A 115343-nucleotide genomic window follows, 5' to 3' on the forward strand; every position below is an offset into this window, starting at 1 on the left:
CGCGATACCAGCGACCTTCTCGACAACACCATCAGCGATCGTGTTCTTACCCGTCGACGAGCTGCTGTGCGCCGGGCTCTTCGGAACGGAAGTAGGGGTGATGTTCGTCATGATAAAACTCCAGGGATTCTTCAGTGGGAACCGACCAGGCGGCCGGATTTGCGCTACACAATTCAGACGGTTCCGAGAAGGAGTTCGTCACAAACTGATTTCACGATGTAGAGAACGTTGGTTCTCATTTCGGAAGCGTAAGATAACGGTCGTTCTCCCACAAGTACACTTAATGGGTGAATCCAGATGAGCTGCGAAACCATATAATCGCGACGGCCGACGAGCTCTACTACGCACGGGGCATCCAGACCGTTGGAATGGACGAACTGCGACAGGCGTCTGGACTGTCGCTCAAGAAGCTTTACAGCATCTTTCCCTCGAAGGAATCGATCGTGCTGGAGGTCATGCGCTATCGCCACCAGCTCTGGACGACGGGCGTGGAGGGCGCCGTCGAGAAGGTGAGCGTTCCCGTCGACCGACTGCTGGCGATCTACGACTACCTTGCGGAATGGTTCGACACCGATTCCTTCCGGGGCTGCGGATTCATCAATGCCTTCGGGGAACTCGGCGCCGTGTCCCCCCAGATCGCCGCGACGGCGCGAACGCACAAGCAGCAGTTCCAGGACTACGTGGGGCACCTCGTCGACGAGGTCGGCGGCACCCCCGAGCTTGCAGCGCAACTCGCCATTCTCGCGGAAGGCGCCCAGACCACGGCCGCCATCAGCGGCCAGAGTTCAGCAGCCGGATCGGCGAGGCGCGCAGCCAGAACGCTCATCAGCGTGAACACCGGAACGCCCGTGGATGCGGTCGAGGTCTGAAGGGGCTCAGCCGGCCGGGTAGCTCATGGTGAGGCGAAGGACGCCTCAGCGGGGTCAGGCCAGCCCGACCATCCGCTCGCTCGCGTCCCAGAGGGCGGCCGCCAAGGCGGGGTCGTAGGCCTGCTTCGTCGCCTTCTGGATCTTGCGGCGCTCGTAGTACTCGCCGGGCACCCAGTCGGCGCCGGGCTCGGTGCTCGCCAGCCAGACCAGCGTGTCGCTGCCTTTCTCCGGGCTCATCATCAGGCGACCGAGCACGGTGCGGTAGACGAAACGGAGGTTCGACGTCGAGCCGGCCGCGAAACTGGTGCCGACGATTCCGGGGTGGAATGCGGCGGTACGGATGCCCGCACTCCCGTGTCGCTTCTCGAGCTCCCGGGTGAACAGGATGTTCGAGAGCTTCGCGTTGCCGTAGGCGAGGTTCGGCCGATACTTCTTCTCGAGGTTCAGATCGTCGATGTCGATCTTGCCGTAGAGGCTGTTCGCGATGCTCGCGGTGTTGATGACGACACCCTTGGAGTGTTCGAGGCGCTCGAGGAGGAGATTCGTCAGCAGGAAGGGTGCGAAGTGGTTGACCTGCATCGTCTTCTCGAGACCGTCGACCGTCACCTCACGCTCAGACAGGAGACCACCCGCGTTGTTGGCGAGCACGTCGATGCGCTCGTGGTTCGCGAGCAGCGACGCGGCGAGTGAGCGCACGTCGTCGAGTTTCGCGAAGTCGGCGACGTAGAACGGCACCGCGAGTTCGTCGGCGACGGCCTTCGTCTTGGCGGGGGAGCGCCCCACGATCACGACGTCGTCTCCGCGACGCTTCAGTGCCCGGGCGGCCGCGGCACCGATGCCGTCGCTCGCGCCCGTGATGACGACAGTTCTCTGGGGCATGAATCTCTCCTCGAGGGGGGCGACGTGCCGGGGGAGCGCGGAAGTGCGCGTCCGGTTCATCTCCATTGTCGCCGATCGCCGATGCACCCGGTGTTCACACGGTGGGCGCGCTGCACTCTCGCTTCGACGCTTCTCGGCTCCGTCAGGTGCTCGGTCGAGGTGCGGGCGCCCGCGGAGCGCGCGCCCGCACGGCGAACCCCGCGCACGCCACCACCACGAGCGCCGCCACCACCACGAGCCACTCCAGGTGCTCCCCGAAGAACAGTGCGGCCCAGACGATCGTGAGCACCGGCTGCAGCAGCTGGATCTGGCTCACGTTCGAGATCGGCCCGATCGCCAGCCCGCGGTACCAGACGAAGAACCCGAGGAACTGGCTGATCACGCTCACGTAGGCGAACGCCATCCACCCGCCGACGCCGGCGACGAGCGGGCCGTGCGATGCGCCGAGCAGCGTCAGCGGAAGCATCACCGGCAGCGCCAGCACCAGTGCCCAGCAGATGATCTGCCACGAGCCGAGTTCGCGGGCGAGCAGGGCGCCCTCCGCATAGCCGATGGCCGCGAGGACCACGGCGGCGAGCAGCAGCAGGTCGGAGGGCTGGAGCCCGCTGAAGCCGCCTCCGCTGACGGCGACGAACGCAACCACCGCCACGAGGCCGGCGATGCTGGCGATCCAGAACGACCGACTGGGTCGTTCTCCACCCCGCAGCACGGCGACGACGGCCGTCGCAGCGGGCAGCACGCCGATGACCACGGCGCCGTGCGCTGCGGGCGCCGAGTGCATCGCGAAACTGGTCAGGAGCGGGAATCCTGCCACCACCCCCGCGGCCACGATGAGCAGCCTCAGCCACTGTCGCCCGCGAGGCAGTCGGGGTCGGATGATCGCCAGCACGATCCCGGCGAGCACAGCCGCGACGACGGCGCGCCCCGCCCCCACGAACAACGGGTCGAGGGTGCCCACCGCGACCCGGGAGAAGGGGAGCGTGAACGAGAAGGAGAGCACACCCAGGAACCCGAAGAGCAGCCCCCCGGGCATCCGGCGTGCGGCTGCGGGCGCGTCGCCCGCGAGTTCGCCTGTCGATAGCGGAGGCGTCGTGCTGCGGATAGCGCTACTCTTGTCTGTCATGGATCAGGATAGCACCGACCATCGTCTCGACCGCCACCTCCGACACCTCATCGAATCGAGTGGGGCCGGCGCGAAGCTCCCGCCCACCCGCACGCTGGTCGCCGACTTCGCCGCGAGCCCGTTGACGGTGCAGCGGGTGGTTCAACGCCTCGTGCAGGAGGGGCTGGTCGAGACACGGCCGGGATCAGGCACCTTCGTGGCCCGGCCGCGTGTCATTCTGCGCTCGGACTTCTCCTGGCAGACCACCGCGCTCGGCCCCGCGCGGAACGGCGCGGCAACGGTCGGCACGTCGATGTCGCTCACGGCGCCGGATGCCATCGCGATGCACGGCGGCTACCCGTCCGAGGATCTGCTGCCCATCCGCCTCGTGCGCGCGGCCCTCACCCGGGCTGCCCGCGGATCGGCGGCGCTCGACCGGCCGCCCGTCGCGGGCCTCGGCGATCTCCGCGCCTGGTTCGCGAACGAGGTGCGGTCGGGGCCGGGCGGGAGGTCATCCGGAGTCTCGGGTGACGACGTGATCGTGGTTCCGGGCAGCCAGAGCGCGCTGACTTCGATCTTCCGTGCGCTGGCGCAGCCGGGGGATGCGATCGTGATGGAGTCTCCCAGCTACTGGGGCGCGATCGCGGCCGCCCACCAGGCCGGGCTGGTGATCGTGCCCGTGGCGCGGGGCGCGGCCGCACCTTCGGCGGAGGCCCTCGACGACGCGTTCGCCAGCAGCGGGGCGCGTCTGTTCTACGCCCAGCCGCACTTCGCGAACCCCACCGGCGCGCTCTGGACCCTCGCCGAGACCCGCGCGATCCTCGCCGTGGCGCGCGCCCGGAACGCGTTCGTGATCGACGACGACTGGGCCCACGACTTCGGGATCGATGCGGATGCCCGCCCGATCATCGCCGACGACACCGACGGCCACGTGGTCTACCTCCGCTCGCTCACGAAGAGCGTCTCGTCGTCGCTCCGGGTGGGGGTGCTGATCGCCCGCGGTCCGGCATTGGCGCGCATCCAGGTGGATCGCACGGTGACCGACCTCTACGTCAGTGGCATGTTGCAGGCCGCCGCTGTCGATGTCGTCACCGATCCGGGCTGGCGAAGTCATCTCGCGCGGCTGAGGTCCGCGTTGCGGCTCCGCCGGGACACCCTCGCGGGCCTGGTCGCCGGTCGCCTCGGTGCTGAGACCCTGACGTCGTTGCCGAAGGGCGGGCTGAACCTGTGGCTGCGTTTCGATGACCGGTCGGATGCCCGCGACCTCGCCGCGCGCTGCTTGGCGGCCGGCCTTGCTGTGGCGCCCGGCAACGACTGGTTTCCGACCGAGCCGCCCGGCTCGTTCCTGCGCCTCAACTACTCGGGGGCACGCCCGGAACGTTTCGAGGAGGCCGTGGCGATCCTCGAGGCCGCCCGCGACCCCCGCTGACCCGCAGCGAACTCGCTGCGGGCCAGCCGCCGGGCGGAACGTCAGTTCACGCTGAGGGGGTGCGACCCGTTGCGACCCTCTTCGCCGCGGTCGAGGCCCGCGATGACGGCCAGCTCCTCGGGGGTGAGCTCGAAATCGAACAGATCGAAGTTCTCGGCCATCCGGTCACGGTTGTTCGACTTCGGGATCACGATGTTGCCGATCTGCAGGTGCCAGCGCAGGATGACCTGGGCCACCGACTTGCCGTGCGCCGACGCGATGGCGCCGAGCTCGGGCGACGAGTTGATGCGCCCCTGGCCGAGCGGGCCCCAGGCCTCCGTCGCGATGCCGTGCTCGGCATGGAACGCGCGGAGCTCGGTCTGCTGCAGGTCGACGTGCAACTCGATCTGGTTGACGGCCGGAACGACTCCGGTCTCTGCCAGCAGCTGCTCGAGGTGCGGCACGAGGAAGTTCGAGACCCCGATCGAGCGCGCGAGGCCCTGTTCCTGCAGCTGTTCGAGGGCCTTGTAGGCCTCGACGAACGTGCCCTTCTCGGGAGTCGGCCAGTGGATGAGGTACAGGTCGACGTAGTCGAGCTGCAGGCGCCCGAGGCTCTTCTTCATGGCCTCGATGCCGTCGGTCTGGTCGTTGTTCCAGAGCTTCGTGGTGACGAAGAGCTCCTCGCGGGCGATGCCCGATTCGGCAATGGCGTGCCCGACGCCCTCTTCGTTCTTGTAGATGGCAGCGGTGTCGAGATGGCGGTAGCCGACGTCGAGGGCGTCGCGCACGATACGGCCGGTCCTGTCCGGATCGACCTTGAAGACTCCGAAGCCGAGCTGGGGGATCGTGAGGCCGTCGTTCAGGGTGTATTCAGGTACGGAGTTCGTCATGCTTCAAGCTTAGGGAACTAATCTGGGGCCAGTCGCAGGAGACACCCCTGCGAGCACGCGCCTCTGCGGCGAGAAAGTGAGCAGCCCAAATGCCCGACAGCCCGTTGTCGCGCACCCCCTACGAGGTGCTCGGAGTGAGCCCTGGTTCGAGCGACGACGAACTCCGGAGGGCCTACCGGCGACTGCTCAGGGAGACGCATCCCGACACGGGTGGCAGTGCAGCCGAGTTCCACGCTGTGCAGCTCGCCTGGGAACGTGTCGGAACGAGTTCGGAGCGCGCCGCCTACGACTCGGGGGCGGGCGCCCGGTCACAGGCTCCGGATGCCCGTGCTTCGGGTGGCTTCGGGGGAGCATCCGCGCCCCACCGCCCGGAGGGCAGCTCGCTCAAGGCGCGCTCGTACGGTCATCCCGGGGGCGACGAACGCGAGCACTTCCTCACTCTGATGCGCGAATGGGTGGGTCGGGGCGTCGACCTGCCCGACCCGTACGACCCCACCCTGGTGCGTTCGGCGCCGAGGGAGATCAGGCGCTGGCTCGCCAAGGCGATGGCTGAGGAGGAGACGGCGCGCATCGTGTCGACCCTCGGCATCGGCTACACGATCTGGAACAACGTGCTGGTCGGCCGCACCGGCGGCAACATCGACCAGCTCGTGCTCGGGCCTGCGGGGCTGTTCGCCATCCAGTCCGAGGACTGGGGCAGCGTCGTGCGGCTCTCGCGGGGTGAACTCGAGGGCGAGGGCATCGCCGACGACGAGGAGCCGTTCCGGATGCTCGGCCAGAACGCCCGCGCTCTGGGGCGTGAACTCGGAGTGAAGTTCACCGCTCTGGTCATCGTTGTGCCCGACGACGATCTCGAGCAGGCGATCGCGCAGATCGAGCGAGGCAGGCTCGCCGGGGCCGTCGTCGTGCGGCGTTCCGTGCTGCCCCAGCTGCTTCGGAACGGAGTGGGCGGGGGCGAACGCGCGAGCGTCGACCGGGTGTTCGAACTGCGCTCCCGGTTGCAGCAGGGCGTGCGTTTCGTCTGAGTGGATGCTGCACCTCCCCCCTGTGGCGGCTATGGCTGCATGCGCCGAGAGGCATAGCTTGTAGCTTCAATGAACCTGAAAATGTGCTCAGCGAAGTGACAAAAAGGTAACGGTTGGGTAACCTCGAGAAGTCGCCGTGACCACCCGAAGCGGTTTCGGCGGCGATCTGGACACCAAGCAACCAGATCCTGACGGGCCCGTGAAAGCCGCGCGGCCCGTGCGCACCGCAGTGCGCCGGAGGAATACGACACGTGACTGACTCGAACGGACAACCAGATGGTTCCCCTGATCTGGCACCCGATTCGAGCTACGAAGTCCCCGTCGTCACGGCCTCTCTGAGCCGTCGGGCCCTGCGCGAACGCCTCGCCGCCGCGTCGGTTCCGCCCGTGGTGGCGTCACGCCGGGAGCGCCGCGAACGCGAGCTGGCCGGAGGGGCGCCCGTTGTTCCCGCGGCAGCTGTCGGTGCGGTCGAGCCTGCCGTCGTCGACGCCGACCCCGCCGTTCCCAGCACCCGCCGGGCGCGCCGTGACATCCGGGGGCTCGAGCACCTGCTGCTCGCTCCCGTCGCGCAGCCTGCCGCCGCCCCGCCGGTCGCTCCCGCCACCGAGCCGCTAGCCCCCGCCACCGAGCCGATCGCAGCTCCGGCCCCCGCTGCCAGCTCCGCGCCCGCCACGGCGCACTTCGACACCGAAGACCTGCCCGACGCGCACGCCACCTCCGTGCACACGATGACCTTCAGTCACGCCGACGAGGATGCCCGGGGGGCCCGCGTCTCGGCAACCCGGGCCCCCCGGGCATCCGCGGCCGTGGAATCCGCTGGCCCGGCGCGCCGCACGATTCCGCGCATCCGTCGCCCCGGAGCCAGCCCCCGGTCCGGTGCCCGGAAGCGCACCATCGCCAGCACGGTCGTGATGGTTGCCACAGCCGGACTGGTCGCGACGAGCGCCCTTCCGGCCTATGCCTACAACTACACGGAAAACCCGGTGGGTGTGAACCTGCAGCCCGTGAGCGACCTCGGCATCCAGAGCCTCACCGTCTCGGGCGTCAATGGGCAGGCCTCCTCGCGCGACGACTACAGCACCACCGGCAATGTCGCCGAGATGGACTCGACCACCGGAACGACCGTCTCGCCGACTGTGCAGGCCCTCGCCGCCGAGTTGATGGCAGATGTCGCCTCGGGCAAGCTGGTCGGATCGGTGCCCGACCACATCGTCGAGATCCGCAACCTGGCCAACGGCGTGGCGGTTCCCGGATGCGGCGTCGACTATCGCGTTCTGCAGACCATCAAGGTCGCCGTCGACAATTTCGACAAGGTGGGCGTCAGCGACATCAACCGGCACTGCACGGGCCAGATCGAGGGCGCCGGTACGGCATCCTCGCACTACAAAGACGGCGGCGGACACGCGGTCGACTTCTACATCCTGAACGGTCACGGCCTCACGGGCGCCGACTCCGACTCGCTGAAGCTGATCCGCCTGCTCGACCCCCTCGTGCCCAAGGGCAGCGGTCTCGGGCAGTCCGAGTGCCGCCCGTCGATCGCCGTGTCGAACTTCGCTCCCTTCCCCGACACCTGCACCCACATGCACGTCGACTTCGGCAACGCCCAGGGCGTCGCGCTCAAGTCCTGACCCGCGCGTACCGGGTCATCGCCCGGCGCGTCTCGGATGAGGTACCAGCCGTGCGCGGCCGCGCTGTTGCTTCAGTGCAGAGCTCCCGGCACGGGTTGCGGGCAGGCCTGGTTGATCGTCTGCCATTCGGCATCTGACATCGTCTCGCTGCGGTCGGCCACACCCGACGAAGCCATGGCCGACCAGGGTGCTGACTCGTAGCCGTCGAGGAAGGCCTGGAGGCTGGGCGCATCGGCGACCGCGTAGCCCTGGGCCGCCAGGCAGTCGCGTTCCCGGAGCTCGGCGTCGTACAGCAGCCGCTTCTGCCGGTCGTCGACGGGGAACCGGGCCGAGACGGTCCGGTTGCAGGCCCACGTGTCGGCGAGGTAGCGATCGTACTGTTCGGCCGGGATCGTGTTGCTCGATGCATCGATTCCGCCGTCATCGGTGAGGGTCACCTCCCAGCCGCTGGCGGTGATGCAGCGGTAGAGCGCATCGGCGACGGGGGACTGGCTGAGGGGCGTTTCGGCTGTGCTCTCGGGATGCCCGGGGTCGCCGCTGCACGCGCTGAGCGCTCCCAGCGAGAACAGCGCCACGGCGCCCAGCACCGCCAGTCGAACGGTCGTCGATCGGTGGGTCACGGGCATCCGGGTTCCTTCTCTGAGAGTTCTGCCCCGTCGTTGTGGCCTCGAAGCCTGAGGCATATAGTGAGGATCACTCATCGACAAAGATCCCACCGAAAGGCTCCCGCGTCAACGGGATCCGGTGGGAGAAGGAAGCCAGAAATGAAGTCTCTCCCCGCTACCGCAGCAACCCTCGTCGTGGCCGCCGGCCTCGTCTTCGCCAATGCCGTCGGCGCCTCCGCAACGACTGTGGACTTCGGTTCGCAGGTCTGCGGCTGGGGCGGTCCCTCGGCTGCGTCGACCGCATACGTCAACGCCACCAGCGTGCACCAGCACCAGGCGAACGGTGTCAGCTGGACGAGCCGCACGTTCGGCTCGGGCTTCCACCGGTTCTCGAGCGGAAACGGCGTGGTCAGCATGCAGATCGCCTACCCGTCGGGTACCGAGACCGGCCGCGCCTTCTCGTGCGCGAACGGCTCGTTCTGACCGACCCGTCGAGCGAAACCGCGAAACGGCACCCGGCACCCGGCATCGGGCAACCGGCACGTATTCAACAGCAACTGAGAGGGGAACACGCATGTCGAACGGTCGGGCCTCGGTCACGGGTCCATTCGAAACGCTGGCCGATGCCCGCACCGCCATGGCGTTCGGGCGGGTGAGGGGTGTCGACACCCTTCTGCTCGCCTGCGCCGAGGCCGGTGTCTCTCTCGGCCGGTTCGACACCCGGGTGCTCGACGAGCTGGCCGACCTCGACGGCGACTCGGTCTGGGTGATCGCGTCGATCATCCGGCGTGCCGGTGGTCAGGTCGCATGAACGGCCGGGCCACCCGTTCGGGCCGCCCCGGCCACCCCGGCAGCAGGCTCCGGATGACCGGCCTCACCGTACCGGGGGTGGTCGCCCTCGTGGTCGGCGTGGCTCTCGCTGCCTGGGCGTCGACGGTTCTGCTGTCGCCGCCCGGGCAGGCGGCCGAGCCCGGGAATTTCGCCACAGCGACGGTCACGCTGGGGGAGGTCGGCTCGGAGCTCTCCCTGAACGCCGCCGCCGAGTGGCAGTCTGCACCGGTCGCCCGCAACGAGGCGGCCGGGATCGTCACCAGCGTCGACTCGGCGCAGGGCGGCGACGCCCAGCAGGGGAGCCGACTCTACTCGGTCAACGGGCGAGCGGTGATCGTCGCCCGGGGTGAGATCCCTGCCTACCGCGCACTCTCCGAGGGGGACTCCGGTGACGACGCCCGGCAGCTGCAGCAGCTGCTGAGCGACACCGGCTTCTTCACCGGGGAGGTCGACGGAGTGCTCGGCGCGGATGCCCGCCGAGCCATCGAGCGGTGGCAAGAGTCACTGGGCGTACCAGCCTCGGGCGAGGTGGCGCTCGGTGACGTGGTCTTCGTGCCATCGCTACCCTCTCGCCTGACCCTCGACGGGGCTGTCACACGCGGGGCCCGCCTTGCCGGTGGCGAGCAGGTTGTTCTGGGGCTCGGATCGTCGCCGCAGTTCACGGTGCCTTTCGGCCCTGCCCAGGCGGCCGGTGTCCTGACCGGTGCCCGAGTCGAACTCACAGCGGCGTCGGGCCAGCAGTGGCAGGCCGTGGTCGCGGGCCGATCGGCGGCGGCGACGGGCAGCACAGTGGTGATCACGCTGGCCGCTCCCTCCGATGCCACTACATCCGATGCCACTCCATCCGCTCCCGCCCCGATCTGCGGCGCATCGTGCGGAGAGATCCCCGTCACCGGCCCGACCCTGCTCGCCGCCCGGATCATCACGGTCGAGAGCGTGCACGGACCAGTCGTTCCGTCGATGGCCCTGCAGTCGGATGCGCAACAGGGCCTCCTGCTCGTCGACAGTGCCGGCACGCGGCATCCGGTCACCGTGCTCGCCTCGGCACGAGGCATGTCCGTGGTGCGAGGCGTCGATCCCGGTGTGGTCGTGCGCGTTCCGAACGCGGCCTCGGGCGCAGGGGAGCCGGCGGGCGACGGCACATGACCGGCTTCCGGGTCGAAGCGCGGGACCTGACCTTCGGGTACGGCGGAGGCAGACCTCTCTTCGAGCACTTCAGCACCGGTGTCGGGGCGGGAGAACTGGTGGCCCTCACCGGGGCCTCCGGGCGGGGAAAGTCGACCCTGCTCTACCACCTCGGGCTGATGGTGCGCCCGCACGGCGGGAGCATCCTCGTCGACGGTGTGCCGGCAGACGCCCTGCCCGACGATCGCCGCGCCGAGCTCCGCGCGCGCCTGCTCGGCTTCGTGTTCCAGGATGCGCTGCTCGACCCGGGGCGCACGGTGCTCGACAACGTGCTCGAGACCGCGCTCTACCGCTCGGAGTCCCGCCGCGTCTCCGTGCGCCGGGCCCACGAGCTCCTGGCGCGCTTCGGCGTGGAGCAGCGTGCTGAGGCGCGACCCGGCCAGCTCTCCGGCGGACAGGCCCAGCGCATCGCCCTCTGCCGCGCGTTGATGAACCGCCCGGGAATCCTGCTCGCCGACGAACCGACTGGCAACCTCGACGCGCAGTCGGCTGCGGTCGTTCTCGGAGCGTTCCGTGAGGCTGCGGAGGGCGGCGCGGCGGTGCTCGTCGCCACCCACGACCCGTGGCTCACCAGTCACTCCGACCGGGTCGTGACGCTCTGATGGGGCTTCACGAGACGGGGGGTGGCGCGGGCGGGAAGGGATGGCATCGTGCAGGGGCCTTGGCGCGGGAGGCCGCCGTCTCGGCGATCACCCAGAGGCTCGCGTCGCTCCTGACGGTCGCTGTGGTCGCCTCCGTGTGTGTGGCCGTGCTGCTGACCGCCGGGCGCGCAGACGCAAGTGCCCACGAGGTGCTGTCGAGCCTCGACGATTCCGGTACGCGGTCGATCATCGTGCGCGCCGAAGCGGGCTCAGGGCTCGACACGGGCGTGCTCGACCGGCTGCGTACGCTCGGCGGCATCGAATGGTTCGGGGCCTTCGGCGCAGCGGACGACGTGACGAACGCCGCCGTCGAGGGAGGCCTGCCCGTGTCGGCGAGACTCCTCTACGAGGGCAGCATCGACGGGAGCCACCCGTTGCCCGGCGGGCGCGCCTCCCGGGCCGCCGCCCGGCAGCTGGGGCTCGCCGACGGGGTGGGCGCAGTGGTGTCGCGGCTCTCGGGTGCATCCGTCGACATCGACGGGCTCGTCGGCCTCTCGCCCGACCTCCGCTTCCTCGAGCCGCTTGTGATCCTTCCCGCCCCGCCGCGCGAGGACCCCGCCCCGCCGCACGAGAATCCGGTCGCGGTGCTGGTCGTCCGCGCCGAGAGCCCGCAGGTTGTCGGAGCGGTCGCCGCCGCCGTCACCTCGGTGCTCGGGGTCAACGACCCCACGACCGTGACGGTGGAGACGAGCGAGCGCCTCGCCGCCGTGCGGAACCAGGTCGGGAACCAGCTCGGTGATTTCGGCCGCACCCTCGTGCTCTCGACCTTCGCCGGCTCATCGGGGCTGGTGGCGGCGATCCTCTTCGCTCTGGTCATGATGCGCCGGCGGGACTTCGGTCGCCGGCGCGCGCTCGGCGCAACCCGGTCGCTCATCGTCGCCCTGGTGCTCGGCCAGGTCGGCCTCACCGCCGGCGCAGCATCGGTGTTCGGTACGGGGGTGGCCGTCGTCTCGCTGGCACTCCTCCGGCAGCCCCTGCCCACCCCGGCCTTCACGGCGGCTGTCGCCATCCTCGCCGTCACGACCAGCCTGGTCGCAGCCGTGCTGCCGGCCGTCTTCGCTTCGACGCGGGATCCGCTCCGCGAGCTCCGGGTGCCGTGAGCTCCGGGTGCCGTGCGCCCAGACCGACAACCGGCAGCGTCTTATAGGCTCGGAGCATGCCCGAGACTGCCACCGCCGTGCCCCCGACCGGGCGGGCGGAGGCGACGCTCCTCGACAGAGATGCGTGGTCGGCGCTCGAGATCGAGCACCAGCGACGGGCGGATGCCTTCAGCGCAGCCTGGCGGGCGCGCCGCCAGACGGGGGAGGCTCACCCCGTGGACGACTTTCTCTTCACGTACTACCCGTTCCGGCCGAGTCTGCTCCGCCGCTGGCATCCCGGCGCTGGCGTGGTTCTGGAGGGCACCGTGGGCCTCGACCGGCACGAGTGGCGCTGGTACAGCCGCGGAGTCGGGGCCGACCAGGCGATCCCGGCGGGTGCGAGCAGAGTGGATGCCCGGGGGTTCCTGGAGACGAAATCGTCGACGGTCGCGTTCATCCAGAACCTGCTGGGCCGCACCGCCGCGCGGACGGCACGATTCGGCTGCTTCGGGCTGCACGAATGGGCGATGGTGTACAAAGTCGAAGCGGGTGCGGTGCGCCATGAGGCGCTTCCACTGCGTCTGACCGCCGCCCAGACCGACGAGGTCGTCGAGCAGAATCGCATCACGTGCTCGCACTTCGACGCGTTCCGGTTCTTCACACCGGAGGCGCGGCCCGCGAACGACCGCCAGCTCACTCGTGAGTCGCAGCCGCAATTCGAGCAGCCCGGCTGCCTGCACGCCGGCATGGACGTCTACAAGTGGGCGATCAAACTCGGCCCCCTCGTGCCGGGCACCGTGCTGCTCGACAGCTTCGAGCTGGCCCGTGACATCCGCCAGCTCGACATGCAGGCATCACCGTATGACGTCTCGGCCTACGGGCTCGAGGCCGTTCGCATCGAGACAGCGGAGGGCAAGAAGGCGTACGCCACTCTGCAGCGCCGTTTCGCCGAGCGTTCGAATGCGCTTCGCCGAGAGATCGTCGGCATCGTCGAGCGCGCCCGCCTGCTCTGACAACGTTTGCCACGGGCCGTCAGCGCCCGCGCAACCTGTCCACTTCGCGCCGTTCCCGCTTGGTCGGTCGCCCCGCACCGCGGTCGCGCGTGGCGACCAGAGCGACGGTCTCGCGGGGAGGGGGCGGAGGAGTCCTGTCGACGAAGCACTCCGCGGCCACCACCGCGCCCACCCGTTTCACCACGAGGCGGCTCACGACCACGATGCGGTCGAAGCCGTCGCTCCGCACGCGCACCTCGTCGCCGATCCGCAGGGGCTGGGCCGCCTTCACCTTCTCGCCGTTGATGCGCACATGGCCCGCCCGGCAGGCCGTTGTGGCAGCCGACCGGGTCTTGAACAGTCGCACCGCCCACGCCCAGCTGTCCACGCGCGCCGCCGTGACGTCAGCCATCGGCAGGCCCCCGGGTTCCCTGCTGCAGGATGCCCCGCCTCAGGATGCTCGTCGGTGCTCCCGGCCGCCCCGGGCATCCGCCTCGGGCTCTTCGTCGGAGAACAGGCTCCCGAGCTTGTCGACGTCGTCGATCTGCGGCGTCTCGTCGCGCACGATCGTGTGCTCGATGACCGCCGTGTGACCGATGGCCGCATCGTGATGGGGGTGAGGCTCACGCGCGGCCTCGCGCTCGGCGACCTCCTCGAAGGGAACGTCGACCTCGTCGCGAAGTTCTGCCGCGAACTCGGCATCAGCCTCCTCGATTTCGGCGAGCTGGGCGCTATCGTCGTCCGGCGCGGCGTCATCGCCGACGCCGACCTCTGCGTCGTCCGTCCCGTAGAGCGAGTTCAGCACCAGTACGGCGGCATCGTTCGCGCCGATCGCGTAGTCACCCGTCTCGGACTCGTCGACCAGCTGCGCCGTCGCCACCTCCTCGATCTCGTCGAGCGTGGCCCGCGCCAGCTCGAGTTCGCTGGCGAGGGCCAGCTGCGACTCCGCGATGAAGTCCACGAGGCGGGCATCCGGAGCATTGTCGTTCGTCCACTCGCCCACGTCGAGCGTGGTGGCGAGGGCGGCAACGGTCTGCTGCAGGCGGTTGCGCCATTCGGATCCCTCGGCGATGGCCCGGTCGCGCTGGGCGGTGAGGCTGCCGGCCTCGAGCCGGGCATCCCTCAGCTGCTGCGTGGTCGCCTCGGCGGTCGCGACCGAGGCTGCGAGCTGGGCGTTCAGAGCGGTGAGGGCTGCCGCGTGGGCGGCCTCGAGTGCGGTGAGGGCGAGGTGGTGCTCTGCCCGAACCTCGTCGCCGGCCTGCATGCTGGCCGTTCCGAGCGCCTCGACCGACTGGCTGTGCTCGGCCCGGAGCGCCTCGATCTGCTGTTCGTGCTCGGCGCGCTGGGCGGCCGTGTCGCCGGCGAGCTGTGCTTCGAGACGGGCCACCTCGGTGTCGCGTTCCTGGGTCAGCGAAGCCACAGCCGCATCCCGGTCGGCGGAGAGTTCCGCGAGCGTGCGGTCGCGTTCCTCGGTGAGGGCGGCAATTCCCGCCTCGTGCCCGGCGAGTGCCCCGGCCAGCTCGGCGGCGTGGCTCGAGTGAAGACCGGAGACCTCCGCTTCGAGCTGTTCCCCGAGAGCGACGATCCGGGCATCCGCGGCCTCGAGCCTGCCGGTGGTCTCGGCGAGGTTCTGCTGCAGGTCGGCCGCGCGCTCGCGCAGTTCGGCGAGGTTCCTCTCGGATTCCTCGTAGTGCACCTGGAGCTCGACCCGAGCCTTGTCGCGCTCCTTGCGGTCGTCGATGACAGCGCCGAGGTGCGACCGGATGATCTCCAGCGGATCGCTCGCCTCGTCGAGGTTCTGGATGCTCGCCAGCGCGGGCGGCACGAACGCCGGCTTCGCGGTGGGGTCGATGTAGACGTGGGTGAAGAGTTCGTCGGCGACGGGCCGGTAGCGTTCCTGGAACTCGGGAGTGCCGAGTCTCACGGCCCAGTCGATGAAGTGGATGGCTGTACGGTCACGGCGGGTGAGCACGTAACCCGTCTCAGCCGCGGGCACCCGGGCAGGGGCCTCGTCGGCGGTGTTCTGGGTCTCGTCAGTCATACCTCCAGACTACAGAAAGCACCGGTCGAACACCCTCAGGATCTGGACAGTGAGTTCTCAGGTTGTCCGGGAGCTGCGCATAGCTTCCTCATAGCCTCCGGGCGTTATCTGGATCTTGCCCACAAGGGGCACCGAGAGGACATCATGGAAACGCCCGAGAGCCAGCCGCAGCCCGAGTTCCACGAGGCAGTACCTGCTGCCGCTGGAACGGCGACCCGTGAGAGGCGCATCTGGCGTCCCCGCAACTTCCTCATTCTCGGGGCGTCCGCCGCGGCCCTGGCGGTCGCCTGCACCAGTGTCGGTGTGACCCTCGGTGTGGGTGTTCCGCTCGCGCTGAACGCAGCGTCCGCCGCATCCGGAACCAGCTCATCGTCGAGCCTCCTCGACACCCGCGGATCGGGCTCAGCCACGTCTGGCAACGGGACCGCCACCATTCCGTACGGGTACGGTTCGGGCAGCGGTTCGACCGGCAGCGGCAGCACCGGATCGGGCAGCACCGGGTCCGGTTCGGCCGGAAGCGGCACCGGCACGGCCACGCAGTCCGCCACCACCGCCACGGCAGACCAGGCGACCGGAGTCGTGCTCATCAACACCGTGCTGAAGTACGAGGGCGCAGAGGCAGCCGGCACCGGCATCATCCTCACCTCCGACGGGGAGATCCTCACCAACAACCACGTCGTGGAGGGCTCGACCAGCATCTCGGTCACCATCGCCTCCACCGGCAAGACCTACACGGCGAAGGTCGTCGGCACCGATGCCACCCACGATGTGGCCGTGCTGAAGCTCGAAGGGGCCTCGGGGCTCACGCCCGCCACCCTCGACACGTCCGAAGGCCTCGCGGTCGGTGACGCCATCACGGGTGTCGGCAATGCCGGCGGCACGGGAACGCTCTCGGCGGCGGCCGGAACCGTGACAGGCCTCGACCAGTCGGTCACCACGCAGGCGGAGGGATCCGCTGCGGGCGAGACGCTCGACGGCATGATCCAGGTCGAAGCGGACATCCAGTCGGGCGACTCGGGCGGCCCGCTCTACGACGCTGACGGCGAGGTCGTCGGCATCGACACCGCTGCCTCGAGCGGGAGCAGCACCGTCACCGGGTTCGCGATCCCCATCACGGATGCGATCTCGATCGCCAAGCAGATCGACTCCGGTGTCGCCACGTCGACGATCACCATCGGCCTGCCCGCCTTCCTCGGCATCGAGGTCGCCAGCAGCGGCACCTCCGGCACGTACCCCGGATCGGGTACCTCGGGCGGAACCGGCTCAGGCACGGGCGCCGGCACGGTTGCGGGCGCCACGGTGGCCGGCGTCATCGACGGCACCCCGGCGGCAACTGCCGGTCTCGCCGCGGGCGACGTCATCACCGCGGTCGACGGCACGAGCGTGGCCAGCGGAAGCGCGCTCACCAGCACGCTGAAGTCCTACAAGGTGGGCGACACCGTCACCCTCACCTACACGGATGCCGCGGGCGCGAGCCAGACCGCGACCGCGACCCTCATCGCGGGGCCTGCGGCCTGACCCCCGCCCCGCCCCGCCCCGACCCGCGCCCACGGGCCTCGACCGAAGGGACCCGGATCGCGCCACGCGCTCAGCGTCGGCGCGATCCGGGTCCCTTCTGCGTGAAGCGTGGGTCAGGCCACGTGCGGCAGCTGCCAGCCGAGCGTCACCGCGATCATCCGAAGCCCGAAGCAGAGCACGAAACCGATCCCCAGCGCGACCACGCCAGGCATGCGGAGGCGCGTCGCGACGAGCACGCCGAGAGCGCCGAGGGCTGCAGCTGTGGCATAGATGTCCCCGGCGAGCACCGCGGGCACGCGGTTCAGCAGCACGTCACGCACCACCCCGCCGCCCACGCCGGTGAGGGTGCCGAGGATGACCACCACCACGCCATTCGATCTGTGCTCGATCGCCTTCTGGGCTCCGGTCACCGCGAACAGGGCGAGCCCCGCCGCGTCGAACAGCACGAAGGCCTCCGCCGGAAACGTGTCGAACACCCGGGAGCCCACGAACACCAGGGCTCCGCCGGCCAGCGCCACGACGATGCGCGAGGGGGAGCGGAACGCCGCAGGTGGCACATCCCCGATCAGCAGGTCGCGGAGAATGCCGCCCACCAGCGCGGTGCAGAACCCCACGACGAGGATGCCCAGCAGGTCGAGTCCGGCCGCCACACCTGCCCGTGCCCCCTCGATGGCGAACAGCGCCGTGGCGGCGTGGTCGGCGATCGAGTACAGCCGGGCGACCGTTCGCTTCACGGCGCTGTTCCCGGTCTGACAGATCCGCTCACCCTGGCCCGCGTCCTCAGGTCGTCCGCGAGGCGAGGCCGGTGTTGAGCGACTCGGTGAGGTGCGCATCCACCGTCTGCGGCGCTCCGTCGACCGACCGGATCGGCGCCGCGTTCCGCACGCTCGATACCAGCCAGGCGGCGTCGGCCCGGCGGAGGTCTGCGGGCGTCAGCGCCTCGTACCCCGTGCTGTAGCCGTTGTGGGCGGCGATCTCGAAGACGCTCTCCTGCGTCGTCCCGGGCAGCAGGCCGAAGTCGGGCCGGGGGGTCACCAGCCGGCCGTCGAGCTTCAGGATGACTGTTGACGTCGGGCCCTCGAGCAGCAGTCCGTCGCTCGAGACGAAGAGCACATCGTCTGCGCCCCGGCGATGGGCCTCACGGAGGGCCGCCCTGTTGACGGCGTACGACAGGGTCTTCGCGCCCTGCAGCAGCCACGGCGATGTCTGGGCGACGGTGCTGGGGTACCCACGGTCGAGCAGCACCACGTCGATCCCGTCGGTGCGCTCCCGGCTGAAGTCGCCGCTCGGCTGCATCCAGACCCAGCCGGTCGGAAGGCCCGAACCCTCGACACCACGTGTGTAGAGCAGCTTCACAAATGCCTCGGGCACCTCGGTGTGCTGGTCGATAGCTGCGAAGACACCCGCTCGCCAGGCCGCAAGGTGGGGAGCCGGGAGGTCGAGCATCGAGGCGGAGCGTTCGAGGCGGGCGAGGTGGGCATCCAGAGCCTGCGGGATTCCGCCCACGACCGTGATGGTCTCGAAGATGCCGTCGCCCCGGGTGATGCCGAGATCGAGTGCGTTCGCGACCGGCGACAGCGGATCGGCGAAACGGTCGGCCGGCCCTCTGTGCCGTTCGGTCTCCGCCTGGCTGGGCGAGCCGAGCACCAGCAGAACAGGACTCGTCCTGGTGGTCATCAGCGGGCCCCCTCGCCGCTCGTCACGAAGTCGATCAGCTGTTCCACCCGGCCGAGCAGCTCGGGTTCGAGGTCGGTGTAGCTCCGCACCCGCCCGAGGATCCGCTGCCAGGCCGCGGCGATGTCGGCCTGGTCGTCGTGCGGCCAGCCGAGCGAGGCGCAGATGCCGTGCTTCCACTCGATGTTCCGCGGGATGTTCGGCCAGGCCTCGATGCCGAGGCGCCCCGGTTTCACGGCCTGCCAGATGTCGATGTAGGGATGCCCGACGATGAGAACGGCGTTCTCGCCCTGTGCACGCATCACGGCATCGGCGATCCGGGTCTCCTTCGACCCGCTGACGAGGTGGTCGACGAGCACACCCACGCGGCGGGCCGGGGTCGGCTTGAACTCCTTCAGAACGGCGTCGAGGTGATCGACGCCCTCGAGGTATTCGACGACGACGCCCTCGCCTCTGAGGTCGTCGCCCCAGACCTTCTCGACGAGTTCGGCATCGTGCCGGCCCTCGACGAAGATGCGGCTGGCACGGGCCACCCGGGCGCGGGCATCCGGAGCCTTCACCGAACCCGACGCCGTGCGGAGGGCCCCGGCCGGCCGGGCCGCAGACGCAGCGACGAGGATGACCGGGGTGCCCTCGAACAGGAAGCCGCCGCCGAGCGGGAACATGCGGCGCCGGCCCCGGCGGTCTTCGAGTTCGACCATCTTGCCCTCTGTCCTCACGACGGAGCCGCAGAAGTCACTGGCCACATCCTCGACGACGAGGTCGAAGGTGGCCTCCCTCGTGGGCGGCTTCTCGCGCACGGGCCGGCGCGAGAAATCTGCGAGAACGTCTGAGCTGTAGCGGTCGAAGGTCACCCGGACGACGTTAGCCGACCAGCGGACGAGCGGCCGGGAGCGGCACGCCTGGTCGCCGTGGGCTCGCCGCGACACGCGGAACGGCGTTCAGATTGGCTCCACGAGTTGTGAACACCCAGCATTCTCACGAGAGGCTATCGGCTACGCTGGACACCGAGTAAGGAGGCCATCACCATGCCAGACGACAGCGAATCAGAGTTCACTCGATCGCACAGCATTGTGCGCACCCCCGGCACGGGCGACGCGGCTTCCGCAACACCGGGAACGGCGGCAGACCCGGGCACCAGCGCCATCGGCACGGCGGGCACCGACAGCACGATGAACCTCACCGGGGAGTTCGCGGCGCAGATGGCTGCGCTCGAAGGCGGAGTCACGCCCGAGGAGCTCGACGCCATCGCTGCTCTGCCCTCCGGATCGGCCCTGCTGATCGTTCGCCGGGGCCCGAGCGCGGGCGCACGGTTCCTGCTCGACAAGCTCTCCTCGATCGCCGGCCGCCACCCCGATGCCGACGTCTTCCTCGACGACGTGACGGTCTCGCGCCGCCACGCGGAGTTCACCCGCTCCGGAACAACTTTCGCCGTGCGCGACCTGCACTCCCTCAACGGCACCTACTTCGACGGGGTGAGGGTCGACGACGCCCTCCTCGCCGACGGCTCCGAGATCCAGGTCGGCAAGTTCAGGCTCACCTTCTATCCCTCACGTCGTGACGTGGCGGCGAACGCAGAAGCCTAGTGGGCGCCTCGCCTGCTCGTTCCCTCTCGGATGGCGCCAACTCTCTATCCGGTGGTTCGGCCGCCCGGCTCCTCAGCATCGGGCAGGTGCTCTCGCAGCTCAGCCCCGAATTCTCCGACATCAGCCCGTCGAAGCTCCGGTTCCTCGAGGAGCGGGGGCTGGTCTCACCGGCGCGCACCCAGTCGGGGTACCGCAAGTTCTCGAACGCCGACGTCGAGCGCCTGCGCCTCGTGCTGGCGATGCAGCGCGACTGCTACCTGCCGCTGAACGTCATCAAGCAGTACCTGCACGACGTCGACGCCGGGCTCAACCCGCCGATGCCGGGCGGCACCACGGCCACCGTTCCCTCGATGCTGGGCGGTGCGCGGCGTTTCTCCCGGGACGACCTGCTGCGGGAGGCCGGGGCCACGGCGCCGTTGCTGAACGATGCCATCAGTGCCTCGCTGGTGACGGCGACGGAGACCTACGGTGATGCGGCGGTCGGCGTGCTGAAGGCGCTGGTCGAGCTGCAGAAGGTCGGTATCGAGCCGCGCCATCTTCGGGGTTTCCGCGCGGCGGCCGACCGGGAGGTCGGGCTGATCGAGAGCGCCCTGCTGCCCATTGCCCGGCGCAACACCGTCTCCAGCCGCGCCCAGATCGCCGAACGGGCAGCCGAGATCTCCGCCCAGCTCGAGATCGTGCGTGGAAGCCTGATCCGGGCGGCTCTCGGCACGCTCGCCCCGTAGAACGGATCGGGTTCAGACGACACGCCGGGGCGATTGGGCCGATGTCGTTGCCCGCATCACCCCACGTCGATAGCGTGGACTTCGAGAAGTACGAGAAAGGCAGACGATGAGTGAGCATGTCCACGGCGAGGAAGCTCGTTACGACCAGGGCTTGCTCTTCACCGACGGTCTGCCCGAGCTCGACGATGCAGCGGGCTACCGCGGCGCTGTCGCCGCTCGCGCTGCGGGTATCACCTACCGCCAGCTCGACTATTGGGCTCGCACATCCCTCGTCGAGCCCACCGTTCGAGGGGCCGCCGGATCGGGTTCGCAGCGCCTCTACGGATTCCGCGACATCCTGGTGCTGAAGCTCGTCAAACGCCTGCTCGACACCGGCATCTCGCTGCAGCAGATCCGCACGGCGATCGAACAGTTGCGGGAGTCGGGCGTCACCGACCTCGCCCAGACCACGCTCATGAGCGATGGCGCGAGTGTCTACCTCTGCACGTCGAACGACGAGGTCATCGACCTGGTCAGCCGCGGCCAGGGTGTGTTCGGCATCGCCGTCGGCAAGGTGCTCCGCGAGGTCGAATCGTCGCTCGTCGAGCTCGGCACCGATGTGGCCGACCCGATGGACGAACTGGCGGCCCGTCGCGCCGCCCGCTCGGCGTAGTTCCCCCGCCCGAGCTCCCCTTCGCCTGAGCCCTCCTTCGCCCGGGCCGCCCGGCCGGCGTAACGATTTCCAGACCGGCCGCGGTCAAGCAGCGTTCGATCCACTGTTCTCTGTCGGTATCTACCGCTCAAAGCGACAGAAAACGGTGGATCGACGAAGCCGAGCGGAAGACCTCAGTGGTCGACGGGGGCGCGGCCGGCGGCGGTCGTCGCGTCGGCGTAGTCGCCGATACGGCCGGTGCGCATGACGCGCTCGAGCAGCAGGTCGAAGTTGCGTGCCATCTCCTGCGCACCCTCGCCCGGCCAGACGTGCAGCGGCTTCGCCGCGCCCTGCGCCTGCTGGAGCGACGTGCGCTCCGGCAGCTGGGGCGAGAGAACGAGGGGTCCGAACATGTCGCGGAGCTCCTTGATGCGGAACTGGTGCTCGAGCGACTGCGACCGCACACGGTTCACGATGATGCCGAGCGGCTGGAGCCGGGGGGAGAGTCCGCGCCGTATCTCCTCGATCGCCCGGAGCGCTCGGTCGGCGGCGGCCACGGAGAACAGCCCGGGCTCTGTCACGACGGTCACGCGATCGCTCGCGGCCCATGCGGTGCGGGTGAGGGCGTTCAGCGAGGGTGCGCAGTCGATCAGTACGAGGTCGTAGTCGCTCTCGACCGTGGCGAGCGCCTCTTCGAGCTTCCAGATGTCGCGGATCGACGGATGCGGCCCGTCGAAGTTGAGGGCCGAAGGCGATCCGATGAGCACATCGATTGTGCCGCCGCGATCTTTGGTCCAGCCGGAGGGGGCGATGGCCGCGCGGACGATCTTCTCCTTGGGCGAGGCGAGCACATCGGCGACGTTCAGGTGACCGGAGACGTTGATGTCCATGCCGGTCGAGACATCCGACTGCGGGTCGAGGTCCACCACGAGCGTGCGGAGACCCTTCGCGAACGCCGCGGAAGCCAGGCCGAGGGTGACGGTTGTCTTACCGACCCCGCCCTTGAGTGAGCTGACGCTGAGTACATGCACAATCGACTACGTTACCTTCACTAGGCTGGGAGAACCTAACTGTCTCCTGTATGCCGCATGGGTGCCGCACTGCTTCGGAAGGACCGTATGTTCGCCAAGATTCTGGTTGCCAATCGAGGAGAGATCGCGATCCGCGCATTCCGCGCCGCGTACGAACTCGGAGCCAAGACGGTCGCCGTCTTCCCCTATGAGGATCGCAACTCCATGCACCGGCTGAAGGCCGATGAGGCCTACCAGATCGGCGAGATCGGGCATCCGGTGCGCGCCTACCTCGACGTGTCGGAGATCATCCGTGTCGCCAAGGAGTCGGGCGCCGACGCGATCTACCCCGGCTATGGCTTTCTGAGCGAGAACCCCGAGCTCGCATCCGCAGCCGCAGAGGCGGGCATCACCTTCATCGGCCCGGCGAACAATGTGCTCGAGATGGCGGGCAACAAGGTCACCGCGAAGGAGCACGCGATCGCGGCCGGTGTGCCCGTGCTGCGATCCACTCCCGCCACTCGCGACATCGACGAACTGCTCGCGGGGGCCGACGACATCGGCTTCCCGATCTTCGCCAAGGCGGTCGCCGGCGGCGGCGGGCGGGGGATGCGCCGGGTCGAGACGAAAGAGGAACTCCGGAGCGCCCTCGAAGCGGCGATGCGCGAGGCCGACAGCGCGTTCGGCGACCCGACGATGTTCCTCGAGCAGGCCGTGCTCCGGCCGCGGCACATCGAGGTGCAGATCCTCGCCGACACGCAGGGCAACACCGTGCACCTGTTCGAGCGCGACTGCTCGGTGCAGAGGCGCAACCAGAAGGTCGTGGAGATCGCTCCCGCCCCGAACATCAGCGACGAGCTCCGCGAGGCCCTCCACAGCGACGCGATCAAGTTCGCCAAGTCGATCAACTACGTGAATGCGGGCACGGTCGAATTCCTCGTCGACACGGTGGGGGAGCGCGCGGGCGAGCACGTCTTCATCGAGATGAATCCGCGCATCCAGGTCGAGCACACGGTGACCGAGGAGGTCACCGACGTCGACCTCGTGCAGTCGCAGATGCTGATCGCGTCGGGGTCGAGCCTCGAGGAGCTCGGCCTGACCCAGGACCGCATCGTGCTCCGCGGTGCCGCCCTGCAGTGCCGCATCACCACCGAGGACCCGAACGCGGGCTTCCGGCCCGACACGGGCAAGATCACGACCTACCGCTCACCGGGCGGTTCGGGCATCCGGCTCGACGGCGGCACGGTCGCCGCCGGTGCCCAGATCAGCCCGCACTTCGACTCGATGCTCGTGAAGCTCACCTGCCGGGGGCGCGACTTCTCCGCCGCGGTGCGCCGCTCGAAGCGTGCCCTGGCCGAATTCCGCATCCGCGGCGTCAGCACGAACATCCCGTTCCTGCAGGCCGTGCTCGAAGACCCGTCGTTCGCGGCCGGCGACCTCAGCACCGCGTTCATCGAGGAGCGGCCCGAGCTGTTCGCGACGCACGTGTCGAAGGACCGGGGGTCGAAGATCGTCAACTGGCTGGCCGATGTGACGGTGAACCAGCCGAACGGCAAGCGCGTCGGCACGGTGAACCCCGTCGCGAAACTCCCTGCACTCGACATCACGACGCCCGCTCCGGATGGATCGCGGCAGAAGCTCCTCGCCCTCGGCCCCGTCGGCTTCGCTGCCGACCTCCGCGCGCAGACCGCGCTCGGCGTCACCGAGACGACGTTCCGGGATGCCCACCAGTCCCTGCTCGCGACGCGGGTGCGCACGAAGGATCTGCTGGCGGTCGCGCCCTACGTCGCGCGCCTGACGCCCGAGCTGCTGAGCGTCGAGGCGTGGGGCGGCGCAACGTACGACGTCGCCCTGCGCTTCCTCGGCGAGGATCCGTGGGAGCGGCTCGCCGCCCTTCGGGAGGCCCTGCCGAACATCAACATCCAGATGCTGCTCCGTGGTCGCAACACGGTCGGCTACACGCCGTACCCGACGGAGGTCACCGACGCCTTCGTGAAGGAGGCGGCGTCCACCGGTGTGGACATCTTCCGCATCTTCGACGCACTGAACGACGTCAACCAGATGCGGCCCGCGATCGAGTCCGTGCTCGCGACCGGCACCACTCTGGCCGAGGTGGCGGTCTGCTACACCGGCGATCTGCTCGACCCGGCCGAAGACCTCTACACGCTCGACTACTACCTGAAGCTCGCCGAGCAGATCGTCGGGGCAGGTGCGCACATCCTCGCGATCAAGGACATGGCGGGGCTCCTCCGGCCCTATGCGGCCGAGAAGCTCGTGGCGGCGTTCCGGGAGAACTTCGACGTTCCCGTGCATGTGCACACCCACGACACCGCGGGCGGCCAGCTCGCCACGCTGCTGGCCGCGAGCCGCGCAGGGGCAGACGCGGTGGATGTCGCGAGTGCGCCGATGTCGGGCACCACGTCGCAGCCCAGCGCCTCCGCGCTCGTCGCTGCGCTCGCCCACACCGAGCGAGACACCGGCCTGTCGCTCCAGGCGGTGAGCGACCTCGAACCCTACTGGGAGGCTGTGCGGGAACTGTACCGGCCGTTCGAGTCGGGGCTCCCGGGCCCCACCGGCCGGGTGTACAAGCACGAGATCCCGGGTGGGCAGCTCTCGAACCTCCGCCAGCAGGCCATCGCGCTCGGCCTCGCCGACCACTTCGAGAAGATCGAAGACCTCTACGCCGCGGCCAACAGCATCCTGGGGCGCATTCCGAAGGTCACACCGTCGTCGAAGGTCGTCGGCGACCTCGCCCTGCACCTCGCAGCCGTCGGAGCAGACCCGGCCGACTTCGAAGCCAATCCGGGCAACTACGACATCCCCGATTCGGTGATCGGCTTCATGGCTGGCGAGCTCGGCGACCTGCCGGGCGGCTGGCCGGAACCCTTCCGTTCGAAAGTGCTCGAAGGCAAGAAGATCACCATTGGTGTGACGGAGATCAGCGACGACGACAGGGCACTCATCGGCCCTGACGCGACATCCGCCGACCGTCGCTCGACGCTGAACCGGCTGCTCTTCCCGGGGCCGACAGCGGCCTTCGAGGCGCAGCGTGAGACCTACGGCGACCTGAGCGTCGTCGAGACCGCTGACTACCTGTTCGGGCTCACGCAGGGCGAGGAGCACGTCGTCGAGATCGACAAGGGCGTGCGTCTGTTCATCGGCCTCGAAGCGATCGGTGAGGTCGACGAGAAGGGGATGCGCGCGGTCATGACCATCCTGAACGGCCAGCTCCGGCCAGTCCAGGTGCGCGATGCGAACGTGAAGGTGACCGTCACCCAGGCCGAGAAGGCGGATGCGTCCCGGCCGGGCCACGTCGCGGCGCCGTTCTCCGGAGTGGTCACCCTGAAGGTCGAGGAGGGGTCGGTCATCGCGGCCGGCGACGCCATCGCGACCATCGAGGCGATGAAGATGGAGGCGGCGATCACGTCGCCCGTGGGCGGTACGGTGAAGCGGCTCGCGATCCCGAAGACGCAGCAGGTCGAGGCGGGCGACCTCCTGGTGGTCGTCGAGGGGTGAGTGAGCGCGGCGGGCGCCCTGAACAGGCGCCCGCTCCAAGCGCGGCCCGCCGCAGATTGTGCCGAAGGGGTATCCGGTAAAATCGACGGTGACCCGACTGCAAGGAGTTCCCCCTGTGACTGCCCGCGAGATCCGAATCTTCGGAGATCCCGTTCTGAAGACCGTCAGCGACGAGATCGGCGTCATCGACGACCGGGTGCGAGCGCTGGTGGATGACCTGCTCGACTCGGTTCGACTTCCGGGCCGTGCCGGCGTCGCAGCCTCGCAGATCGGGGTGAACCTCCGTGCGTTCAGCTACAACGTCGACGGCGAGCTCGGCTACCTGCTGAACCCGCGCCTCGTCGAGGTCTCGGGCGAGCCCGTGCTGATGGACGAGGGCTGCCTCTCAGTGCCGAACCTCTGGTTCAAGACCCTCCGCCATCCGTTCGCACGCGCTGTCGGGCTGAACCTCGACGGCGAGGAGGTCGAGGTGTCGGGCACGGGCGTGCTCGCGCAGGCGCTGCAGCACGAGACAGACCACCTCGACGGGATGCTCTACCTCGACCGCCTCGAGAAGGAGACCCGCCGGCAGGCGATGCGCGAGGTGCGGGAGTCCGACTGGTTCTGACTCCCGGCGCTCGCGCCCGCCCTGCTCCGCGCCCACGCAACTCGGTGAGAGTGCCTCGCGCTGCTGAAAGCGGCCCGCCAGGCCGTCGCACTCAGCGGATCGGGTCGCGCTCAGCCGATCCGCCGGTCGACGGCGGTCAGTGCGCGACCGAGATGCCCTCGGTGGCCGGGGCGCTCGAGTACATGCGCTCGATCACGTCGGAGAAGTCCGAGACGATCACGCTCCGCTTGATGGTGAGCTTCGGCGTGAGGTGACCGCTCTCCTCCGTGAGATCTGAGGGCAGCACGATGAACTTGCGGATCGACTCGGCCCTCGAGACCGTGGCGTTCGCAGCATCCACCGCCCGCTGGATCTCGGCGAGCACCGCCGGGTTCTGCGATGCCTCGGAGAGCGTCATGTCCTTCTTCTCGCCGTGGTTGCCGAGCCAGACGGGCAGCATCTCGGTGTCGAGCGTGACGAGCGCCGAGATGAACGGCTTCTGGTCGCCGACGACGACGACCTGGCCGACCAGGGGGTTCGCCCGGATCGGGTCCTCGAGCACGGCGGGTGCGACGTTCTTGCCGCCGGCCGTGACGATGATCTCCTTCTTGCGACCCGTGATGGTGAGGAAACCGTCGTCGTCTAGCGCTCCGATGTCGCCGGTGCGGAACCACTCGCCGTCCATCGCCTCGGCCGTGGCCTTCTCGTTGTTCCAGTAGCCCGCGAACACATTGATGCCGGAGACCTGGATCTCGCCGTCCTCGGCGATCCGGATGCCCACCCCGGGCAGCGGCGGGCCCACGGTGTCGAGCTTGAACTGGTCGGTGAGGTTCACCGTTGCGGGGGCGGTGGTCTCGGTGAGGCCGTAGCCCTCGAGGATCGTGATGCCGAGGCTCCGGTAGAAGTGGCCGAGGCGGTGGCCGAGCGGCGCGGAACCCGAGACGGCGTACTTCGTGCGGCCGCCGAGTGCGGTGCGGAGCTTCGAGTACACGAGGCGATCGAAGAGCGCGAAACGGAGCTTCAGGCCGAGCGGCACACTGCCGGCATCCAGCGCCTCGGAGTGCGCGATCGCCACGGCGGCGGCCTGGCGGAAGATCTTGCCGCGACCGGCGCCTTCGGCCTTCTGCTCCGACGAGTTGTAGACCTTCTCGAACACCCGCGGAACAGCGAGCAGGAAGGTCGGCTTGAACGATCCGAGGGCGGGCAGCAATTGCTTGGTGTCGGCTTGGTGCCCCACCTTCGTACCCGCGTGGATGCAGATGATGGAGATGAACCGGGCGAACACGTGCGCGGTCGTGATGAAGAGCAGAGTGGATGCGCTGTCGTTCACGACCTCGGCGAGCTTGACCGCGGCGTTCCGGGAGAGCTCCACGAAGTTCGAGTGCGTCAGGATGCAGCCCTTCGGGCGCCCCATCGTGCCCGAGGTGTAGATGAGGGTGGCCAGGTCGCTGCCCTTCGCGAGGGAGCGGCGACGCTCCACCTCGGCGTCGTCGACCCCGGTTCCGCCGGCGACGATCTTGTCGAGGTCGCCGAGGCCGATCTGCCAGACCTTCGAGACGAGGGGGAGGTCGGCCGCGACCTCGTCGAAGCGGGCGAAGTGGTCAGGGGTCTCGACGAGCACCGCGACGGCCCCCGAGTCGCTGAGGCTCCACTGCACCTGTGAGGGAGAGGACGTCTCGTACACAGGCACGAGAACCGCCCCGGCGAACCAGGTCGCGAAGTCGATGAGCGTCCACTCGTAGCGGGTGCGGCACATCAGGCCGACCTTGTCGCCGGGCTCGATTCCGGCCGCGATGAGCCCCTTGGCGAGGGCCCGCACCTGGGCGAGGAACTCGGCGGCCGAGACATCCGTCCACCCGCCGGTGCCGGATGGCACGGCGAACAGCGGCGCGTCGGGCGTGAGACTGACCCGCTTCACCAGCAGGTCGGTCGCATTGGCCTCGGGATCGGCTCGGACGACGGCGGGGGCGACAAACTGGTCCACGGTGACTCCTTCGGTTCCTTACCCGCCGAGTCTATCGGTGGCCGATCACAGCCGACTGTGGGTGACTCATCAGCCGCTGGAGCACGGATGATTCGACACAGGCCCCCGGCGACAGCGAAGATGTCTCTGTGCAAGCCATAGGAATCGACATTGGCGGAACGAAGATCGCGGGCGCGCTCGTCGACGAGCTGGGAACCATCCTGCGCTCCGATCGGCAACCGACCTCGGCCAGCAGTCCGCAGCTCATAGAAGACGCCGTCGTCACGATGGTCGAACGACTCTCCGAGGGTGCGGAGGTCGAAGCCGTCGGTGTCGCCGCTGCGGGATTCATCGACGCTGCGCAGTCGACCGTCTATTACGCTCCGAACATCGCCTGGCGGAACGAGCCGTTCCGGGAGAAGCTCGAACGGCGACTGCACAAACACATCATCATCGAGAACGACGCGAATGCCGCAGGCTGGGCGGAGTTCCGCTTCGGTGCGGGCAGGCTCGTCAGCGACATGGTCATCCTCACCATCGGCACGGGCGTGGGCGGGGCGATCGTCTCCGGCGACAAGCTGTTCCGCGGCGGTTTCGGTGCCGCCGCCGAACTCGGCCACCTGCGGGTCGTTCCCGACGGGCTGCCCTGCGGCTGCGGCGCGCGCGGCTGCATCGAGCAGTACGGATCGGGCCGCGCCCTCCTCCGCACCGCGAACGAACTCGCCGATGCGGGCGGCGTCGGCATCGGCCTCGCGGATGCCCGGGCCCGGGTCGGCACCCTCACCGGGCTCGACGTGAGCGAGCTCATCCAGAGCGGGGACCCGGGTGCGCTTCTGGCTCTCCGCACCCTGGGGCACTGGATGGGGCAGGCATCGGCCAGTCTCGGCGCGGTTCTCGACCCACAGCTGTTCGTCATCGGCGGGGGAGTCGCGCAGGCGGGGGAGCTGCTGCTCGACCCGATCCGTTCGGCGTACCTCGACGTGCTGCCGGCGCGGGGGTTCCACCCGGAGCCCGAGTTCCGCATCGCGGAGCTGGTCAACGACGCCGGAGTCGTCGGTGCCGCCGACCTCGCCCGGCTGTACGCCGAGTCCATCTGACCGGTCGGCGTCCCGTAGAATCGGGGCCAGACGCAAGGACGACGATGTTTTACTGGTTCATGAAGTACATAGTTGCCGGCCCGATCGTGAAGGTCGTGTTCCGCCCGTGGGTGCGGGGCGCCGAGAACATCCCCCAGACGGGCGGTGCCATCCTCGCGAGCAACCACCTGTCGTTCGCCGACTCCGTCTTCCTGCCGCTGATGATGGATCGGCGGGTCAGCTTTCTCGCGAAGAGCGAGTATTTCACGGGCAAGGGCCTGAAGGGCCGGCTCGTCAAACTGTTCTTCATGGCCACCGGGCAACTGCCGATCGACCGTTCGGGCGGCAAGGCCTCCGAAGCGTCGCTGAACACGGGGCTCGAGGTTCTCGGCAAGGGCGACCTGCTCGGCATCTACCCCGAAGGCACGCGGAGCCCCGACGCCAAGATGTACCGCGGTCGCACCGGCGTGGCACGCATGGTGCTCGAGGCGGGGGTGCCGATCATCCCGGTCGCCATGATCGACACCGAGAAGGTGATGACGGTGGGATCGGGCATCCACATCCGCCGGATTGGCATCGTTTTCGGCGAACCGCTAGATTTCTCTAGGTTCGAAGGCATGGAATCCGACCGGTTCGTGCTGCGTTCGATCACCGACGAGATCATGTACGAACTGCACCGCATCAGCGGTCAGGAATACTCCGATGTGTATGCGACTTCTGTGAAGGACAAGCGCACGCGGGCGCGACGGTGAACGGCCAGAGGCCGACCTGTTGGCATAATTCGAGAAAAGTGTTGTCGTGATAGATCTGTCTGAACGTGTCGTCGAAGCTGAAGCATCGGTCATCGACGGTCTCGACAACTGGCGGGGCCTCGTGGCCAAGCAGCAGCCCGAATGGCCGGATCGCGGCGCGGTCGAAGCCGCCTCGGCGCAGCTGTCGAAGTTCCCGCCGCTGGTGTTCGCCGGTGAGGTGGACACCCTCCGCGACCGTCTTGCCACGGCCGCCTCGGGCCAGGCCTTCCTGCTGCAGGGCGGCGACTGCGCCGAGACCTACGCCGGTGCGACGGCCGACCAGATCCGCAACCGCATCAAGACGGTGCTGCAGATGGCCGTGGTGCTCACCTACGGTGCCTCGATGCCCGTCATCAAGATGGGCCGGATGGCCGGGCAGTTCGCGAAGCCCCGATCGAGCGACACCGAGACGCGGGGCGGCGTGACGCTTCCCGCCTACCGCGGTGACATTGTGAACGGCTACGACTTCACGCCGGAATCCCGCACGCCCGACCCCGCGCGACTCGTCGAGGGCTACCACACCTCCGCGTCGACGCTGAACCTGATCCGGGCCTTCACGCAGGGCGGGTTCGCCGACCTCCGCGAGGTGCACCACTGGAACAAGGGGTTCACCTCGAACCCGGCCAATGCGCGCTACGAAGACCTGGCGCGGGAGATCGACCGCGCCATCCGGTTCATGATCGCGTGCGGCGCCGACTTCGAGGCGCTGAAGCGCACCGAGTTCTACACGGCGCACGAAGCCCTGCTGTTCGACTACGAACGGCCGATGACGCGCATCGACTCGCGCACGGGCACGCCCTACAACACGTCGAGCCACTTCCAGTGGATCGGGGAGCGCACGCGCGACCTCGACGGCGCGCACATCGACTTCCTCTCGCGGGTGCGGAACCCGATCGGCGTCAAGCTCGGGCCGTCGACGTCGCCCGACGACATGATGCGGCTGATCGACAAGCTCGACCCCGTTCGCGAGCCCGGTCGCCTGACGTTCATCACACGCATGGGTGCCGGGAAGATCCGGGATGCTCTGCCGCCGCTGCTCGAAGCGATCAAGGCCTCGGATGCCACACCCCTCTGGGTGACGGACCCGATGCACGGCAACGGGCTCACCACGCCGAACGGCTACAAGACCCGCCGGTTCGACGACGTGGTCGACGAGGTCAAGGGCTTCTTCGAGGCGCACCGCGCTGCGGGAACGCACCCGGGCGGCATCCACGTGGAGCTCACAGGCGACGACGTCACCGAGTGCCTCGGCGGCTCGGAGCACATCGACGAAGCGACCCTCTCGACCCGTTACGAGTCGCTCTGCGACCCGCGCCTGAACCACATGCAGTCACTGGAGCTCGCGTTCCTGGTGGCGGAGGAGCTCCGCGGGGCGAAGCTGCCTCTCTAGCGACACCGGATACCCCTCCGGGAGGAGGAGGGGTGATCCGAGGTTGTCTACGCCGCGGTTTGGCTGTGCTCCTCCCGGGCGGCATCTGTCCGGGGTGTCAGCCTCCGGGTGGTCAACCGAAGCCGGCGGGGCGGGCAGGGCAGGTCAGGTCAGAAGCCGGCGAAGCTGACCGTGACGCTCGAACCGCGGTCGACGGTGGTACCCGGGGCGGGATCCGTGCCGCTCACGACGAACGCCGCCGGGGCGAGGTCGGCGTACTGGCTGTACTTCAGGGTGAAGCCGGCGGACTGGAGCGCGGCCTTCGCATCGGCCCAGTTCTTGCCCGCGACATCCGGAACCGGCACGGGGGCCGGACCCTTCGACGTGTTCAGGGTGATCGTGTTGCCGGGCACGATGGGCGACGGGGGCAGGCCGACCGAGATGACGTCGCCCTCGGGGATGCTCTCGCTGTAGTCGCTGGATCCGGTCGTGGCCTGGAGGTTCACCGCACCGAGGGCGGCTGTCGCATCGGCGGGCGACTTTCCGACCACGTCGGGGATGCCGCCGAGTGAGACCACGAACGAGATCGGTTGCTGTTCGCCATAGGTCGCTCCGAGCGGCTGTCCGTCTGCGCCGAGCGCCTGCATCACGGTGCCCGCCGCGACGTCTCCGGCGAACTGGCCCTGGCTGCCCGTCACGGTGAAGAGGCCAGCGACGGCGGCGGTCGCGGCGTCCTGCATCGAGCCGACGAGGGGCGGCACGGTGAGCTGCGCGGGTCCGGCCGAGACGATGAGGGAGATGGCGGATCCGTTGGGCACGGCTGCGCCGTCGCCCGGATCCGAACCGATGAGGCTGCCCGCGGGAACGGTTGGGCTCGTGGTCGACTCCGGCTCGCCGACCTGCAGTCCGAGCCCCTGGAGGGTCGCTGTGGCGTCATCCGGGCTCTGGCCGGTGATCGTGGGAACGGTGACGTGACCGCCGGGGCCGGAGCTGAAATACCAGCCCGCGCCGGCACCTGTCGCGGCGAGGATGACGACCAGCAGCACGATGAACCAGCCGCGCCGCCGCCGCCTCACGGCCTTCGCCTTCAGCTTCTCGACCGCCGATCCCGGACGTGCACCGTGCTCCGCCACGGCCGTCGCAGTGCGCCGATCGGATGTCGCGGGCGGGGCCCCGAACCGGGCCGACGACGAAGTCGGGGCCGAGGTGACCGCACCGGGCTGTGCACCCGGCGCGCCGAAGCCTGCAGCAAAACCTGTGGTGCCTCCGGCGCCGCCGGCCCGGCCTGCTGAACCGGCGACCCGGTCTGTGGCGCCTCCGCCGGCCGGAGCTCTCGTGCCGGCGGCCGAGGCCGAGCCGTACCCGCTGGCGCCGTACCCGGCTGCGCCTGCAGCGCCGTACCCGGCCGCGCCTCCCGCGCCCAGCCCGGCCGCGCCTGCCACGCCGTGCCCGGCCGCTCCCGCGGCGGACGCGGCGCCCACGCCGGCGGCACCGGCACCAGCCGCGGCCGCGCGCGCCTTCGCCGCCCGGGCGGCTGCCCGGCGGCTGCCCCGCGCCTTCTGCGGGCGGAGCACCTGGGTTTCGCTCTCATCGAACTCGTCGTCGGAGTCGGTGAGGCCATCGTCGTCGCTGAAACCGCGCGCGTCGTAACGACCCGTCTCATCGTCGTAGCCACCGCCACCGCTACCGTTACCGCCGGCGCCGATCCGCCCGTTCAGCCCCGTCATCATGCCCGCAGGCATCACCGTCGTCTGCTCAGCCCGTCCCGCGACCGCCGCAGCAGCAGCACCGGCCGCGCCGCCCACTGCCCCGCCCACCGCGGCACCACCCACGCCACCCAATCCACTAACCCCGCCCACCGCAGCACCACCCGCGCCGGGCGCACGACCCGCGGCCGCGGCCCGACGCGCCGACGCCGCCAGCGCAGCCTCGGCTTCGAGCAGCTGCTCCAGCAGTTCCCGCGCGTCGTGCGGGCGATCATCCGGCGACTTCGCTGTGGCCCAGGCCACCAGGTCGTCGACCTCGTTCGGGATCCCCGCGATACGCACCGAGGGCGCCGGCACCGTCTCGTTGGCGTGTTGGAAGGCGATCTGCATCGGCTGCTCACCGAGGTAGGGCTGTTCGCCGACGAGCATCTCGTACATCATGATGCCCGACGCGTAGAGGTCACTCCGGGCATCCGCGACGCCGCGCGTCAAGAGTTCGGGGGAGAGGTAGGCGATCGTTCCGAGCAGGGCCTGGCCGGTGGCGGTGTTCGCGGATGCCGCCCGCGCCAGCCCGAAGTCGCCGATCTTGATGCGGCCGTCGTCGGCCAGCAGCACGTTCTCGGGTTTGACGTCGCGGTGCACGATGCCGGCCTTGTGGGCGGCGGCGAGCCCGCCGAGCACCGCCTCCATGATGTCGAGCGTCTGCTCGGTGGTGAGCCGGCCGTAGTCCTTCAGCAGGTCGCGGAGCGTCATGCCGGGCAGGTACTCCATGACCATGAAGGCCATCTCTTCGTGCTGGCCCTGGTCGAAGACGCTGACCACGTTCGGGTGAGCGAGCCGGGCCGCGGACCGGGCCTCCTGCACGAACCGTTCGCGGAACGCCTCGTCGTCGGCGAGGTGGCCGTGCATGATCTTGATGGCCACCCGCCGGTCGAGGCGCAGGTCGTTCGCCACGTAGACGGTCGCCATGCCGCCGCGGGCGATACGCGACACGACCTCGTACCGACCGTCGACGAGACGATCGATCATGGGGTCGGTGGGCGCGCTGGTCACGCCCCGATTGTAAATCGAAGAACGCGCCGATCCCTGTATCGACATAGCCCGAGCCGATACCGCTACCGAATCGAGATCTCGCGGGATTCTCGCCACGGGCCGCCGCCGTGGCATCCTTGACGGGTGAGTGAGACTTCTGACAGCCGGATCTGGCTGAGCGTTCCCGACCTCGCCGACCGGTTCGGCACCACTATCAGCAAGGTACGGAAGCTCATCGAGGAGCGTTCCCTGCTCGCGACCCGCCGGGACGGCATCCTGTCGGTTCCGGAGGTGTTCATCGTCGATGACGCCCCGATGAGCGAGCTGAAGGGCACGATCATCGTGTTGAACGACAGTGGATTCTCGAACGACGAGATGATGCAGTGGATGCTCGAACCCGAGGATTCGCTCGGTGTCGCCCCCATCGACGCCCTCCTCGCCGGCCGGAAGGCCGAGGTGCGCCGCATCGCCCAGGCCCTCGGCTGATCATCCGGCCGCGTCAGGCCTGATCATCCGGCCGCGTCAGAGAGGATGGGGCGGCCGCTGAGGTCACAGGCGACCCAGCGTGCCCGTGAGCCTCTCTTACGCGTCGCGCTGGGTGATCGCGCGGGCGAGGGCCGCGAGCTCGATCCTGGCGGGCTCCGCGAGGGGCGCCGCCGCCAGCGCTGAGAGCGCGTCGTCGGTGTGCCGGGCGATCAGCGTCTCGACGCGGTCGGCCGCCCCGCTGTCGGAGATGGTCGCCTGGAGGGTGGAGATCTGCTCCGGCGTGAGGTCGGGGTCGCCGAGCATCTCGTCGAAGATGCGCCGGCTGCCCGATCCGAGTGTCTGCCGGGCGAGGGCTATGAGCACGGTGCGCTTGCCCTCCCGCAGGTCGTCACCCGACGGCTTGCCCGTTCGCGCACTGTCACCGAAGACACCGAGCAGGTCGTCGCGCAGCTGGAAGGCGATGCCGAGCGGCAGCCCGAACGCGCGGAGCGCCTCGACCTGGGCATCGGATGCCCCGTGCAGGTGCGCTCCCAGAACGAGCGGAGCCTCGACGCTGTACTTGGCCGACTTGTAGACGATGACGCGTTCCGCGCGGGGCAGCAGCTCCGCTTCGGCGACGACAGGCCAGGCGCTCTCCTCCAACACATCGAGGTATTGGCCCAGTGTCACTTCGACGCGCATCCTGTTGAACTCACGGCGAGTGGATGACCGCGGCCCGGGTTCGAGGGCGTCGAGTGCATCGCCTACCAGCTCGTCGCTCCACGCCAGGAGCAGGTCGCCCATCAGGATCGCGCTGGCGCGGCCGTATGCCGGAGCGTTGCCGACGAATCCGTTCGAGACGTGCAGGTCTTCGAACCGCCGGTGCGCCGCCCGCATGCCGCGGCGGGTGTCCGAGTTGTCGATGATGTCGTCATGCACGAGGGCTGCGGCGTGGAAGAACTCCAGCGCCGTGCACAACCCGACGAGCGCGCGGAACTCCCTCTCGCCCGGCCCCGAACCGTAGCCCGTGGCCTGCTCGGCGCTCCGGATGTCGGGCTCCAGCACCGATCGCCAACCCCAGTAGCAGAACTGGGCGCGGAAGCGCTTGCCTCCGCTGAGAAGATTCCGCGAAAATTCGCCGAAAGGAGTCAATTCGTTCGCGATAGAGGCGAGAATGGGATCACGGTCAGTGAGGAATTCGACGATGTTGGTGTCGACGAACTTCGTCAGGCGTGTACTTTCAGTCACGCGCCTAGCCTAGCTACGATCGCGGCAGTATCATTTGACGGCGCGGTACCATTCGGACCGCTCCCACACTGAGCTGCGTACTACGGTCGATACCGAACCTAGAGGTGAATGAAATGCCGCTTTCGGAGCAAGAGCAGAAGCTCCTCGATGAGATGGAGCGCAGTCTCTACCACAACGATGCCGATTTCGTGTCGGCTGTCGGCGCCGGCAGAGGGCGACTGAGTTACGGCTCGCTGGTTCTCGGCGTGCTGCTGGCCATCGTCGGGCTCGCTGTCGTCATCGTGGGTGTGGTCATCCACATCCCCCTCATCGGCATCCTGGGTTTCGCCGTGATGTTCACCGGTGTTCTCGTGGCGCTCCGGCCCTCCAGGTCGCTCGGCAGGATGCGGGGCGGCAGTTCTTCCTCCGGTACCGGTTCGGCCGGTGCGCCCGGGCCCCAGCGCGGCACCGCGAATCGCGCGGGCTTCATGGATCGCCTGAACGACCGCTGGGACGACCGCAACGACAAGAACGAGTAGCACCAGGCACACCCCGCAGAACATTCAGATGAAGACCGGCCCACACGGGCCGGTCTTTTTTTGTGCCCGATCTGTGTCCCAAAGGGAGGGTTCAGCACCTCAGTGGAGGAAAACACCAGCAAAGTGGAGGGAAGTGGAGTAGCGTGGAGTCACACCCGCAGTCTGGCCGGAAATGAGGGGAGTGAAGGAGCATGTTCCTTGGTACCTACACCCCCAAACTCGACGACAAAGGTCGCATCATCCTCCCGGCCAAGTTCCGCGAAGAACTCTCGAGCGGAGTCGTCATGACCCGTGGGCAGGAACACTGCATCTACGTGTTCTCCACGCGGGAATTCGAATCCGTGCACGACAAGATCCGCCAGGCTCCCGTGACCGACAAGAAGGCGCGTGACTACCTCCGCGTGTTCCTGTCCGGCGCGAGTGCGGAAAACCCCGACAGCCAGCACCGGGTCACTGTGCCGGCACCACTTCGCAGCTATGCGGGCCTGGACCGCGACCTCGTCGTGATCGGTGCCGGTTCCCGGGCCGAGATCTGGGATGCCGAGGCCTGGGAGACCTACCTCGCCGAACAGGAAGCCGCCTTCTCCGAGACCGACGAGGAGGTGATCCCGGGACTCTTCTGATGTTCCGCGCCCCGTGACTCCCAGCCGTTCGCCCTGACACACTTCCCCGGTGCCAGGTCGACTCGGATGGGGATCAGGGGGCACGGCCCACCGGAACCCGCCTCTCATGGAGATCTCCCGCATCCACACCCCCGTCATGCTCGAACGTTCGATCGAGCTGCTCCGCCCGGCCATCGAGGCACCGGGCGCGGTGCTCGTCGACGGCACCCTCGGGCTCGGCGGCCACGCCGAAGCCTTCCTCACCCGCTTCCCCCAGCTCACGCTCGTGGGCCTCGACCGCGACCTCGAAGCGCTCGCTCTGGCGGGGGAGCGGCTCGCCCCGTTCGGTGACCGCGCGAAGCTGGTGCACTGCCGTTACGACGAGATCCGGGATGCCCTCCACGGGCTCGGCTACGACACCGTTCAGGGCATCCTGCTCGACCTGGGTGTCTCGTCGATGCAGCTCGACCGTGCCGAGCGCGGTTTCGCCTACTCGAAGGACGCCCCGCTCGACATGCGGATGGACGGCACGGCAGAGCTGACCGCCGAGGAGATCCTCGCCGAGTACTCCGAGCACGACCTCCGGCGGATCTTCTGGGAGTACGGCGAGGAGCGGCTGGCCGCACGGTTCGCCCGCCGTATTGTGGAGCGCCGCGCCGAGAACCGTCTCGTGCGTTCGGCCCAGCTCGTCGACCTGCTGTCGAAAGCGACCCCCGCTGCGCTCGCCCGCCAGGGCCACCCGGCCAAGCGGGTCTTCCAGGCCCTCCGCATCGAGGTGAACCAGGAGCTGGCCTCGCTCGAGGCCGTCGTTCCTGCCGCGATCGCGTCGCTGGCACTCGGCGGCCGGATGGTCGTGCTGTCGTACCAGTCGCTCGAGGACCGCATCGTCAAGCGTGCGCTCGCGGCCGCCACCACCTCGTCCACTCCGCCCGGACTGCCGGTGGAGCTGCCCGAACACCAGGCGCAGCTGAAGCTGCTCGTGCGTGGCGCCGAGCTCGCCACCGACGACGAGAAGGCTGCAAACCCCCGATCCACCCCCGTGCGCCTCCGCGCGGCCGAGCGAGTGAGAGTCGCATCATGACAACTGTCGCCCCATCCCGTCCACGCATCACGATGACCGCCACGGCTGTCGCGGACCCCTACGTCGATCCGTTCGACGATGCGTTCCTCGGCGACTACTCACCGCCGGCGAAGCCGAAGTCCCCGTTCAGCATCGCGGCGCGCGGTGTGCTCCGTAGGCGCAAGCCCAAGCTCGCCTACGCGGCGGTCGTCGTCGTCGGTGTCTTCTCGATCGTCGTGGCGCAGCTGATGCTGAGCATCGGCCTCTCGAACGGCGCCTATGAGATCTCGTCCCTGCAGACGCAGCAGAAGGAGATCGACCGCTCCAACAGCGCGCTCAGTGAACAGCTCGACGGATTGAGCGCGCCGCAGAGCCTGGCCGCCAGCGCGGAGGCCCTCGGCATGGTCGCCAACGTGCATCCGGCCTACCTGCGCCTCTCCGACGGCGCCGTGCTCGGCACGCCCACGACGGCGTCGTCGGCCTCCGGTTCGCTGACGAACGGGCAGCCGTCGCTGGTGCCGAACGCGCTGACCGCGGCCGCGGCCTCTGCCGCAGCCCCGGCTGCCGCGAACGGCACCCCCGCGACCGGCGCCCCCGCGGCGACCACCGCAGGCACCCCTGTCGGTGCTCCGAGCGCGCCTCCCGCCGCGGCGGCAGCGGCCGCAGTACCGTGGCAGGGTCAGCTTCCGGCCCCGACGACCCACTGAATCCCACCCACTGAACCTCACCCGTTAGGACACCGCACCCGTGAGCAGTTCACGCACCACACGCAACCGCGTCGCCGTCTCCATCGTCGTCATCGTCGCCCTTGTCGCCGTGCTGGTGGTGCGCCTGGTCGACATCCAGGTGGTGCAGGCGAGCGATCTGAATGCCCAGTCGTACGACAAGCTCTCGGTCGGCCAGTCGATCTACGGGCCGCGCGGCGACATCGTCGACGCGAACGGCGTGGTGCTGGCCACCACGGTCATCCGGTACAACGTGACGGCCTCGCCGGCGCAGGTCGCCGACTATACCCCGACAGATCCGACGACGGGCGCCGATCTCCCTACTGTGACACCACTCGAGGCGGCGGCGAAGATCGCAGCCATCACAGGGCAGACTGCCGACGAGGTCTACGGCCTGTTGACTGCGGATCGTACGTCGTCCTATGCAATGATCGCGAAGGATCTGGATCTCGAGAAGTACCGAGCGATCCAGGCCCTGGGTATCGAATGGCTCTACTACGAGACCTCCCCGCAGCGCGTCTACCCGAACGGCAGCGTCGCCGGCAACATCGTGGGCTTCATGGGCAACGACGCAAGCGGCGCCCTCACCGGCACCGGCGGACTCGAGGAGAAGGAGAACCAGTGCCTCGCCGGCTCCGACGGGCTCCAGACCTACGAGAAGGGCGCCGACGGCGTCGCGATCCCGAACACCACGGTGCTCGACAAGGAGCCTGTCGACGGTTCGACCGTCGTGACCACGATCGACAGTGACCTGCAGTACTACGCGCAGCAGGTGCTCGCGCAACAGGTGACCTCGACGGGCGCCGAGTGGGGGAGCGTCGTCGTCACCGAGGTGAAGACCGGCAAACTCCTCACGGTCGCCCAGTACCCGACGCCGGATCCGAACAACCTCGACGCCACCGACCCCGGATTCTGGGGTGCGATCGCGTTCTCGAGCCCGTTCGAGCCCGGCTCCACCTTCAAGGCGGAGTCCGCGGCGACCATCATCGATGCGGGCAAGGGCACACCCAGCACGGGCACGATCGTGCCGCAGCGCTACAAGACGCCGGGCGGTGCCGTGATCACCGACGACGAGTCGCACGGTGCCGATCCGATGACCCTCACCGGAATCATCGAGACCTCCTCGAACGTCGGCATCTCGCTGCTCAGTTCGATGCTGACCGACCAGCAGCGCTACGAGTACATGAAGAAGTTCCACCTCGGTGAGACGAGCGAGGTGAACTTTCCGGGCGAGTCGGAGGGCACCATCCGCACCCCCGCCGAATGGGACGAGCAGACCCTGTGGAACACCGCCTTCGGCCAGGGTCTCACCACCACGGCCGTGCAGGTGGCGAGCATGTACCAGACCCTCGGGAACGGCGGCGTGCGGATGCCCGTCTCCCTCGTCGCGGGCTGCAAGTCGGCCGACGGCACCATGACAGAGACGCCGAGTACCCAGGGCGAGCAGGTCGTCTCGCAGACCGCAGCCCAGGAGACGGTCAATATGATGCAGAGCGTCGTCTCCGGCGGTTACGCGGCTTCACTGTTGAAGATCCCGGGCTACAACGTGGCCGCGAAGACGGGAACGGCGGAGGTCAGCAACGGCCAAGGAGCCTACGGCGGAGGATACCTGACGAGCGTCGCGGGCCTCGCCCCGGCAGAGAACCCGCAGTACGTCGTTTCGGTCAACCTGATGAAGCCGGTTACCATTACTAACGGTTCAGCTGCTGCTCCGGTCTTCCAGAAGATCATGTCGCAGGTGCTCCAGAAGTACCGTGTGGCGCCTTCGACGGTTCCCGCGGTCGAATACCCGACCAGCTATTGAACTCGCGAGGAGCCAGGTGACGACAGGGGTCTCTGCAGGGCTGCGGCCCGAACGTCCCGAAGCTCGCCCCGTCTCTGAGCTGGCTCGCCAGTTCGGTCTCGAGGTGCTCGGCGACATCGACGGACTGCTCGTCACCGGCATCACGCTCTCGTCGAAGACGGTGCTTCCGGGTGATATCTACGTGGGGTTGGCCGGAGTGCACGCGCACGGCGCCCAGTTCGTGGGCGATGCCCGCGAGAAGGGCGCTGTCGCGATCGTGACGGATCCCCGGGGCCTCACCCTCGCCGCGCAGTCGGGGCTGCCCGTGCTGGTCACGAGCGACCCCCGTGCGTCCCTCGGCGCCCTCTCGGCGTGGGTCTACCAGACCACCGAGTACGCGCCCCTCCTCTTCGGTGTCACGGGTACCAACGGCAAGACGAGCGTCGCCTACATCATCGAGGCGATCCTCCGCCAGCTCGGTGTGCTGGCCGGCCTCAGCACCACCGCCGAGCGCCGGATCGGCGACTGGGCCGTGACGAGCGCGCTGACCACGCCTGAGGCGACAGAGGTGCACGGCCTGCTCGCCCGCATGCGGGAGGCAGGCGCGGAGGCCGTCATCATCGAGACCTCGGCGCAGGCGCTCACCCGCCACCGCGTCGACGGCATCGTCTACGACGTCGTGGGGTTCACGAACCTCACCCACGACCATCTCGACGACTACGGCACCATGCAGAAATACTTCGAGGCGAAGGTTCCGCTGTTCACGGCCGAGCGGGCGAAGCGCGGTGTCGTCATCAACGACAGCGAGTGGGGCACCCGGCTCGCACGCGCCGCGACCATCCCGGTCACCCAGCTCTCGACCTACCCGGGCAAGGCGGCCGACTGGTACGCCGCGATCCTCCACGAGACGATCGACGAGACCCGGTTCATCCTGAACGGGCCCGACAACCTCTCGATCACGACGTCGATCCCGGTTCTCGGGCGGCACATGGCCGAGAACGCCGCGCTCGCCCTGGTGATGCTCGTCGAGGCGGGCTACCCGCTCGCCGACATCGCGGCCGCCCTCACCCGTGACGGCGGAATCGACGTCTACATCCCGGGCCGGGCCGAGCGCATCGCGAACTCCGGTCCTGCGGTCTTCATCGACTACGGCCACAGCCCCGATGCCTTCACCAGCACCCTCGACTCCCTTCGCCGGGTGACGGATGGCCGCATCATCATGCTCTTCGGCGCCGACGGCGACCGCGATCCGTCGAAGCGCGTCGAGATGGGCCAGATCGCCGCCCGGCTCTCCGACGCGGTGGTGGTGACCGACTTCCACCCGCGGAGCGAGGATCCCGCCGCGATTCGCACGGTTCTCGTCGACGCCGCACGCTCGGCGGTGCCCGAACGGGAGCTCTACGAGGTCGCCGACCCGCGCGACGCCTTCCGCAAGGCCCTCTCGATCGCTGGCCCCGGCGACGCGATCCTCTACGCCGGCCCCGGCCACGAGGACTACCACGAGGTCGCCGGCGTACACATTCCCTACTCAGCGAGAGACGACGCCCGTCTTGCGCTCCACGAATCCGGATGGCTGTAGAACCATGCTCGACCTGACTCTCGACGACATCGCCCGCACGATCGGCGGCACCCTTCTGCTCGGCGACCACGCGGTGGAGGAGGGCACCTCCGAGGTGTCGATCGTGAACGGTGCGGTCGACACCGACTCCCGTGAGATCGTGCCCGGCGGCATCTTCGTGGCAAAGCCCGGCGAATTCAGCGACGGGCACTTCTACGTCGAGGCCGCGGTGGCGAACGGGGCCGACCTCGTGATCGTCGAGCACGTGATCGACGCTCTCACGGTGCCCCAGATCGTCGTGTCGAACTCGGTCGAGGCGCTCGGGATGCTGGCCACAGAGGTGATCCGGCGCATCCGCGAGCTCGGAGCGCTCACCGTCGTCGGCATCACCGGCTCGAACGGCAAGACCACGACGAAGAACCTCCTCCGCACGATCCTGGAACGGCAGGGGCCGACGATCGCCCCGCGCGACTCGTTCAACAACGAGGTCGGCGCCCCGCTCACGATGCTGAAGGTCGAACCCGAGACCCGCTTCCTCGTCGCCGAGATGGGGGCCAGCGCGCCCGGCGAGATCACCCGGCTGATCCGGATGGCGCGGCCCGACATCGGCGTCGTGCTGACCGTGGGCCTCGCCCACGCCGGCGAGTTCGGCGGCATCGCGAAGACGCTCGCCACGAAGACCGAGATGGTCACCGACCTGCTGCCGACGGATGTCGCGGTGCTGAACCTCGACGACTACCGGGTCGAGAGCATGGCCGAGAAGACCCGTGCCGCTGTGCTGTGGTTCGGCCTCGATGCCAGTGCGGGGGTGCGGGCATCCGACCTGGTGCAGACGACGGCGGGCACCGACTTCACCCTCACCCTGCCGACCGGCGAATCGCAGACAGTGCACTTCAGCGTGCTCGGCGAGCACCACGTCACCAACGCTCTGGCCGCAGCGGCGGTCGCCCACACCATCGGGGTGCCGCTGGCCGACATCGTCGCTGCGCTGGAGTCGGTGACGCGCGCCGAGCGCTGGCGCATGGAGGTGCTTCCCGGAACGCAGGGCGTGACGATCATCAACGACGCCTACAACGCCAGCCCCGATTCGATGCTGGCCGGCCTCAAGACGCTCGCCCAGATCTCGGGACCGGGCATCCGGCGCGTCGCGATCCTCGGCGAGATGAGCGAACTCGGCGAGTTCTCGCTCGAGGAGCACGACCGCATCGGGCGCACCATCGTGCGGCTCGGCATCGAACGCATATTCGTGGTGGGCGAGGGAGCCAGGGCGCTGCACCTGGCCGCGACGCACGAGGGCTCGTGGGACGGCGAGTCGGCGTTCTTCGACACCGCCGACGAGGCGTACGCTCTGCTCGAGAACGAGTTGCGTTCCGGAGACGTCGTGCTGGTCAAGTCGTCGAATTCGGCGGGGCTGCGGTTTCTCGGCGACAGGCTGGGGGAGCACTTCGCATGATCACACTCATCGGTGCGGGTGGCCTCTCGATGGTCTTCTCGCTGTTCATGACGCCGGTCTTCATCCGGTTGTTCAAGAAGCTGGCCTGGGGCCAGTACATCAACATCGACGGTCCGGCCTCGCACCACGTCAAGCGGGGGACGCCCACCATGGGCGGCATCGTCATCATCCTGGCGACGCTGTTCGGCTACTTCGGGGCCCTGCTGGTCACCGGCAATCCGCCGTCGGTCTCTGTGCTGCTGGTGCTGTTCATGATGGTCGGCCTCGGTGTCGTCGGGTTCATCGACGACTTTCTGAAGGTACGCAAGAAACGGAGCCTCGGCCTCGGCCCGACGGCGAAACTGATCGGCCAGCTGCTCGTCGGCGGCGTGTTCGCCCTGGTGGCCATGAATGCGACGGGTCCGAACGGCTTCACCGTCGCGTCCACCCACATCTCCGCCATCCGTGACCTCGACTTCGACTTCCTGCAGTGGGGCGTGATCGCCGGCACCATCGCCTTCGTGATCTGGATCGTGCTGATCGTGCTGGCCACCTCGAATGCTGTGAACCTCACCGACGGGCTCGACGGACTGGCCCCCGGATCCGCCATCCTCGCCATCGGCTCGTTCGTCATCATCGGTTTCTGGCAGGCCAACCAGAGTTGCGCGAGCCTGACCCTCGACCCCGACGTGACCTTCAAGTGCTACAACGTGAACCAGCCGCTCGACCTCGCCGTCATCGCGGCGGCGATCGCGGGCGCGCTGATCGGGTTCCTCTGGTGGAACACGAACCCCGCCAAGATCTTCCTGGGCGACACCGGCTCCCTGGCGATCGGCGGGGCCCTGGCCGCGCTGGCCATCGAGAGCCGCACCGAACTGCTCCTCATCCTGATCGGCGGCATCTTCGTGATCGTCGCCGGCCAGGTCGTGGTGCAGCTCACCTACTTCCGCCTCACCGGAGGCAAGCGCATCTGGCGCGCGAGTCCGCTCCACCACCACTTCGAGGTCAAGGGCTGGGCCGAGGTCACGATCGTCGTGCGCTTCTGGATCATCGCCGGCCTCTGTGTGGCGGCCGGTGTCGGTGCCTTCTACCTCGAATGGATCCTGCAGGCTTGACTGGACGACTCGACTCCCTGACCAGCTGGCACTCCGAGTGGAGCGGCCTCCGGGTCGGCGTGCTGGGCCTCGGCAAGACGGGCTTCTCGGTTGCCGACACGCTCGTTGAGCTCGGGGCGAGCGTGCTCGTCGTCGCCCAGCAGGCCGACGACTCCCAGGTGCGCCTGGTCGAGGTCATCGGGGCGGCGCTCGTGCTCGACCAGGTTCTGGATGCCGCGCCTCCCGCTCTCATCGCGCTGAACCCCGAGGTGCTGGTCGTCTCGCCGGGCTTCCACCCCGATCATCCGGTGATCCTCTGGGCGGTCGCAGCGGGCATCCCGGTCTGGGGTGACGTCGAACTCGCCTGGCGGCTGCGGGACAAGGTCGGGAAGCCTGCCGAGTGGATCGCCATCACCGGCACCAACGGCAAGACCACGACGACCCAGCTGACCGCGACCATGCTCGTGGCCGGTGGGCTGAGGGCCGCGCCCTGCGGCAACATCGGCATCCCGATCCTCGACGCCATTCGCGACCCGCAGGGATTCGATGTGCTGGTCGTCGAGCTCTCGAGCTACCAGTTGCACTCGACCTTCAGCATGTCGCCGCACGCCGCCGTCTGCCTGAACGTCGCCGACGACCACCTCGACTGGCACGGTTCGGCCGAGGCCTACGCCGCCGCCAAGGCCCGCGTGTACACGAACACCCGCGTCGCGTGCGTCTACAACCGGTCGGATGCCCGCACCATCGCCATGGTCGAGGAGGCCGAGGTCGTCGACGGCGCCCGCGCCATCGGTTTCGGGCTCGGAGTTCCGGGGCTGAGCGACTTCGGCGTGGTCGACGGCATCCTCTGCGACCGGGCCTTCACCGAAGAACGCCGCACGACCGCCCTCGAGATCACCACGGTGTCGGCGTTGGCCGAGCGGGGGCTCGCAGCGCCCCACACGGTGGCGAACATCCTCGCCGCCAGCGCCCTCGCCCGCTCGATGGGGGTCTCCGTCGAGGCCGTCCGGGCCGCTCTCGCCACGTTCGAACTCGACCGTCACCGAATCGAGCAGGTCGCGACATCCGGCGGCATCACGTGGATCAACGACTCGAAGGCCACGAACGCGCACGCCGCCGACGCCTCGCTCGGGGCCTTCGAATCGGTGGTCTGGATCGCCGGCGGGCTGCTGAAGGGTGTCGATGTCGGGCCCCTGGTGGCAGCTCGGGCGACGAAGCTCCGGGCGGTCGTGCTGATCGGTGTGGATCGGGAAGCTCTCAGGAACGCATTCGAACGACACGCCCCCGGGGTGCCCGTGTTCGAGGTCGACGGCACCGAGACTGAGGGAGTGATGTCGGCCGCTGTGCGGTTGGCCTCCGCTGCAGCAGTGCCCGGTGACGTGGTGCTGCTGGCGCCGGCCGCAGCGTCGATGGACCAGTTCGTCGACTACTCCGACCGGGGTGACCACTTTGCCCGCGCAGTACGTGAACATCTTGGAGGTGGGGCAGCTGACGAACACCATGCGCCGCCCCCAGGGCACTCGCCCGAATAAGCCGGCTGCCGGAACCCGGCCCCCCGCCGCATCCGGAGCAGCCCGGCCCTCGGCCGCCACCGGCACCCGGCCCTCGGCCGCCACCTTCGCCTCCACCGGCGCTTCCCGGGCCCGCACCGCGCGCATCTCGGTGAACCGGGTCTTCCAGGCGGAGTCGAGCAACTACTACTTCCTGCTCGGCACCACGCTGTTCCTCGTGGTGCTGGGGCTCGTCATGGTGCTGTCGTCGTCGTCGATCGACTCGTACACAGCGCGCCAGGGCTTCTTCGGCACCTTCTGGAAGCAGGGTGTCTTCGCTCTCATCGGGGTGCCGCTGATGCTCGTCATCTCGCGGCTGCCGATCCGGTTCTGGAAGCGCTGGGGCTGGCTGGCGCTGGCCGGGGGAGTCATCCTGCAGCTCCTGGTGCTCTTCACGCCGCTCGGCATCACGGTCGGTGGCAACCTGAACTGGTTGAACGTCGCCGGCGTGAGCCTGCAGCCCTCCGAACTCATCAAGCTCGGCCTCGTCATCTGGATGGGCGTCATCCTCGCGAAGAAGCAGCGCTATCTGCACCTCTGGGGGCATGTCGCGATCCCCGTCCTGCCGGTGGCCGGCGGGGCAGTGCTGCTCGTCATGCTCGGCGGCGACCTCGGCACCGTGATGATCATGGCCGGCCTGCTCTTCGGCGCCCTCTTCTTCGCCGGCATCCGGCTCCGGATGTTCATCATCCCCGTGATCCTCGGCGGGATCGCGATCGCGCTCATCGCGGCCTCGAGTTCGAGCCGGGTCTCCCGCATCGGCAGCTTTCTGAGCGAAGGCTGCACCGACTACTCGGGCGAGTGCTGGCAGACCCAGCACGGGCTCTTCGCCCTCGCCAACGGCGGCTTCTTCGGTGTCGGCCTCGGCAACTCGAAGGCCAAGTGGTCGTGGCTGCCGGCCGCCGACAACGACTTCATCTTCGCCATCATCGGCGAGGAGCTCGGAATGATCGGGGCGCTCGTCGTGATCGCGCTGTTCGTCGCGCTGGCCATCGCGTTCCTCCGCATCGTGCGGTCGTCGAAGGACATGTTCTCGAAGGTCGTCTCCGGCTCGGTCATGGTCTGGATCATCAGCCAGGCCTTCGTGAACATCGCCGTCGTGCTGGGGGTGATCCCGGTTCTCGGCGTGCCTCTCCCGCTCATCTCCTCGGGCGGTTCGGCGCTGATCACCACCCTCATCGCGATCGGGGTGGTGCTCTCGATCGCTCGCGGGCAGACGAAGGAGACCGCGAGCGATCCGGATGCCGGTGCCCTCCTGGCACCGGGTTCGGTGTCCCTCGCCTCCCGTCGACGCACGGTGCGCCCGAAGTGACCACCTATCTGCTGGCCGGCGGCGGCACAGCGGGCCACGTGAACCCGCTGCTCGCCACGGCCGATGAACTGCGCCGCCGTGACCCCGGCGCCGAGATCGTGGTCGTCGGAACCGCAACGGGCCTCGAGGCACGCCTCGTGCCGGAGCGCGGCTACGAGCTCGTGACCATCGCCAAGCTTCCGTTCCCCCGCAGGCCGAACCGTGCGGCCATCTCGTTCCCGAATGCGCTCCGCGGTGTCATCGGCGACCTCACCCGGCTGATTCGGGAGCGCCGCGTCGACGTGGTCGTCGGTTTCGGGGGCTACGCTGCCGCGCCGGCGTATCTCGCGGCGCGGCGCGCGAAGGTGCCGCTGGTCATCCATGAGGCGAACGCCCGGCCGGGGCTCGCGAACCGTCTCGGTGCGCGGTTCACCCCGTTCGTCGGGTTGGCGTTCCGCGCGGGGACACTGCCGCACGGGCGCTTCGTGGGGATGCCGCTCCGCCGTGAGATCCAGGCGCTCGTCGGAGGGCCGAAGGCCGCGGCCCGCGCCGAGGCCCTCACACTCTTCGACCTCGATGCCGACCGGCCCGTGCTGCTCGTGACCGGTGGCTCGCTCGGTGCGGCGCAGATCAACGGGAGCATCTTCGCGGCCGCTGCTGACATCGCCCGGGCGGGCTGGCAGGTGCTGCACATCACCGGCAACCGGTCGGAGCTGGTCGACCCGGGCATCCCGGGCTACCGGATGCTCCGCTACTGCGACCGGATGGAGCTCGCCCTCGCGGCAGCCGATCTCGCCGTCTCGCGCGCGGGGGCGGCGACCGTCTCCGAACTGGCGGCGCTCGGGGTTCCGAGCGTGCTGGTGCCCTACGCCGTCGGAAACGGCGAGCAGCGCTTCAACGCGGTCGACCTCGTCGAAGCGGGCGGCGCCGTGCTGGTGCGCGACGCGGATTTCACGCCGGAATGGATCCGGTCCTCCCTCCTGCCGCTGCTCGGCGACCGGGCCCGCATCGACGACATGGCCGCTGCCGCGCTCGGCGCCGGAGTGACGGACGGGTCGGCCCGAACCGTCGACCTGATCGAAGAAGCCCTGAAGGGCGCGTAACGTTGTCTATTCGCAGAACGACAGGATGCACAGCGTGATCAAACCCGATCTGACCCTCGAGATCCCGGCAGAACTCGGTGCCGTGCACTTCGTCGGCATCGGCGGGGCGGGCATGAGCGGTATCGCACGCCTGTTCCTCGCGGCGGGTGTGACCGTGACGGGTTCCGACCGCACCGACTCGAAGACGGCCGAGAAGCTCCGCGCGCTCGGCGCCACCGTGCACATCGGCCACGACGCCGCGAACCTCGGCGACGCCGACACTCTCGTCGTCACCAGCGCGCTCTGGCCCGACAATCCCGAGCTCGTGCTCGCCCAGCAGCGCGGCCTGCCGGTGCTCCACCGGTCGCAGGCGCTGGCCTGGCTCGTGAACCGTCGCCGGCTGATCTCGGTCGCCGGCGCGCACGGCAAGACCACGTCGACCGGGATGATCGTCACCGCCCTCCTCGGCCTCGGAGCCGAACCCAGCTTCGTCAACGGCGGCGTCATCTCCGCCCTCGGCACCAGCTCGGCCTGGGGTGAGGGCGAGCTGTTCGTGCTGGAGGCCGACGAGTCCGACGGCTCGTTCCTGCTCTACGACACCGCCGTGGCGCTCATCACCAACGTGGACCCCGACCACCTCGACCACTACGGATCGGTCGAAGCCGTCGAGGATGCCTTCGTGACCTTCGCCGACGAGGCCTCCGAGCTCGTGGTGGTCTCCTCCGACGACCCGGGGGCGCTGCGGGTCGCCTCCCGGCTCACCGCTTCGCGGGTGCTCTCGTTCGGGTTCGCCGCGGGCGCCGACGTGAGACTGCACTCCGTCGTCACGGCCGGGCCGGTGGCGTTCGCTGTCGACTACCTCGGGCAGACGTACGCCGGGAGCCTCCAGGTTCCGGGCATCCACAACGCCCTGAATGCGGCGGGGGCCTTCGCGGTTCTCGTCGGACTCGGCTTCGAGCCGGCCGCTGTGCTCTCGTCGCTTGCTCCGTTCGACGGAACGGGCCGCCGCTTCGAACTGCACGACACCGTGCGGGGCGTGAGCGTCTACGACGACTACGCCCACCACCCGACGGAGGTGGATGCCGCACTCACCGCCGCGCGCACCGTCGTCGGTGAGGGGCGGATCATCGCCGTGCACCAGCCACACCTCTACAGCCGCACGCAGTTGCTCGCGGGGGAGTTCGCCGAGACGCTCGAGCGCACGGCCGACTTCACCGTGGTGCTCGACGTCTGCGGCGCACGTGAGGACCCGGTGCCCGGGGTGACGGGGGAGACCGTCTCGTCGCGCTTCGCGGACTCCTCGCATGTCGCCTACATCTCCGACTGGCAGGAGGCGGCGGACTTCACAGCCTCCATCACCCGCCCCGGGGACTTCGTGGTGACGCTCGGCTGTGGAGACGTGAACCTCATCGTGCCTCAGCTGCTCGCCTCCCTCGCCGCGGTGCCTGCTGAGTCGGCGAATGCCGGCGCGGCTGCCGATGCAGGCGCGAGCGCGGGCGCGGCTTCAGGTGCCGGCGCGGCTGCCGGTGCCGATCCAGGCGCGGACGCCGGTGCAGGCACCGCTGCCGTCGCGCCCGCAGACGGGCCCGACGCCTGACGTGGGCAGCCGATGAAGCGCCCCAACGCAGTGACCCCGCCGCCGAGCGTCGCGCCGCCGACCTCGCGGGTCGCGCCGCCGGCACCGCCGGCCGCGCCCGCCAAGCCGCGCACAGCGGCCTTGTCCTCGCGCGTCGCGCCCGAGGCGCCGGGCTCCCCGCCGCGCCCGACCACCCCTCCCGCGACTTCCAAGCGTCGCGGCGCGAAGTCGGTCGCAGCCGGCGCAGTCGATGCGCCGCACACGGTCGCCCCCGCACCCGCCGCCCCGCCGATCTCGATGACGCGCGTCAAGCCGGCCCCGCCCGCGACAAGCACTCCCGCCCCGCCCGCACTCGCGCCCCCCGCGCCCCCGGCCCCGCCCACCCCCGCGCCCCCCACCCCCGACCACGATCGAGGGGGCACTTCGGGCCCCAATGGCCGCGAAGCAGGGCCGAAACTGCCCATTCGACTGGCGGAGGGGAGTGACGCGAGCGGGCAGCGCGGCGGCGCCGACGGGCGGTCGGCGAAGAGCGCGCTCCGGGCGGCCGCCCGCCGACGCCGCCGGGTCGAGCAGCAGGAGGCTCGCCGCTTCACCGAGCGGAGTCGCCGCCGGCGTCTCACCTGGATCGTCTCGCTCGGCGCCCTCGCCGCGCTCGTGCTCGTGGTGCTGTTCACGGCCTACTCTCCGGTGTTCGCCGTGCGGGCGATCACCGTGCAGGGCACCTCGCGGATCGATGCCGCCCAGGTGCAGTCCGCTCTCGCCGACCAGGTCGGCAAGCCGCTCGCCCTCGTGGACTTCGGCCGGATGGAGTCCGAGCTCGCCGGCTTTCCGCTCATCCAGAGCTACTCCACGGAGTCCTCCCTGCCGAACACCCTGATCGTGAGGATCGTCGAACGGCAGCCCGTCGCACAGATCACCGCGGCGGCCGGTGGATTCGACCTGATCGACCCCGCAGGTGTCGTCGTCTCGCACAGCGACGCCCGGCAGGCCGGTTTCCCGGTCATCGACACGGCGGCCTCGGCGGTCGGCAGTGCTGGCTTCATCGGCGCGACCGCCGTGCTCCGGGCGATGCCGGCCGATCTGCTCGCCAAGGTCGACACGATCAGCGCGGCCACCCCCGACTCGGTCTCGTTCACGCTCTCCGGTGCCGGCCAGAAGGTCGTCTGGGGCAGCGACGCGAACTCGACCCTGAAGGCGAAGGTGCTCGACAAGCTGATCGGCACGCAGGATGCGGAGAAGTCGCTGACCTACGACGTCTCGAGCCCGGAGAGCCCCGTCGTCTCCGGCTGATCAGCCTCCCCAGCCGACCTGCACGTCCGATTCGCCGTGCAACATGCGACACGCCAAAGCGCGTTACGGGTGTGTTGCCGCATCGCGCCTAGGTTGATCAAAAGAAATACATACTCAGCATAACATTAACTCTCAACTTGAGCTTGAGACCCGGAGGCCGGACGTGACATCGAACCAGAACTACCTCGCCGTGATCAAAGTGGTCGGCATCGGTGGCGGCGGCGTGAATGCCGTCAACCGGATGATCGAACTCGGCCTTCGCGGAGTCGAATTCATCGCCATCAACACCGACGCCCAGGCGCTGCTGATGAGCGACGCCGACGTGAAGCTCGACGTGGGCCGTGAGCTCACCCGTGGCCTCGGTGCCGGGGCCGACCCCGAAGTCGGTCGCCGCGCCGCCGAAGACCACGCCGAAGAGATCGAAGAGGCCCTCGCCGGGGCCGACATGGTCTTCGTCACCGCCGGTGAGGGTGGTGGCACCGGAACCGGTGGTGCCCCTGTCGTCGCCCGCATCGCCAAGTCGATCGGCGCGCTCACCATCGGTGTCGTCACGAAGCCCTTCGGTTTCGAGGGCAAGCGCCGCATGGCCCAGGCCGAAGACGGCGTCGCGACCCTGAAGAACGAGGTCGACACCCTCATCGTCGTGCCGAACGATCGCCTGCTCGAGATCAGCGACCGCGGCATCAGCATGCTGGAGGCCTTCTCGACGGCCGACCAGGTGCTGCTCGCCGGTGTGCAGGGCATCACCGACCTGATCACCACCCCGGGTCTCATCAACCTCGACTTCGCCGACGTCAAGAGTGTCATGCAGGGTGCAGGATCAGCGCTCATGGGCATCGGATCGGCGAGGGGAGCCGACCGCGCCATCAAGGCCGCAGAGCTCGCCGTCGCCTCCCCGCTCCTCGAGGCGAGCATCGAGGGCGCCCACGGCGTGCTCCTCTCCATCCAGGGCGGATCGAACCTCGGCATCTTCGAGATCAACGACGCCGCGAAGCTCGTGCAGGACGCGGTGCACCCCGAGGCCAACATCATCTTCGGTGCCGTCATCGACGACACCCTGGGCGACGAGGTGCGGGTCACCGTCATCGCGGCCGGCTTCGACACGGCCGAGACCATCGCCGATGCGGCCGCCAAGCGCGGCTTCACGGTGCCGAACGACGCGAGCGACCTGTTCGCCGGGGCCGGCGCGGGAGCGGGTTCAGGATCGGGTTCCGCGGGCGCACCGGCCGCCCCGCCGACCCGCCGTGACCGTGCGGAGGAGCCGCAGTCCTCCGCAGCCTCCTGGGCGCAGAACCCGGAGCACAGCCTCACCGGCACGGCCCAGCTCGACCCGGCCTCGGACGACGACGACTCCGATCTCGACGTCCCCGACTTCCTGAAGTAGCAGCCATCGCAGAGAGCACCGTGCCGGACGAGGGCGGGCCGGGCCTCACGGCTCGGCTCGCCCTCGTCCGTGCATCCATCGCCGGGGCGGCGGATGCCGCGGGCCGGAGTGTCGACGACCTGACCCTGATCGCCGTGACGAAGTTCCACGACGCCGCGCTGCTCCGCGACCTCGCCGCCCTCGGGATCACAGATTTCGGCGAGAGCCGACACCAGGAGGCCCGCGAGAAGGCGCGCGAACTCGCCGACCTCGACGTCACCTGGCATTTCATCGGCCAGCTGCAGAGCAAGAAGGCCAGGCAGGTCGCCGAGTACGCCAGCGTCATCCACTCGGTCGACCGTGCGTCGCTCGCCGACCTGCTCGCCTCTGAGGAGCGGGAGGCGGACGGAACGCGGATCGGCTGTTTCGTTCAGGTCAACCTCACGCCGGATCCCGATCGCGGGGGCGTCAGGCCCGAGGATGCCGTGGCCCTCGCCGAACATATCGAGACGCTCCCCGGGCTCGATCTCCGGGGGGTGATGGCCGTCGCGCCGAACGAGGGCGAACCCCGCGCGGCCTTCGCCCAGCTGCGGAGCATCTCCGACGCCGTTCGGGCCAGTGTGCCCCGGGCATCCGCCATCTCTGCGGGCATGTCGAACGACTTCGCCGAAGCGATCGCCGAGGGCGCGACACACCTACGGATCGGTTCCGCAATCACCGGAATCCGACCGGCGCGCGGTTAATCTCTACGTAGGCACCCGAACATCCAACCCGGAGGAAGACATGGCCAATCCACTACGCAAGACGATGGTCTACCTCGGGCTTGCCGATGAAGAGCTCGAGTACGAAGACACGCAGGCTGCCCCTGTGGCGCACGTCGCCCACCCGCAGGCCACCCAGGCACCCGTCGAGCGTGCGGTCGCCCCGGCTCGCGAACACACCTCCCGGGCCGAGTCGAACTCCGGTCGTGCCCCGGTGACCCCACTCCGTCGAACCACGACTCCCAAAGAGGCGGCCCCGCTCGAAATGAATGAAATCCTCACCGTCCACCCGAAGCAGTACAAAGACGCGCAGATCATCGCCGAAAGCTTCCGCGAGGGAATCCCCGTGATCATCAACCTGTCGCAGATGACGGATGCCGACGCGCGGAGACTCATCGACTTCGCAGGTGGCCTCTCCCAGGGCCTCTACGGCAAGATCGAACGGGTCACCAGCAAGGTCTTCCTGCTCTCCCCGTCGCACGTATCCGTGTCCGGTGAGGCCCAGACCGACGCACGCACAGAATCTTCCTTCTTCGTCCAGTCATAATTGACGGGTGGGTTCACTCGTAGCAATCATCGCGACCGTCGTCTATCTGGCGCTGCTCCTCTTCTTCTTCGTGATGTGGGGCAGGTTCATCCTCGACCTCGTTCGGAGTTTCCAGCGTCAGTGGCGGCCCCAGGGTGCCGTCCTGGTGCTCGCTGAGGTTGCCTACACGGTGACCGATCCGCCGATCAGGTTCTTCCGGCGGTTGATACCGCCGCTCAGGATCGGACCGGTCGCCTTCGATTTCGGCTGGACCATCGTGATGCTTCTCGTGATCATCCTGTTGTCCGTGGCCAATTACGCGCGGGTGATTGCCGCTTGATCGCGTGTCGCATGTATCGTAGTTGCTGAAACGCCAAAACGTTCCCTAGACAGCCTCTGGGTTCCCTAGACAGTCACAAGTAATAAAGGTGGAAGAACATGCCGTTAACTCCGGAAGAAGTTGTTAACAAGCGCTTCTCGCAAACCCAGTTTCGGGCCGGTTACGACCAGGACGAGGTCGATGACTTCCTCGACGAGGTCGTAGTCGAGCTTCGTCGCCTGATTGCCGAGAACGAAGAGCTCCGCGCGGGGATCGTCCCGAGTGCCGCGCCTGTTGCTGCCACGAGCGCGACTGCCGCCAGCGAAGAGGCTGCACCGGCCGAGCCCGCAGCAGAGGTCAGCGAGCAGACGGCTGTCGTCGACCTGGTCAAGGAGGCTCCGGCCGAGACGCCCGAGCCCATCTCGGCTCCCGTCGCCGCCGCACCGACCACCGTCGGTGACCCCGAAGACGCCGCAAGCACCACCAGCCTGCTGCAGCTCGCCCGCCGCCTGCACGACGAGCACGTCAAGGAGGGCTCCGACAAGCGCGCCGCCCTCATCGAGGAGGGCCAGGCCACGGCCAACCGCCTCGTCGCAGAGGCCGAGGCGAAGCAGCGCACCGAGCTCGCCAAGCTGAACCAGGAGAAGGCCGGCATCGAGCACCGCATCGATGAGCTCCGCACCTTCGAGAAGGAGTACCGCCAGAAGCTGCGCGGCTACATCGAGAGCCAGCTCAGCGACCTCGACTCCTCCGGCGAGAGTGCTCCCGCCGGCAGCTTCCAGGGCTTTGGAGCCTGAGCACGAGGCGACAGCCCCGAACCTCGACGCCGGAGTCACCCCAGAGGTGACTCCGGCCGAGGGCCGATCGAGAACGATCAGTGTTCGCGCACTGGTCGTTCTCGTGGTTGTGGCGGTTGTCGTCCTCGCCATCGACCAGGGTGCCAAAGCGCTCGTCGTCGCCAACCTTCCACTGAACGAGTACGTCCCTGTGCTGGGAGACGTTCTGCAGTTCTTCTACGTGACCAACTCCGGCGCCGCGTTCTCGATCGGCAACGCCTACACCTGGATCTTCTCGATCCTCGCGGCCGCTGTCGTCGTCTTCATCGTCTGGTTCGCCCGGCGCATCCGCTCCCTCGGCTGGGCCGTGGTCTTCGGGCTCCTGCTCGGCGGAGTGCTCGGAAACCTCGGCGACCGGCTGTTCCGCGAACCGGGGTTCGGAGTGGGCCACGTGGTCGACTTCGTCAAGATCCCGTTGCTTCCCGCGATCTTCAATCTCGCCGACACGGCGATCTGCGCGGCGATGGTCGTCTTCCTTGTCCTCACGATCCGGGGAATCGGACTTGACGGGCGTCGTGCTGCTCGGCAGGAGCCGTCTGGTGCGTCGGATGTCGCGGCCGACCCTGTCGCAGAGAAAACCGACTGACGTGGAATCCCGTCAACTCCCGGTGCCCGACGGCCTCGACGGCGAACGTGTGGACGCCGCGCTGGCCAAACTGATGGGCTTCTCCCGCAGCTTCGCCGCCGACGTGGTCGAGGCCGGCGGAGTGAGCGTCGACGGGCGCGTCGTCGGCAAGTCCGACCGGCTCCGGCAGGGGACCTGGCTCGAAGTGAACTGGGCACCGAAACAGGAGCTGCGCATCGAACCGACGCCGGTCGAGAATCTCACGATCATCCACGACGACGACGACATCGTCGTGGTGGACAAGCCCGTCGGGGTCGCCGCGCACCCCTCCGTCGGCTGGACCGGCCCCACCGTTCTCGGTGCCCTCGCCGCCGCCGGCTTCCGCATCTCGACCTCGGGCGCCGCCGAGCGCGCCGGCATCGTGCACCGCCTCGACGCCGGTACCAGCGGGCTGATGGTCGTCGCGAAGAGCGAAGACGCCTACACCTGGCTGAAGCGGCTCTTCCATGACCGCGAGGTCGACAAGATCTACCACGCCGTCGTACAGGGGCACCCCGATCCCCTCGCCGGCACCATCGATGCGCCCATCGGTCGCCACCCGCGCTCCGACTGGAAGTTCGCGGTGGTGGCGTCGGGCAAGCCGAGCGTCACGCACTACGAGACACTCGAAGCGTTCCCGAGCGCGTCGCTGCTCGAGATCCACCTCGAGACCGGCCGCACGCACCAGATCCGCGTGCACATGGCCGCTCAGCGGCACCCGTGCGTCGGGGATGCGATGTACGGCGCCGATCCGACGATCTCGGCCCGTCTCGGGCTCAGCCGGCAGTGGCTGCACGCCCTGAAACTCGGCTTCGTGCATCCGGCATCGCGGGAGTATGTGCAGTTCTCCTCGACCTATCCGGCCGACCTGCAGCACGCGCTCGACACCCTCGGCACCGACTGAATGTCGGCGGGCTGAGGCTAAACTGGTGACCTCAACCTCTAGCTAGTCGGAGAAGATTTGTCACCCGCGTCCGATTCGTTCGTTCATCTCCACGTGCACTCCGAGTACTCCATGCTCGATGGCGCCGCACGTGTGAAACCCCTGATCGAGGCGGCCGTCGAGCAGGGGATGCCCGCTGTCGCCGTCACCGACCACGGCAACGTCTTCGGTGCCTTCGACTTCTGGAAGACGGCGACCGACGCCGGCATCAAGCCCATCATCGGCACAGAGGCCTACATCACGCCGGGCACGCACCGCGGAGACAAGACCAGGGTCAAATGGGGCGGCCCGAACTCGGGGCGCGACGATGTCTCGGGTTCGGGTGCGTACACGCACATGACGCTCCTGAGCGAGAACACGGCCGGGATGCACAACCTTTTCCGGCTCTCCTCGCGGGCGTCGCTCGAGGGCTACTACTTCAAGCCACGCATGGACAGGGAACTGCTCTCGCAGTACTCGAAGGGCCTCATCGCGACCACCGGGTGCCCGTCGGGCGAGGTGCAGACGCGCCTCCGCCTCGGGCAGTACGACGAGGCCGTGAAGGCCGCATCCGACTACCGCGACATCTTCGGTGCCGAGAACTACTTCGCCGAGATCATGGACCATGGGCTCGGCATCGAGCGCCAGATCATGGGCGACCTGCTGCGGCTCGCGAAGCAGCTCGACCTGCCGCTGGTCGCCACGAACGACCTGCACTACACGCACGCCCACGACGCGACATCTCATGCCGCCCTGCTCTGTGTGCAGTCTGGGTCGACGCTGAGCGACCCGAACCGGTTCAAGTTCGACGCCGATGAGTTCTACCTGAAGACCGCTGCGGAGATGCGGCAGATCTTCCGCGATCATCCGGAGGCCTGCGACAACACCCTGCTGATCGCTGAGCGCTGCGAAGTGAAGTTCGACACGTCGGCGAGCTACATGCCGCGCTACCCCGTGCCCGCCGGTGAGACCGAGGACACCTGGTTCATCCAGGAGGTCGAGAAGGGGCTCGTCGACCGCTACCCGCTGGGCATCCCGTCGGATGTGCGCGCCCGGGCCGACTACGAGGTCGGTGTCATCGTGCAGATGGGGTTCCCCGGCTACTTCCTGGTGGTGGCCGACTTCATCAACTGGTCGAAGAACAACGGCATCCGGGTCGGGCCCGGCCGTGGATCCGGTGCCGGCTCGATGGTGGCGTACGCGATGCGCATCACCGACCTCGACCCGATCCGCCACGGCCTGATCTTCGAGCGGTTCCTGAACCCGGATCGCGTCTCGATGCCCGACTTCGACGTCGACTTCGACGACCGGCGCCGCGGCGAGGTCATCCGGTACGTGACCGACAAGTACGGCGACGAGCGCGTCGCCCAGATCGTGACCTACGGCACCATCAAGGCGAAGCAGGCGCTGAAGGACAGCTCGCGCGTGCTCGGCTTCCCGTTCGGCATGGGGGAGAAGCTCACCAAGGCGATGCCGCCGCCCATCATGGGCAAGGACATCCCCCTCTCGGGCATCTTCGACACGGCGCATCCGCGGTTCAAGGAGGCGTCGGATGTGCGCGCCGTCATCGAGGCCGACCCCGAGGCCCGCACGGTGTTCGAGACGGCCGTCGGCATCGAGAACCTGAAGCGCCAGTGGGGCGTGCATGCGGCCGGTGTGATCATGTCGAGCGATCCGCTGATCGACATCATCCCGATCATGAAGCGCGAGCAGGACGGCCAGATCGTCACGCAGTTCGACTATCCGGCCTGCGAGTCGCTCGGGCTGATCAAGATGGACTTCCTGGGGCTTCGAAACCTCACGATCATCGACGACGCGCTCGACAACATCGAGTCGAACCGGGGTTTCCGGCCGGTGCTCGAAGAGCTGGAACTGGATGACGTCCCGGCCTACGAACTTCTGGCGAGGGGCGACACGCTCGGGGTCTTCCAGCTCGACGGCGGGCCCATGCGCGGGCTCCTCCGGCTGATGAAGCCCGACAACTTCGAGGATATCTCGGCGATCCTCGCGCTCTACCGGCCGGGGCCGATGGGTGCCGACTCGCACACCAACTACGCGCTCCGCAAGAACGGGCTGCAGCAGGTCACGCCGATCCATCCGGAGCTCGAAGAGCCGCTCCGGGAGGTGCTCGGGCAGACCTACGGCCTGATCGTCTACCAGGAGCAGGTCATGTCGATCGCGCAGAAGCTCGGCGGGTTCACGCTCGCCCAGGCCGACCTGCTGCGGCGGGCGATGGGCAAGAAGAAGAAGAGCGAGCTCGACAAGCAGTACGAGGGCTTCTCGAAGGGGATGAACGACAACGGCTACTCGAACGCGGCCGTCAAGACACTGTGGGACATCCTGCTGCCCTTCTCGGACTACGCGTTCAACAAGGCGCACTCCGCGGCCTACGGCGTCATCTCGTACTGGACCGCCTACCTCAAGGCCCACTACCCGGCCGAGTACATGGCGGCGCTGCTGACGTCGGTGGGCGACTCGAAGGACAAGTCGGCGATCTACCTGAACGAGTGCCGGCGCATGAACATCACCGTGCTGCCGCCGGATGTGAACGAGTCGATCGGGTTCTTCGCCGCCGTCGGCGAGGACATCCGGTTCGGCATGGGCGCTGTTCGGAACGTCGGTTTCGCCGTGGTCGACCACATCATCGAGGCGCGGAAGTCCAAGGGCGCCTTCACGTCGTTCCACGACTTCCTGCAGAAGATCCCGCTGGCGGCGACCAACAAGCGCACGATCGAGTCTCTGATCAAGGCGGGAGCGTTCGACTCGCTGGGCGACACCCGCCGGGCGCTGGTGGAGATCCACGAGTCCGCGGTCGAGGCGGCTGTGAGCGAGAAGAGGGCCGAAGCGAACGGCCAGGTCGGCTTCGACTTCGACTCACTCTGGGATGCCCCGCAGGACAACCGGCAGGTGCCCGACCGGCCGGAGTGGTCCAAGCGCGACAAGCTCGCCTTCGAGCGCGACATGCTCGGGCTGTATGTGTCCGATCATCCGCTCGCCGGGCTTGAGATCGCCCTCGCCAAACACGCGTCGACGACCATCACCGACATGCTGACCTCGGAGCACACGGCCGACGGTGACACCGTCGTGATCGCCGGGCTGATCACGAACGTGCAGCACCGGGTCGCCCGGAATTCCGGCAACCAGTACGGATCGATCGTGGTGGAGGACTTCGGCGGCGAGGTCACGGCCATGTTCATGGGCAAGGCTTACCAGGAGTTCTCGCCGGCCCTCACGAACGACTCGATCGTGGTGCTGCGGGGGCGCGTGTCGATTCGGGATGACGGGATGAACCTGCACGCGTTCAGCCTGTTCACCCCCGACCTCGGCAACGCCGACGGGGGCGGGCCGATCGAGATCTCGATGGCCGACGCCCGGGCCACGACGGAGACGGTGCAGGCGCTGAACGACGTGCTGATCAGGCACTCCGGTGACAACGAGGTGCGGTTGAAGCTCCTGAAGGGCGGAACCGCGCGCGTGTTCGAGATCCCGTACCGCGTGCGCGTCACGGCCGACCTCTACGGCGAGCTGAAGTCGCTCCTCGGCCCCGCCTGCCTCCTCTGACCCCCGCCCGCCCGCTCCCCGCCCCCGCGCAGCCTCGGCTCGCCACCGCGTGCTTCCAATCGAGTGGGCACTTCGGGCCCTCATCCCCAGATTTCGGGGCCCGAACTGCCCACTCGATGTGGTGGCGGGGCGGTGGTGGCGAACGGGGCGAGGGCGGGGAGGGCGGGTTGGTAGAATCGGGGGGCCATGATGCAGACCATTGACTTGCGGGGCATGAACCCGTCGCGTGCCCAGTTGCTCGACCTCGTTCCGCGTGCCGTGACCGACGTGGGGGTCGCCGCGGAGGCGGCCGCCGCGCTCATCGAGGCCGTTCGGGCCGACGGCAGTGCGGCGCTCCGAGCGCAGGCGGCCCGGTTCGACGGGGGAGAGGCTCCGAGCATCCGCGTTCCGCAGAGCGAGATCGACGATGCTGTCGACGCGCTGGCTCCGGATGTGCGTGACGCACTCGAAGGGGCCATCGGGCGTGTGCGGCAGGCCACCGCTGCGCAGATCCCGCCCGCCGCGACGACGTCGCTCGGCGACGGTGCGATCGTGGAGCAGCGCTGGCAGCCGGTCGACCGGGTCGGGCTGTACGTGCCGGGCGGCAAGGCGGTCTACCCGTCGAGTGTGGTGATGAACGTCGTGCCGGCGCAGGCCGCCGGAGTTCCGTCGATCGCGCTCGTGTCACCCCCGCAGAGGGAATTCGGCGGGCGGGTGCACCCGACCATCCTGGGGGCCGCCGGCCTCCTCGGCATCACCGAGGTCTATGCGATGGGCGGCGCGGGCGCGATCGGCGCGCTCGCCTACGGCGTGGCCGACCTCGGGCTCGAGCCCGTGCAGGTCATCACCGGACCGGGCAATGTCTACGTGGCAGCGGCCAAGCGCCTCGTGCGGGGCCGCACCGGCATCGATTCGGAGGCCGGACCCACCGAGATCCTCATCATCGCCGACCAGACGGCCGACCCCGGATTCGTGGCCGCCGACCTCGTGAGCCAGGCCGAGCACGACGAACTCGCGGCGGCCGTGCTCGTCACGACCTCCCCGGCCTTCGCAGATGAAGTTCGAGTTGAACTTGAAGCTCTGGCGGCTGCGACGCCGCACTCTGCACGTGTGCTCGTCGCGCTGAACGGACAGCAGTCGGCGGTCGTGCTGGTCGACGACCTCGCCGCGGCGGCGCGCTTCAGCGACGCGTACGGGCCGGAGCACCTGGAGATCCAGACGGCATCGGACGACGACGTGGTGGCGAGCATCCACAGCGCCGGCGCCATCTTCGTGGGGTCGTACTCGCCCGTGAGCCTCGGGGACTACCTCGCCGGCTCCAACCACGTGCTGCCGACCGGTGGCCAGTCGCGCTTCTCGTCGGGGCTCGGGGCGTACACGTTCCTGCGTCCCCAGCAGGTCATCCGGTACTCGCGCGGGGCGCTGTCGGAGGTGGCCGGGCGCATCCACGCTCTCGCTACCAGCGAGAACCTCCCCGCGCACGCCGAGGCCGTGGCGGCGCGCTTCCCCCGCGCGTAGCGCCCCCGCCCCCCAATCGTTCTCTCGACCTTCCCGTTTGCGCGGGGGCGCGGAGCGCGGAACGCGGAAGGGGTGCGACGCGGTAAACTCGACGCACCATGTATTGCCCGTACTGCCGGTACCCCGATTCCCGCGTCGTCGACTCGCGCACGTCCGACGACGGTGTCGCCATCCGCCGCCGCCGCCAGTGCCCCGACTGCGGACGCCGCTTCAGCACCACCGAGACCGCGAGTCTCAGCGTCATCAAGCGGAGTGGCGTCGTCGTGCCATTCAGCCGCGAGAAGATCATGAACGGCGTGCGGAAGGCCTGCCAGGGCCGGCCCGTCACCGACTCCGATCTCGCGGTGCTCGCGCAGCGGGTGGAGGAGACCGTCCGCTCGACCGGCGCGGCACAGGTCGAGGCGAACGACATCGGACTTGCCATCCTGCAGCCCCTCCGCGAGCTCGACGAGGTCGCGTACCTCCGCTTCGCGAGCGTCTACCAGGCCTTCGACTCCCTCGACGACTTCGAGGCTGCTATCACTCTGCTGCGGGTCGAGCACGCCGAGGCTCCGGATGACCGGCAGGGCCGCCCCGCAGCATCCGGTGCCACAGCCAAGCCCGCCACTTCGAACGCGGCCGCCACCGCCCGGCCCGAGTAGCGGTGCCGGTGTACCACCTCCTGTTCCGGCACATCCTGTCGCGCCTCGATCCCGAGCGGGCGCACCATCTGGCCTTCGAGGTGATCCGCGGCCTGCCGCGCACCCGCCTCGGGTCGGTCGTGCGGCGCTTCACCGCGCCGGATCCCTCGCTCGCCGTGCACACGCTCGGGCTCGTCTTTGACTCGCCGTTCGGCGTCGCGGCGGGGTTCGACAAGGATGGCCGCGCCATCATCGGGCTCGGGATGCTCGGTTTCAGTCACGTCGAGATCGGCACCCTCACGGCGAAGGCCCAGCCCGGCAACGAGCGTCCGCGGCTGTTCCGGCTCGTCGCCGACCGTGCCGTCATCAACCGGATGGGCTTCAACAACGGGGGAGCGGGCCCCGCTGCCCTGCGCGTCGCGCGCACCTCATCGGCGCCGTACCGCCCCATCGTCGGCATCAACATCGGCAAGAGCCGCGTGGTCGACGTCGACAACGCCATCGACGACTACCGCTCGAGCGCCCGCGCGCTGGCTCCTGTCGCCGACTACCTCGTCGTGAACGTCAGCTCGCCGAACACCCCCGGGCTGCGTGGTCTGCAGGAGCTCGACAAGCTGGCCCCCCTGCTCACCGCCGTGCGCGAGGAGGCGGGCGCCGTTCCGCTGCTCGTGAAGATCGCTCCCGACCTCAGCGACGACGAGGTGCGCCGCATCTCCGAACTAGCTGTGACGCTCGGGCTCGACGGCATCATCGCCACGAACACCACGATCTCGCGGGACGGGCTCCGCACCGATCCGCGCGTCGTCGCCGCCGCGGGTGCGGGTGGGCTGTCCGGGCCGCCGGTCGCCGCTCGCTCCCTCGAAGTGCTGAAGCTCGTGCGATCCGTCGTTCCGGCGGAGCTCTGCGTGATCTCGGTCGGCGGCATCGAGACGGCGGATGACGTGGCCGAACGCCTCGCCGCCGGGGCCACCCTCGTGCAGGGCTACACCGCGTTCCTCTACCGGGGTCCGCTCTGGGCCCGGCAGGTCAACCGCGGCCTCGCCGCGCTCCGCGCCGCGGAACACTGACGCCCTCGACTTCATCCCGCCCGGGCAGGGGGTTCCGCCACCGATTGTCGCTTCCGCGCCTGCGCGCGCCGTAGCGGAAGCGACAACAGGTAGCGCTTCAGAAGCAACCGGTGGGCGCCGGTCACCGACGACCGGCGCGCCGGGGCGCGGCGAGCCGGCTAGCTCGGGGTCTGCCCGCGCTTCACCTGCGGCTTCGGCAGGCGCATCGGGCGCAGCTGCAGGGCGCGCATCGCGCCGTACCAGCGAAGGCCCCGGTCGAGCGTGCCGTACTTCGCCCGCAGGCGCTTGTTGATGCGGTTGCCCATCAGGTAGATGTCGAGTGCGACGATGATCACGAACGCATAGAGCACCAGCGTCAGGTACGTCTGGATCTGCGGGTTCGGAACCAGCTGCAGCAGGATGATGCCGAACACCGCCGGGATCACGATCTCGCCGATGCTGAACCGCGAATCCACGAAGTCGCGCACGAACCGTCGCTGCACTCCCTTGTCGCGGGCGAGCAGGTACTTCTCCTCGCCTGCCGCCATGCCGATGCGGGCCCGCTCACGGTCGACCGAGTTCTGCGTCTTCGCCGACCGTGCCGCCTCCTTGCGATCGCTCGGTACCAGTGGCTTCTTGCGGGCCGCCTCCTGCTCACGGCGGGTGGGCGTCGGTGCACCCTTGCCCGAACCGGCCTGTCGGAGCCGCGTTGCCGTCTGCTCGGCTGTCTCGGTCGGGGCGGCGGGTGTTTGGCGCTTGAACACAATCAGTCCTTGAGTCACGCGGGCGGCGGATACTGCCTGCCTTCTAAGATTACCCGTATGACCGAGCAACAGGGCACGTCCGACCGCCAGCACACAGCATCGAGCGAGCGTGAGGAGGGCATCCGGGACTTCCTGGCCGGTGCTCTGCCGGCGACGATCGCCGACCTCACCGATCTCGTGCGTATCCCGAGCGTGTCGTGGAGTGCCTTCAATCCCGCCCACGTCGCTGCCAGCGCCGCAGCCGTCGCCGCGCTGTTCGAGGCCACGGGAGTCTTCGACGAGGTCGCGGTGAAGCAGGCCGTGGCAGACCCGCAGAGCGGAGAACTCGGCCAGCCCGCCGTCCTCGCCACCCGCACCGCCAGGAACGGCCGCCCGACCGTGCTGCTCTACGCCCACCACGACGTGCAGCCTCCGGGTGAGGATGCCGACTGGGACTCCCCTCCGTTCGAGCCGACGGTCCGCGGCGACCGACTCTACGGCCGCGGGGCCGCCGACGACAAGGCGGGCGTGGTCTCGCACCTCGCCGCCGTGCGCGCCCTCGCCCACGAATTCGGCGACGACCTCGATCTCGGCATCGTCGTCTTCATCGAGGGGGAGGAGGAGTTCGGGTCCCGCTCGTTCGCTGACTTCCTCGAGCAGAACCGCGAAGCCCTGGCGGCCGACGTGATCATCGTCGCCGACTCCGACAACTGGAATGTCGACACCCCCTCTCTCACCATCAGCCTCCGCGGCAACGTCACCTTCAAGCTCACTGTCGAGACGCTCGAACACGCTTCGCACTCCGGGATGTTCGGGGGAGCCGCTCCCGACGCCATGATGGCGATGGTGCGCCTCCTCGCCACGCTGCACGCACCCGACGGCAGCGTCGCCGTAGCCGGCCTCACCGAATCCGGCGAGCAGGTACCCGACAGCCCCGAGGCGCTGGCCGACTTCACCCGCGACGCAGCCCTCCTGCCGGGCGTCACCCCGATCGGCAACGGGCCCGTGCTGTCACGGCTCTGGGCGAAGCCCGCCATCACGATCACCGGCATCGACGCGCCGAGTGTCGCGAACGCCTCGAACACACTGCTGCCGAAGGTCTCCGTGCGCCTGAGCGCCCGCATCGCGCCGGGGCAGGATGCTGCGGAGGCACTCGCTGCGCTCGAAACCCACATCCACGCCAACGTGCCCTTCGGCGCGCACGTGGAGATCAGCGACGCCGACGGCGGCCAGCCGTTCCTCGTCGACACGAGCGGCTGGGCCGTCACCGCCGCCAAGCGGGCGATGGCCGACGGCTGGGGGGTCGAGCCGATGGAGACGGGGATCGGCGGGTCCATCCCGTTCATCGCCGACCTGGTGCGGGTGTTCCCCGAGGCGCAGATCCTCGTGACCGGCGTCGAGGACCCCGACACCCGTGCGCACAGCCCCAACGAGTCGCTCCACCTGGGCGTCTTCAAGCGCGCGATCCTGACTGAAGCGCTGCTCCTCACCCGATTGGCCAGCACGCCGATTCCGGAATAGACGGGCACGCTTGCAGGTTGTCACCGTAGAATTCCCCTCAACCGCTGTGCTTGTCACACCACCGTGTCATTCCTAAGGAGACGTCATGAGCGACACCATCTCACTCACCTCGCAGGTCGAGTCACCCGCCCACAAGGTCGGTCTCACAGACGGCGCCGCCGCGAAGGTGAAGAGCCTGCTCGGACAGGAGGGTCGCGACGACCTGCGCCTCCGCGTGGCCGTCCAGCCCGGTGGATGCTCGGGCCTGATCTACCAGCTCTACTTCGATGAGCGCCAGCTCGACGGCGACGGCGTCGTCGACTTCGACGGCGTCGAGGTCATCGTCGACAAGATGAGCGTGCCCTACCTCGACGGAGCGACCATCGACTTCGAGGACACCATCCAGAAGCAGGGCTTCACGATCGACAACCCGAACGCCGGCGGCAGCTGCGCGTGCGGCGACTCCTTCCACTAGGAGCAGGCGGCCAGACAGCCTTCCAAACCGGCTGCTGGCGCAACTGGTCAAAAAATTTCTACGCTGAGTAGAATCGCTCAGCTTTACCCCCCGAGGCCCGTCATCTGGCGGATCTCGGGGGGTTTTTCATGCTCTGGGCACATCCAGACACACCTGTCAGGCCCCCGCCGCCAAACATCCAGCCGAGATTCGACACATTAGGCTAGGCAGGGTCAAATACACTTGACTCAAGTATCGCCAGCAGTAGTTCCGAAGGGTTTCAGGTGCGCTCGAACAGACGTCTCAGATGGGTCGCCATTCCCGTCATGGTGAGCATGGGCCTTCTCCTGGCCGGATGCTCGCAGCAGCAGCTCCAGGGCTTCCTCCCGGGTGAGCAGGGCACCACGAACAACACCGACAAGGTCACCGGCCTCTGGGTGACGTCGTGGCTCGTTCTCCTCGCCGTGGGTGTCATCACCTGGGGCCTCACGATCTGGGCGGTCGTCGTGTTCCGTCGGCGCCGTGGCCAGACCGGCCTGCCGGTGCAGTTGCGCTACAACATGCCCATCGAGATCTTCTACACCGTGGTCCCCCTGATCCTGGTGCTCGGCTTCTTCGCCTTCACCGCGAAGGACCAGGCCGAGATCGAGCAGCCCTACGCAGCCCCCGACGAGGTCATCTCGGTCTACGGCAAGCAGTGGGCCTGGGACTTCAACTACGTCAACCAGAACGTGTACACCGCCGGCGTACAGGCGCAGCAGAACCCGGCAGACGCGAAGGGTGCGCTCGTCGAGAGCGAGATCCCGACACTCGTGCTCCCGGTCGACAAGAAGATCACGATCGAGCTGCACGCCCGCGACGTCATCCACTCCTTCTGGGTCATCGACTTCCTCTACAAGAAGGACATGATCCCGGGCAAGACGAACTACATGTACGTCACGCCCGAGCGCATCGGCACGTTCGCCGGAAAGTGCGCAGAACTGTGTGGCGAGTATCACTCCGACATGCTCTTCAACGTGAAGGTCGTGTCGCAGGCCGACTACGACGCCTACACGAAGTCCCTCGCCGACAAGGGTTTCAACGGTCAAATGGGCGACGACTACAACCGCAACACCAACCTTCCCGGCACGGTCTCGCCACTGGCAGAGTCCTCGTCGGACACTTCGAAGTAGAAGGCGACGATGAGCACACTGACTGCGCCGAGAATCACGCCCATCGAACGTAAGGGCAACGTTCTCGTCAAGTGGATCACCTCCACCGACCACAAGACGATCGGGTACATGTACCTGATCTCGTCGTTCATCTACTTCTGCCTCGGCGGAGTGATGGCCCTGGTCATCCGGGCCCAGCTGTTCGAGCCCGGTGCCGACCTGCTGGCGACGAAAGACCAGTACAACCAGTTGTTCACGATGCACGGCACGATCATGCTGCTGATGTTCGCCACCCCGCTCTTCGCCGGGTTCGCCAACGTGCTCATGCCTCTGCAGATCGGTGCTCCGGATGTCGCGTTCCCGCGTCTGAACGCCTTCGCCTACTGGCTCTACAGCTTCGGCTCGCTCATCGTGGTCGCCGGCTTCCTCACCCCGCAGGGTGCGGCCTCGTTCGGTTGGTTCGCCTATGCGCCCCTGTCGAGCACCACGTTCACGCCGGGCGACGGCGGAAATCTCTGGGTCTTCGGCCTCGTTCTCTCGGGCTTCGGCACCATCCTCGGTGGCGTCAACTTCATCACGACGATCATCACGATGCGCGCCCCCGGCATGACGATGTTCCGCATGCCGATCTTCACGTGGAACGTGCTCGTCACGTCGATCCTCGTGCTGATGGCCTTCCCCGTTCTGGCGGCGGCGCTCAGCGCCCTCGGTATAGACAGGGTGTTCGACGGGCACATCTATGATGCGGCGAACGGCGGTGTGCTGCTCTGGCAGCATCTGTTCTGGTTCTTCGGCCATCCCGAGGTGTACATCATCGCTCTGCCGTTCTTCGGCATCATCTCCGAGGTCCTCCCGGTCTTCAGCCGCAAGCCGATCTTCGGGTACAAGACCCTCGTCTATGCGACGATCTCGATCGCCGCCCTCTCGGTAACGGTGTGGGCTCACCACATGTACGTCACCGGATCGGTGCTGCTGCCCTTCTTCGCCCTGATGACCATGCTCATCGCGGTACCGACAGGGGTGAAGATCTTCAACTGGGTCGGCACGATGTGGCGTGGCTCTGTCACCTTCGAGACCCCGATGATGTGGGCGATCGGCTTCCTGATCACTTTCACGTTCGGTGGTCTGACGGGTGTCATCCTGGCGTCGCCGCCGCTCGACTTCCACGTGTCGGACTCCTACTTCGTCGTCGCGCACTTCCACTACGTGGTGTTCGGCACCGTCGTCTTTGCGATGTTCTCGGGCTTCTACTTCTGGTGGCCCAAGTGGACCGGCAAGATGCTCAACGAGAAGCTCGGCCAGTGGCACTTCTGGCTGTTGTTCATCGGCTTCCACACGACGTTCCTCATCCAGCACTGGCTGGGCGTCGTCGGCATGCCACGTCGTTACGCGTCGTACTCGCCGACAGACGGCTTCACGTGGATGAACCAGATCTCCACCGTGGGAGCCTTCCTGCTGGCCTCCTCGATGATCCCGTTCTTCCTGAATGTCTACATCACGGCCCGCAGCGCGCCGAAGGTCACCGTCAACGACCCGTGGGGTTATGGCCGCTCCCTCGAGTGGGCGACATCCTGCCCGCCGCCCCGGCACAACTTCACGTCGATCCCGCGGATCCGCTCGGAGTCTCCTGCCTTCGACCTGAACCACCCCGAGGCCGGTATCCCGGTCGGCGTGGGCCCGGCGAAGGATGCTCCGGATGCGCCCACCTACGACATGGACCAGGAGAAGGTGAAATAGCATGCGCGCCAATATCAACGTCTTCTGGATCCTCTCGGGCTTCTTCCTCCTCGCTGATGCGATCTACGTGCTCTGGTCTCTGGTCTCGTATGGCGAAGTGGAATGGGTCGGAACGCTCGGCATCGCTCTCGGCGCTGTGCTTGCCGCGTTCATCGCCTTCTACCTCAGCCGCGTGCACGGCGCCCAGGGTGGCGAGCTGCCCGAGGACCTCACGTACTCGAACATCGACGACGGCGACCCCGAGATGGGCTTCTACAGCCCGTGGAGCTGGTGGCCGGTCATCCTCGCCGGTTCTGCCGCGGTCTTCTTCCTCGGCCTGGCCGTCGGAACATGGATCTGCTTCATCGGTGTGGCGCTCATCCTGATCGCGATCGTCGGCTGGACCTACGAGTACTACCGGGGCTTCTTCGCCCGCTAGGAACCCGCACAGCACGTCAGAAGGGCCCTCACGCATCCGCAGTGGGGGCCCTTCTTCATGTGTGCCGGGTTCGGAGCCGGTGTGGCAGGATCGAACGATGACCGCGAACGAGCCACCCGGTGATCTTCCCCCTCGGAAGACGACTGCCGACGAGCGGGAGGCGCGCGCCGAGGAGGCCCTGCAGCGCATCTTCGCCGGCGGCGATCTCGGGGCCGAGGCGACGGCCCTGTCGAACGACTTCACCGACGAGTACACCGGCAGGTTCCGTGCATGGCTCGGTCGCCTGTTCCGCCGCTCTCCTCACCCCCGCTAGGGCGCCGTCAAGACGTCGATGGCATACTGGGCGGTCCGGGCGGCGCCGTTGTTCTCTGCGGTGAAGCCGACGATGATGGGGCCCGGATGGGCGGGATCGGGTGTGTATGTTGCGACGCCGGAGTCTGGGTCGAGGTCGCTGACCGTGCCGTACTCTGGCTGCTCGGTGATGCGGTAGTGCAGCCCGTCGATCTGCCGCCAGCCTGTCTGCGGGGTGATCCAGCAGTGGAGTTCGATGCGTACGGGAGTGGTGGCATCGGTGGTCGTGCCACCGGTGGCGCAGCCGGGGACGATGTCGGTGATGTGGATGCTGAGTCGGCGCTCGGGGGAGCGGAGGCCGAACGCGTCGGTGGCCTGAACGGTCACGTGGTCGGTGTAGTCGCCCCGGATGACGTCGATGGACTGGTAGTGCAGATCGCCGACCGCGTCGAACCAGGCGCCGCCCATCGCGCCCTGGCCGGTGACGACGGAGGTGAGGTGGTCACCGCTCTCGGCGCCGTGCTGGTCGACATCCACATCGGAGAACAGTCGGCTGGCGGGAATGACGGTTTCCACCCCGCGGTTCGCCTCGGTGACGCTCGATTCAGGGGGCACCGGAGCGGGGGCGTAGCGGTTGCGGATGGCGATGGAGAACGGCAGCGAGTAGGTGCCGTCGGCGGCCACCGCCCACGCCTCGGCCGAGACGTAGGTGCCCTCGGCCTGCTTCGGGGCACTGTAGATGACGCTGCCGTCACCCTCTCGCGCCGTGGGGATGCCGAGCGCGAGGTCCGAGTGGATCGTGCTCACCTCCAGCCGCACCGGCTCCTTGCCGGGAGCAGCGTCGCAGTCCACATCGGCAACGCTGATCACGGTCGTCGACCCGTAGCCTCCGTCCTTCACGACCCCCGAGCAGATCGGGATCTGCCGTGGTGCCAGGGCTGGGCCCGGCACGGTCAGTGACGACCGAGTGGTGCGGATCGTCTTCGGCGTCGCGAAGGTACAGACATAGGCGTTGGCATTCGCCAGGCACGAGTCGAAGAGGCCGCCCGTGAGGCGGAAGATCGCCTTCGCCGTGTCGGTCGGAGAGGACGTCAGGATGCTCGTGAAGCTGATCAGATAGGCGAAGGTGTGAGAAGTGCCGTCGGAACTCTTCGACGTGATCGGCTCGACCTTGGCGAGTTGCGTGAGGTCTCGCGGAGTGTCGAGCCTCACCTGGTCGTACGAGTCGACGTCTCCGCCGGGACGCAGAACGTTGATGACCACGCTCTTACCCGCATCCGACCTTCCCGCGCGCGAGTTCCGGATGCTGGACTCTGCGGGTGCCTTCTTGTCGCCGCCTGCGGAGCTGTCGCTTGCTCCGTGCCCCGCCGCGTGCGCATAGGCGTTGCTCTCCGCTGCGCTCATGCCGCTGAGCTGAGTGCGGAACACCCCCGGCGTGCTGTCCTCCGTGTCGGGATAGACGCTGAGCTTCTCGTGCACCACCAACGTGCCCGGGTCGCTCGTGATCGGACCCGAACCCGCGCCTCCGAACGGGTCGTGCAGTTCGCCGCTGGGGTGGGTACCGGTCTCGACGCCACCGTGAGGATCGTCGTCGAGCGCGTGCGCTGGTCGGGCGACACCGACGGCCAGAAGGACGAGGCAGGACGCAAAGACGACGAGACTGTTCCGGGAATGCATACGATGACCTCTTCCATCCAATGGAGTGAGACTCATCCCACGTCTCACTCCACTAGATACAGAAGAGGCCATTCCATTACGCCAGTTTCCGGATTAGGGCGCCGAAAGGACGTTCACCGCGAAAGTCGACGTGCGCACCGCCCCGTTGTTCTCCGCGCTGAAGGTGAACTGTACAGAGCCGGTGTGAGCAGGATCGGGCGTGTAGGTCGCGGTACCCGAGACGGGATCCACTGCGCTGAGCGAGCCAACGGACGGCCCCTCGACGACCTCGTAGTGGAGCCCGTCGATCTGGTGCCAGCCCGCTGCGGGAGTGATCCAGCAGGAGAGCTGCACGCGAACGGGCGTGGCTGCGTCGGTGGTCACGCCCCCGGTGGAGCAACCCGGAGTGATGTCCGAGACGTGCACGGGAACGTCGAGCACCCCGGAGGGCAGCCCGAAGCTGTCTGTGGTCTGCACGGAGATGTGGTCGGTGGCATTCCCGCGGACCACGTCGATCGATCGGTAGTGCAGGTCACCCGCGCTGTCGAACCATGCCCCGCCCGTGGAGCCCTGGCTGACGACCCGTGACGACAGGTGGTCACCGCTTTCAGCGGCGTACGAATCCGCGTCCTGGTCAGCGAAGAGAGATGCTCGGGGGATGACCGTGTCCACACCGCGGATGGCGTCGACGCTCGCTCCTGCAACCACGGTGGGTGCAAACCGGTTGCGGATGGCGACGTAGAAGGGCCACGAGGTGGTGCCGTCTGCCGCGATCGCCCACACGCGCATGACGGTGTAGGTGCCGCTCAGCGAGAGGGGAGCATCGAACACGATGCTCCCGTCTCCGCTCCTCACTACCGGGAAGGCACCATCTGTATCGCTCAGAATGGTTTCGATCTCAAGCCGGACCGGTTCCTTGTCGGGCGCTGACTCGCAACTCACATCGGCCGGAGTGATCACCGACGTTCTTCCGTACCCTCCGTCGACGACCACGCCCGAACACAGGGGGATCTGCGCGGTCGATGTGTCAGCCAGAAGATCAGTGACGAAAGGCTTGGGCACGCTCGCAATCGGCCTGGGGGTTCTCAGTGCGCAGACGAACTGCCTGTCGGTGGCAATGCAGCCGACGAACGTCGCGCCGCTCCTGTCGAAGATGGCCTTGGCCATGTCCGCCTGGCTGCTGACCACATTCGCATTGAAGGTCAGCACGACACCCGTCTGCGTTGTCTGAGAGCCCGTCGTCGTGTTGAGTGGCTCCACTGTGGCGACGAACGAGAAGTCCTTGGTAGTGGTGAGGGTGACGGTGTCGTAGGAGTCACCGTCCTTCCCGCGGTGGAGCACTTGCAGCGTTGCGTCCTTGGGCCGCGTCTTCGTTGAGGAGCGGGGGTTCATGTACGTCTCTTGCTGTGCCGTCTTCTTGTCCCCACCCCCAGACGAGTCGCCACCCTTGTCACTGCCTGTACCCCCGCCGCCACCCCCGTCACGAGTCTCGCCGACGGTGTGGCCGGGGAGAGACGGGATGCTGGCCCAGCCCGGAAAGTCGAGTCCGCTTCCTTGTGTTTCGTAGATGCGCGCTCGCTCGGGAGGCAGGTTGATGTCCGCTGCGGCGGACGTGGCCGGGAGGATGAATGCTGCCAGGAGAACTGTGACGGGAAGAGCGGCGATTCTGAGCTTCATACCCTTCAAGAGACTGGTTGATCCAATCCATTACGCGGGTTCGGCAAAGAAGAGGGCCCCCGTCCGAGTGATCGGACGGGGGCCCTCTTGCCGAGCGGAGGCTCAGTGCCTAGTGGTGCGACTTCTGGCGCTCGAGGTCGGTACGCGTGACGGGAGCGATCCTGTCTTCGAAGAACCACTTCGACATGCCGGCGCGGAGGCGCTGCGGGGCGGTGATCTTGCCCTTGGCGTTCGGACGGATCATCAGCGGCTTGTACTCGTGGAACGAGACCAGCTTCCAGCGCTCGTACTCGTCGACGTCCTGGTGGACCTCGATGTACTCGCCGCCCGGGAGGCGCACGATGCGTCCCGACTCGAAGCCGTGGAGCGCCATCTCGCGGTCCTTCTTCTGAAGGGCGAGGCAGACGCGCTTCGCGACGAAGTAGGCAATGACCGGACCGATGATGACGGCGGCCTGGATGGCGTGGATCACCGACTCGATCGACAGCTGGAAGTGCGTGGCCAGGATGTCCGAACTCGCCGCCGACCAGAGTGCGGCGTAGAACGTCACTCCGGCCGCGCCGATGGCCGTGCGGGTCGGAGCGTTCCGCGGGCGGTCGAGGATGTGGTGCTCGCGCTTGTCTCCGGTGACCCAGCCCTCGATGAACGGGTAGATCAGCACGGTGAGGATGAACAGCCCCAGCACCGTGATCGGGATCAGGATGTTCCACGAGTAGGTGTGGCCCCAGATGACCGACTCCAGGTGCGGCGGGATCAGTCGGAGCGCGCCGTCGGCGAAGCCGATGTACCAGTCGGGCTGGGTTCCGGCCGAAACCGGCGAGGGATCGTAGGGCCCGTAGTTCCAGATCGGGTTGATCGTGAAGAACGAGGCGATCAGCGCGATGATGCCGAAGACGATGAAGAAGAATCCACCGGCCTTCGCTGCGTAGACCGGGAGCACCGGGTAGCCGATGACGTTGTCGTTGGTCTTGCCGGGGCCGGCGTACTGCGTGTGCTTGTGCACGACGACGAACACCAGGTGGAGCGCGATCAGAGCGACGATGATGGCCGGCAGCAGAAGGATGTGCAGCGTGTAGAGCCTCCCCACGATCTCCTCGCCCGGGAACTCGCCGCCGAAGATCAGGAACGAGAGCCAGGAGCCCGCGAACGGCACACCCTTCACCATTCCGTCGATGATGCGGAGGCCGTTGCCCGAGAGCAGGTCGTCGGGGAGCGAGTAGCCGGTGAAGCCCTCGGCCAGCGCGAGGATGAAGAGCACGAAGCCGATCACCCAGTTGAGCTCACGGGGCTTGCGGAAGGCGCCGGTGAAGTAGATGCGCAGCATGTGCAGGCCGATGGACGCGATGAAGAGCAGCGCAGCCCAGTGGTGGATCTGGCGTACCAGGAGCCCGCCGCGGATCTCGAACGAGATGTTCAGCGTCGACGACATGGCCGACGACATCTCGACACCCTTGAGGGGCACGAAGCTGCCGTCGTAGACCACCGGAGCCATCGAGGCCTGGAAGAAGAACGTCAGGAATGTTCCGGTCAGGATGATCACCACGAAGCTGTAGAGGGCGACCTCACCGAGCATGAACGACCAGTGGTCGGGGAAGATCTTGCGGCCGAACTCCTTGACGACAGCCGAGATGCTCGTGCGCTCGTCGATGTAGTTCGCGGCGGCCGAGGTGAAGCGGGCCGACGGCGCGTTGGAGATCCTGGGCGGCGCGCCGACCGGGTGGTCGGTGGTCCCGTCCACGAGGCCGTCGGCCTTGGTTTTTTCGATTGTCATGAACGCTCCCAGAAACTAGGGCCGACTGGCTCGAGAAAGTCACTCTGTGCGATGAGGTAGCCCTCGCCGTCGACCGTGATGGGCAGCTGGGGCAGGGCACGCTTGGCCGGGCCGAAGATGACCGCACACTCGTTGTCCACGTCGAACGTGGACTGGTGGCAGGGGCAGAGGAGGTGGTGGGTCTGCTGTTCGAACAGGGCCACCGGGCATCCGACGTGCGTGCAGATCTTGGAGTACGCGACGATGCCGTCGTAGTTCCAGTTCTCGCGGCCGGCACTGACGTTGAGGTCAGACGGATTGACGCGCATCAGCAGCACGGCCGCTTTGGCCTTCTGCTCGAGGCGGTCGTGGGTGTCGTTGAGGCCTTCCGGGATGATGTGGAACGCCGAACCGATGGTGACATCGGCAGCTTTGATGGGAAGGCCCGAGGGGTCGAGCGTCAGCCGCGCCCCCGCCTTCCACATGGTGTGCGAGAGGAGCTCGGCCGGGTTCTCGTTCTGCGGACCGAGACCGCGGAACAGGATGACTGCGGGGAGCGGGAACGCGACGAGGGCACCGATGAGGCTGTTGCGGATGAGGGAGCGGCGACCGATCCCAGACTCGACATTGCCCTCGTGGAAGATCTCGACGGCACGCGCACGGGTGTCGTCGGAGGAGCGCACGGGGTGCCGGATGTCGACACCCTCCTCGTCGTGCATCAGGGACTTCGCCCAGTGAACGGCTCCGATTCCAATGCCCATCAGGGCCAACGTTATGCCGAGTCCAAGGAAGACGGTGTTCAGTCGTACTGAGCCCGGGTCGTCTGCATTGATCGGGAAGGCCATGTAGGCGGCGACCGCGAAGATGGATCCGGCAATCGAGAGGTAGAAGAGTGTGTAGACGGTGCGCTGGGCTGTCTTGGCCTTCTTCGGGTCGAGATCGGTGACGCGCTTCCGGTGCGGCGGAATGCCGGGATCCGCCAGGCCGTCCGTCGTGATGACGGCGAGACCGCCTGATGCAGACGAGGCCCCGGCGGAGGGCTCGACTGCCCTGCCGGCGGAGGTGCTCACTCCGTCTGCGCCTGACGAGAACGCGGCGACGTCTGTGCCGCTCGTGTCGTCGTGTGCCATGGTGTTCCTTTCGAACCTGAGAAGAATGTGTGCCGGTGCCGGGTGTGCCGGTGCAGGGGCCGGGCTAGTTCGACTTCGCTGTGAGCCAGACCGTCAGGGCCACGACCGCGCCGATGCCGAAGATCCAGATGAAGAGGCCCTCGGCGACCGGCCCGAGGTTACCCAGCTCGAACCCACCCGGGGAGGGGTTGTTCTGGATGTACTTGAGGTAGGTGATGATGTCGCGCTTGTCTTCGGGCGTGATGTTGTGGTCGTTGAAGACCGGCATGTTCTGCGGGCCGGTGAGCATGGCCTCGTAGATGTACTTCGACTCGACACCGGTGAGCTCGGGCGCGAACTTGCCCTCGGTGAGAGCACCGCCAGCACCGGCGACGTTGTGGCACATCGCGCAGTTGATGCGGAACAGCTCGCCACCGTTCGTGGCGTTGCCGTTCTCGGTGAGCTGCGAGTCGGTGGGGATGGACGGGCCGGGCGAGAGCGACGCGACGTAGGCCGACAGCGCCGCGGTCTGCTCCTCAGTGAACTGCGGTGGCTTCTGCATGGCCTGGGGACCCTGCATGGCGAGGGGCATGCGGCCGGTTCCGACCTGGAAGTCGACGGATGCCGCACCGACGCCCAGGAGGCTGGGGCCGGCTGTGGTGCCTTCGAGGTTCATGCCGTGGCAGGTGGCGCAGTTGGCGGCGAAGAGTTTGCTGCCCTCCTCGACCGTGGCCTGCGACGTGGCGGTGCTGGTGTCGGCGGTGGCGGTGCTCGAGAACAGCGCGTACCCGCCGCCCGTGAAGGCCAGCCCGATCGCGATCAGAACGACGGTCGCAAGCGGGTGCCGTCTGTTCGCTTTCCTGGAGGTGCGGGCCATTCTCTCAACTCTCTCTGGTGATGGTGCTGGTCGGTGCGCTGAGTGCGGCTGGGTCACAGGGTCACTTCAGGATGTAGATCACGAGGAACAGGCCGATCCACACCACATCGACGAAGTGCCAGTAGTACGACACGACGATCGCGCTGGTGGCCTCACGGTGACCGAAGTTCTTGACCCCGAAGGCGCGCCCGATCATCAGCAGGAAGGTGAACAACCCTGCGGTCACGTGCAGGGCGTGGAACCCGGTGGTGAGGTAGAAGGCCGAACCGTACGACGACGAGTTGAGCGTGATGCCCTCCTGCACGAGGTTCGCGTACTCCCACGCCTGGCCGGAGACGAACAGCGCACCGAGCACGTAGGTGAGGAAGAACCACTCGACCATGCCCCACTGGGTGGGCTTCCACCCTGTGGCGCGGGACTGCAGCCGCTCTGCTGCGAACACCCCGAACTGGCAAGTGAACGACGAGGAGACGAGGATCAGCGTGTTCACGGTCGCGAACGGGACGTTCAGGATCGAGCTCTCGGTGTTCCAGAGCTCCGGGCTCGTCGACCTCAGCGTGAAGTAGATGGCGAAGAGGCCGGCGAAGAACATGACCTCGCTGCCGAGCCACACGATCGTGCCGACGGCGACCACGTTCGGCCGCTGCACCAGGGGTGCGGATGTTTGGGTCATCGAGCTGCTAGTCACTCACCCATTATGTCCGATTTCTGTTCAGCTGTTTCGCATTTGCACCCTCTAGAGAAGACTTTTTTACCGGTCGTAGAAGTTCGGGCCGCCGGGGTGCCGATCCGCCGCCGTTTAGGATCGTTGCTATGGCGCCTGAACTCAGCTGGTCGTATCTCCTCTCCTCCCTCCTCGACGCCCGTGACCTCACCGTCGCCGAGTCGACCTGGGCGATGAACGAGGTGATGGAGGGCTCAGCGAGCCCCGCGCAACTGGCCGGGTTCCTGGTTGCGCTCCGGTCGAAGGGGGAGACGGTCGATGAGATCGTGGGGTTCCGAGACGCGATCCTCGATCATGCTCTGCCGCTGGATGTCGACCCCTTCGCCCTCGACATCGTGGGAACCGGCGGAGACAGGTTCGGCACCGTCAACGTCTCGACAATGGCGTCGATAGTCGCGTCCGGGGCCGGCGTGCCGGTCATCAAACACGGAAACAGGGCGGCGAGTTCGCTCGCCGGATCCTCTGACGTGCTGAAGGCCCTGGGGCTGAATCTCGACCTCGAGCCCGGTGACGTCGCCCGCGTGCTGCACGAGGCCGGCATCACCTTCGCGTTCGCGGCGAAGTTCCATCCGGGCTTCCGGCACGCGGGCGCTGTGCGGAGCGATCTCGGGATTCCCACCGTCTTCAACTACCTGGGCCCGCTCTGCAATCCAGCAAGACCCGAGGCGTCGGCTGTCGGTGTGGCACAACTGGACCGGGTGCCGCTGATCGTCGGGGTCTTCCAGACCCGCGGCGCGACGGCGCTCGTTCTCCGCGGCGACGATGGGCTCGACGAACTGACCACGACGGGCCACAGCCACATCTGGGAGGTGTCGCGGGGCGCGGTCACCGAACACGATCTGGATCCGCGCGACCTCGGGCTCCGCCGGGCATCCATCGACGAGCTGAAGGGCGGCGACCCGGCCGCGAATGCCGAGACCGTGAGGCGCGTGCTGGGGGGAGAGGAGGGCGCGGTCCGCGACATCGTGCTGCTGAACGCCGCGGCGGGAATGGTCGCCTTCGACCTGGCGCGCGACCCCTCCGAAGTGCAGCAGAGCATCGTCGAACGGTTCGCCTCGAAGATGGTCGTCGCCGCTGAATCCATCGACTCCGGATCGGCGGAACGCAAACTGGAGAAGTGGGTCGCGGCGACCAATCGCGGGGCGTAGGTTTAGCGTCGAGTCCCGGCTCGATTTCGTACCGTCCTTCCGGTGTGCGGGTGCACCGGCCATTCGTGTGGAGGAATTTCAATGAAGAAGCTCATCAATGACCCGAAGAACGTCGTCGACGAGGCAGCCCGGGGTATCGAAGCCGCCCACGGCGACCTCGTGGACGTGTTCTACGATCCGATCTACATTGTGCGCACGGGTGGTCCGGTACAGGGCAAGGTCGCGCTGGTCAGCGGTGGCGGCAGCGGGCACGAGCCGCTCCACGGGGGTTTCGTCGGGTTCGGGATGCTCGATGCCGCCGTTCCCGGGCCGGTGTTCACCTCGCCCACACCCGATCCGATCGTCGCGGCCACGAAGGCTGTGGACGGGGGTGCCGGGGTGCTTCACATCGTGAAGAACTACACCGGCGACGTGCTGAACTTCGAGACCGCGGCAGACCTCGCCTCGGCCGAGGACATCGAGGTGCGCTCCGTCATCATCAACGACGATGTCGCGGTGAAGGACTCCCTCTACACGGCCGGGCGACGAGGCGTGGCCGGGACGGTGCTCGTCGAGAAGATCGCCGGCGCCTCCGCCGAGCGGCGCGACGACCTCGACACGGTGACCGCCATCGCGCAGAAGGTCAACGACCAGACCCGCTCGATGGGCGTCGCCCTCACACCGTGTGTGGTGCCGCACGCGGGTGAGCCGAGCTTCACGCTGGCAGACGACGAGATCGAGATCGGGATCGGGATCCACGGCGAACCCGGCCGCGAGCGCATCAAGCTCGAGCCGGCCGATGCGATCGTCGACCGTCTGCTCGGCCCGATCCTCGAAGACCTGCCGTTCGCCTCGGGCGACAAGGTGCTGCTGTTCGTCAACGGGATGGGCGGAACGCCTCAGATCGAGCTCTACATCGTATTCCGGCGCGCGGCAGAGGTGTTGAAGGAGAAGGGAATCGAGGTGACCCGGTCGCTGGTCGGCAACTTCGTCACCTCGCTCGAGATGCAGGGTGCCTCGATCACGCTGTTGAAACTGGATGACGAACTGACCGAGCTGTGGGATGCCCCCGTGCAGACCGCCGCTCTCCGATGGGGAAGGTAGACGGCATGGGCCTCGGTATCGACTGGGCGACCGAATGGATTCGGGAGAGCGCGCGGGTGATCTCCGACAACCGCGTCGAGCTCATCACGCTCGACCGCGAGATCGGTGACGGTGACCACGGTGAGAACCTCGACAGGGGGTTCAGCGCGGTCATCCAGAAGCTGGCGGATCTCCCGGTCGACGCGGTTCCGGGCGATGCCCTGAAGCTCGTGGCGACCACGCTCATCTCGACGGTCGGCGGGGCTTCCGGCCCGCTGGTGGGCACGGCGTACCTCAAGGCCGCTGGCGCTGTCGGCAAGGCCGAGACGCTGGACGGCGCGGCGATCGTGGCTCTGCTGACCGCGGCGCGCGATGGTGTGGTGCTCCGCGGCAAGGCCGAGGTCGGCGACAAGACCATGATCGACGCCTGGACGCCAGCGGTGGATGCCGCAGCCCTGGCACTGTCCGACGGTGCCGACGAGGCCGGCATCCTGGCTGCGGCTGCGGATGCCGCGGAGCGGGGCGCGAAGGCGACGGAACCGCTTGTCGCCCGGAAGGGACGTGCGAGCTACCTCGGGGAGCGGGCGATCGGGCACCGCGATCCGGGTTCGCAGTCGTCGGCGCTCATTCTGCGGGCAGCATCGGACGCGGCGATCGAGGTGGGAGCGGGTGCCGGTGCGTCCTAACGTGGCAGGCATCGAGGGCAGAGTGGGGTTGGTGTTCGTCTCGCACAGCGAGAAGATCGCCTCAGGGCTCGTCGAGCTCGCCGCGCAGATGGCGCCGGGCACCGCGTTGGTGGCGGCCGGCGGCACCGACGAGGGCGGCATCGGCACCAGCTTCGAGAAGGTGACGGCCGCGATCGCGGAGGCCGATTCGGGCGAGGGCGTCGTCGTGCTGTGCGACCTCGGTTCGGCCATCCTGACCGCCGAGACGGCGCTCGACTTTCTCGACGACGAGGTGCGGGAGCGCGTGCGGATCGTGGATGCCCCGCTGGTCGAGGGAGCGGTCGCTGCGTCGGTGACCGCGGAGACGGGCGGCTCGCTCGCGGCAGTCGTCGCGGCTGCCGAGTCGGCTCGCGGTGCTTTCGGTGATGTGCCCGGGCAGGGTCCCGTGGGTATGGGCGCTGCGGGCACGGGCGTTGCGGGCACCGGGGCTGTGGGCGCAGCATCCGGTGCCGGCGGCGACAGGGATGGCGGGGCCGACACCTCGCTCACCCGAACCGTGACCATCGTGAACCGCGACGGTCTGCACGCCCGCCCCGCGGCGGAGTTCGTGAAGCTCGCGAACAGCTACAACCAGAAGGTGACGATCGACGGCAAGGACTCGAAGAGCCTGCTCGGCATCATGTCGCTCGGCCTGGTGCGCGGTGCGACCGCCACTCTCACGGCTGCCGACGAGTCCGCGCGCCCGGCGCTCGATGCCCTCGTGGCTCTCATCGAGTCCGGTTTCGGCGAGGACTGACGCACACCCACAGACGACGAGACCGCCACTTCTTGCTGAGAACGACAGCAGGGAGTGGCGGTCTCGGCAGGAAGTGGCGGTCTCGCGGGGGAAGCCTTACTTTGCGGTAGCCGTGCGGTTCTCGGCGCCGACCATCCAGGCAAACTGCTCGAGCTTCTCCATGATGCCGTGGAGGAGGTCTGCGCTGGTCGGGTCGGCGTCGTCGACCGTGTCGTGCACCTCGCGCATGGTTCCGACGGTCGCCTCGAGGCGCACGACGACGAGGTCCACCGTCTCGGCGGTGTCGATCTCGCCGTTGGGGTACTCGGGCAGCGACGTGGTGGCCGCGACGGTGTCGGAACGACCATCCGGAACCGCATGCAGTGCACGCATGCGCTCGGCGATCGTGTCGCTGAACTCACGAGCCGCGTCGATGATCTCGTCGAGCTGCAGGTGCAGGTCGCGGAAGTTCTTGCCGACAACGTTCCAGTGCGCCTGCTTGCCCTGTACGTGGAGCTCGATGAGGTCGACGAGGACAGCCTGCAGGGAATCGGTCAGCTCTGTGGGGGCCTTGAAGCCGCGCTCGGCGTTCTGGCGGCGGGTGGCTTTGGCGCCGCCGTCGGAGGGAACCTTCACGTCGCGCTCGATGGTGGTCGTTGACATGGTGTGTGCCTTTCTGATCTGCGAATGGGCGTCTTCAACGCTACGCCCGGGCCAGGCGAAGCGTCACCTCGGGGCGGGGCGGTTGACAAGGCGCCCCGGGTGGTGGGCGGGTTCGGCCGCCGTCACTCCCTGCCGCGGGTGAGCTCCTCGATCGTGATGGCCGCGTTGATCAGGGCGAGGTGGCTGAGGCCCTGCGGGAGGTTGCCGAGGAACGAGAGATCGTCGGCGTCGATCATCTCCGAGTAGAGACCGACGTCGTTCGAGAGCCCGACGAGTTCGCCCATCAGGGCGATGGATTCGTCGGTGCGGCCGATGCAGACCAGCGCCGACGCCAGCCAGAAGGCGCACGCGACGAATGTCGCCTCCTCGGCCTCGGCGCCCGAATACCGGTAGACGAGTGGGCCCCGGGAGAGCTCGTTCTGGATCGCGTCGATCGTCTGCGACATCCGCTCGCCCCGATCGAAGCCGCTGGGAGCGTGCAGCAGAACGGATGCGTCGAGCTCGTCGCTGCCCGGGTACATGACGTAGCTCTGGCGACTCTCCGACCAGCAGTGCTCACGCACCCACTCCTGGATCATGCCCTTCTCGGATCTCCAGCGTGCCGGGTCGCCCGGGATCTGGCCGAGCTCTGCGAGCTCGACCGCGGCATCCAGAGCCTGCCAGCAGCCCATCTTCGAGGAGGTGTAGTGCCGGGTGTCCTGAAGTTCCCAGATGCCGGCGTCGGGGCGGCGCCAGTCGTCACAGGCGCGGTCGGCGATGCCCGCGAGCATGCGGCCGGTCTCCGCGTCGAGCACGTTGCCGGCCTTCACGTAGAGGCGCATCACGTCGAAGAGGTCGCCGAAGACGCCGAGCTGCAACTGACCGCTCGCCGGGTTTCCGGTGACGACGGGGCCGGCGTTCCGCCAGCCGGTCGAGTCGTGCTTCTCGACGTCGCCGGGGGGAGATCCGTCGAGACCGTAGAAGACGTGCAGGTCGGGGCCGTTCGCGCGGATCGTCTTCAGCAGCCACGACACCGAGGCGTGGGTCTCCTCCCGGAGCCCGAACCGGATCAGGGCGTGCACGGTGTAGGCGAGGTCGCGGATCCACGCGAAACGGTAGTCCCAGTTCTTGCCCCCGCGGGAACTCTCGGGCAGGGAGGTGGTCGCCGCCGCTGCGATGGCGCCGGTGGGGCTGTAGATCAGGAGCTTCAGGGCGAGGGCGCTCCGCTCGACCGCATCCTTCCACGGGCCGTCGTAGGTGAACTCCTCCGACCAGTGCTCCCAGTTCTTGACGGTGCGCTCGATGCCGCTGTCGGTGAGTTCGGGCTGCGGGATGTGCAGCGGTTCGTTCGATGTGCCGGCGACGGCGAGAACGTGGTGCGACTTCGGACTCGTGGTGAACCGGCCGGCGAGGGCCCGCTCGCCGCCGCCGCGTGGGCCGTGGTCGATGCCGCGCACGGCGATGGTGACGGAGTCGACGCGGATGACGGGGCCGTGGGTCGTCTTCTGGATCCACGGGCTCGCCGTCGACAGGCAGGTGCCGGGCGCGACCCGCCATCTGAAGCGAACGCTGCCCTTCACCCCGACGACCCGGCGGGCGAGCTCCGCCCAGGGCAGGCGGCCGGCGAACCCGGTGACGAGGGCGTCTGTCAGCACAGCGGTGCCGGTGTCGGTGGTGAAGGTGGTCTCGAGCACGTTGGTGCCGGGGAGGTAGCGGCGGCTCGAGGTGAAGGCCTGCGTCGGCGTGAGTTCGAGGGCGCCGCCCTCGCTCTCGTCGAGAAGCCTGGCGAAGACCGGTGTGCCGTTGAGGTTCGGCACGGGGAACCAGTCGATGCTGCCGTCGAGCGCGATGAGGGCGACGGTTCGGCCGTCGCCGATGGCGCCGTAGGAGCGGAGGTCTGTGTAGCCGCCGCGGCGGATCGGCACGGTACCGGTCTGCACGGTACCGGTCTGCACGGTACCGGTCTGCACGGTACCGGTCTGTGGTGGCGTGGCGCCGGCAGGTCGCGGGGTGGGGGTGGGGTCTGCGTGCTTCTTGGTCGCTCTGGTCACGATCTACCGTACGACGAACGGCTGGGAGGACGCGCGGCGGAAGGTCAGGACGGCGGCACCAACTCGGTGCGGAGGTAGCCCGCGAACCCTCCGGGGGTGCGGCCCGCCTGGCGGCCGGAGGTCAGCACCTCGGCGGATGCGGTGACGACGGTGCGGGCATCCAGAGCCCCGAGTCGAGCGACGAGGTCGACATCCTCGTGCTCGCTGAGCGGGGCGAACCCGCCTGCCCGCGCATAAAAGTCTGCACGCAGCCCCAGGTTCGCCCCGTGGGTGTTGCCGTGCGCGACACCCGGCGGGTGACGCCTGAGCCAGGCGTCGACCTGGCCGCTGCTGAGGTCGGCGAAGTCGGGGCGTACCGTGCCGAGCACGACGTCAGCACCCCCGGCGGCGAGTTCGAGCTGGTGGAGCAGCCAGGTGGCGGGCACGACGGAGTCGGCATCGGTGTTGGAGATCCAGACGCGGGAGGCGAACCCGCGGGCGAAGAGGTCGAGCGCGTCGAGGGCCAGAGCGACTCCGGCGCGCCGGGCCGCGCCGACAGAGCGCGCGTCGAGCGTCAGTACGGAGACCCCGGGAAAGGAGCGGGCAATGGACTCGGTGCCGTCGTCGCTGCTGTCGACTGCGACGATGGTGACGATGTTGGGGCCGGTGTCGCCGAGTCGGTCCCGGGTGAAGGCAATGGCCTGCTCGACGGAATCGAGGCAGCGGGCAATCAGCTGCTCCTCGTTGCGGGCGGGGATGACAATGGCGACGCTGTCGATCCCGTCGGGACCCCTCCCGCGCGCGCTGTCGCCGGTTCCGGATGATCGCTGGGGTGTCATGCGAGTCCCGTCTGTTCTGCCACCGAGCGAGGGTCGGGGGAGTAGACGTCGAGCACGAAGTCACGTTCGAGGTGATGGGTGAGGAGAGTGTGGCCCGCCTCGGCGGCGAGAGCCGTGATGACGCCGTGCACCCCGTCGCCGGTCTGCAGGTAGTCGGCGACCGGGTGGCGCCAGTGGCAGGCGACGAAGACCCCGTCGGGGGTGAGCGCACGCCAGGAGTCGGCGACGACCCGGCGGAGGGTCGGTTCGTCGAAGTAGTAGCCCACCTCGCTGAGCAGTACGAGATCGAAGCCGCCGGGCGGAAAGTTCTCGGACACGTCCGCCACCCTGAGGTGCACGTTCGGATGCTCGGACAGGCGCTCCCGGGCACGGTCGACGGCGGCGGGCGCGATGTCGACGGCGAGCAGATCGTCGGTGCGCGATGCCAGTTGCTCGGTCAGCACTCCGATCGAGCAGCCGATCTCGAGCGCCCGGTCGAAGTGCCGGCGGGGGAGGCTCGCGAGGGTGACAGCGCGTTTCCGCTCCTCGTACCAGCGGCTCGTGAAGCCCCAGGGGTCGTCGTTCCTGGCATACGTGTCGTCGAAGTAGTCGCGGCCGAGCGTCTGGATCGGAGCCTCGGGAGGGGTGGATCCGGCGACGATCAGGATCTCCTGGGGGCGGCTGAAGTGCGCAAGGAAGGTCGGATTCAGCAGGGCCTCGTCGCCCGGTTGGGGGGAGAGCGGTTCGGTCTGCGACCGGTAGGCGGCGATCGCGGTGCGCTTCCGGGCGAGGGCCCCGGAGTCGGTCAGAGCCGTGAAGTTCTCCCAGGGCGTGGCCGGATCGGCGGGGGTCGACCAGTGCCAGAGCCAGATCGGGTACTCGACCAGGTCGAGGGCGGCGGGAGTCTCGGCGGCGAGGGCGGCGGCGATCTCGCCGAGTATCCGGTGGTCGCGGTGGCCGTCACCGCGCCACGGCGCCACGAGCAGGGTGCGGGTGCGGGCGGGCGCGTCGGCTGCCGGCGCCGCGGTGGGTGGCAGCTGCGTGATGACGTCGCCGATCGCTGCGCCGATCGCTGCGCTGATCGCAGCGCGGTCCTGGTGTACGCGGCCGTCGGGGAAGCCGAGGAACGCCACGACCGCGCGCGGGTTCAGCATCGCGATGGCCGCCGTCGCCTCGGCGGCCCGCGTCCGGGCGAGGTCGGAGGCGACCACACTCGGCGAGCCGGGGTGGGAGGCTGAGCCGTCTGTCACGATGACGACCTCGGCGGGGATGCCGAGCGCGAACGCACGGGCGAGGAGAGCCCCGGCGCCCAGGGTCTCATCGTCGGGGTGGGCGGCCAGCACGATCATCCGGTCGACGCCTGTGAGCGAGAAGACCGGAACCTGCCCGAGACGGGGGTCGGCCATCCATTCGGCCGAAGGGGTTCCCGGGTCGCGGGAGTCGAAAATCACCACGGCAGATCCGTGCCCTCGGTGAGTTGGCGGCCGAGCGAGGCTTCGTCCTTCTCGGCATGGTGCTGGCGGAGATACAGCTCGAGGTCGGCGACACGTTTCGCGTGCATGGCATCGAGGGCGAGTGGGGCCGGTCCGAGTGCGTGGGCGACATGCCGGAGCACGTCTTCGGATGCCCGGGCGACCGTCGCCCGCACCCGCTTCGCCAGGAGGCGCCCGGCTTCGCCCGTCGCGGAGCCGTCATCGACGAGCTGTGCCGCTTCGGCGAGTGCGCGGCGGGCATCGCTCAGACGCTCGTCGACGACGCCGAGGTGCAGCTGCAACAGGAGATCGGCGGTGTTCCGGGCGCGCTCGGCGAGGGTGCGGCCGACGCCGACCGCGCCGCCGAACCAGCAGGCGGCCACACCGATGCCGCCCCAGGCGAATCCGGGCCGCTCGAGGTACCAACCGGCAGCGCCCACGGGCTCCGCGTCGACACCGTCGAAGTGCACGGGGCCGCTCGGCACCTCGGCGAGACCGCGGGCGTGCCAGGCTCCCGGCTCGACGCGCACCCCCGGCTGGCGGAGGTCGACGGCGAAGAGCCGGCGGGGCACGGATGCTCCACCACCGCCGACCGCAGCAGAGATGAGCGCGCGGTCGAGGCGGTCGGCGAGGGAGCACCACGGTTTGGTGCCGGTCAGCGTCCAGCTGGCTCCGTCCTGGGCGCAGGCGACGAGTGGGTGGGGCCCGCCCTCGGCGGCGAAGACGCCCCAGGTGCTGGCGCCCCGGGTACTCGGGCCTGGTGTGCTCCCGCTGGTGGCTCCCTCGTCGCCGGCCTGGTCGAGGATCGCCAGCGCATCGAGGTGCGGCTCGATCGCCCGCGCCGCCCCGAGGTCTGCTGCCGCCAGGGTGGCGAGGGTCTCCCACAGCTCGCGGGTGCGGCCGCCGCCCGGCACGGGGGCAGGGTCGTCCTGACCGAGTCCCAGCGCGAACTGCAGCGCGCCGTCGACGAGTCCGGGCCGCGGTGAATCGTCGGCACGGGGGGAGCCGGAGCCCGACACCCACGACGCCGCACGGGCGGGCCAGTGCGGACGATCATCCGGGCGCCTCGGCGACAGCGACACCCACACGTGCTCGCTCGTCATCTCGCCTCTTCCGTCGACCCCACAGTAAGGGAGTGAGGGGGACCGGGCGAGCGCGCGGGCACCCCTTGCGCGGGGGCCGGTTTTGCAGCATTGCACCACTCACGCATGCGCTGGGCCGGTGCGTCAAGCCCCGTGCCGTGCGACGTTCTCCGACCGGCGATTCCGCGATGATGAATGCCATGTCGACTTTCCCCCGCTCCCTGCCCTACCCGCTCGGTGTCACCCTGCTCGAGGGTGGCATCTCGTTCGCCATCTACTCCGAGACGGCCGACTCCGTCGACTTCTGCAGCTTCGATGAGAACGGCGCCGAGACCGTCACGCGCCTGACCGAACGCACCGGCCACGTCTTCCACGGCATCGTCGAGGGCGCCGGCATCGGCACCCGCTACGGCATCCGTGTCGACGGGCCGTGGAATCCCGCCGAGGGCCTTCGCCACAACCACCACAAGCTGCTGCTCGACCCGCACGCGACCGCCATGGAGGGTGACTACACCTGGGGCCAGGCCGTGTTCGGGCACGACATGAACGAACCCGAGAAGAGGGACGAGACGGATTCGGCCGGCTCCACCCCGCTCTGCATCATCACCGACCCGGGCTTCGACTGGAGCGATGGCCAGGGGGGCACCGACACATCGCCCCGCACCATCCTCAGCGAGACGGTCATCTACGAGACCCACGTGAAGGGCTTCACCAAACTGCACCCCGGTGTGCCCGAGGAGATCAGGGGCACCTACGCCGGCCTCGGGCATCCTGCAGCCATCAAACACTTCACCGACCTCGGCATCACTGCTGTCGAGCTCATGCCCGTGCAGCAGTTCGTGCAGGACTCCCACCTGCTCGAAAAGGATCTCCGCAACTACTGGGGCTACAACAGCATCGGCTTCTTCGCCCCGCACGGCGACTACGCGGCGGCGGGTGATGGGGGCGGCCAGGTCGCGGAGTTCAAGCAGATGGTCAAGAACCTGCACGCGGCCGGTCTCGAAGTGATCCTCGACGTGGTCTACAACCACACCGCAGAGGGCAACCACATGGGTCCGACGCTGTCGTTCAAGGGCATCGACAACGAGGCGTACTACCGGCTGGTCGAGGATGACCGTTCGAGCTACTTCGACACGACCGGTACCGGCAACAGCCTGAACGTCTCGCACCCGACGGCCCTCGGACTGATCATGGACTCGCTCCGCTACTGGGTGACCGAGATGCACGTCGACGGGTTCCGCTTCGACCTCGCCACCACGCTCACCCGGCAGGGCGGGGACGCGGAGATCCACAGTGCGTTCCTCTCCCTCATCGCGCAGGACCCGGTGCTCGCCCCGGTGAAGATGATCGCCGAGCCGTGGGACACCGCGGGCTACCAGGTCGGCGGATTCCCGGCCGACTGGTCGGAGTGGAACGGCAAGTTCCGGGATGACGTGCGCGACTTCTGGAACGGCAGCGACGGCATCCTCGGCACCCTCTCGCAGCGCGTGCTCGGCAGCCCCGACGTGTACGAGGCCGACCGGCGCTCGCCGCTGTCGAGCATCAACTTCGTCACCGCGCACGACGGGTTCACGCTCGCCGACCTCACCGCCTACAACTCGAAGCACAACTCGGCCAACGGCGAAGACAACAACGACGGCGAGAGCGACAACAAGTCCTCGAACGGAGGCGCGGAGGGCGCGACCGACAACGAGGCAGTGAACGAGCGGCGCGGGCGGCTCCGCCGCAACTTCCTCGCGACGCTGCTGCTCTCGGCGGGTGTGCCGATGATCCTCGGCGGTGACGAGCTCTGCCGCACCCAGGGCGGCAACAACAACGCCTACTGCCAGGACAACGAGATCTCGTGGTTCGACTGGGCGAACGCCGACGAGGAGCTGCTGGCCTTCACGACGCAGCTCATCACGTTGCGCCGGGAGAACCGGGCGCTGCACCCGGCGTGGTTCCGGTCGGCTCCGGAGACCGGAGACTCGAACACGGTCGTGGTCGAGCGCAGCGACGCCGAGGAGTTCAGTGCGGAGGACTGGAAGAACCCGGATGCCCGGTCGATCGTCTTCGTTCTCGAACGGGCGGACTCCGACTCGTTCGCGCTGATGCTGAATGCGGCGGAGAACGGTGTCGAGTTCCAGGTTCCGGAGGCGCCCGGCGCCGAATGGGAGCTGGCGCTCTCCAGTGACCCCGAGCAGCAGGTGGCGGCCCCCGTGTCGACGCTGATCGTGCGCGACTGCTCGTTCACGCTCCTCCGCTCGCGGGCCTGACCCGCCCCCGCCCCGCCCCGCCCGCGGTCAATCGATTCGGGAGTTTCTGTCGGCATCCGCCTCGCGAACCGACCGGAACTCCCGAGTCGATCCTGACGGGCCGGTCACTGCAGGGCGGAGGTGAGGCGCGCGAGGTTGTCGAGGATGGTCGAGCCCAGCGGCTGGCGGCTCCATTCCTCGGCGGTGAGCCGGCGGCTGAGCGCGCGGTAGCCGTCTTCGACGCTCCGCATCTCGTCGACGAACGAAGCTCCCCGCACCATCAGTGAGATCTCGAGGTCGAGGTTGAACGAGCGGATGTCCATGTTGCTCGACCCGATGACCGCGACCTCGTCGTCGATCGTGAAGTGCTTGGCGTGCAGGATGTACGGGGCCGGGTAGAGCCAGATCGTCACCCCGGCCTTCAGCAGGGTCTCGTAGTAGGAGCGCTGCGCGTGGTAGACCCCGGCCTGGTCGCCGATCTCCGACACGAACAGCTGCACGTCGAGCCCCCGCTGGGCGGCCGTGGTGATGGCGTAGAGCATCGAGTCATCTGGTACGAAGTAGGGCGACGTGATGATGATCGTCTTCTGGGCGTAGTACATCAGCGCCAGGAACAGCCGGAGGTTGTTCTCACCCTCGAAGCCCGGACCGCTCGGAACGAGCTGGCAGTCCAGGGCATCCGGAGCCGAGTTCACGATCTCATCGGTGATCTCCACGGTCTCCCGGGAGAGCAGTTCATCGGTCTCGCTGTACCAGTCGGTGATGAAGATCGCGTTGATGCCGCTGACGATCGGGCCTTCGACGCGGGTCATCAGGTCCTGCCACTTCAGTCCGCGGCGGATGTTGCTCTTCTTGTTGTAGTCCCGGCTGACGAGGTTCTGCGAACCCATGAAACCGATCACGCCGTCGACGATGAGAAGTTTCCGATGGTTCCGCAGATCCGGTCTCTGCCACTTGCCTTTCAGCGGCTGCACCGGAAGCATGAACTGCCACCGAGCCCCCATCGCCGTGAGCCGCCTGAAGGTCGCCTTGTGGGTGGGGCTCCGGATGGCGGTGATGTGGTCGACGAGCACGCGCACGATGACACCGCGCCCCACGGCACGTTCGAGCGCATCGAAGAAGCCCGCGGTGACCTCGTCGAGGGCGATGAGGTAGAACTCGCAGTGCACAAAGCGCTCGGCCGAGTCGACCGCTTCCGTCATGGCGGCGATGGATGCGGCGTAGTCCCCGATCAGGCTGGCCGAGTTGCCGCCGACCAGCGGCATCGCCCCGAGCTCCCGGTTCAGGTGCACTACAGAGCGGAGCCACGTGGGCCAGGGCCTGTCGTCGGTGACCAGCTCGATGCCGTGGGTCGTCTCGATGATGAACTCGTTGATCGCCTTCTGCTTGTCGCGCCTCTTCTTCGGGAGCTTGTAGCTGCCGATCAGCAAAAAGACGAGCACACCCAGGTAGGGGATCAGGAAGATCGCGAGAAGCCAGGCCATCGCGGCGCTCGGCCGACGGTTCCGAGGTACGACGATGATCGCGATGATGCGCACGGCCAGATCGAGGAGGAAGGCGACCACGAGTACGACGATGGTGAACTGTTCGCCTGACATGCGCCACCCCCGCTCGGTGTTCCTGCGATTCTATCCAGCCCGGTAGTACCACTTTCCGCCGAGCTTCTCGAAGCTGCTCGTCTCGTGCACCTCGCCGCGCTCCGAGCCGAGGCGGTAGCGCGCGACGAACTCGACCGTGCCGGTCTGCTCGAGCATCCCGCCGCCGGTGCGGTTCAGAATGTCGAGGCGGTACCAGCGTTGGGCGGGGTCGAGTCCGAGGTCGCCGGCGGCGGGCCTTGTCGACGGATGCCACGTGGCGAGCAGGTAGGTGGCGTCACCCACTGCGAACGCCGAATACCGGGAACGCATCAGGCGCTCGGCGGTGGGCGCCTGCTGCTCGCCGGCGTGGAACGGCCGGCAGCACTCGCCGTAGGTGTTGCCGCTGAGGCACGGGCAGCGCTCGGTCGCCGCGGGTGACGGTTCGTTCATGCCTCCATCCTGCTGCACCTGGGCCCTGTTGCACCGGGAACCGCTTGCGGTGCATCCCGGGGCGCGGGCTGGGAAGCACACTGTGGGTTCTCTCAGAGAGGGAACGGGTAAACTGGGAACTACCCCTCTCCCCGACATGAGGAGACCTGCGTGATCCTCGCCCTGTTGACGTTCGTCGGGCTTGCAGCGCTCACTCCGTGGCTGACGAGGCTCCTCAGAGCGCGTGTGTTCTACGTCGTGGCCGCTCTGCCCGCGGCCGTCTTCGTCTACACCGCCCTGCAGTCGGCGACCGTTCTGGCCGGCGGTGTCGTCACCGAATCCGTGCCGTGGATCCCGCAGCTCGACATCGCGTTCTCGTTCCGCATGGACACCCTCGCCTGGCTGCTCGCCCTTGTCGTGACGGGTGTCGGCGCCCTCGTGATGGTCTACTGCGCCCGGTACTTCTCCGACACGGAGCCGTCGCTCGGGCGGTTCGCGGCTCTGCTCCTGGCCTTCGCCGGAACGATGTTCGGCCTCGTCACCGCCGACGACATCTACGTCATGTTCATGTTCTGGGAGATCACCAGCGTGCTCTCCTACCTGCTGATCGGGCACTACACCGAGCGCAAGGAGAGCCGGGGCGCCGCCCTGCAGGCGCTGCTCGTCACCACGTTCGGCGGCCTCGCCATGCTCGTCGGCGTCGTGCTGCTCTCGGTCGCGGGCGGCAGCACGTCGATCCACCAGCTCGTGACGGATCCGCCGGGCGGCGCGATCGTCACGGTCTCGGTGATCCTGATCCTCGCGGGGGCGTTCTCGAAGTCCGCTCTGGTGCCGTTCCACTTCTGGCTGCCGGCTGCCATGGCGGCTCCCACACCGGTGAGTGCGTATCTGCACGCGGCCGCCATGGTGAAGGCCGGCATCTACCTGGTGGCGCGGTTCGCGCCCGGCTTCGCCGACACGCCGGGGTGGATGCCCGTGATCGTGATCGTCGGGGCGAGCACGATGATCCTCGGGGCCTGGCGTTCGCTCCGGCAGAACGACCTGAAGCTCCTCCTGGCCTACGGCACGGTGAGCCAGCTCGGCTTCCTCATCGTCGTGGTCGGCTTCGGCACCCGGGACGCCGCCCTCGCCGGAGCCACACTGCTGCTCTCGCACGCACTGTTCAAGGCGACGCTGTTCCTCGTGGTCGGTATCATCGACCACGACGAGGGAACGCGGCATCTCCGGCAGCTGACCGGCCTCGGCAGGCGACGGCCCGTGCTGGCGGCGACCGCTCTCATCGCGGTCGCATCGATGTCGGGCATCCCGCCGCTTCTCGGCTACGTGGCGAAGGAGTCGGTCTTCTCGGCGTTCATCGAGGCAGGGTCGGCGGGCGACGGCTGGGGCTGGGTGGCGCTCGTCGGCACGGTCGTCGGCTCCGCGCTGACCGTCGCCTACAGCGCCCGCTTCTTCTGGGGCGCGTTCGCGCGGAAGCCCGAGCTGGAGACTCAGGCCAGTCACGAGCCCGGCCACGAGTCACATGCCTCCCGGGGCATACTGGCGGCTCCGATCATCCTGACCATCGCGACGATCGCGCTGGGTCTTTCTGCGGGGCCGCTCGGCAGGGCGCTGGAGTCCTATGCCGACACCGTGTCGGGTGAGGGCGACTACCATCTCGCCCTCTGGCACGGGTTCGAGCCGGCCCTCGGCCTTTCTGCCCTCGCGATCGGCGCGGGCTCCGGCCTGTTCGCCGTGCGACGCCGCTTTGCGCGGCTGCAGCGCGCGCTCCCTCCCGTCGTCGACGCCTCGCGCGTCTACTGGAGCATCGTGCACGCGGTCGACCGGCTCGCAGCACGCATCACCGTCTTCGCCCAGCGCGGCGGCCTGCCCCAGTACCTCACCACGATCCTTCTCGTGTTCGTGCTCTGCCTCGGGGTCGCGACCACCCTCAACCGCACCTGGCCGGCTGCCTTCGTGGCCTGGGACTACCCGGCCCAGGTCTTCATCGCCGCGGTGATGGCCGCTGCTGCAGTGATGGCCGCCCGGGCGACCCACCGGCTGGCGGCCGTGCTGCTCGTCGGCGCGACGGGGTTCGGCATGGTCGCGCTCTTCGCCTTCCACGGTGCCCCCGACCTCGCCCTCACCCAGGCCCTCGTCGAGACGGTCACGATCGTCGTGTTCGTGCTGGTGCTCCGCCGTCTTCCCCGAAAGATCGCGCAGCACAACAAGCCCGTCAGGCGCTGGCGGCGCGGGATGATCGGGGCTGCCGTCGGCGTGACCATGGGCCTCATCGGCCTGATCGCCCTCGGTGCGCGCCAGGCCGGCGGCCTCGGCCCGGAGCTCGCACGGCTCGCCGTCGAGGAGGGGCACGGCCAGAACGTGGTCAACGTGATGCTCGTCGACATCCGCGCCTGGGACACGATGAACGAACTCTCGGTGCTCGTCGTCGTGGCCACCGGGGTGGCGAGCCTGCTCTTCGTGACCGGCCGGAACGTCGTGGTGCCGCGGCTTCGCGAATCGCGGGGGAGACGCCGTGGTCTCGAGCGGGCGCGGCTGGTGGACGACCCGCACACCCAGAACGATGCTCCGGATGATCGGCAGCACACCTGGCTCCTCGGCGGCCGCACCCTCGCACCCGACCAGCGGTCGCTGATGATCGAGGTGCTCGTGCGCCTGTTGTTCCACCCCGCGATCCTCGTCTCGATCTACCTGCTGTTCGCGGGGCACAACGCTCCCGGTGGCGGTTTCGCGGGCGGGCTCCTCGCCGGGCTGGCGCTCATTGCACGCTACCTCGCGGGTGGGCGTTACGAACTCGGCGAGACGCTGCCGATCGGTCCGGGCATCCTGCTCGGCTCCGGCATGCTGATCGCCACAGGCACAGCGCTCGGTTCCCTCTTCGTCGGAGCCGATATTCTCACATCGGCATACTTCGAGGGCGACCTCCCGCTGATCGGGCAGGTGTCGTTCGGCACGTCGACGATCTTCGACATCGGCGTCTACCTCGTCGTGATCGGTGTGGTGCTCGACGTTCTGCGGAGCCTCGGCGGTGAGGTCGACCGGCAGCAGGCCGAGGCCGATGACGTTCCGGGCGTGGCCGAACCCCTGAAGGCAGGGAGTGAGCGCGCATGAGTGCTTCCCTGACGCTCGTCGTGCTGATGGCGATCATGTACGGCACGGGTGTGTACGTCATGCTCGAGAAGAGTCTTACGCGCATCCTGATCGGCTTCATGCTGATCGGGAACGCGACGAACCTGCTGATCTTCCTGATGTCGGGGCGGGCCGGCGATGCCCCGATCATCGGCGACGGAGCGACGGGGGAGAACACGGTCGATCCGGTGCCGCAGGTGCTGATGCTCACCGCGATCGTGATCAACTTCGGCGTCACAGCCTTCATCCTCGCCCTGATCTACCGCTCCTGGTGGCTGGCCAACCTGGGCGACGAGGGTGACGATGTGACGGTCGACGACGAAGACGTGATCGATGCGGAGGAGGCCGAGGTCTACCACGCCTCGCTCGACGAAGACGATGAGGCGGTGCGGGCCCAACTGGCGGGCGCGGCCGACAACGGGGACATCGACATCGAGAGCGACATCGACAACAACCACACGGAGAGAGGAGCAGGACGGTGAACGCGCTTGTTCCGCTTCTCGTGGTGCTGCCCCTGTCGGGTGCGGCGATCACCCTGATCCTCGGCCGGAATCCGCGGCTGCAGGTGGCGATCAGCGTGAGCACGCTCTCGATCGTGACAGTGGCGGCCGCCGTGCTGCTGTACGTCGTCGACACGACCGGCCAGGCCGCGGTCGTGAAGGTGGGCGGCTGGGAGCCGCCGTTCGGCATCGTGCTGATGGTCGACCGGCTGTCGGCGATCATGGTGCTCGTCTCGGCGCTCATGCTCCTCGGGGTGCTGGTCTTCGCGATCGGGCAGGGCATCGCCGACGGCGACAAGGACACTCCGGTGTCGATCTTCCATCCGACCTACCTGATCCTGTCGGCCGGACTGTTCGACGCCTTCATCGCCGGCGACCTGTTCAACATGTACGTCGGATTCGAGATGCTGCTGGCGGCGAGCTACGTGCTGCTGACCCTCGGTGGCACGGGTGCGCGCATCCGAGCCGGCACCACCTACATCGTGGTGAGTCTCGTCTCGTCGCTGTTCTTCCTCGCCGCGATCGCCCTGATCTACGGAGCCACGGGCACGGTCACGATGGCGCTCCTCTCCGAACGCATCCAGGCCCTGCCGCTCGATGTGCAGATCATCCTGTGCGCCGCCCTGCTGATCGGGTTCGCTGTGAAGGCGGCGGTGTTCCCGCTCTCGTTCTGGTTGCCGGATTCGTATCCCACGGCGCCCGCTCCCGTGACGGCAGTGTTCGCGGGCCTGCTGACGAAGGTGGGTGTCTATGCCATCATCCGCACCGACAAGCTGCTCTTCTTCGCTGTGCCGCTCACGATCCCGCTGATGATCGTGGCGTTCTTCACCCTGATCATCGGCATCTTCGGGGCTCTCACCCAGGCGGATGTGAAGCGGCTGCTCTCCTTCACCCTGGTGAGCCACATCGGCTACATGATCTTCGGCATCGCGATCGGCAGCGAACTCGGCACCGGGGCGACGATCTACTACATCGTGCACCACATCATGGTGCAGACGGCCCTGTTCGTGTCGGTCGGGCTGATCGAACGCGTCGGCAGGTCGACCTCCATCACCCACCTCGGCGGGCTCCTCAAGAAGGCACCGTTCGTCGCCGTGCTGTTCTTCATCGGGGCCCTGAACCTCGGCGGCATCCCGCCCTTCTCGGGTTTCCTCGGCAAGGTCGGGCTGTTCGAGGCGGGCGCCCAGAGTCCGAGCCCCCTGGTGTATGTGCTGATCGGGGCCGGTGCGCTGACCTCCCTGCTCACGCTGTACGCCCTGATGAGGATCTGGAACATGGCGTTCTGGCGACCCGCTCGGGATGTCGCCGGCTACGAGTCGCCGATGCTCACGTCTCTGCGGGAGAGCCCCGACGAGACCGGGGGAGTCGTGACCGCGACCCTGCCGAAGCTCATGGTCGCTGCGACCACCGGCCTCATCGCGCTGACGGTCTGCCTGACGGTTTTCGCCGGCCCGCTGTTCGAGCTCTCCGAGCGGGCCGCGGTCGGCGTGGCCACCCCGGCTGAGTACATCAGGGCCGTCTTCCCGGACGGTACGCCATGAGCGACGAGGGTTCGCACGGCACGCGGCCCCGGATGCTCCGTGCCCGGGTTCTGAGCGGCCTGATACCGTTCGCGGGCCTCGTGCTGCTCTGGATGCTCCTCTGGGGCCAGTTCACCTGGCTCGCTTTCATCACCGGGATCCTGCTGGCTGCGCTGGTCTCAACCGTCTTCTACCTGCCGGCCGTGAGGCTGAGTGGGCGGTTCAACGTCGGGCGCGGTGTCGTGCTGGTCGGCGTGCTGCTGTTCGACATCGTGTTCGCCTCGCTCCAGGTCGCCTGGTCGGCTCTCAGGCCGCGGTACACCCCCAGCAACGCGATCATCGTGGTGCCGCTGGTCACCCGCTCGGACCTGATCATGACCTTCACCGCCGTGATCACCGGCCTGGTGCCCGGATCGATCGTGCTCGACATCGATCGCGACGAGGGAACGCTCCACCTGCACACGCTGAACGTGGCCTCGGCTGCCGATGTGCCCGCGCTGAAGCGCGGGGTGCTCGCGGCTGAACGCCGGCTCATCCTGGCGGTGGGGTCGGCCGACGACCTGGCACGGTTGCAGAAGTCGACGTACGCGAAGGAGGCCGGTGTGCAATCCACTGGCGAAGGGGGTACCGGATGACCGTCGTCATCGTCATCGCAGGAGTGCTGTTCGGGGTGGGAGCCGTCGCTGCACTCTGGCGGATCATCCGCGGCCCATCGGCACTGGACCGCATCATCGCCTCCGATGTGCTCATCGCGACGGCGATGTGCGCGATCGGGGCGCAGATGGCGATCAGCGGGCACACCGACAACCTGCCGGTGCTCCTGGTGCTCGCGCTGTTCACCGTGGTCGGCTCGGTCAGCGTCGCGCGGTTCATCTCGACGAGGGATGACACATGACCGATGATGTGGTGCGCGACGTGTTCACGGCAGGGCTGGTTCTGCTCAGCGCCTTCCTCTGTTTTGCGGCGGGGGTCGGGCTCATCCGGTTCCCTGATGTGCTCTCGCGTCTGCACGCTGCTACGAAACCGCAGATCCTCGGCCTGATCGCGATCGTCGTGGATGTGGCCGTGGCGAACCCCTCTGCGGCCACGATCACCCTGGCGCTGGCGATCGTGTTCTTCCAGAGTCTGACGGCACCGATCGCCGCCCACATGCTCGGAAGGGCCGCCTTTCGCACGGATCACTTCCGGCGGGACATCCTCGTCGTCGACGAAGTCTCGTCACGGCCTGGCCCTTCTCGCCCACATTCTGCAAAGAATTGATTTCTCCACAAGAGGTGGGAACTTAATTCTCCCGAAACACTCAGCGGAGTAGCGTGTTCCGAATCGACTCCCCATCCGGGGGTCCAGGCGATCGGGGGAACACATGTCCAGAACCGACCGGAGCTCCTCAGGCGGCGATCCGGGCGAGTCCCTTGCGACTTCGCCGAGCGAGTCCCGCACAGGTTCGAGGGAACGTCTCGGCGATGAGGGTTCCGCCGTGCAGGACTTCTCGAACGAGCAGGCCGGGTACCACAAGGGCCTGAAGTCGCGCCAGTTGCAGATGATCGCCATCGGCGGCGCCATCGGCACGGGCCTCTTCCTCGGAGCCGGTGGGCGGCTGAACCAGGCCGGCCCGCTGCTGATCTTCGACTATGCGATCTGTGGTTTCTTCGCCTTCCTGATCCTCCGCGCCCTGGGCGAGCTGGTGCTCCACCGGCCCTCGTCGGGTTCGTTCGTCTCCTACGCCCGGGAGTTCTACGGCGAGAAGGCGGCGTATGTGGCCGGCTGGATGTACTTCCTCAACTGGGCCATGACCGCGATCGTCGACTCCACCGCGGTGGCCGTGTACGTGCAGTTCTGGTCGGCCTTCACTTCCGTGCCGCAGTGGCTGCTCGCCCTGATCGCCCTGGCCATCGTGCTCACCCTGAACATGATCTCCGTGAAGGTGTTCGGCGAGATGGAGTTCTGGTTCGCCCTCGTCAAGGTCGTCGCCCTCATCGCGTTCCTGGTCATCGGCGCGATCTTCCTCGCCTTCAGCTTCCCGACGGATGTCGGCGTCACCGGTGTGGCCATGATCAACCAGAACGGCGGGCTCCTGCCGAACGGGATCTCGACGATCGTGGTGGCGGTGGTGATCATCCAGGGCGTCGTCTTCGCATACGCGGGTGTGGAGCTGGTCGGCACGGCGGCGGGCGAGACGCCGAACCCCGAGAAGATCATGCCCCGGGCGATCAACAGCGTGGTGCTCCGCATCGCGGTGTTCTACTGCGGGTCCGTGCTGCTGCTGGCCCTGCTGCTTCCCTCGAGCGTCTACGCCGCCGATGAGAGTCCGTTCGTCACGTTCTTCTCGCACATCGGCAACCCGACCGTCGCCGCGATCGCCGGCTCAGCCATGAACTTCGTCGTGCTGACCGCTGCGCTGTCGAGCCTCAACGCGGGGCTGTACTCCACCGGCCGTATCCTGCACTCCATGTCGATCAGCGGTGCTGCACCGAGGTTCACCGGCGTGATGAACAAGCGCGGTGTGCCCTACGGCGGCATCCTCCTCACCGCCGCCGTCGCTCTGCTCGGCGTCGCCCTGAACTTCTTCGTGCCGAAAGACGCGTTCGAGATCGTGCTGAACGTCTCGGCGCTCGGCATCATCTCGAGCTGGGGCACGATCATCCTCTGCCAGATGAAGCTGCAGAAGATGGCGAAGCAGGGGCTGCTCGAGAGGCCGAAGTTCCGGCTGTTCGGGGCGCCGTTCACGTCGTACCTCACGCTTGGGTTCCTGGTCGTAGTGCTGATCCTGATGGCGTTCGACTACCCGGCCGGCACCTACACGATCGCGTCGCTGGTGATCATCATCCCGCTGCTGATCCTCGGCTGGTACCTGATGCGCGGGCGCATCCTCGAGATCGCCAAGGCACGGGAGGGGTACACCGGAGCGTTCCCCACAGTGGCGAACCGCCCGACGGGCCAGCGCGGGGTGCCGCCAAAGGAGTAGTGCTTGGCACGCGGTGCTGGTGTTGGTGCTGGTGCTAGTGCTGGTGCGCTGGCGGGGTGGACACCCGCGCCAGCGCACTCGTCGGTCAGAGCAGGGGCGGCGAGACGGCCGCCGTTGGCCAGCACCCACGATGACCTGCGGCAGCTTCGTGCGACCCGGTTCTACGCGTCGCTGCTCGCGCTGCCGACGACGATCTCGAGGGCTGCGCTGCCGGTTCCGCCGGAGTTGATCGCGGTCACCGTGAAGGTGTAGTCGCCCTGGACGGTGGGCCTTCCACTGATGAGCCCGGTGTTCTTGTTGAGTGACAGACCGTTCGGCAGGCGACCAGCGGTGATGCTGAAGACGCTCGGTGTGCCCGTGGCGACCACGCTCGATGCATACGGGCTACCCACGGTCGCGCTCCTGGTGAGGGTGTCGCCCAGCACAGGTGCCACGCCGATCACGGTAAGGCTGTAGCTGGCCGTGGCGTCGGGGGCCTTGCCGTTGTGGGCGGTAACGGTAACCGGGAACGTTCCGAGGCGGCTGGGGGTTCCCGAGACGATTCCCGAGTCGGGGTCGAGGGAGAGGCCTGTCCCGTTGAGACCGGTCGCTGTGAAGGTGTCAGAGGGGAGTCGGAACCCGGTTGTCTGCAGGGCGAACTGGTACGGCTCGGCGAAGCGCCCCTGGGGCAGCGGGCCGGAGACGATGCCGAGAGCTGGACTGACCACTTCGACTTCCGCAGACGTCACGTACAGACCGCTTCTCGCCGTGATAGCCGCGTGCGCAGTGGGCGTAGTCGTCGTGAACGTGACCACAAACGTTCCATGGCCGACCCCATAGACCGGGTAGGCCATCTTGGTGAAGCCGCCAGTCGAGCCAGGGCTCAGATGCCCGAATTGCTCCCACCCATAGGGGGCGGAGACGACGGTCTCATTCGTGAAAGTCGGATCGACGCTGAGATCGATACTTTCCTTTCCCGAACCCAGGTCATCGAAGTTCAGCGTGTAGGTCACAGTGTTGCCGGCATAGGTTGTCAGGGCATTCGAGAAGCTGCTGTTCCAATTCTCATTGTGGATCGGCGTCCACGCCTCTGCGGGAGCGGCACCGGCAGCCATCAGCCCGATCCCCAAGCCTCCGGCCAGCAGTGCTGCCGAGATCTTCTTGCCCATGTTCATGTGTGGTGTCGCTTTCCTCTGTGGCCTCGAGAATGAGGGAGAACTTCTCCGCCGTGTGGCGTTCACTATGGAGAGAGACGATGCGGGGCCGTGCATTACGCGATCTGGGCGAAATCTCAGGAAGCCGATTGCACGTCGTGCGGAACGACGTGCTCCGCGCGGGGAAGCGGGCTCTAAGCTCGGGGGATGACCGTGCGAGTGCTGCGCCACCGGCTCGGTGGTTCCTACAGCGCCGCTGAGGTCTTCCGCGTGCTGCACGGCGACGACTCCGAGGTGTTCTGGCTCGACGGCGGGGAGTGCAGCTACGTCGGCGCGGGCGAAGCGTGGTATCCCGGCCCGGGCAGCGGCGAGGCGGGTGTCCTGGCGGACGTCCAGCAGGAACTGGCCGAGCCGGGTGCGCCGATGCTCGGCCTGGTGGGCTGGTTCGGGTACGAACTGCTCGCCGAGACGGTGGGCGTGGATGCGCCCAGCCTGGCCGTGGTTCGGCGCTCGCGCGGGGCGGATGCGGCATTCCTGAGGGTGACGCGGATGGTCGCCGTCACCGCCGGCGGTAGCGCCGAGCTCGTGGCGGCGGGGGAGCGGTGGGAGGGCGAGCTCGGACTGTGGCGGAGGGACGTCGTGACGCGGCTCGCCGAGGTCGAGGCCCGGGGTGAGCGGGTGGATGGTGAGCAGCACGAGGGGGCGCCGCGCACGGTCTCTTGGCGCGAGAGCGACGAGGAGTACCTCGCGAACATCGCATCCTGCCAGGAGGCCATCCGGGCGGGCGAGGCCTACGTGCTGAACCTCACCACCGAGGCCCGTGTGGCGGGTGCGTTCGACCCTGTTGCCGTCTACGACAGGCTGCGGGCGGATGCGCCGAGCGAACACGGTGCGCTGCTGCGGATCGGCGGGGTGAGCCTCCTGAGCTCCTCGCCCGAGCTCTTTGTCGACGTCGAACCCGGCGGTGGCGTTCGCACGTCACCGGTGAAGGGCACGCGGGCGCGGGCCGAGCATCCGGAAGCCGACCGGGCGGCGGCCGACGAACTGGGTGCCGACCCCAAGGAGCGGGCCGAGAACACCATGATCGTCGATCTCATGCGCAACGACTTCGCTCGGGTGTGCGTGCTGGGAAGCGTGCGCGTCGTCAGTCTGCTCGAGGTTCAGACGCAGGCTCAGGTGCACCAGCTGGTGAGTAGCATCGAGGGCCGGTTGCGGCCGGGGCTCGGTGTGGTCGATCTGCTGCGGGCGGCGTTTCCGGCCGGTTCCATGACGGGCGCGCCCAAGCGGAGCGCAATCGAGATTCTCGACCGGCTGGAGGGCCGTGCGCGGGGGCTCTACGCGGGTGCCTTCGGCTTTCTGGGTGTGGACGAGTGGGGAGCCGATGGGCGTCGCACGAAGGGTCGAGCTGAGCTCGCCATGACCATCCGCTCCATCGTGATCGAGGGTGATGCGGCAACCGTCGGGGTGGGCGGTGGTGTCACCGCGCTCTCCGACCCGCAGGCCGAGCTCGCCGAGATGAAACTCAAAGCGGCTGCCCTGCTGCGGGCGCTGGGCGCCGACATAGGGTGAGACGCGCACGCGGACAGTCCGACCTGACGGCCACTCTCTGACGAGATCCGGTTTTGCACTTCGGGCTTGAGAGTGCAAAATGGTGTTCATGGGCGAGACGGGTGAAACGGGTGGGCTGTGCGCGTCGCCCGGCCCCGCTGTAAAGGGCCCGGTGGTGCGCGCCGGCACCGGCCTCAAACAGCGCCGCACCCGGACTCGGCTGACCGCCGCAGCGCGCACTCTCACCATCGAGCACGGTCTCGCGGGTTTCACCGTGCTCGAACTCTGCGAACAGGTCGGTGTCTCCCGGCGTACCTTCTTCAACTACTTCCCGTCGAAGGAGCACGCGGTGCTGGGCTTCGCCCACGGTGCGAGCGAGCGCCACGTCGCAGCCTTCATGGCGGCGCGCACCTCCGGCCCGGCGCCCACCTCCGGCCCGGCGAGCAACCTCATCGCGGACCTCGCCGCGCTCGCCGAGGCTTCGTTCGGCGACCTCGGTCTCACTGCGGCGGATGCCGCAGCCCTGGCCGCCGCGCTCCGCCGCGAACCGGCACTCCTGCCGCTGCTGCTCGACGCCGCGCAGCGGGAACAGGAGCGCTTCGTGGTGATGGTCGCCGAGCGCGAAGGCCAGGGATCTGACCGTGTCACCGCCGAAGTCGCCGTCAAGGTCGTGGGGTGCCTGGTCGGCCTGGCCGCTGAGACCTTCCTGACCGAGGCCAACACCACACCGTTCAGCGTGCTGTTGCGCGCGCGACTGGTCTCCGCATCCGCCCTCTTCGCCCGCCCAGCAGATACACCCTTCACCCCGCCTGCGCTCCCACTAACGAAAGACCCGGTCAGAACACCATGACAACTGCGAAGACCCGCACCGACCAGGCCGAGCCGCTGCTGCTCACCAAGCGCCGCATCTGGATCATCTTCGGCGCCCTCATCGCCGGAATGCTCCTCTCGAGCCTTGACCAGACCATCGTCTCCACTGCGATGCCCACCATCGTCGGCCAGCTGGGCGGCGTCGAGAACCAGGCCTGGATCACGACCGCCTACCTCCTCGCAACCACCATCGTCATGCCGATCTACGGCAAGTTCGGCGACGTTCTCGGCCGCCGCAACCTGTTCCTCATCGCGATCGCCCTCTTCACGCTCGCCTCCATCGGCTGCGCGTTCTCCACGGACTTCTGGATGTTCGTGGTGTTCCGTGCCCTGCAGGGCCTCGGCGGCGGTGGCCTCATGATCCTCTCGCAGGCGATCATCGCCGACATCGTGCCCGCCTCGGAGCGCGGCAAGTACCTCGGCCCGCTCGGCGGCATCTTCGGTCTCGCCGCCGTCGGCGGACCGCTCCTCGGCGGATACTTCGTCGACCACCTCACCTGGCAGTGGGCGTTCTACATCAACATCCCTGTCGGAATCGCCGCGTTCGCCATCACCTGGTTCGCGCTGAAGCTGCCGAGCAAGCGCGCCACCATGAAGATCGACCTGCCGGGTGTGCTGCTGCTCTCGATCGCCACGACCTGCCTCATCTTCTTCACCGAGTTCGGCGGCAACAAGCAGCACGGCTGGGGCGCACCGGAGACGTGGATGTTCGGGGCCGGGCTCCTCATCGCGGGCACCCTGTTCGTGCTGGTCGAGGCGCGGGCCGAGGATCCGATCATCCCGCTCTCCTTCTTCACGAACCGCGTGTTCGTCATCGCGACGGCCATCGGGTTCGTTCTCGGCATCGCGATGTTCGCGGCGATCGGCTTCCTGCCGACGTTCCTGCAGATGGCCTCGAAGACCTCGGCGGCCGAGTCGGGGCTGCTGCTGCTGCCCATGATGGTCGGTCTGATCGGAACGTCGATCCTCTCCGGTGTCGCGATCACCCGCACCGGTCGCTACAGGATCTTCCCGATCCTCGGCACCCTGATCACCGGTGCCGCGATGTTCGCGATGACGACGCTGAGCGCGACAACCCCGATCTGGCTCATCTGCGTGTTCCTCTTCGTCTTCGGCGCGGGCCTCGGCCTCATCATGCAGGTCGTGGTGCTCGTGGTGCAGAACTCGGTGCCGGCCACCCAGGTGGGCACCGCGACGAGCACGAACAACTACTTCCGCGAGGTCGGATCCGCTCTCGGTGTGGCCGTCTTCGGAGCCCTCTTCACCAGCAGCCTCTCGGAGAAGCTGCTCGCCGTGTTCTCCGGTGCCGGAGCTTCGGCGGGGGACGCCTCCCAGGCCACCGCGACCCTCGACCCGGCGACGCTCAACCAGCTGCCGCAGGCCATTCAGGAGCAGGTCGTCACGGCCTACGCCGACTCGCTGGCTCCGGTGTTCTGGTACCTCATCCCGTTCCTCGCTGTCGCTTTCGTGCTCTCGCTCTTCCTCCCGCAGATCAGGCTCTCGGATGTCGCGGGAATGGTCGCCCGCGGCGAAGCCGTCACCGGCGAGGAGGCGGAGGCCCTCGAAGCCGAGCAGCGCGAGGCGGCCCGGGTCGCCCGGGCATCAGAGCCCGGACACGCCCCGAGGCCGCCCGCGGCGTAGGGCGCTCTGGCGGATGTCGGAGGTGTCTTCTATCGTGGTGGCATCGAGAGAGTGAGACCACATGACGACCCTCCAGAGCCGCCCGAACACGGCGCTCGTCGTGATCGACGTGCAGAACGACGTCGTGGCCCGCGCACACAACCGTGACGCTGTGATCGGCAACATCGGCGGTCTCGTCGAGAGGGCCAGGAACGAAGGTGTGCCGGTGGTCTGGGTGCAGCACAATGCCGACGACCTGCAGGTGGGTACAGAGGGCTGGCGCTACGTTCCCGAACTTGTTCCGGAGTCATCCGAATCGCTGGTCCAGAAGTCGTACGGCGACTCCTTCGAGGGCACCGACCTCGAAGACGTGCTCTCCCGCGCGGGTGTCGGGCACCTGGTGGTGACCGGAGCGCAGACGGACGCGTGCATCCGCTCGACCATCCACGGAGCCTTCACCCGGGGCTACGACGTCACGCTGGTGGGCGACGCCCACACCACAGAGGACCAGACCGCCTACGGCGCACCGGCAGCCGCCGACGTGATCGCGCACACCAACCTGTACTGGCAGTTCCAGGATGCACCCGGGCGGTCGGCCCGTGTCACCGACACCCGGGACGTCTCGTTCGCCGACTGACACACGAGGGGCTGCTGGGGTAACGTTGCTGGCATGACGTCGGGGTTTTGGGGAGCAGACGCGGGTGAGCTTCGCGCTCTCGCAAAGGACTTCGACCAGAAGGCATCGCAGCTGCAGGGCCTGCTCAGCACCCTGACGGTCGAGATCAACCGCACCCAGGCGTGGGGCGGTCCGGATGCGGAGTTCTTCCGGCAGCAGTGGAACACCACGCATCGCACCTCGCTCCAGAACGCCAACAGCGTGCTCGCGGCCGCGTCGACGGCCCTTCTGAAGAACGCCGGCGAGCAGGAGCAGGCGAGCGCGGCCGACGGCTCAGCCGGGTCCGGCACCGGCGGTGGGCCCGGGGGGTTCGGTGGGCCCGGTGGCTCGGGGCCTGATGGCACTGCCCCCGGCACGACCGGAGCATCCGACGACGACCTCCTGAATGACCTCCTGCAGAACCCCGGTCTGCTTGGCACCCGCGAGCTCTTCGACAGCCTGAGCGTCGTCGACGGGGCCAACGCCCTGGCCCAACTGCGACTGCTCGGCGAGTTCGGGTCGCTCGACGATGCCCTGCGCTTCAGCCAGTTCGCCGGCAGGTTCGACGTGGTGAACGACTTCCTCGGAGGCCACAACTGGGCCTCTGCGGCCCAGGGCCTGAGCAGCATGCTTCCCGACGGGGCCGTGGCGGCGAAGCTCGGCTCTGCCGCGGAATTCCTGGGTTCGGCCGGCAAGGTGCTGGGACCTGCGGGTGTCGTGCTCGGCGTGGTAGGCGTCGGCACGGACATCGCGGAGGGGAACTACGCCCGTGCGGGCTATGACGGCGTCGCGACGGGGCTCGGGTTCGCCGCCCTGGTCACCCCACCGCCGGCCGATCTGATCCTCGGCGCAGCGGCCGGAACGATGGCGCTCGGCGGGCTGCTCTACGATCACGTGCCCGTCTTCCACGACGCGGTCGACGGCTCCATCAAGGCGGTGGGTGACGGGGCGAAGGCCATCGGCGAGGGTGCCGAGGCTCTTGCGCACGGCGCAGAGGACTTCGCGGACGACGTCGCGGACAAGGCCAAAGACCTGTGGCCGTTCTGATGGGCATCCAGAGAACACACGAGACACCAACCCGGGAGCAGAAATGACCAGCACGAGCACCTGGCAGCAGGCGGCCCCACCGGCGGCCTCGCCCGACGACATCGCCGTGTTCGGCGCGGGCGAGGTCGCGTACGCGCTGTCTCTCTGCAGCGAGGAGGCCCGCGAGCGGGCGTCGCGGTTCCTGCAGGTCGAGCCCGGATTCGTCACCCCGCAGATCGCAGCTCTCGGCGCGTCTAGCCTCATCGCCCGCGGTGAGTTGACGATCGATGGGGAGGCGCTCGTTCCGAGCGGCGGCATCCGGTTGCTGATCGGAGTTCTGCAGAACGCCGTGCGCTTCACCGAGATGGCGATGGTGAACGAGGACGGGCCCGAGGCGGCCCTCTACGTGCAGTCGGCTGAGCTGTCGCTGCTGTTGCAGCCGGGCTCGATGAGCACCTGGTCGATGGTGGTCAAAGCACCCGAGGCCGCTGACAGCGCCCTGCTCAAGCAGGTCATCGACGACAACGCGCGTCGCCACCCGGACGGTGTCGCGTATTTCGGCACGGAGCTGGTCGGGGGAGAACCTGCGGGTGCCGATGTGGTCGCCCGCTCTTCGAACAACCTGTTCGTCCGCCCCTCCGGAGTCTTCGCCTGGGATGTCGCGGACGTACGCGCCACCGACGGCGACAGCGTCGTTCAGGAGCGTACCGAAAACACCAGCACGGCTGCGCTGCTCGATCGCCTCGCCGACTTCGTGCGGCTGCCCGCCCGATGAGCGGGACACCTCCCGGGGCGCTTCCTCCCGAACCGTTCGCGTGGTTGAGCCGGGACAAACCTGCCGGTCGCTACAAGATCTCGCTGGTCACCCCGCGGAGCGCAGCCGTGCTCGGTGCCTTCCTGCTGCTGGCCGGGATCGTGTTCGCTGTGTTCCTGTTCAGCCGCGGGGCGGGCGGCGCTGCCGTGCTCGGTGTGCTGCTCTTCGTGATCTTCGGCGGTTTCGGCATCGTGCTGCTCGTGATCGCGTCGGCGAGGGCCCGGTGGGCCCGCGTGTACCGGCAGGTGCACGGGCATCCACCCTTCTGAGTGCCTCTTCGCCGCTCAGCCCGCTGCGCGTGCGTTCCGCACACGTTTGTCGCTTCCGCGCCGCAGCGCGCAGGCGCGGAAGCGACAAACCGCGGCGGAACCGCGCGGCGGCGGCGGCGGGCTCGGGCGGCGGGCTGCGGGTGCAGCTAGGCGCCGGGGCGCTTCGCCCGCGGTAGGGCGGCGACGATGATGTCGTAGGAGTTGCCCACCAGGTCTTCGACCAGGGTCTCGTCGATGTCGTCGCCGGGGCAGAGCGAGATCCAGTGCTCCTTGTTCATGTGGTAGCCCGGGATGATGCTGGGGTGCTCCCGCACGAGCGCCTGCCCGTGCGGCGGAGCGCATTTGAGGGTCACCACCGAGGGGCTGCGTCGGTGTGCGGGGCCGCCGGTCGCGGCATCCGGGGACGCGGGCTGAGTGTCGACGATCGCGAACACCTTGCCGACGACCTTGAAGACCGCGGCTCCCTCGCCGAACGGCTGACCCTGGGTGACGGCGGGAAAGGAGGCTGCCACCCGCAGGGCGGTCTGCACCACGTCGGCCTGATCCATGATCCCAGTCTGGCCGACGGGCTCTCCATCGGCCAGCCGGCACTCGTGCCGAGTGTGTGACTGAGCCTCCAGCGTGCTCCGGATGCTACGGGACGATGACGGCGCGCCCGCGGATCGTGCTGGCGGCGAGGTCGGCGTAGGCGTTCGGTCCGTCGTCGAGGCTGTACTCCACGACCTCGACGTCGATCTTTCCGGCGCGGGCCAGGTCGAGCACCTCGATGAGTTCGCTCCGGGAGCCCCAGTAGGGGATCCGCACGGCGACGTCGTAGGCGATGGAGCCGAAACCGTAGTCGAGGGAACCGCCACCGATGCCCACGATGGTCACGTCGCCCTCGATCGCGGCGACACTGGTGGCGAGGGCGATCGTCGGCTGGGCGCCCACGAAGTCGAACACGGCGTCGGCACCGAGGCCGTTCGTGAGGGCGCGGATGGTGGCGGCGGCATCCGCATCGCTGATGACGACGTGGTCCGCGCCGACGTGCGTCGCGAGCTTCAGCTTCTCGTCGCTCACGTCGAGCGCGATGACCGTCGCGCCGGAGAGCGCCTTCAGGATCTGGATGCCGACGTGGCCGAGCCCGCCGGTTCCGATGACGACGGCGACGGTGCCGGCTCCGAGCTTCGGCAGGGAGCGCTTGATGGCGTGGTAGGGGGTGAGTCCGGCATCCGTCAGCGATACGTTCTTGACGGGGTCGAGGTCGCCGAGCGGAACCAGGTGGCGCGCGTCGTCGACGATCATGTATTCGGCCATCGAGCCCTGGCTGCCGAGCCCGGGAGGACGGATGCCCTCGGCGGCCGCGTTGGTGCAGTAGTTCTCTTTGCCCTCCGAGCAGTTGTGGCAGCGGCCGCAGCCCCACGGCCCGTAGACCGCGACAGCGTCTCCGACCTTCAGCGTGGAGTCGACGCCTTCGCCCATCTCGTGCACGATGCCGGCTCCCTCGTGGCCGAGGGTCATCGGCAGCGGGTAGCCCTGCTCGAGGTAGTCCTTCTCGGGCAGGCTCATGACGTAGTCGTCGGAATGGCAGACGCCACCGGCGGTCACCTTCAGCAGCACCTGGCCGGGGCCGGGTGTGGGGATGGGGATCTCGACGACCTCGGGGGCCTGGCCCACTGCAACGTAACGGAGTGCTTTCATGCTCTTCACTGCATTCATGACCTTCACTGTACGCCGAACAGCGCCCGGTCGCTGTAATTACAGCTAAACCGGGCGCTGTGCGACCAGCGGTGCGATCCGTTCGATCAGCTGCGCGAGTGGCGGCGGCGTCGCACTCCGGCGATCGCGGCGAGAACGAGGCCGAGTCCGAGCACGCCCGCGGTCCACGGGGCGACGGCCGCGACATCCGAACCCGTGTGAGCGAGCCCCTGGCCGGAGCCCGACGCACCGGCCGTCGGCGTGGCACTAGGGAGCACGGGTGCGGTCGACGAAGTCGCCGTAGGCGCCGGCGTGGGGGTGGCCGTCGGCACCGCGACAGGCAGTACCGCAGCTGCGCCGCCAGTCGAGACGACCGTGACCGACTCGTCGGCGTTCAGCTGCACGGCAGCGCTCGTTGCGGCGGCCAGGTTGAGTCGCTGCCACGACCCAGCGGCGGTTCCGGTGCCGTCGAGCGGGTAGCCCGAGTCGAGTTCGGTCTGTGCGAGCACCGAGGTGCGCTGCGCGTCGGTGAGGGTCGGGAACGTCGTCAGCAGCAGGTTCTCCGCTCCGGTGGGCACGGATGCGGCGAGGCCCTCGGGTCCCGTCTGGGCGAAACCGTAGGTGGTGCGCTCGGTGAACACCGCGACGGCCGATCGGCGATCGGTGACGATCTGGGAGGTCCCCCCGGGGATCGCAGAGCCGCCGTACGGGTTCGACGTGTAGGCCGCCTCCGCGGCGATCGTGTCGGCGATGCTGCTGCCGGTCGCCTTCTCGAGGTAGTCGACCAGCTCGGCGCGGGCGGGTTCGAGCACCGCGGTGCGGTAGTCGGTGTCGCTCCAACGGGTCGCCAGGGCGGCCTCACCGTCGATCCGGCCACCCATGATGTCGAGCGGGTAGTGCACGCCGAGCACGATGCGGTCGTTGCCGGCCTCGGATGCCCGGGTGAGGATCTCTGGGGCGAGCTCGGGCAGCAGGGTGGCGAGCGTGACACCGGCCTCGTAGGCCGTCGTGGTGTGGCCGCTCGGGTACGAGCCGCCCGTGCAGATGCCGACGACGCCATACCCGGGATCCAGCGTCACGTCGTTCGGGGAGAAGGCGTGGGTCGTGTCGACCACGGCCGGAACGCGCAGGATGTCGAGGTTGCCATTAGCGTCGGCGTAGCTCTTCCCGGTGCGGTTCGCGGTGAGCGAGGAGGCGTTCACGACGGCTGGCGCGCAGGCGGCGGCGTCGCCCGGTACGGCGGCGGTGGCGGGATCCGTCGGCAGGTAGGGGCGGGGGTAGCTGTAGTGCGCCTTCGCGGCCCCGGTGCTGACATACGCGCCGCTGGTGCCGTTCGAACTGTTGATGAGCGCACTGGTGAGCGGGAGGTCGCCGCTCTCGCGGCCCTTCACGTAGAGCGGTCCGAGCACGGAGCCGAGTGCGGTGGAGAGGGTGATCGACTGGTCGTAGGCTGTGCCGTCGGCGTTCTGGTACGAGGAGTCCTGCAGGGCCAGGAACTGCTGGGCGGGCGTGGCGTGGGTGTTGATCCAGCTGGTGAGAGCGTCGTTCTGGGCGAGCACGCCTGCGTTGTCGACCGTGCCGTGCAGCGTGTTCGTGCCGTCGGAGGTCCAGAACGAGTCGTAGCCCGCCAGCAGGGTGATCAGATCCGGCGGTGTGGTGTCGCTCGGGGACGTCCCGGCGGCTGAGGCTGTGGCAGGCATCGACAGGGCGATGGATGCTGCGACCGCCGTGGCGACGGCGACTGTGGCGAAGCGTGAAGATGACCGGCGCATGCTCAGTCTCTCCTCTCGGGGTTGGTCGGACTCGGGGGCCGAACAGAAGGTTAGCCTGCATAAACTAAGCCGCCGACGTGGCCGCCGGTACAACGGATGGTGTCCTCCCGGTGAACGGGTTCGCCCCGGTCAGAGGCCACGTTCGGAGAACAGCCGGTCGAGGAACACCGTTCCCGCGCCCAGCAGCCCGCAGTCGCCCGGTCGGAGCGGCGTGGTGATCGTGAGCTGGTCGGTCGCCATCGGCAGGCACTGGGCGTAGAGAGTGGAGCGGAGGCCCGCCACGAACACCTCCGACTGGCTGAGCACGCCGCCGACGATGAGGCGGCCGGGGTTGAAGAAGTTGACGATGCTCGCGAGCACGCCGCCCGTCATGCTGCCGGCCTCGCGAAGGAGCCGGGTGGCCACCGGATCCGCGTCGCGGGCGAGCGCGATCATCGCCTCGACGTTCGCCACCTCGAGTCCGGCGTTCTGCAACTCCCGCACGAGGGCGTTGCCGCTGGCGAGGGCGTCGAGACAGCCGTAGCGCCCGCAGGAGCAGGGCACGGGCGGGGCATCCGGCACGGCGACGTGGCTGATGTCGCCGGCCGCACCCCGACTGCCGACGAAGAGTTCGCCGCGCGCGATGATGCCGCAGCCGATACCCGATCCGGCTTTGACGAACACCTGGTTGGGCTCCATCCGGTCTCCGGATGCGAACTCGCCGACCGCCATCAGATTGGCGTCGTTGTTGACCAGGATGGGAACGCCGGCGATGCCACCGAGGATCCGGGCGACATCCGTTCCGTTCCAGCCGGGCATGCGGCTCGGGGCGACGACCCGCCCGCTCTCTGACGAGACGGGGCCGGGAACACCGACCGACACGCCCCTGAGGAGGCGGCGGGAGTGCTCGGTGTCGCTGGCGAGCAACGCCTCGAGGGCCGACCAGACCTCGGCGAGCACCACGTCGGGACCACTCGAGATGTCGAGGTCGAGGTCGCCGCGCGCGAGCAGCGCGCCCGAGAGGTCGACCAGGCCGATGGAGGTGCGGTCGACGCCGAGGTCGACGCAGCCGACGATGCCGGCGTCGCGGCGGAGGGCCAGTGTGCGGGGGCGACGGCCGCCCCGGGAGACGCCGTCGCCGACTTCGACCACGTGGCCGAGCCCGATGAGTTCGTCGATCCGGGCGGTGATCGTGGAGGGTGAGAGGCCGGTGACCTTCGCGAGGTCGGCCTTCGAGTCGGCCGCGCCGGAGCGGAGCGGCCCCAGGATGGCGAGGTTCTGGGCAGAGAACCGCGTGAACGATGCGGGGAGTCGTGAGGCCATGGGGTTCCGATCGTCGAGAAGCGGCTTATTCCATTATCAAACAAAGTTCCTCGAAATATAGATGCAACAATGGATTGTTAGGTTGATTTCAACGACGAGACTCTCGAAGCAAAGGCGGCAACCGTGGCATCCTCTCCCACTGGCACCTCCAGCTCCACCTCCGCTGGCACAGCGACGGCGATGGTGCAGCTGACTGATGTGCAGAAGCACTTCGGTTCGCACCACGTGCTGAAGGATGTGAGCCTCACCATCGCCGCCCGCGAGGTCGTCGTGGTGGTTGGCCCTTCGGGTTCGGGTAAGTCGACTCTCTGCCGCTGCATCAACCGGCTCGAGACGATCACCTCGGGCACCATCGCGGTCGACGGGGTCGATCTGCCTGCGGAGGGCCGGGCGCTCGCGAAGCTCCGGGCTGAGGTGGGAATGGTCTTCCAGTCGTTCAACCTGTTCGCGCACCGCACGATCCTCGACAATGTCACCCTCGCTCCGATCACCGTGCTGGGGCGCTCGCGGAAGGATGCCCGCGCAGAGGGCCTCGCTCTTCTCGAACGCGTGGGCATCGCCGACAAGGCCGACCACTTTCCGGCCCAGCTCTCCGGCGGCCAGCAGCAGCGCGCCGCCATCGCCCGTGCGCTCGCGATGAAGCCGAAGGTGATGCTGTTCGATGAACCGACCAGTGCGCTCGACCCCGAAATGGTGAGCGAGGTGCTCGACGTGATGACCTCCCTCGCCGGCGACGGGATGACCATGGTCGTCGTCACGCACGAGATGGGGTTCGCCCGCCGGGCCGCCGACCGGGTCATCTTCATGGACGACGGCCGCATCGTCGAAGAGGACACCCCAGCCAACTTCTTCGACCACGCATCGAGCCCGCGGGCCCAGGCGTTCCTGTCGAAGATCCTGCCGCACTGACAGCCAGAGTTCCCACCCCCACCAGCACCATCCCGCACCGGAAGAACAGAAAGGTACCACCGTGCCCAGCACACGAAAGATCCTCCAGAGGGGCATCCCCCTGCTCGCCATCACTGTCACCGCAGCCCTCGCGTTCAGCGGCTGCTCGTCGGACAGCTCGGCCGTGCCGGGCGCCGATCCGAGCGCGTCGGCCGCGGCCGATTCACTCTCGTCGGTGTACGCCAACGCCGCGGTCGCCGATGCCGCAGCACTCCTGCCCGACTCCACGATGGCGAAGATCAAGGCCCGCGGCAAGCTGGTCGTGGCCGAGGCGCTCGACGCCCCGCTGCTCTCCCAGCAGAACCCGTCGAGCCCCGACGACGTCGAGGGTTTCGACGCGGATCTCGCGAAGCTCCTCGCGATCTACATCCTCGGCGAGCCGAACGTGGAGATCATCCCGCCCGCCTCCGAGACCCGCGAGGCGCTGCTGCAGAACGGCACAGTCGACGTGGTGTTCAATACCTACACGATCACCACCCAGCGCGACGAGCAGGTCGACTTCGCGGGCCCCTACCTCCAGTCGGGACTGGCGGTCGCGGTCAAGAGCGACAACACTGACATCCAGGGCATCGACGATCTCGGTGGCAAGAAGGTCATCGTCGGCGCGAACACGCCCGCCGTGACCGCTGTGCCCGAGAAGCAGCCGACCGCGGAGATCGTCAGCTTCGGAACCGACCCCGAGGCTGTGCAGGCACTCACCCAGGGCCGCGGTGACGCCTACGTGCAGGACTTCACGCTGCTCGCGAGCGACGCTGCCTCGAACCCGGCGATCAAGGTCGTCGGCCAGCCCTTCACCACCGAGTCCTACGGCATCGGCCTGAAGGACGGCGACGCCGCGTTCAAGTCGTTCATCAACGACTGGCTGACGAAGATCGAGGCGAACGGCGACTGGGCGAAGGTCTGGGATGCCACGCTCGGCTCGGCCGTCGAGTCCTCGACTCCCACCCCGCCGGTCATCGGGTCGGTTCCCGGCTCCTGAGCCGCGTAGCCGGCCTGACCGGCGTCTGACTCCCGCCTGAGCTCCACCAGCAGAGGAACACGATGAACATCTTCGTCGACAGCGCCGGGCCGTTGCTCGAAGCGCTCGGCACCACCGTGATGATGGCGGTGATCGCCGGTGTCGCCGCGATCGCACTCGGAACCGTCGTGACGGCAGCGCGCATCAGCCCGATCCCGGTGCTCCGCGGACTCGCCTTCGCGTACGTGCAGTTCTTCGTCAACGTTCCTCTGCTGGTGCTGCTCATCCTGGCCGTGTTCGCGCTGCCGGATGCCGGACTGCTGTTGCCGCTCACTCCGACGGCGATCATCGTGCTGGCGCTCTACGAGGCCGCGTATGTGGCCGAGGCGATCCGGAGCGGGGTCAACACGGTGGGCACCGGCCAGATCGAGGCCAGTCGCGCGCTCGGCTTCACGCTGGTGCAGTCGCTCCGGCTGGTCGTGGTGCCTCAGGCGCTCCGGGCAGCGGTGCAGCCCATCGGCAACGTGATGATCGCGTTGACCATGAACACCGCGCTGGCCGCGGCCGTCGGCGTGGTCGAGCTGACCTCCGAGGCGAACAAGCTGAACCTCGTCGAGGCGCAGCCCATCCTGATCTTCACCGTGGCCGGCCTGATCTACATGGCGCTCGCCCTGGCCATCGGCCTCGGCGCGGGGCGAATCGAGAAGAGAGTGGCGATCAAGCGATGAGTACCTCCACGCACGAAGCTCCCGTCTCGCTCTACGACGAGCCCGGGCCCCGCGCCAGGCGGGCGATCCGGCTCTGGTCGGTCGTCGCCGTGGTGGTGGTCGCCCTGGTCATCGTGCTGGCGGGCCTGCAGTTCGGCTCGCACGGCCAGCTCGACGCCGACCGCTGGACGCCGTTCCTCAGCGCCGGCATCTGGCAGTACCTGC

At 68.2% G+C, this 115343-nt stretch carries 104 protein-coding genes and 2 pseudogenes (1 of these 106 running past the window's edge); 73 read left to right on the forward strand and 33 right to left on the reverse strand.

The features are described from left to right. Positions 1 to 287 precede the first annotated feature (287 nt). On the forward strand, positions 288 to 869 hold the full coding sequence (locus B7R21_RS07905) for a TetR/AcrR family transcriptional regulator (protein ID WP_116282706.1): 582 nt from the start codon (positions 288 to 290) through the stop codon (positions 867 to 869). Between the two features lie 54 nt (positions 870 to 923). On the opposite strand, the gene B7R21_RS07910 is transcribed toward B7R21_RS07905, so the two are convergent. Next, positions 924 to 1748 carry an SDR family NAD(P)-dependent oxidoreductase gene (locus tag B7R21_RS07910; protein ID WP_116282804.1) on the reverse strand — a complete coding sequence of 275 codons (825 nt, stop codon included), beginning with the start codon at positions 1746 to 1748 and terminating at the stop codon, positions 924 to 926. A 142-nt stretch (positions 1749 to 1890) separates the two neighbouring features. Further along, entirely contained in the window at positions 1891 to 2781 is an 891-nt protein-coding gene (locus tag B7R21_RS07915; RefSeq protein ID WP_437184181.1) for a DMT family transporter, read from the reverse strand. A gap of 88 nt (positions 2782 to 2869) precedes the next feature. Between B7R21_RS07915 and B7R21_RS07920 the strand changes: the two genes are divergently transcribed. Next, complete coding sequence (locus B7R21_RS07920; RefSeq protein ID WP_116282708.1) at positions 2870 to 4279, forward strand: PLP-dependent aminotransferase family protein; 1410 nt, start codon at positions 2870 to 2872, stop codon at positions 4277 to 4279. A 41-nt stretch (positions 4280 to 4320) separates the two neighbouring features. On the opposite strand, the gene B7R21_RS07925 is transcribed toward B7R21_RS07920, so the two are convergent. Next, complete coding sequence (locus B7R21_RS07925; RefSeq protein ID WP_116282709.1) at positions 4321 to 5148, reverse strand: aldo/keto reductase; 828 nt, start codon at positions 5146 to 5148, stop codon at positions 4321 to 4323. Between the two features lie 89 nt (positions 5149 to 5237). Between B7R21_RS07925 and B7R21_RS07930 the strand changes: the two genes are divergently transcribed. Both B7R21_RS07930 and B7R21_RS07935 read left to right on the forward strand, forming a co-directional pair. Then, the gene (locus B7R21_RS07930) at positions 5238 to 6173 is read left to right on the forward strand and encodes a nuclease-related domain-containing protein (protein WP_116282710.1); all 936 of its coding nucleotides are present in this window, start codon (positions 5238 to 5240) and stop codon (positions 6171 to 6173) included. Positions 6174 to 6424: 251 nt separating this feature from the next. After that, on the forward strand, positions 6425 to 7801 hold the full coding sequence (locus B7R21_RS07935) for a hypothetical protein (protein ID WP_116282711.1): 1377 nt from the start codon (positions 6425 to 6427) through the stop codon (positions 7799 to 7801). Between the two features lie 71 nt (positions 7802 to 7872). On the opposite strand, the gene B7R21_RS07940 is transcribed toward B7R21_RS07935, so the two are convergent. After that, positions 7873 to 8427: a hypothetical protein gene (locus B7R21_RS07940; protein ID WP_116282712.1), complete on the reverse strand. Its 555-nt coding sequence runs from the start codon at positions 8425 to 8427 to the stop codon at positions 7873 to 7875. A 138-nt stretch (positions 8428 to 8565) separates the two neighbouring features. Between B7R21_RS07940 and B7R21_RS07945 the strand changes: the two genes are divergently transcribed. From B7R21_RS07945 to B7R21_RS07970, 6 genes are all read left to right on the forward strand, one after another. Further along, positions 8566 to 8889, forward strand: coding sequence for a hypothetical protein (locus B7R21_RS07945; RefSeq protein ID WP_116282713.1), 324 nt, complete (start codon positions 8566 to 8568; stop codon positions 8887 to 8889). A gap of 91 nt (positions 8890 to 8980) precedes the next feature. Beyond that, positions 8981 to 9217 carry a hypothetical protein gene (locus B7R21_RS07950; protein ID WP_116282714.1) on the forward strand — a complete coding sequence of 79 codons (237 nt, stop codon included), beginning with the start codon at positions 8981 to 8983 and terminating at the stop codon, positions 9215 to 9217. Then, on the forward strand, positions 9214 to 10383 hold the full coding sequence (locus B7R21_RS07955) for a peptidoglycan-binding domain-containing protein (protein WP_116282715.1): 1170 nt from the start codon (positions 9214 to 9216) through the stop codon (positions 10381 to 10383). Before B7R21_RS07950 ends, B7R21_RS07955 begins: the two co-directional genes overlap by 4 nt. Next, positions 10380 to 11024, forward strand: a complete 645-nt coding sequence (locus B7R21_RS07960; RefSeq protein WP_116282716.1) for an ABC transporter ATP-binding protein — start codon at positions 10380 to 10382, stop codon at positions 11022 to 11024. The genes B7R21_RS07955 and B7R21_RS07960 overlap by 4 nt, the downstream gene beginning before the upstream one ends. A 59-nt stretch (positions 11025 to 11083) precedes the next feature. Then, positions 11084 to 12163, forward strand: a complete 1080-nt coding sequence (locus B7R21_RS07965; RefSeq protein ID WP_116282717.1) for an ABC transporter permease — start codon at positions 11084 to 11086, stop codon at positions 12161 to 12163. Between the two features lie 56 nt (positions 12164 to 12219). Continuing rightward, positions 12220 to 13155, forward strand: a complete 936-nt coding sequence (locus tag B7R21_RS07970) for a 3-methyladenine DNA glycosylase (RefSeq protein WP_253259702.1) — start codon at positions 12220 to 12222, stop codon at positions 13153 to 13155. A 19-nt stretch (positions 13156 to 13174) separates the two neighbouring features. On the opposite strand, the gene B7R21_RS07975 is transcribed toward B7R21_RS07970, so the two are convergent. Next, complete coding sequence (locus B7R21_RS07975; RefSeq protein WP_116282718.1) at positions 13175 to 13546, reverse strand: RNA-binding S4 domain-containing protein; 372 nt, start codon at positions 13544 to 13546, stop codon at positions 13175 to 13177. A gap of 39 nt (positions 13547 to 13585) precedes the next feature. Continuing rightward, a complete protein-coding gene (locus B7R21_RS07980) occupies positions 13586 to 15175 on the reverse strand; it encodes a hypothetical protein (RefSeq protein ID WP_116282719.1) in 1590 nt (529 codons plus the stop codon). 144 nt (positions 15176 to 15319) lie between these two features. Here B7R21_RS07980 and B7R21_RS07985 point away from each other — a divergent pair, with 144 nt between their 5' ends. After that, positions 15320 to 16693, forward strand: coding sequence for a S1C family serine protease (locus B7R21_RS07985; protein WP_116282720.1), 1374 nt, complete (start codon positions 15320 to 15322; stop codon positions 16691 to 16693). 113 nt (positions 16694 to 16806) lie between these two features. Here B7R21_RS07985 and B7R21_RS07990 read toward each other — a convergent pair whose 3' ends face one another. Genes B7R21_RS07990 through B7R21_RS08000 form a run of 3 tightly spaced genes read right to left on the reverse strand, consistent with a single transcriptional unit; the run spans position 16807 to position 19221 of the window. After that, positions 16807 to 17427 (reverse strand): trimeric intracellular cation channel family protein, encoded by a 621-nt coding sequence (locus tag B7R21_RS07990; protein ID WP_216364176.1) that lies wholly within the window; start codon positions 17425 to 17427, stop codon positions 16807 to 16809. A gap of 46 nt (positions 17428 to 17473) precedes the next feature. Beyond that, on the reverse strand, positions 17474 to 18370 hold the full coding sequence (locus B7R21_RS07995) for an aminodeoxychorismate lyase (protein WP_116282722.1): 897 nt from the start codon (positions 18368 to 18370) through the stop codon (positions 17474 to 17476). After that, on the reverse strand, positions 18370 to 19221 hold the full coding sequence (locus B7R21_RS08000) for a DUF3097 domain-containing protein (protein ID WP_116282723.1): 852 nt from the start codon (positions 19219 to 19221) through the stop codon (positions 18370 to 18372). Before B7R21_RS08000 ends, B7R21_RS07995 begins: the two co-directional genes overlap by 1 nt. A 318-nt stretch (positions 19222 to 19539) precedes the next feature. On the opposite strand from B7R21_RS08000, the gene B7R21_RS08005 reads away from it, so the two are divergent. From B7R21_RS08005 to B7R21_RS08015, 3 genes are all read left to right on the forward strand, one after another. Continuing rightward, positions 19540 to 19953 carry an FHA domain-containing protein gene (locus B7R21_RS08005; RefSeq protein WP_253258939.1) on the forward strand — a complete coding sequence of 138 codons (414 nt, stop codon included), beginning with the start codon at positions 19540 to 19542 and terminating at the stop codon, positions 19951 to 19953. After that, positions 19953 to 20678 carry a transcriptional regulator FtsR gene (ftsR, locus tag B7R21_RS08010; protein ID WP_116282724.1) on the forward strand — a complete coding sequence of 242 codons (726 nt, stop codon included), beginning with the start codon at positions 19953 to 19955 and terminating at the stop codon, positions 20676 to 20678. The genes B7R21_RS08005 and ftsR overlap by 1 nt, the downstream gene beginning before the upstream one ends. 106 nt (positions 20679 to 20784) lie before the next feature. Continuing rightward, positions 20785 to 21330: a MerR family transcriptional regulator gene (locus tag B7R21_RS08015; RefSeq protein WP_116282725.1), complete on the forward strand. Its 546-nt coding sequence runs from the start codon at positions 20785 to 20787 to the stop codon at positions 21328 to 21330. 173 nt (positions 21331 to 21503) lie between these two features. On the opposite strand, the gene B7R21_RS08020 is transcribed toward B7R21_RS08015, so the two are convergent. Next, positions 21504 to 22340 carry a ParA family protein gene (locus B7R21_RS08020; RefSeq protein WP_116282726.1) on the reverse strand — a complete coding sequence of 279 codons (837 nt, stop codon included), beginning with the start codon at positions 22338 to 22340 and terminating at the stop codon, positions 21504 to 21506. An 87-nt stretch (positions 22341 to 22427) separates the two neighbouring features. On the opposite strand from B7R21_RS08020, the gene B7R21_RS08025 reads away from it, so the two are divergent. Both B7R21_RS08025 and B7R21_RS08030 read left to right on the forward strand, forming a co-directional pair. Continuing rightward, entirely contained in the window at positions 22428 to 25835 is a 3408-nt protein-coding gene (locus tag B7R21_RS08025; protein WP_116282727.1) for a pyruvate carboxylase, read from the forward strand. 115 nt (positions 25836 to 25950) lie between these two features. Next, complete coding sequence (locus tag B7R21_RS08030; RefSeq protein ID WP_116282728.1) at positions 25951 to 26442, forward strand: peptide deformylase; 492 nt, start codon at positions 25951 to 25953, stop codon at positions 26440 to 26442. A gap of 136 nt (positions 26443 to 26578) precedes the next feature. Here the strand turns inward: B7R21_RS08030 and B7R21_RS08035 are convergent, their stop codons facing one another. Further along, positions 26579 to 28405, reverse strand: a complete 1827-nt coding sequence (locus B7R21_RS08035; RefSeq protein ID WP_116282729.1) for an AMP-dependent synthetase/ligase — start codon at positions 28403 to 28405, stop codon at positions 26579 to 26581. Between the two features lie 128 nt (positions 28406 to 28533). On the opposite strand from B7R21_RS08035, the gene B7R21_RS08040 reads away from it, so the two are divergent. Genes B7R21_RS08040 through B7R21_RS08050 form a run of 3 tightly spaced genes read left to right on the forward strand, consistent with a single transcriptional unit; the run spans position 28534 to position 31641 of the window. After that, the gene (locus B7R21_RS08040) at positions 28534 to 29481 is read left to right on the forward strand and encodes an ROK family glucokinase (RefSeq protein ID WP_116282730.1); all 948 of its coding nucleotides are present in this window, start codon (positions 28534 to 28536) and stop codon (positions 29479 to 29481) included. 44 nt (positions 29482 to 29525) lie between these two features. Continuing rightward, the gene (locus B7R21_RS08045) at positions 29526 to 30212 is read left to right on the forward strand and encodes a lysophospholipid acyltransferase family protein (protein ID WP_116282731.1); all 687 of its coding nucleotides are present in this window, start codon (positions 29526 to 29528) and stop codon (positions 30210 to 30212) included. Between the two features lie 46 nt (positions 30213 to 30258). Next, positions 30259 to 31641 carry a class II 3-deoxy-7-phosphoheptulonate synthase gene (locus tag B7R21_RS08050; RefSeq protein WP_116282732.1) on the forward strand — a complete coding sequence of 461 codons (1383 nt, stop codon included), beginning with the start codon at positions 30259 to 30261 and terminating at the stop codon, positions 31639 to 31641. A 149-nt stretch (positions 31642 to 31790) separates the two neighbouring features. Here the strand turns inward: B7R21_RS08050 and B7R21_RS20650 are convergent, their stop codons facing one another. Continuing rightward, complete coding sequence (locus B7R21_RS20650; RefSeq protein ID WP_367379394.1) at positions 31791 to 33362, reverse strand: PASTA domain-containing protein; 1572 nt, start codon at positions 33360 to 33362, stop codon at positions 31791 to 31793. A 177-nt stretch (positions 33363 to 33539) separates the two neighbouring features. Further along, positions 33540 to 34355: pseudogene (locus B7R21_RS20655) on the reverse strand (protein kinase domain-containing protein); the annotation flags it as partial. Between the two features lie 147 nt (positions 34356 to 34502). On the opposite strand from B7R21_RS20655, the gene B7R21_RS08060 reads away from it, so the two are divergent. Beyond that, positions 34503 to 34844 carry an Rv2175c family DNA-binding protein gene (locus tag B7R21_RS08060; RefSeq protein WP_116282734.1) on the forward strand — a complete coding sequence of 114 codons (342 nt, stop codon included), beginning with the start codon at positions 34503 to 34505 and terminating at the stop codon, positions 34842 to 34844. Positions 34845 to 34940: 96 nt separating this feature from the next. On the opposite strand, the gene B7R21_RS08065 is transcribed toward B7R21_RS08060, so the two are convergent. Continuing rightward, positions 34941 to 36071 carry a polyprenyl synthetase family protein gene (locus tag B7R21_RS08065; protein ID WP_116282735.1) on the reverse strand — a complete coding sequence of 377 codons (1131 nt, stop codon included), beginning with the start codon at positions 36069 to 36071 and terminating at the stop codon, positions 34941 to 34943. A 113-nt stretch (positions 36072 to 36184) separates the two neighbouring features. On the opposite strand from B7R21_RS08065, the gene B7R21_RS08070 reads away from it, so the two are divergent. The 24 genes and pseudogenes from B7R21_RS08070 (at position 36185) to B7R21_RS08185 (ending at position 63708) form a co-directional block, all read left to right on the forward strand. Further along, positions 36185 to 36589, forward strand: a complete 405-nt coding sequence (locus B7R21_RS08070; RefSeq protein WP_116282736.1) for a DUF3040 domain-containing protein — start codon at positions 36185 to 36187, stop codon at positions 36587 to 36589. A gap of 191 nt (positions 36590 to 36780) precedes the next feature. After that, positions 36781 to 37212 carry a division/cell wall cluster transcriptional repressor MraZ gene (gene mraZ, locus B7R21_RS08075; RefSeq protein ID WP_116282737.1) on the forward strand — a complete coding sequence of 144 codons (432 nt, stop codon included), beginning with the start codon at positions 36781 to 36783 and terminating at the stop codon, positions 37210 to 37212. Positions 37213 to 37318: 106 nt separating this feature from the next. Continuing rightward, positions 37319 to 38272: a 16S rRNA (cytosine(1402)-N(4))-methyltransferase RsmH gene (rsmH, locus tag B7R21_RS08080; RefSeq protein WP_116282738.1), complete on the forward strand. Its 954-nt coding sequence runs from the start codon at positions 37319 to 37321 to the stop codon at positions 38270 to 38272. Then, entirely contained in the window at positions 38269 to 38958 is a 690-nt protein-coding gene (locus B7R21_RS08085) for a hypothetical protein (protein WP_147305849.1), read from the forward strand. The genes rsmH and B7R21_RS08085 overlap by 4 nt, the downstream gene beginning before the upstream one ends. 40 nt (positions 38959 to 38998) lie before the next feature. Beyond that, positions 38999 to 40780, forward strand: a complete 1782-nt coding sequence (locus tag B7R21_RS08090) for a peptidoglycan D,D-transpeptidase FtsI family protein (protein ID WP_253259703.1) — start codon at positions 38999 to 39001, stop codon at positions 40778 to 40780. Positions 40781 to 40796: 16 nt separating this feature from the next. After that, positions 40797 to 42338 (forward strand): Mur ligase family protein, encoded by a 1542-nt coding sequence (locus tag B7R21_RS08095; RefSeq protein WP_116282740.1) that lies wholly within the window; start codon positions 40797 to 40799, stop codon positions 42336 to 42338. 4 nt (positions 42339 to 42342) lie between these two features. Further along, on the forward strand, positions 42343 to 43770 hold the full coding sequence (locus tag B7R21_RS08100) for a UDP-N-acetylmuramoyl-tripeptide--D-alanyl-D-alanine ligase (RefSeq protein ID WP_116282741.1): 1428 nt from the start codon (positions 42343 to 42345) through the stop codon (positions 43768 to 43770). Continuing rightward, the gene (mraY, locus tag B7R21_RS08105; protein ID WP_116282742.1) at positions 43767 to 44864 is read left to right on the forward strand and encodes a phospho-N-acetylmuramoyl-pentapeptide-transferase; all 1098 of its coding nucleotides are present in this window, start codon (positions 43767 to 43769) and stop codon (positions 44862 to 44864) included. The genes B7R21_RS08100 and mraY overlap by 4 nt, the downstream gene beginning before the upstream one ends. After that, complete coding sequence (gene murD, locus B7R21_RS08110; protein WP_116282743.1) at positions 44846 to 46375, forward strand: UDP-N-acetylmuramoyl-L-alanine--D-glutamate ligase; 1530 nt, start codon at positions 44846 to 44848, stop codon at positions 46373 to 46375. Before mraY ends, murD begins: the two co-directional genes overlap by 19 nt. Next, positions 46284 to 47705 carry a putative lipid II flippase FtsW gene (ftsW, locus tag B7R21_RS08115; RefSeq protein WP_253259705.1) on the forward strand — a complete coding sequence of 474 codons (1422 nt, stop codon included), beginning with the start codon at positions 46284 to 46286 and terminating at the stop codon, positions 47703 to 47705. The genes murD and ftsW overlap by 92 nt, the downstream gene beginning before the upstream one ends. Continuing rightward, a complete protein-coding gene (locus B7R21_RS08120) occupies positions 47702 to 48787 on the forward strand; it encodes a UDP-N-acetylglucosamine--N-acetylmuramyl-(pentapeptide) pyrophosphoryl-undecaprenol N-acetylglucosamine transferase (protein ID WP_116282744.1) in 1086 nt (361 codons plus the stop codon). Before ftsW ends, B7R21_RS08120 begins: the two co-directional genes overlap by 4 nt. A 34-nt stretch (positions 48788 to 48821) precedes the next feature. Continuing rightward, positions 48822 to 50243: pseudogene (murC, locus tag B7R21_RS08125) on the forward strand (UDP-N-acetylmuramate--L-alanine ligase); the annotation flags it as partial. Between the two features lie 132 nt (positions 50244 to 50375). Continuing rightward, entirely contained in the window at positions 50376 to 51632 is a 1257-nt protein-coding gene (locus B7R21_RS08130; protein WP_116282745.1) for an FtsQ-type POTRA domain-containing protein, read from the forward strand. A gap of 163 nt (positions 51633 to 51795) precedes the next feature. After that, entirely contained in the window at positions 51796 to 53016 is a 1221-nt protein-coding gene (gene ftsZ / locus B7R21_RS08135) for a cell division protein FtsZ (RefSeq protein WP_116282746.1), read from the forward strand. Between the two features lie 20 nt (positions 53017 to 53036). After that, positions 53037 to 53738 (forward strand): YggS family pyridoxal phosphate-dependent enzyme, encoded by a 702-nt coding sequence (locus tag B7R21_RS08140; RefSeq protein ID WP_116282747.1) that lies wholly within the window; start codon positions 53037 to 53039, stop codon positions 53736 to 53738. 40 nt (positions 53739 to 53778) lie between these two features. Beyond that, positions 53779 to 54303, forward strand: coding sequence for a cell division protein SepF (locus B7R21_RS08145; RefSeq protein ID WP_116282748.1), 525 nt, complete (start codon positions 53779 to 53781; stop codon positions 54301 to 54303). 7 nt (positions 54304 to 54310) lie between these two features. Next, positions 54311 to 54622 carry a YggT family protein gene (locus tag B7R21_RS08150; RefSeq protein ID WP_301182558.1) on the forward strand — a complete coding sequence of 104 codons (312 nt, stop codon included), beginning with the start codon at positions 54311 to 54313 and terminating at the stop codon, positions 54620 to 54622. A 98-nt stretch (positions 54623 to 54720) separates the two neighbouring features. After that, positions 54721 to 55398 carry a DivIVA domain-containing protein gene (locus B7R21_RS08155; RefSeq protein WP_116282749.1) on the forward strand — a complete coding sequence of 226 codons (678 nt, stop codon included), beginning with the start codon at positions 54721 to 54723 and terminating at the stop codon, positions 55396 to 55398. Then, on the forward strand, positions 55388 to 56023 hold the full coding sequence (gene lspA, locus B7R21_RS08160; RefSeq protein ID WP_253259706.1) for a signal peptidase II: 636 nt from the start codon (positions 55388 to 55390) through the stop codon (positions 56021 to 56023). The genes B7R21_RS08155 and lspA overlap by 11 nt, the downstream gene beginning before the upstream one ends. Before the next feature lies 1 nt (position 56024). Next, positions 56025 to 56945, forward strand: coding sequence for an RluA family pseudouridine synthase (locus B7R21_RS08165; protein ID WP_116282750.1), 921 nt, complete (start codon positions 56025 to 56027; stop codon positions 56943 to 56945). A 111-nt stretch (positions 56946 to 57056) separates the two neighbouring features. Beyond that, entirely contained in the window at positions 57057 to 60524 is a 3468-nt protein-coding gene (gene dnaE / locus B7R21_RS08170; protein ID WP_116282812.1) for a DNA polymerase III subunit alpha, read from the forward strand. Positions 60525 to 60713: 189 nt separating this feature from the next. Next, a complete protein-coding gene (hisD, locus tag B7R21_RS08175; RefSeq protein ID WP_172592100.1) occupies positions 60714 to 62021 on the forward strand; it encodes a histidinol dehydrogenase in 1308 nt (435 codons plus the stop codon). A 98-nt stretch (positions 62022 to 62119) separates the two neighbouring features. After that, on the forward strand, positions 62120 to 62662 hold the full coding sequence (gene nrdR, locus B7R21_RS08180; protein ID WP_116282752.1) for a transcriptional regulator NrdR: 543 nt from the start codon (positions 62120 to 62122) through the stop codon (positions 62660 to 62662). An 8-nt stretch (positions 62663 to 62670) separates the two neighbouring features. Next, positions 62671 to 63708 (forward strand): quinone-dependent dihydroorotate dehydrogenase, encoded by a 1038-nt coding sequence (locus B7R21_RS08185; protein WP_116282813.1) that lies wholly within the window; start codon positions 62671 to 62673, stop codon positions 63706 to 63708. A 158-nt stretch (positions 63709 to 63866) separates the two neighbouring features. Here the strand turns inward: B7R21_RS08185 and B7R21_RS08190 are convergent, their stop codons facing one another. Beyond that, positions 63867 to 64451, reverse strand: coding sequence for a DUF3043 domain-containing protein (locus tag B7R21_RS08190; RefSeq protein ID WP_116282753.1), 585 nt, complete (start codon positions 64449 to 64451; stop codon positions 63867 to 63869). Positions 64452 to 64508: 57 nt separating this feature from the next. Between B7R21_RS08190 and B7R21_RS08195 the strand changes: the two genes are divergently transcribed. The 6 genes from B7R21_RS08195 (at position 64509) to B7R21_RS08220 (ending at position 70003) form a co-directional block, all read left to right on the forward strand. Next, on the forward strand, positions 64509 to 65951 hold the full coding sequence (locus B7R21_RS08195) for a dipeptidase (RefSeq protein WP_116282754.1): 1443 nt from the start codon (positions 64509 to 64511) through the stop codon (positions 65949 to 65951). An 85-nt stretch (positions 65952 to 66036) separates the two neighbouring features. After that, positions 66037 to 66405 carry a HesB/IscA family protein gene (locus B7R21_RS08200; protein ID WP_116282755.1) on the forward strand — a complete coding sequence of 123 codons (369 nt, stop codon included), beginning with the start codon at positions 66037 to 66039 and terminating at the stop codon, positions 66403 to 66405. Between the two features lie 263 nt (positions 66406 to 66668). Then, a complete protein-coding gene (ctaC, locus tag B7R21_RS08205; RefSeq protein ID WP_172592096.1) occupies positions 66669 to 67556 on the forward strand; it encodes an aa3-type cytochrome oxidase subunit II in 888 nt (295 codons plus the stop codon). Positions 67557 to 67565: 9 nt separating this feature from the next. Continuing rightward, positions 67566 to 69272, forward strand: a complete 1707-nt coding sequence (gene ctaD, locus B7R21_RS08210) for an aa3-type cytochrome oxidase subunit I (RefSeq protein WP_116282756.1) — start codon at positions 67566 to 67568, stop codon at positions 69270 to 69272. A 1-nt stretch (position 69273) separates the two neighbouring features. Then, on the forward strand, positions 69274 to 69690 hold the full coding sequence (locus B7R21_RS08215) for a cytochrome c oxidase subunit 4 (RefSeq protein WP_116282757.1): 417 nt from the start codon (positions 69274 to 69276) through the stop codon (positions 69688 to 69690). A 97-nt stretch (positions 69691 to 69787) separates the two neighbouring features. Next, positions 69788 to 70003, forward strand: a complete 216-nt coding sequence (locus B7R21_RS08220) for a hypothetical protein (RefSeq protein WP_116282758.1) — start codon at positions 69788 to 69790, stop codon at positions 70001 to 70003. On the opposite strand, the gene B7R21_RS08225 is transcribed toward B7R21_RS08220, so the two are convergent. From B7R21_RS08225 to ctaE, 6 genes are all read right to left on the reverse strand, one after another. Next, positions 70000 to 71658: a hypothetical protein gene (locus B7R21_RS08225; protein WP_116282759.1), complete on the reverse strand. Its 1659-nt coding sequence runs from the start codon at positions 71656 to 71658 to the stop codon at positions 70000 to 70002. The two genes, B7R21_RS08220 and B7R21_RS08225, sit on opposite strands and share 4 nt — an antisense overlap. A 93-nt stretch (positions 71659 to 71751) precedes the next feature. Then, on the reverse strand, positions 71752 to 73314 hold the full coding sequence (locus tag B7R21_RS08230; protein WP_116282760.1) for a hypothetical protein: 1563 nt from the start codon (positions 73312 to 73314) through the stop codon (positions 71752 to 71754). Between the two features lie 109 nt (positions 73315 to 73423). Beyond that, on the reverse strand, positions 73424 to 75085 hold the full coding sequence (gene qcrB, locus B7R21_RS08235; protein WP_116282761.1) for a cytochrome bc1 complex cytochrome b subunit: 1662 nt from the start codon (positions 75083 to 75085) through the stop codon (positions 73424 to 73426). Continuing rightward, positions 75082 to 76194: a cytochrome bc1 complex Rieske iron-sulfur subunit gene (qcrA, locus tag B7R21_RS08240; RefSeq protein ID WP_116282762.1), complete on the reverse strand. Its 1113-nt coding sequence runs from the start codon at positions 76192 to 76194 to the stop codon at positions 75082 to 75084. Before qcrA ends, qcrB begins: the two co-directional genes overlap by 4 nt. A 64-nt stretch (positions 76195 to 76258) precedes the next feature. After that, positions 76259 to 77050, reverse strand: coding sequence for a cytochrome bc1 complex diheme cytochrome c subunit (qcrC, locus tag B7R21_RS08245; protein ID WP_116282763.1), 792 nt, complete (start codon positions 77048 to 77050; stop codon positions 76259 to 76261). Positions 77051 to 77111: 61 nt separating this feature from the next. Then, complete coding sequence (gene ctaE, locus B7R21_RS08250; RefSeq protein ID WP_116282764.1) at positions 77112 to 77723, reverse strand: aa3-type cytochrome oxidase subunit III; 612 nt, start codon at positions 77721 to 77723, stop codon at positions 77112 to 77114. A 140-nt stretch (positions 77724 to 77863) separates the two neighbouring features. Here ctaE and trpD point away from each other — a divergent pair, with 140 nt between their 5' ends. From trpD to dhaM, 4 genes are all read left to right on the forward strand, one after another. Further along, complete coding sequence (gene trpD / locus B7R21_RS08255; protein WP_116282765.1) at positions 77864 to 78922, forward strand: anthranilate phosphoribosyltransferase; 1059 nt, start codon at positions 77864 to 77866, stop codon at positions 78920 to 78922. Between the two features lie 81 nt (positions 78923 to 79003). Next, positions 79004 to 80005, forward strand: a complete 1002-nt coding sequence (gene dhaK / locus B7R21_RS08260) for a dihydroxyacetone kinase subunit DhaK (protein WP_116282766.1) — start codon at positions 79004 to 79006, stop codon at positions 80003 to 80005. 5 nt (positions 80006 to 80010) lie between these two features. Continuing rightward, the gene (gene dhaL, locus B7R21_RS20435; RefSeq protein ID WP_116282767.1) at positions 80011 to 80670 is read left to right on the forward strand and encodes a dihydroxyacetone kinase subunit DhaL; all 660 of its coding nucleotides are present in this window, start codon (positions 80011 to 80013) and stop codon (positions 80668 to 80670) included. Then, the gene (dhaM, locus tag B7R21_RS08270) at positions 80654 to 81445 is read left to right on the forward strand and encodes a dihydroxyacetone kinase phosphoryl donor subunit DhaM (RefSeq protein ID WP_253259707.1); all 792 of its coding nucleotides are present in this window, start codon (positions 80654 to 80656) and stop codon (positions 81443 to 81445) included. Before dhaL ends, dhaM begins: the two co-directional genes overlap by 17 nt. A 96-nt stretch (positions 81446 to 81541) precedes the next feature. Here dhaM and B7R21_RS08275 read toward each other — a convergent pair whose 3' ends face one another. The 5 genes from B7R21_RS08275 to B7R21_RS08295 form a co-directional block, all read right to left on the reverse strand. Continuing rightward, entirely contained in the window at positions 81542 to 82087 is a 546-nt protein-coding gene (locus B7R21_RS08275) for a Dps family protein (protein ID WP_116282768.1), read from the reverse strand. Positions 82088 to 82209: 122 nt separating this feature from the next. Then, positions 82210 to 83991 (reverse strand): glycoside hydrolase family 15 protein, encoded by a 1782-nt coding sequence (locus tag B7R21_RS08280; protein ID WP_116282816.1) that lies wholly within the window; start codon positions 83989 to 83991, stop codon positions 82210 to 82212. 170 nt (positions 83992 to 84161) lie between these two features. Continuing rightward, positions 84162 to 84935, reverse strand: coding sequence for a glycosyltransferase (locus B7R21_RS08285; RefSeq protein ID WP_116282769.1), 774 nt, complete (start codon positions 84933 to 84935; stop codon positions 84162 to 84164). Then, entirely contained in the window at positions 84932 to 86368 is a 1437-nt protein-coding gene (locus B7R21_RS08290) for a bifunctional PIG-L family deacetylase/class I SAM-dependent methyltransferase (RefSeq protein WP_116282770.1), read from the reverse strand. The genes B7R21_RS08285 and B7R21_RS08290 overlap by 4 nt, the downstream gene beginning before the upstream one ends. Further along, positions 86362 to 87489 carry an acyl-CoA dehydrogenase gene (locus B7R21_RS08295; protein ID WP_253259708.1) on the reverse strand — a complete coding sequence of 376 codons (1128 nt, stop codon included), beginning with the start codon at positions 87487 to 87489 and terminating at the stop codon, positions 86362 to 86364. Before B7R21_RS08295 ends, B7R21_RS08290 begins: the two co-directional genes overlap by 7 nt. Positions 87490 to 87668: 179 nt before the next feature. Between B7R21_RS08295 and glgX the strand changes: the two genes are divergently transcribed. Further along, positions 87669 to 89723, forward strand: a complete 2055-nt coding sequence (gene glgX, locus B7R21_RS08300; RefSeq protein WP_116282771.1) for a glycogen debranching protein GlgX — start codon at positions 87669 to 87671, stop codon at positions 89721 to 89723. A gap of 104 nt (positions 89724 to 89827) precedes the next feature. Here glgX and cls read toward each other — a convergent pair whose 3' ends face one another. Together cls and B7R21_RS08310 are read right to left on the reverse strand one after the other, a co-directional pair. After that, complete coding sequence (cls, locus tag B7R21_RS08305; RefSeq protein WP_116282772.1) at positions 89828 to 91300, reverse strand: cardiolipin synthase; 1473 nt, start codon at positions 91298 to 91300, stop codon at positions 89828 to 89830. Positions 91301 to 91330: 30 nt separating this feature from the next. Further along, positions 91331 to 91729, reverse strand: coding sequence for a YchJ family protein (locus tag B7R21_RS08310; RefSeq protein ID WP_116282773.1), 399 nt, complete (start codon positions 91727 to 91729; stop codon positions 91331 to 91333). A 150-nt stretch (positions 91730 to 91879) separates the two neighbouring features. Between B7R21_RS08310 and B7R21_RS08315 the strand changes: the two genes are divergently transcribed. From B7R21_RS08315 to B7R21_RS08345, 7 genes are all read left to right on the forward strand, one after another. Then, complete coding sequence (locus B7R21_RS08315; RefSeq protein WP_367379393.1) at positions 91880 to 94816, forward strand: Na+/H+ antiporter subunit A; 2937 nt, start codon at positions 91880 to 91882, stop codon at positions 94814 to 94816. After that, positions 94813 to 95316 carry a sodium:proton antiporter gene (locus tag B7R21_RS08320; protein ID WP_116282774.1) on the forward strand — a complete coding sequence of 168 codons (504 nt, stop codon included), beginning with the start codon at positions 94813 to 94815 and terminating at the stop codon, positions 95314 to 95316. Before B7R21_RS08315 ends, B7R21_RS08320 begins: the two co-directional genes overlap by 4 nt. Next, the gene (locus B7R21_RS08325; protein WP_116282775.1) at positions 95313 to 96875 is read left to right on the forward strand and encodes a Na+/H+ antiporter subunit D; all 1563 of its coding nucleotides are present in this window, start codon (positions 95313 to 95315) and stop codon (positions 96873 to 96875) included. Before B7R21_RS08320 ends, B7R21_RS08325 begins: the two co-directional genes overlap by 4 nt. Next, positions 96872 to 97489 (forward strand): Na+/H+ antiporter subunit E, encoded by a 618-nt coding sequence (locus B7R21_RS08330; RefSeq protein WP_116282776.1) that lies wholly within the window; start codon positions 96872 to 96874, stop codon positions 97487 to 97489. The genes B7R21_RS08325 and B7R21_RS08330 overlap by 4 nt, the downstream gene beginning before the upstream one ends. Beyond that, positions 97486 to 97749 carry a monovalent cation/H+ antiporter complex subunit F gene (locus B7R21_RS08335; RefSeq protein ID WP_116282777.1) on the forward strand — a complete coding sequence of 88 codons (264 nt, stop codon included), beginning with the start codon at positions 97486 to 97488 and terminating at the stop codon, positions 97747 to 97749. The genes B7R21_RS08330 and B7R21_RS08335 overlap by 4 nt, the downstream gene beginning before the upstream one ends. After that, complete coding sequence (gene mnhG, locus B7R21_RS08340) at positions 97746 to 98114, forward strand: monovalent cation/H(+) antiporter subunit G (RefSeq protein WP_116282778.1); 369 nt, start codon at positions 97746 to 97748, stop codon at positions 98112 to 98114. Before B7R21_RS08335 ends, mnhG begins: the two co-directional genes overlap by 4 nt. Positions 98115 to 98217: 103 nt before the next feature. Further along, positions 98218 to 99819, forward strand: coding sequence for an amino acid permease (locus B7R21_RS08345; protein WP_116282779.1), 1602 nt, complete (start codon positions 98218 to 98220; stop codon positions 99817 to 99819). 161 nt (positions 99820 to 99980) lie between these two features. Here B7R21_RS08345 and B7R21_RS08350 read toward each other — a convergent pair whose 3' ends face one another. Continuing rightward, the gene (locus B7R21_RS08350) at positions 99981 to 100973 is read right to left on the reverse strand and encodes a putative Ig domain-containing protein (RefSeq protein WP_172592098.1); all 993 of its coding nucleotides are present in this window, start codon (positions 100971 to 100973) and stop codon (positions 99981 to 99983) included. Positions 100974 to 101159: 186 nt separating this feature from the next. Here B7R21_RS08350 and B7R21_RS08355 point away from each other — a divergent pair, with 186 nt between their 5' ends. The 7 genes from B7R21_RS08355 to B7R21_RS08385 all read left to right on the forward strand — a co-directional run bounded on the left by B7R21_RS08355 (position 101160) and on the right by B7R21_RS08385 (position 107754). Next, positions 101160 to 102521 (forward strand): anthranilate synthase component I family protein, encoded by a 1362-nt coding sequence (locus B7R21_RS08355; protein ID WP_116282781.1) that lies wholly within the window; start codon positions 101160 to 101162, stop codon positions 102519 to 102521. Between the two features lie 88 nt (positions 102522 to 102609). Beyond that, positions 102610 to 103350 (forward strand): TetR/AcrR family transcriptional regulator, encoded by a 741-nt coding sequence (locus tag B7R21_RS08360; protein WP_116282819.1) that lies wholly within the window; start codon positions 102610 to 102612, stop codon positions 103348 to 103350. Next, positions 103347 to 105011, forward strand: coding sequence for an MDR family MFS transporter (locus B7R21_RS08365; RefSeq protein ID WP_116282782.1), 1665 nt, complete (start codon positions 103347 to 103349; stop codon positions 105009 to 105011). The genes B7R21_RS08360 and B7R21_RS08365 overlap by 4 nt, the downstream gene beginning before the upstream one ends. Before the next feature lie 61 nt (positions 105012 to 105072). Continuing rightward, entirely contained in the window at positions 105073 to 105627 is a 555-nt protein-coding gene (locus tag B7R21_RS08370) for a cysteine hydrolase family protein (RefSeq protein WP_116282783.1), read from the forward strand. Positions 105628 to 105660: 33 nt separating this feature from the next. Further along, positions 105661 to 106692 carry a WXG100 family type VII secretion target gene (locus B7R21_RS08375; RefSeq protein ID WP_116282784.1) on the forward strand — a complete coding sequence of 344 codons (1032 nt, stop codon included), beginning with the start codon at positions 105661 to 105663 and terminating at the stop codon, positions 106690 to 106692. Between the two features lie 43 nt (positions 106693 to 106735). Further along, positions 106736 to 107446, forward strand: coding sequence for a hypothetical protein (locus tag B7R21_RS08380; RefSeq protein ID WP_116282785.1), 711 nt, complete (start codon positions 106736 to 106738; stop codon positions 107444 to 107446). After that, entirely contained in the window at positions 107443 to 107754 is a 312-nt protein-coding gene (locus B7R21_RS08385) for a hypothetical protein (protein WP_116282786.1), read from the forward strand. Before B7R21_RS08380 ends, B7R21_RS08385 begins: the two co-directional genes overlap by 4 nt. 146 nt (positions 107755 to 107900) lie before the next feature. Here the strand turns inward: B7R21_RS08385 and B7R21_RS08390 are convergent, their stop codons facing one another. The 4 genes from B7R21_RS08390 to B7R21_RS08405 all read right to left on the reverse strand — a co-directional run bounded on the left by B7R21_RS08390 (position 107901) and on the right by B7R21_RS08405 (position 112505). Next, positions 107901 to 108302 (reverse strand): MmcQ/YjbR family DNA-binding protein, encoded by a 402-nt coding sequence (locus B7R21_RS08390; RefSeq protein WP_116282787.1) that lies wholly within the window; start codon positions 108300 to 108302, stop codon positions 107901 to 107903. 85 nt (positions 108303 to 108387) lie between these two features. After that, positions 108388 to 109434, reverse strand: a complete 1047-nt coding sequence (locus B7R21_RS08395) for an NAD(P)-dependent alcohol dehydrogenase (RefSeq protein ID WP_116282820.1) — start codon at positions 109432 to 109434, stop codon at positions 108388 to 108390. Between the two features lie 104 nt (positions 109435 to 109538). Further along, on the reverse strand, positions 109539 to 111203 hold the full coding sequence (locus B7R21_RS08400) for a phosphatase PAP2 family protein (RefSeq protein ID WP_116282788.1): 1665 nt from the start codon (positions 111201 to 111203) through the stop codon (positions 109539 to 109541). 129 nt (positions 111204 to 111332) lie between these two features. Further along, the gene (locus B7R21_RS08405; RefSeq protein ID WP_116282789.1) at positions 111333 to 112505 is read right to left on the reverse strand and encodes an ROK family protein; all 1173 of its coding nucleotides are present in this window, start codon (positions 112503 to 112505) and stop codon (positions 111333 to 111335) included. Between the two features lie 180 nt (positions 112506 to 112685). Here B7R21_RS08405 and B7R21_RS08410 point away from each other — a divergent pair, with 180 nt between their 5' ends. From B7R21_RS08410 to B7R21_RS08425, 4 genes are all read left to right on the forward strand, one after another. Further along, on the forward strand, positions 112686 to 113414 hold the full coding sequence (locus B7R21_RS08410; protein ID WP_116282790.1) for an amino acid ABC transporter ATP-binding protein: 729 nt from the start codon (positions 112686 to 112688) through the stop codon (positions 113412 to 113414). 61 nt (positions 113415 to 113475) lie between these two features. Further along, positions 113476 to 114432 carry a glutamate ABC transporter substrate-binding protein gene (locus B7R21_RS08415; RefSeq protein ID WP_116282791.1) on the forward strand — a complete coding sequence of 319 codons (957 nt, stop codon included), beginning with the start codon at positions 113476 to 113478 and terminating at the stop codon, positions 114430 to 114432. A 62-nt stretch (positions 114433 to 114494) separates the two neighbouring features. Further along, positions 114495 to 115139, forward strand: a complete 645-nt coding sequence (locus B7R21_RS08420; protein WP_116282792.1) for an amino acid ABC transporter permease — start codon at positions 114495 to 114497, stop codon at positions 115137 to 115139. After that, positions 115136 to 115343: the 5' portion of an amino acid ABC transporter permease gene (locus B7R21_RS08425; protein ID WP_116282793.1), read on the forward strand. It continues 713 nt past the right edge of the window; 208 of the gene's 921 nt are visible here — the first part of the coding sequence; the start codon lies at positions 115136 to 115138; its stop codon lies off the right edge, out of view. The genes B7R21_RS08420 and B7R21_RS08425 overlap by 4 nt, the downstream gene beginning before the upstream one ends.

Origin of the sequence: Subtercola boreus, from assembly GCF_003399625.1 — a bacterium.
GTDB classification, from domain to species: Bacteria; Actinomycetota; Actinomycetes; order Actinomycetales; family Microbacteriaceae; genus Subtercola; species Subtercola boreus_C.

Bases quoted from the DNA above. Each gene is read 5' to 3' on its own strand.
- B7R21_RS07910 (WP_116282804.1), bottom strand. From the start codon at position 1,748: ATGCCCCAGAGAACTGTCGTCATCACGGGCGCGAGCGACGGCATCGGT.
- B7R21_RS07915 (WP_437184181.1), bottom strand. From the start codon at position 2,781: ATGCCCGGGGGGCTGCTCTTCGGGTTCCTGGGTGTGCTCTCCTTCTCG.
- B7R21_RS07920 (WP_116282708.1), top strand. From the start codon at position 2,870: ATGGATCAGGATAGCACCGACCATCGTCTCGACCGCCACCTCCGACAC.
- B7R21_RS07925 (WP_116282709.1), bottom strand. From the start codon at position 5,148: ATGACGAACTCCGTACCTGAATACACCCTGAACGACGGCCTCACGATC.
- B7R21_RS07930 (WP_116282710.1), top strand. From the start codon at position 5,238: ATGCCCGACAGCCCGTTGTCGCGCACCCCCTACGAGGTGCTCGGAGTG.
- B7R21_RS07940 (WP_116282712.1), bottom strand. From the start codon at position 8,427: ATGCCCGTGACCCACCGATCGACGACCGTTCGACTGGCGGTGCTGGGC.
- B7R21_RS07945 (WP_116282713.1), top strand. From the start codon at position 8,566: ATGAAGTCTCTCCCCGCTACCGCAGCAACCCTCGTCGTGGCCGCCGGC.
- B7R21_RS07950 (WP_116282714.1), top strand. From the start codon at position 8,981: ATGTCGAACGGTCGGGCCTCGGTCACGGGTCCATTCGAAACGCTGGCC.
- B7R21_RS07955 (WP_116282715.1), top strand. From the start codon at position 9,214: ATGAACGGCCGGGCCACCCGTTCGGGCCGCCCCGGCCACCCCGGCAGC.
- B7R21_RS07960 (WP_116282716.1), top strand. From the start codon at position 10,380: ATGACCGGCTTCCGGGTCGAAGCGCGGGACCTGACCTTCGGGTACGGC.
- B7R21_RS07970 (WP_253259702.1), top strand. From the start codon at position 12,220: ATGCCCGAGACTGCCACCGCCGTGCCCCCGACCGGGCGGGCGGAGGCG.
- B7R21_RS07975 (WP_116282718.1), bottom strand. From the start codon at position 13,546: ATGGCTGACGTCACGGCGGCGCGCGTGGACAGCTGGGCGTGGGCGGTG.
- B7R21_RS07980 (WP_116282719.1), bottom strand. From the start codon at position 15,175: ATGACTGACGAGACCCAGAACACCGCCGACGAGGCCCCTGCCCGGGTG.
- B7R21_RS07985 (WP_116282720.1), top strand. From the start codon at position 15,320: ATGGAAACGCCCGAGAGCCAGCCGCAGCCCGAGTTCCACGAGGCAGTA.
- B7R21_RS07995 (WP_116282722.1), bottom strand. From the start codon at position 18,370: ATGACCACCAGGACGAGTCCTGTTCTGCTGGTGCTCGGCTCGCCCAGC.
- B7R21_RS08005 (WP_253258939.1), top strand. From the start codon at position 19,540: ATGAACCTCACCGGGGAGTTCGCGGCGCAGATGGCTGCGCTCGAAGGC.
- B7R21_RS08015 (WP_116282725.1), top strand. From the start codon at position 20,785: ATGAGTGAGCATGTCCACGGCGAGGAAGCTCGTTACGACCAGGGCTTG.
- B7R21_RS08025 (WP_116282727.1), top strand. From the start codon at position 22,428: ATGTTCGCCAAGATTCTGGTTGCCAATCGAGGAGAGATCGCGATCCGC.
- B7R21_RS08045 (WP_116282731.1), top strand. From the start codon at position 29,526: ATGTTTTACTGGTTCATGAAGTACATAGTTGCCGGCCCGATCGTGAAG.
- B7R21_RS20650 (WP_367379394.1), bottom strand. From the start codon at position 33,362: ATGCCTGCGGGCATGATGACGGGGCTGAACGGGCGGATCGGCGCCGGC.
- B7R21_RS08070 (WP_116282736.1), top strand. From the start codon at position 36,185: ATGCCGCTTTCGGAGCAAGAGCAGAAGCTCCTCGATGAGATGGAGCGC.
- mraZ (WP_116282737.1), top strand. From the start codon at position 36,781: ATGTTCCTTGGTACCTACACCCCCAAACTCGACGACAAAGGTCGCATC.
- rsmH (WP_116282738.1), top strand. From the start codon at position 37,319: ATGGAGATCTCCCGCATCCACACCCCCGTCATGCTCGAACGTTCGATC.
- B7R21_RS08085 (WP_147305849.1), top strand. From the start codon at position 38,269: ATGACAACTGTCGCCCCATCCCGTCCACGCATCACGATGACCGCCACG.
- B7R21_RS08100 (WP_116282741.1), top strand. From the start codon at position 42,343: ATGCTCGACCTGACTCTCGACGACATCGCCCGCACGATCGGCGGCACC.
- mraY (WP_116282742.1), top strand. From the start codon at position 43,767: ATGATCACACTCATCGGTGCGGGTGGCCTCTCGATGGTCTTCTCGCTG.
- murD (WP_116282743.1), top strand. From the start codon at position 44,846: ATGGATCCTGCAGGCTTGACTGGACGACTCGACTCCCTGACCAGCTGG.
- B7R21_RS08130 (WP_116282745.1), top strand. From the start codon at position 50,376: ATGAAGCGCCCCAACGCAGTGACCCCGCCGCCGAGCGTCGCGCCGCCG.
- B7R21_RS08145 (WP_116282748.1), top strand. From the start codon at position 53,779: ATGGCCAATCCACTACGCAAGACGATGGTCTACCTCGGGCTTGCCGAT.
- B7R21_RS08155 (WP_116282749.1), top strand. From the start codon at position 54,721: ATGCCGTTAACTCCGGAAGAAGTTGTTAACAAGCGCTTCTCGCAAACC.
- dnaE (WP_116282812.1), top strand. From the start codon at position 57,057: ATGCTCGATGGCGCCGCACGTGTGAAACCCCTGATCGAGGCGGCCGTC.
- hisD (WP_172592100.1), top strand. From the start codon at position 60,714: ATGCAGACCATTGACTTGCGGGGCATGAACCCGTCGCGTGCCCAGTTG.
- nrdR (WP_116282752.1), top strand. From the start codon at position 62,120: ATGTATTGCCCGTACTGCCGGTACCCCGATTCCCGCGTCGTCGACTCG.
- B7R21_RS08195 (WP_116282754.1), top strand. From the start codon at position 64,509: ATGACCGAGCAACAGGGCACGTCCGACCGCCAGCACACAGCATCGAGC.
- B7R21_RS08200 (WP_116282755.1), top strand. From the start codon at position 66,037: ATGAGCGACACCATCTCACTCACCTCGCAGGTCGAGTCACCCGCCCAC.
- ctaD (WP_116282756.1), top strand. From the start codon at position 67,566: ATGAGCACACTGACTGCGCCGAGAATCACGCCCATCGAACGTAAGGGC.
- B7R21_RS08215 (WP_116282757.1), top strand. From the start codon at position 69,274: ATGCGCGCCAATATCAACGTCTTCTGGATCCTCTCGGGCTTCTTCCTC.
- B7R21_RS08220 (WP_116282758.1), top strand. From the start codon at position 69,788: ATGACCGCGAACGAGCCACCCGGTGATCTTCCCCCTCGGAAGACGACT.
- B7R21_RS08225 (WP_116282759.1), bottom strand. From the start codon at position 71,658: ATGCATTCCCGGAACAGTCTCGTCGTCTTTGCGTCCTGCCTCGTCCTT.
- B7R21_RS08230 (WP_116282760.1), bottom strand. From the start codon at position 73,314: ATGAAGCTCAGAATCGCCGCTCTTCCCGTCACAGTTCTCCTGGCAGCA.
- qcrB (WP_116282761.1), bottom strand. From the start codon at position 75,085: ATGACAATCGAAAAAACCAAGGCCGACGGCCTCGTGGACGGGACCACC.
- qcrA (WP_116282762.1), bottom strand. From the start codon at position 76,194: ATGGCACACGACGACACGAGCGGCACAGACGTCGCCGCGTTCTCGTCA.
- qcrC (WP_116282763.1), bottom strand. From the start codon at position 77,050: ATGGCCCGCACCTCCAGGAAAGCGAACAGACGGCACCCGCTTGCGACC.
- ctaE (WP_116282764.1), bottom strand. From the start codon at position 77,723: ATGACCCAAACATCCGCACCCCTGGTGCAGCGGCCGAACGTGGTCGCC.
- trpD (WP_116282765.1), top strand. From the start codon at position 77,864: ATGGCGCCTGAACTCAGCTGGTCGTATCTCCTCTCCTCCCTCCTCGAC.
- dhaK (WP_116282766.1), top strand. From the start codon at position 79,004: ATGAAGAAGCTCATCAATGACCCGAAGAACGTCGTCGACGAGGCAGCC.
- dhaL (WP_116282767.1), top strand. From the start codon at position 80,011: ATGGGCCTCGGTATCGACTGGGCGACCGAATGGATTCGGGAGAGCGCG.
- B7R21_RS08275 (WP_116282768.1), bottom strand. From the start codon at position 82,087: ATGTCAACGACCACCATCGAGCGCGACGTGAAGGTTCCCTCCGACGGC.
- B7R21_RS08285 (WP_116282769.1), bottom strand. From the start codon at position 84,935: ATGACACCCCAGCGATCATCCGGAACCGGCGACAGCGCGCGCGGGAGG.
- B7R21_RS08295 (WP_253259708.1), bottom strand. From the start codon at position 87,489: ATGACGAGCGAGCACGTGTGGGTGTCGCTGTCGCCGAGGCGCCCGGAT.
- glgX (WP_116282771.1), top strand. From the start codon at position 87,669: ATGTCGACTTTCCCCCGCTCCCTGCCCTACCCGCTCGGTGTCACCCTG.
- cls (WP_116282772.1), bottom strand. From the start codon at position 91,300: ATGTCAGGCGAACAGTTCACCATCGTCGTACTCGTGGTCGCCTTCCTC.
- B7R21_RS08310 (WP_116282773.1), bottom strand. From the start codon at position 91,729: ATGAACGAACCGTCACCCGCGGCGACCGAGCGCTGCCCGTGCCTCAGC.
- B7R21_RS08320 (WP_116282774.1), top strand. From the start codon at position 94,813: ATGAGTGCTTCCCTGACGCTCGTCGTGCTGATGGCGATCATGTACGGC.
- B7R21_RS08330 (WP_116282776.1), top strand. From the start codon at position 96,872: ATGAGCGACGAGGGTTCGCACGGCACGCGGCCCCGGATGCTCCGTGCC.
- B7R21_RS08335 (WP_116282777.1), top strand. From the start codon at position 97,486: ATGACCGTCGTCATCGTCATCGCAGGAGTGCTGTTCGGGGTGGGAGCC.
- mnhG (WP_116282778.1), top strand. From the start codon at position 97,746: ATGACCGATGATGTGGTGCGCGACGTGTTCACGGCAGGGCTGGTTCTG.
- B7R21_RS08345 (WP_116282779.1), top strand. From the start codon at position 98,218: ATGTCCAGAACCGACCGGAGCTCCTCAGGCGGCGATCCGGGCGAGTCC.
- B7R21_RS08350 (WP_172592098.1), bottom strand. From the start codon at position 100,973: ATGAACATGGGCAAGAAGATCTCGGCAGCACTGCTGGCCGGAGGCTTG.
- B7R21_RS08355 (WP_116282781.1), top strand. From the start codon at position 101,160: ATGACCGTGCGAGTGCTGCGCCACCGGCTCGGTGGTTCCTACAGCGCC.
- B7R21_RS08360 (WP_116282819.1), top strand. From the start codon at position 102,610: ATGGGCGAGACGGGTGAAACGGGTGGGCTGTGCGCGTCGCCCGGCCCC.
- B7R21_RS08365 (WP_116282782.1), top strand. From the start codon at position 103,347: ATGACAACTGCGAAGACCCGCACCGACCAGGCCGAGCCGCTGCTGCTC.
- B7R21_RS08370 (WP_116282783.1), top strand. From the start codon at position 105,073: ATGACGACCCTCCAGAGCCGCCCGAACACGGCGCTCGTCGTGATCGAC.
- B7R21_RS08375 (WP_116282784.1), top strand. From the start codon at position 105,661: ATGACGTCGGGGTTTTGGGGAGCAGACGCGGGTGAGCTTCGCGCTCTC.
- B7R21_RS08380 (WP_116282785.1), top strand. From the start codon at position 106,736: ATGACCAGCACGAGCACCTGGCAGCAGGCGGCCCCACCGGCGGCCTCG.
- B7R21_RS08385 (WP_116282786.1), top strand. From the start codon at position 107,443: ATGAGCGGGACACCTCCCGGGGCGCTTCCTCCCGAACCGTTCGCGTGG.
- B7R21_RS08390 (WP_116282787.1), bottom strand. From the start codon at position 108,302: ATGGATCAGGCCGACGTGGTGCAGACCGCCCTGCGGGTGGCAGCCTCC.
- B7R21_RS08395 (WP_116282820.1), bottom strand. From the start codon at position 109,434: ATGAAAGCACTCCGTTACGTTGCAGTGGGCCAGGCCCCCGAGGTCGTC.
- B7R21_RS08400 (WP_116282788.1), bottom strand. From the start codon at position 111,203: ATGCGCCGGTCATCTTCACGCTTCGCCACAGTCGCCGTCGCCACGGCG.
- B7R21_RS08405 (WP_116282789.1), bottom strand. From the start codon at position 112,505: ATGGCCTCACGACTCCCCGCATCGTTCACGCGGTTCTCTGCCCAGAAC.
- B7R21_RS08410 (WP_116282790.1), top strand. From the start codon at position 112,686: ATGGTGCAGCTGACTGATGTGCAGAAGCACTTCGGTTCGCACCACGTG.
- B7R21_RS08420 (WP_116282792.1), top strand. From the start codon at position 114,495: ATGAACATCTTCGTCGACAGCGCCGGGCCGTTGCTCGAAGCGCTCGGC.